Source organism: Aeromonas sp. 600948, from assembly GCF_049174875.1.
Taxonomy (GTDB): domain Bacteria; phylum Pseudomonadota; class Gammaproteobacteria; order Enterobacterales; family Aeromonadaceae; genus Aeromonas; species Aeromonas veronii_A.
Window position 1 is genome coordinate 1 of record NZ_JAAKTY010000021.1, and the last position, 86,847, is coordinate 86,847.

Genomic DNA, 86,847 nt, shown 5'->3' on the forward strand with positions numbered 1-86,847 from the left:
GCTATTTTCGCTGGCGGACGGTTTCATGCGGGATCAATTGTCAGCACGGTTTTTCATTTGGTTAGGCGTGAGCTATGTGCAGATTGACCGCTATTTTCGCTGGCGGACGGTTTCATGCGGGATCAATTGTCAGCACGGTTTTTCATTTGGTTAGGCGTGAGCTATGATAGGCCGCTATTTTTTGGCCTCCCGTCAATTTAGAAGTCATGAAGAGGTGTACCATTTTTTCCCAGATCGCAAACTTTTGCCGCAAGGTGCTCGGCAAGGAAGACGGCGAGCAGTCGGTGGAATCCCCCATTCCAGCCCGTGTCGCCGGTCAACGTCGTACCTTAAGCCGTGATCAGCACCCTATTTCGCGCAAAGAGATCAGCGAGAATGCACTCAAGGTGCTCTATCGCCTGAACAAAGGGGGCTATGAGGCCTACCTGGTCGGCGGCGGAGTCCGGGATCTGCTGCTCGGGAAGACGCCCAAGGATTTCGACATCGCAACCGATGCGACGCCGGAGCAGATCAAGGCGCTGTTCAGCAACTGCCGCCTGATTGGCCGTCGTTTCCGCCTGGCCCACATTGTCTTTGGTCGTGACGTGATCGAAGTGGCCACCTTCCGGGGTCACCACCATCAGGTCAATACCAGCAAACATGTGTCGGCCCAGTCTGATGAAGGCATGCTGCTGCGCGACAACGTCTACGGCACCATCGAAGAGGATGCCGAGCGCCGCGACTTTACCGTCAACGCCCTCTACTACAGCGCCAAAGATTTCACCCTGCACGATTTCGAAGGGGGTCTGGAAGATCTGGCCGAGCGCAAGCTTGAGCTGATCGGCGATCCCGAGACCCGTTATCGTGAAGATCCGGTGCGTATGCTGCGCGCCGTGCGCTTTGCCGCCAAGCTGGATATGACCATCAGCCCGCGTACCGCCGCCCCCATCAAGGAGCTGGCGCCTCTGCTGCAAGACATCCCTGCAGCCCGCCTGTTTGAGGAGACCCTCAAGCTGTTCCTGGCTGGCGACGGTCTGGCGACCTACAAGCTGCTGCGTGAGTATGGCCTGTTCCAACAGCTCTTCCCGCAAGTGGCTGTGCTGTTTACCCCGCACGGCAACTCGCCCTACGAGCAGTTTATCGAGCAGGCACTGATCGATACCGATACCCGCGTTCGTGAAGATAAACGCGTCACTCCCGCCTTCCTCTACGCCACCCTGCTGTGGGGCTGCGTCGAGGCCCGTGGTCGGGTGCTGGAGAACGAGAGCGGCCTGCCCTGGTATGACGCTTTCATGCTGGCGATCAACGAGGTGCTGGACAATCAGGTGCGGATCATCGCCGTTCCCCGCCGTTTCACCACCGATGTCCGCGACATCTGGGCACTGCAACAGCGGTTGACCCGTCGTCAGGGCAAGCATCCCGAGCGCGCCATGGAGCATCCCAAGTTCCGCGCGGCGTTCGACTTCCTGTTGCTGCGCAACCGGGTCGAGCGCGGTCTCGGCGAGCTGGCCAGCTGGTGGGAGCGCTATGTCGCCTCCAATCCGGATGTGCGCCCGCAACTGCAGCGTGAAGCGACCCGTCGCCCGGCTAGCGGTGAGCGCGGCGAGGCTCGCAGCCACGATGGCGAGAAGCGCAGCAGCAACAGCCGCAACCGCCGTCGCCCCCGTCGCCGCAAACCGAAAGTGGCCGAGTGACAACAGACGTGATGACCGAGGTCTTCATCGCCATTGGTTCCAACCTGTCTGATCCGCTGGGTCAGGCTCGTCGCGCCGTTGCCGCGTTGGCAAGGTTGCCGGAATCTGTGCTGGTGGAGGCCTCGTCGTTTTACAGCAGCCGCCCCATGGGGCCTGCTGACCAACCGGACTACGTCAATGCCGTGGCCCGGCTCAATACCCGGCTCGCGCCCCTTGCGCTGCTGGATCAATTACAAAAAATCGAGCTGGAACAGGGACGTGTGCGCAAAGATGAGCGGTGGGGGCCGAGAACTCTGGATCTCGATCTGCTGCTCTGTGGGGATCAGGTGATCAACCATGAGCGTCTGATCGTACCCCACTACGGCATGAAGGAGCGGGAGTTCGTGCTGCTGCCCCTTGCCGAAATTGCGCCTGCTCTGGTGCTGCCCTGCGGCACCCCGCTCGCCCGACTGGTTGCCCGCTGCCCGCACAATGATCTGGCCATCATTGCCCCGCGTGCAGACGTACAGGAGCCTCTATGAGCAAGATCACCACCGCCAGCCTGCTGAAGATGAAGCAGGAGGGTCAAAAGTTCACCGCCATCACCGCCTATGATGCCACCTTTGCCAAGCTGTTCGACGACGAGGGGGCCCACGTGCTGCTCATCGGCGATTCACTGGGCATGGTGCTGCAAGGGGGTCAGGATACCCTGGCGGTCAACATGGATGAGATGGTCTATCACACCCGCTGTGTGGCGCGCGGTGCCAGCAAGGCACTGGTGGTCGCCGACATGCCGTTCATGAGCTACGCCACCCCCGAGCAGACTTACCAGAACGCTGCCCGCCTGATGGCGGCCGGTGCCCGCATGGTGAAGATGGAAGGGGGCGACTGGCTCTGTGACTCCATCCGCCACCTCACCCGCAACGGGGTGCCGGTGTGCGGTCACCTCGGCCTCACTCCGCAATCCGTTCATGTCTTTGGCGGCTTCAAGGTGCAGGGGCGCGATGAGTTTCAGGCGCAGGAGATCTACCGTCAGGCCCTCGAACTGCAAGCGGCCGGTATCCAGCTGCTGGTGCTCGAGTGTGTGCCCACTGCGCTGGCCGAGCGCATCACCAAGGCGCTTCGCATCCCGGTGATCGGCATTGGTGCCGGCCCCGCGACCGATGGTCAGATTTTGGTAATGCACGATGCCTTTGGCGTCACCTCCGGCTATGTGCCCAAGTTCACCAAGAACTTCCTGGCCGAGACCGGCGATGTGCGTGCCGCCATCCGCCTCTATGTGCAGCAGGTGAGCGAGGGGAGCTTCCCCGGCCCGGAGCACTGCTTCAACTGATCCTGGCTGTTGCATGATGGGGGCTGCGGCCCCCGTCTCTGCTTGTCAGCCTCGCACAGTTAATCCGTATAGCTAATCCGTATCTTATTGATTCATCTAAAGGTGAACTGCTGATAGCCATGTTCGTGCCCCATTCCGCCCGAGTGCTACCGGTAGATGCAACCCGTCTCTCTTTTTGATTTATCGGAAGGTGAACTGCTGATGTTGGTCGTAAATAATCCCGTCGTTCTGCGTGAGCAGATAAGCCAATGGCGCCGTGAAGGGCGTGCCATCGCATTTGTGCCCACCATGGGTAACCTGCATCAGGGCCACCTGACGCTGGTGAAAGAGGCGCACAGCCACGCCGAGAAGGTGGTGGTCAGCATCTTCGTCAACCCGATGCAGTTCGACAAGGCCGAGGATCTTGCCAACTATCCGCGCACCCTGGAGCAGGATTGCGCTGCGCTGGAAGCGGCCGGCGTCGATATGGTGTTCACCCCGACCCCGGAGATCATGTATCCGCAGGGTCTGGCCAGCCAGACCTTCGTCGAGGTGCCGAGCCTCTCCAATCTGCTGGAGGGAGCGCTGCGCCCGGGTCACTTCCGCGGGGTCAGCACAGTCGTTACCAAGCTGTTCAATCTGGTACAGCCGGATGTGGCCTGCTTTGGCCAGAAGGATTACCAGCAGTTGGCGCTTATTCGAAAGATGGTGGCCGACATGGCGATGCCCATCGAGATCGTCGGTGTGCCCACCGTGCGGGCCGAAGACGGGCTGGCGCTCTCTTCGCGCAACGGCTACCTGACAGCTGCCGAGCGGGCCATCGCCCCCGAGCTGGCGCGCACCATGAACTGGATCGCCGAGCAGATTGAAGCGGGTGACCACCACCTGCCCTCCTTGGTGGCGCAGGCCAGCCAGCGTCTCGACAACGCCGGTTTTCGTACCGATGCCATCGACATCGTCGATGCCGCCACCCTCGAATCCGCCACTGACGAGAGCGCGCAGCTGGTGATCCTGATGGCTGCTTATCTTGGCAAGGCCCGCCTTATCGACAATCAAGTGGTCACGCTGCAGCAAGCCTGAGCCCGCCACAACCAGGAGGACTCCATGTCCAAGAAGGTTTACTGCATTGCCCAATTCCTGCCCAAACCCGGTCAGGAGCAGGCCCTGTTTCAGGTGCTGCAGGCGCTCGAGCCCAATACCCTGCGTGAGGATGGTTGCCTGCAATATCGGGTAACCCGCCACATCGCGAGCCCGTTTGCCGAGGGGGAAAGCTTTCCCATCGTATTCAACGAGATTTGGCAAGATATGGCGGCTTTCGAGGCGCACTGCCAGCGCGCGGAGATCAAGGCTTTCTTCGAGCGTTACTGTCTGGCGGAAGATGGTTTGGCCGCCAAGTGGAACGTCTGCGTCTATAGCGACGAACCCGAACAGTACGACGCCCCCGTAAAGAAGTAATTCCCCCGAATGCCAGCGGACGCCCCCTCGGGCGTCCGCTGCTTTTTCACGCCTGCACTCTCCTGCATTCCGGCGTTTTGTTCTGCGGCCCAGCCCGCATTTCCCTTCGTTTCTATCCACTTTCGGCCTGATGGCCGCTACAGGTATTCATGATGTTTGTCCTGATTGCATCGCTTTTTTTCTGTCTGCTCTGTTTTGCTCTCACCCGGTTGCCTACCGGTTTGCCGCTCTCGCGGAAGGTGCTTGCGGGTCTGTTGCTTGGTGCCCTGTTCGGACTGGCGCTGCAACTGGGCTGGGGCGCCGATGATGCCGGCGTTCAGCAGACCCTGGAGTGGGTCAATATCATCGGCGGCGGCTATGTCAGCCTGCTCAAGGTGGTGATGATGCCGCTGGTGTTCACCTCGATCCTCTCCGCCATCAACAAGCTGGAGCAGGCCCAGTCCCTCGGCAAGATCAGCGCCGTGCTGATCGGCTCCATGCTGACCCTGGTGATGATCGCCGGTATGGTGGGGATGACCATCACCCACCTGAGCGGTCTCACCGCAGCCGGGCTGCTGAGCCACGGTAGCGACAGCGTCACCCTGCAACAGAGCATGAGCACCATCGATAGTGCCCAGACCCTGCCTGCCCTGCTGCTCTCGCTGGTGCCCACCAACTTTGCCGCCGATATGGCGGGTAGCCGCGGTCTCTCGGTGATCGGCGTGGTGATCTTCACCGTGTTGGCCGGGGTTGCTCTGCTCCAGCTGAAGGCGGAGCATCCGCAGGCGGGGGCTCGCGCCGCCGTGGCCATCGACACCCTGCAACTGTGGGTGATGAAGATGGTGCGGGTGGTGATTGCGCTCACCCCCTATGGCGTGATGGCACTGATCGCCCGGGTGGTGGCTCACTATCCGCTGAGCGAGATCCTCAGCCTGCTCGGCTTTATTCTGGTCTGCTACGTCGCCATTCTGGCGATGTTTGCGGTGCACATGGTGATCCTGCTGCTGATCGGCCAGAACCCGCTGCACTACCTGCGGGAAGTGTGGGGCGTGCTCACCTTCGCTTTTGTCTCCCGCAGCAGCGCCGCCTCCATTCCCCTCAGCATCGAGACCCAGCAGCGCCTTGGGGTGCCCGCCAGCATCGCCAACTTTGCCGCCTCGTTCGGTGCCAACCTCGGCCAGAACGGCTGTGCCGGCATCTATCCGGCCATGATGGTGGCGATGATTGCTCCCATGCTCGGTATCAACCCGTTTGATCCCCTGTTCCTGCTGACTCTGCTGCCGGTGATTGCGCTGGGCTCCATCGGGGTGGCTGGCGTCGGCGGTGGTGGGACGTTCGCCTCGCTGATCGTGCTCTCCACCCTCAACTTCCCCATCGCGCTGGTGGGGGTGATGATCGCCATCGAGCCGCTGGTGGATATGGGCCGTACCGCGCTCAACGTCAACGGCTCCATCATGGCGGCGATGATCTCCAAACGGTTGCTGGGCAAGCAGCAGCTGGCCAACGTGGAGACGGTGCAGACGCAGGCCGCCAGTTAACTCCGAGTGTTGCCCAATATGAAAGAAGCCCGCAGTTGCGGGCTTCTTTCATATCGACTGTGTTGCCTTGTGGGCAGACGCGGTTACTCGGCAGAGACGGGGTAACCGGCGCCTTTCCAGGCGAAGATGCCGCCCGGCACCCGATAGACCTGTTGATAGCCCTGATTGACCGCCCAGGCGGCGGCGTTGTGGCTGCGGCCGCACTTGACGAAACCGCAGTAGATCACCACAGGGCGAGCTTTGTCTTCACCCAGCAGCGCCTGGAACTGCTCCGCCGTGCTGCTCCCCTCGACAATCTCGCTCCAGTTGTCACCGGCCTTGGCCTCCTTCACGAAGACAAAGTTCTTGGCCCCCGGGATGTGCTCCTTCTTGTAGGAGTCCTCATAGGGCATGGTGTCGATGATCACCAGCTCCTCGCCTTTGTCCATCCGGGTTTTCAGCTCGGCCACGGTCAGCAGCTGATAGCCCCCCTGCTGCGTCTCCTGTGCCAGCTGCACAGCCGATTGCTCAAGCTTCACCTCCTGCTCGAACTGGTTGTCGCCACAGCCCGCGAGGGCAAAGCTGGCGGCGATCAGCGAGGCCACCAGAGTGCGGGATCGCAATGTCATCATGTCACTACTCCTTTCGAACGAAAAAAACGGGGCGGGAAGTTCGCAGCAGGGCGCCCGCAAGCGTCAGTAGCAGCAGATCCCGCACAATGGCCTCCGGCAACGAGCCGAGATCAGCCCTGCCCAGACAGCCGCAAGAGATGTCGAGCCCGATGGCAACGCCATAGCCCAACACCGGAATAAACAGGGTGAGCAGCCCGATCACCAGCCAGAGTCCCCAGCGCCGGTTGGCGATGACCGCAAGCCCTGCGCAGAGCTCCAGCGCGATCAGCCCCCAGGCCACCGGCGGGATCAGCAGCGGCCAGATCAGGCCAAAGGCGCCGATCTGCTCGATGAACAGGGCGGGGGAGGCCAGCTTGAACCAGGCGGAGGCGAGGAAGAATCCCCCCAACGCCAGATTGGCCAGCATGCGCAGATAAACGGCCATGGGATAGATCTTTATCATCCATGACTCCGACTGCCAGCCACAAGCGTTTGCTTCGCCATGTCCGGGCTATCGGCCGGGTAGCGTGCCAGCTCCTGATAGTCGCCGTCCGCTTCGCAGTGAAAGACAGCGGCGGTTTCACCGTGCTGACACCACTGTTGCCACTCGTCTGGCGGGCAGTGCAAGCGAATGGCGAGGCCACAGCCGGCGCTGAGCAGGCGCGGTACATCGCAGACCCGAAACGACTGACCGTGCTGCTCCAGCCGCTTGCGCATCCTGATCGTGCCGAGGGTGGAGTGGAACAGGTAGAGAAACTCCTGATTCATGATTTGCCTCCCGTGCTGGCGCGCGCGCCGAACAGGGCAGCCCCCAGCGCACCGGCAAACTGGGCGTCCGGGTGGGTGGCCACTTCGCAGCCCAACCCTTCGGCCAGATAGTGGCGGAAGGTGGCGCAGTGGCTGACGCCGCCGGTAAAGAGCACGGTCGGTCGGGCGCCGAGGCGGCCGATAAAATTGGCACTGCGCCGGGCCATGGAGCGGACGATACCGGCCAGGATCGACTCGGCGGGAATGCCCGCCGAGCGCAGGCTGATCGCCTCCGATTCGGCAAACACGGTACACATGCTGCTGATGTCGTGGGGCTCGGCCCCTTGCAGCAGTTCGTCAAGCTGCTCGACCCGGGCACCCAGAGTGCGGGTGATCACCTCGAGAAAGCGACCGGTACCGGCGGCACACTTGTCGTTCATCAGAAAGTCGGTGAGGTTGCCGTCGCTATCGAGCTGGATCACCTTGCTATCCTGCCCGCCGATATCGATGACGGTGTGTACCGACGGGCAGAGCAGGCGAGCCCCCAGCCCATGGCAGGAGATCTCGGTAACCCGGCGATCGGCGAACGACGCCAGATCGCGGCCATAGCCGGTCAGGGTCAGGTGGGGGCGCTCTGGCAAATCGGACGAGAGCTCCTCCCAGCCTTGCTCGATGGCGGCCAGCGGACGAAAGGGGGTCGGCACCAGAAAACGGCGGACGATACGCCCGCCATCCCTGTGGTCGAACAGGATCCCCTTGGTCGCGGTGGAGCCCGAGTCAATCCCGATGGAGAGTGACACGACGCCTCCTCACAGCATTTCGATAAAGGCAGCCAGCCGGGTCGCCAGTTGTCCCTTGTCGGCGCTGGAGTAGTCGGTCTCGACTGCCATGTAGGGGATGCCATGGCGTTCGCGCACATGGCGCTTGATGGCGAGCGACTCCACCGCATAGGTGTGGCAGGCCTGCAGGATCACATCGATCACCCCGTCTGCCTGATACTCCTCCACCATCTGGCTCAGCAGATTCATGCGCTGGTGGTTGGGGGAGATGCAGGAGCAGCCGATGGCCAGATACTTGTCGGTCAGCGCATCGAACAAGTCGCCCTCCTCGCTGACGCACTGCTCGGTCGCCTTGGCGCCGGTGCAGTTCTCGTAACCTACCACCCAGCCGCCGTGCTCCTCGATGAGGCGCACCACCTTGTCAGCTGCGCCGCCGATGGGGCAGCCGGTGATGAGGATGCGCGGACGGGCATTGAGCCGCTTGCCCTCGGCATACTCGGCCTTGATGCGGCGGGTCATCTCCTGCAGCTCGCTGATGAGCTGCTCCTTGTCGAAGCGGAAGGTGGCACCATAGACCACCTTGAGCAGGTCGGTACCGCTGAGTGCCGGTGGATTGAGCTGGCCCAGCCGGTAGAAATCGGCCAGCGCGCGGCGCTCGCGGTTTTTCAGCACGATGGCGTCTCGCAATGCCTGCTCGCTGATGGGCTTGCCGAACTGCTGCTCCAGCAACTCCTTGAAGCGGACGATTTCGCTGCGCCACAGGGTGCGGGAGGCTTCGTCATCGGCGCGGTTGGGCAACTGCATCACATGCACCGGTTTGAACTCGGTCATGTACTCGTACATCTTCTTCTTACCGTCGCAGGTGGTTTCCCCCACCACCAGATCGGAGAAGTAGAAGTAGGGGCACTTGTCGGTCTTGCCAAAACCGTAGCTGCTCTTGATTAGCGGGCAGAGGTTGCGAGGCAGCTCTTTCTCGGCCTCCTCGATGGTCTCGTCGCTGGTTGAGCAGAGCGATACCACCACGGCGCCAGCGGCCATCGCCACCTCTTGCGGCATGAAGGTGCAGTAGGTGCCGACCAGGGGGATCTGTCGCTCCTTGAGTGCCATCACAGCCAGAAAGCCCTGACGACGGGCATCTGAAAAACTATCGAAAATGGCTGGCAACTCGGTGATAAGTGACATAGGCGATCCTGCCCTGATGAGAGAAATGAAGAGACGGAGGTGCCATCCGTGACGGCACATCCAATCGCGAGAATTATACCTTTGGGGGTAATTCGAAAATTGCGGTGGATCACAAGGTGTCAGGTAAAGCCTTAATAACAGGCAGGTTATTGCGAAGGGGGCTGGCAGGTTGAAGGGGCTACAGGGGGAATAAAAAACGGGCACCGCGAGGTGCCCGTTTTGGTCATTAGTGGCGCAGCCCGGTGCCGCGGGAGATAAGCCACCAGGCGATACCGTAGAGGGCCACGATAAAGCCGATGATGATGAGGTAGGCGGTGCCGAGCGGCACGTCGGAGATGCCGAGGAAGCCGTAACGGAACGCGTTCACCATGTAGATGATGGGGTTCACCTGGGAGACCCCCTGCCAGAAGGGGGGCAGCAGGCTGATGGAGTAGAACACCCCGCCCAGATAGGTGAGCGGCGTCAGCACGAAGGTGGGGATGATGCTGATGTCGTCGAAGGTCTTGGCAAACACCGCGTTGATAAGGCCACCCAGCGAGAAGAGGATGGCGGTCAGCAGCACGGTCACGCAGACGCTGAACAGATGGTGGATCTGCAGCGGCACGAAGAACAGCGACACCAGGGTGACGATAAGGCCGACGCAGAGGCCGCGCGCCACGCCACCGCCCACGTAACCGGCGATGATGACGTAGTTGGGCACCGGTGCCACCAGCATCTCCTCGATATTGCGCTGGAACTTGGCGCTGAAGAAGGAGGAGGCAACGTTGGAGTAGGAGTTGGTGATCACCGACATCATGATGAGGCCGGGCACGATGAACTCCATGTAGGTGAAGCCACCCATGTCACCGATGCGCGAACCGATCAGGTTGCCGAAGATGACGAAGTAGAGGCTCATGGTGATGGCCGGTGGCACCAAGGTCTGGATCCAGATCCGGGTAAAGCGGCTCACCTCTTTGGCCAGAATGCTCTTGAAGGCGATGTAGTAGATGGCCAGATTCATGCTTTTCTCCCCTCTTCGACCAGATTGACGAACAGCTCTTCCAGCCGGTTGGCCTTGTTGCGCATGCTCACGACCTGCACCTGCTGGTTCGACAGCTGCTCGAACAGGCTGTTGAGTGACTGGCTCTTGTCGAGATCCACCTCAAGGGTGCGCTCATCCGGCATGCGGCCGTTGAACTCTGGCACCTCGGGTACGGCAGAACCTGGCGCAAGGTCGAGCAGGAAGGTCTCGCGACCCAGCTTGCCCAGCAGATTCTTCATGCTGGTGTTCTCGATCAGACGACCCTTGTCGATGATGCCGATGTTGCGGCAGAGCATCTCCGCCTCTTCCAGATAGTGGGTGGTGAGAATAATGGTGACACCCTGCTCGTTGAGATCCTTGAGGAAGGTCCACATGGAGCGGCGGATCTCGATATCGACCCCGGCGGTCGGTTCATCGAGGATCAGCAGCTTGGGCTCGTGCATCAGGGCGCGGGCGATCATCAGGCGACGCTTCATGCCGCCTGAGAGAGTGCGGGCTGGCATGTCGCGCTTCTCCCACAGATCGAGCTGGCGCAGGTACTTCTCGGCGCGGATCTTGGCTTCCGCCTTGGGCACGCCATAGAAACCGGCCTGATGGGTGACAATCTGGATCACCTTCTCGAACTGGCTGAAGTTGAACTCCTGCGGCACCAGTCCGAGCTGGGCCTTGGCCTGTTCGAGATCGCTGTCGATGTCGTAGCCAAACACCTTCACCTTGCCGGCGCTCTTGTTCACCAGCGAGCTGATGACGCCGATGGTGGTGGACTTGCCCGCGCCGTTCGGGCCGAGCAGGGCGAAGAAATCCCCCTGCCTGACGGTAAGATCGATGCCTTTAAGGGCTTCGACGCCCCCCTGATAGGTCTTTTTCAGGCCGCTGATTTCCAATGCGTTCATTGCAACCTCTGTGATGGTTGAATCCGGCTCGATACAGAAAAGGCGGCCAAGGCCGCCTGCACAGAGTAAAGGGCGCAAGACCGCTTCACCCGTGATATTCCTGAACCTGGCTTACTCCTGGGGTACCACTTTGCCGATAAACGGCAGGTTGCGGTACTTCTGGGCGTAGTCGATGCCACAGCCGACCACGAATTCGTCCGGAATGGCGAAGCCAATCCAGTCGACCGGCACCTGCACTTCGCGGCGGGAGGGTTTGTCCAGCAGGGTGCAGATGGCCAGGGATTTCGGCTCGCGCAGGGAGAGGATCTCGCGCACCTTGTTGAGGGTGTAACCGGTGTCGATGATGTCTTCCACGATCACCACATCCTTGCCCTTGATGTCATCGTCCAGGTCTTTGAGGATGCGGACGTCACGGGTGCTGTGCATGCCGGAGCCGTAGCTGGAGGCTGTCATGAAGTCCAGAGTGATGGGCAGCTGGCACTGGCGGCAGAGGTCGGCCAGGAAGATGCAGGAACCGCGCAGCAGCGCAATCATCACGACTTCGTCAGAACCCTGATAGCGGGCGGTGATCTCTTCACCCAATTTGGCGATCCGGGCGGCGATTTCAGCCTCGGAGATCATCACCTCGACGGTGTGTTTCATCACTTACTCCCATAAGGCCAAAGGGGATTTGGCCGTTCATGAATATCAAAACCGATGATTCTACCACTCATGTCGAAGGGTGCTAGAGATACGTGGTGCTTTTATCAGCTTATTTTAATTGATAGAGTTAGCAGGCACTCAGGCATGATTAGTTAAAATACTATAAACACCATAATCAATAACTATTAGATGATAAAAACTATGGAACCACGCGCAGAAATAAGACGTCGTACCCGGCTGTCGCCGGAAGCTCGTCGCTCCCAATTGATGGAATGTGCCATCGAGGTGTTCTCCCGTCGCGGCATTGGCCGTGCAGGTCACGCCGAGATAGCCGAACAGGCCAAGGTCTCTGTGGCTACCGTCTTCAACTATTTCAACACCCGCGAGGAGTTGGTAGATGAGGTGCTGGCCGAGATCGAACGCTTTGTGAACCAGATGCTGTCGCAGGCATACGGTGACCAGGGCTCCATTTTCGACAAGATCCAGCGTCATGTACGCCTCTCTGTCGATGCCGCCTACGATCAACCGGATTATGCCGGTATCTGGCTGGAGTGGAGCTCATCGGTTCGGGAAGAGGTATGGCCCCGCTATACCCGGCTGCTCGATCACTGCCTTGAGCTGATCGCCAGCGAGCTGCAAACCGCCATGGATGCAGGGGAGATCACCAGCGTGCTGTCAGCACAAGATCTGGCCCGCTCTTTGACCGGTTTTGGCTATGTGATGATGCAGATGATCAATCAACCTCAGCGCCCGGCGCGCCAAGAGGTGACTGATTTCCTGTTCAAGTACGTGACGGCGCCAATTCAGGCTCGCTAACACTGCTTAACGAAAAAACGGCGTCACTCATTGAGTGGCGCCGTTTTTTTATGGCCGGATATGGCGGTCCGCTCAGTGGTGCCCATAGCCCCAGCGGTGGGTCAACTCATGCTCGACACCCAGATGATCGAGGATGCGGGCGACCATAAAGTCCACCAGATCAGCGATGCTTTTCGGCTCATGATAGAAACCGGGCGCAGCGGGCATGATGGTCACCCCGAGCCGTGCCAGTTTCAGCATGTTCTCCAGATGGATCGCCGAGAAGGGGGTTTCGCGGGGCACCAGGATCAGCTGGCCGCGCTCCTTGATCACCACGTCCGCTGCCCGTTCCAGCAGGTTGTCCGAGGTGCCGTTGGCAATGGCCGAGACGGTGCCCATGGAGCAGGGGCAGACAACCATCTGTTTGGGGGCTGCCGAACCGGAGGCCACCGGCGAGAACCACTCCTCTTTGCCGCAGGCCACGATCTGCCCCTCCTTGGCGCCATATTGGCGACAAAGATAGGCAGAGAGCTCTTTCGGCGAGCCGGGCCAATCCTGCTGCTGCTCGGTCTTGAGTACCACACGAGCTGCCGATGAGGCGAGCAGATAGACCCGATAGTCCGCTTGCACCAGACACTGGAGCAGGCGCAGGGCGTAGGGGGCGCCGGAGGCGCCAGTCAGTGCCAGGGTGATCGCTTTGTTCATAGTTCGCCGTGGTAATCCTTGAGGCGGGCGATCAGCTTGTCATGAATACCGCCGAAGCCGCCGTTGCTCATGATCAGAATATGGTCGCCATCGCGGCTCTCGGCCACCAACCGGTTGATCAGGGTCTCCAGATCGTTGAATACCTTGGCGGGTCGGGTCATATGGGCCGTCACCTCGCCGAGATCCCAGCCGATGTTGGGGGGTTGGAAGAAGAACACCTCGTCGGCGCCATCGAAGCAGCCAGCCAGCTCCTCCTTGTGAACCCCCAGCTTCATGGTGTTGGAGCGTGGCTCCAGCACCGCCAGAATGCGGGCCTCGCCCACTTTGGCGCGCAGGCCGCCGAGGGTGGTCTCGATGGCGGTGGGGTGGTGGGCAAAGTCGTCATAGACACTGATGCCGGCCACCTCGCCCTTGAGTTCCATTCGTCGCTTGGGGGATTTGAACTGGCAGAGGGCGGCGATGCCATGCTCCACCATCACGCCAGCATGACGTGCGGCGGCAATGGCCATCAGACCGTTGTTGACGTTGTGTTCGCCGATGCACTCCCAGTGCACTTCGCCCTGTTTCTCGCCATCCAGCCACACCTCGAAGGCGGAGCCGTCATCGGCCAGCTTGACCGCTTTCCACTTGGCGTCGTCCTGACCCACCAGCTCTACTTCACTCCAGCAGCCCATCTTGCGCACGGCGGTGAGGTTGTCATCCGCCTGCGGGAACAGCACCCGGCCGTTGCTTGGCACGGTGCGCATCAGGTGGTGGAACTGACGTTGGATAGCGGCGAGATCCGGGAAGATATCCGCGTGATCGAACTCCAGGTTGTTCATCACCAGGGTGCGCGGGTGGTAGTGGACGAACTTGGAGCGTTTGTCGAAGAAGGCGCAGTCATATTCGTCCGCTTCGATCACGAAGAAGGGGGCAGAGCCGAGGCGGGCCGAGACCGGGAAGTTGCCCGGCACGCCGCCAATAAGGAAACCGGGCTCCAGCTTGGCGTACTCCAGCACCCAGGCCAGCATGCTGGCGGTGGTGGTCTTGCCGTGGGTGCCGGCTACGGCCAGCACCCAGCGATCTTGCAGCACGTGCTCCAGCAGCCACTGGGGGCCGGAGATGTAGGGCAGATTGCGGTCCAGCACATATTCAACACAGGGGTTGCCGCGGCTCATGGCGTTGCCGATCACCACCAGATCCGGCGCCGGATCGAGTTGGGAGGGGTCATAGCCTTCGGTCAGTTCAATGCCCTGTTGCTCGAGCTGGGTACTCATGGGGGGATAGACGTTGGCATCCGAACCGGTCACCCGGTAACCAAGCTGTTTTGCCAACACCGCCAGACCACCCATAAAGGTGCCGCAGATCCCGAGAATGTGAATATGCATACCGCTTCCTTTCGCAGTAAAGGGAAGTGCGCATTCTAGGGGGTGTTGCGGTGGTGGCACAAGCCGCACTCATGGTGAGAGGCCACAGATGCAGCACTGGAGGCAGAAATCTTGGCGCTGTTGGGATATGCGAGATTGGAATGGGCTGGAAGGCTTTATTTGAGACTTGATATTGTGTCGCACTTTCTTACAATTCTTCGGTTTTGTGACGCACTCTACAGTTTTACGATATCGCCCTTTTCCAAAGGAGAGTCCCCATGGGCAAGTTCCTGCTTTGCTATCTGGTCGGTGGTCTGGTGGCCATCAGTTGGGCTGCGCTGCCCGCTCATGGTCCCTGGGATCAGTGGGACCTCACGATTTTTCACACCGTTAACGGCTGGCTCGGCCAGTCGGCTCTGTGGGCCGATCTGGTGGCCATCACCAACAACCGGCTGTTCGATCTGGCGGTGCTGGCCTGTATGGGGCTGATCCTGGCCCGCTGCTTCTTCGCCCGGGATTTGGCGGGTCGTCGCCAACTGGTAGCGATGGGCATAGTGATGCTGCTGAGTGCTCTGGTGATCAACCTGCTTGGTCACCGATTGCCGGTGGAGCGACCCAGTCCGACCCTGATGGTGGCCGATGCGCTGCGGGTGACCCAGATCAGCGGTATTCCGACCAAGGACTCTTCCGGTGACAGCTTCCCCGGGGATCACGCCCTGTTCCTGATGATCTTCGCCGGTTTTGCCCTGCGCTATCTGCCGCGCTGGGCGGGAGTCACCGCATTGCTGATGGTGCCGATCTTCTCCGCGCCGCGCATTCTGGCTGGTGCTCACTGGTTTACCGATGTCTACGTCGGCGCGCTGGGGCTGGCGACCCTCTGTCTGTCCTGGTTGCTGCTGACCCCGCTGGCGGATCGGCTGATAAACCGCATCGCCCCCCGATTGGCCCGTGTGCCGCTGCTGCGCAGTCAGACCCACTGATTGAATGTCGCAAAATAAAACGCCCCGACATGAAAATGTCGGGGCGTTTTGTTATCCACCCGCGAGAGATCAGCCTTGATAGCCGTTCGGGTTGTTGCTTTGCCAGCGCCAGGTATCGACCATCATCTGCTCCAGACCGCGCTCAGCCTGCCAACCCAGCTCGGCACGGGCCAGCGTTGGCTCTGCCCAGCACTCGGCGATGTCGCCCGGGCGACGGGGTTTGATCTGGTAGGGAATGGGTCGGCCACTGGCCGCTTCAAACGCCTTGACCATCTCCAGTACCGAGTAGCCTTGACCTGTGCCCAGGTTGTAGGTGAAGACGCCGGTGTCGCTCTTGATGCGTGCCAGTGCTTTCAGGTGACCGATGGCGAGATCCACCACATGGATGTAGTCGCGTACGCCGGTGCCATCCGGGGTCGGGTAGTCGTTGCCAAATACCCCCAGCTCCTTGAGCTTGCCGACACCCACTTGGCTGATATAGGGCAGCAGGTTGTTGGGGATGCCGTTGGGATCTTCACCAATCAGGCCGCTCTCGTGGGCGCCGACCGGGTTGAAGTAACGCAGCAGTACGATAGCCCAGCGGGGATCGGATTTGGCGAGATCACGCAGGATCTCCTCCACCATCAGCTTGGAGCGACCATAGGGGTTGGTGGCGCTGGTGGGGAAATCTTCCCGCAGCGGCACCGAGGCGGGATCGCCATAGACGGTGGCCGAGGAGCTGAATACCAGCCGGAAAACCCCGGCCTTGGCCATCTCTTCGCACAGCACCAGAGTGCCGCTGATGTTGTTCTGGTAGTAGGTGAGCGGGATCTGGCTCGACTCCCCGACCGCCTTGAGGCCGGCGAAGTGGATGACCGATTCGATCTGGTGGTTGGCGAACAGCTGCTGCAGGCAGGCTCTGTCCAGCACATCCCCTTCGACGAAGGTGACCGGTTTACCGGTGATCTGCTCGACCCGCTTGAGTGACTCCGGTGAGGAGTTGGAGAGGTTGTCGAGTACCACGACCTGCTGCCCCGCGCCGAGCAGCTCAACCAGGGTGTGGGAGCCGATATAGCCAGCGCCCCCTGTGACCAGTATTGTCATTTTTTATCCCGTGTTCTGGTGAAACTGGGGCCGAGTCTAGCGCCCCTGTCTACTTGGGAAAAGGTTGGGATACCGATGACGCCTTCACCGCACCTCACAAAAGCCTGCACCACGCCTCAATAATCGAGACTGATATCCCCTTTCGCGGTGCAGGAGCAGGCTAGAGCAACGCCGCTCTCCAGATCCTGAGCACTTAAGGTCATCACGCTCTGGCGCTCGATGTCACCTGTGGTGGTGCAACGACAGCTGCCACATACCCCGGCGCGACAAGCCGCCATTATGGTTTCGCCCGCCGCTTCCAGCGCCGCCAGCAGGGTCTGACCCGGCAGGATTTTCACTTTCTTGCCGCTCTTTTTCAGGGTTAGCCAGAAGTGGTCGCTGGTGGTCTTGATGGGCTCTGCTGGAGGAAGACCGAAGGACTCCTGATGCAGTTGCTCCGGCGGCAATCCCAGCTCTGCCAGCATGGCGCTGACCGCCGCCATATAGGGGGCCGGGCCGCAGAGATAGACATGGCGTTCGCGCAGATCTGGAGCCAGTTCGGCCAGCATGGCGGGGGTGAGTCGGCCAATCCAGGGGTGATCTGCTGGGGCATCTTCCAGAATCAGGGTATGCCGTACACCGGCATGGGCCTCAGCCAGTGCAGCCAAGTTATCTGCGAAGATCACATCTGCTGGCGAGCGGGCGCTATGAATAAAGCGGATATCGGCATCCGGCCGTTTGGCCAGCTCGTCCCGCAACATGGACCACATGGGGGTGATGCCGGAACCGGCGCTCAAGAGCAGTGGCCGTTCACAAGGCAGGGCGGTCAGGTTGAAGTCGCCAAAGGGACCATCCACCCGGATCTTGTCTCCCACCTGCAAGGTCTGATGCAGATGGTGGGAGACCCGTCCCACATCCTTGATGGTGACCTGCCAGCATGCATCCTGCGGGCTGGAGGAGAGGGTATAGGCGCGGCACTCCGGCTGGCCGTCAATCTCGGTATGCAGGGTGATGCACTGGCCAGCCAGTACGGGAGGGAGGCTGCCGGAAAGGGGCGCCAGCTGCCAGCTCACGACGTCGTGGGTGTTCTGTTGGCGGCCAATGCAGGTGAGCGTGAGAGAGGTCATCACAAGGCTCCTTGGGTTTGATAAGGTTTGAAACGGTTTGAAAAACGTCTGGTGAAAAAGCCGGATCCAGAAAAAAGGCGAGCCGGGCGGCTCGCCAAACGCTTACAACATGAGGTACCGATCAGGCCGCCAGGATCTCGGCCAGGTCAGCCTCGGCGGTGGTGGTCCCTTTCAGGCCAAATTGCTCCTCCAGTACCTTGAGCAGCGCCGGGGTGAGGAAGGCGGGGGCGGTTGGCCCGGTGCGGATGTCCTTCACCCCGAGGGAGAGCAGGGTGAGCAGAATGACGATGGCTTTTTGCTCGAACCAGGAGAGCACCAGCGTCAGCGGCAGATCGTTGACCCCGCACTCGAACGCCTCGGAGAGTGCCAGCGCCAACTGAATGGCGGAGTAGGCATCGTTGCACTGACCCACGTCCAGCAGACGCGGAATGCCGCCGATGTCGCCAAAGTCGAGCTTGTTGAACTTGTATTTGCCGCAACCCAGGGTGAGCAGCAGGCTGTCGCGCGGTGCCGCCTTGGCAAACTCGGTGAAGTAGGCGCGCTCGGCCTTGTCGCCGTCACAGCCACCCACCAGGAAGAAGTGGCTGATCTCCCCGGCCTTGACCTTCTCGATCACCGCGGGTGCTGCCTGCATCAGGGCGTTGCGGGCAAAGCCGATGGTGATGAAGTGTTCGAGTTCGGTGTGTTTGAAGCCTTCAAGCGCTTGGGCCTTGGCGATCACGGCGGAGAAATCATCCCCCTCAAGATGGGTTACGCCCGGCCAGCCGACGATGGAGCGGGTGAAGATGCGGTCCGAGTAGTTGCCCACGTTCGGGTCGATGATGCAGTTGGAGGTCATTACCACCGCGCCCGGGAAGTTGGCAAACTCTTTCTGCTGGTTCTGCCAGGCGGAGCCGTAGTTGCCCACCAGATGGGGGTACTGCTTGAAGAAGGGATAGGCCAGTGCGGGCAGCATCTCGCCGTGGGTGTAGACATGAATGCCGGTCCCTTTGGTCTGCTCCAGAATGAGCTTGAGATCCATCATGTCGTGGCCGGAGACCAGAATGCACTTGCCGGGGATCGGGGTGACCCTGACCCGGGTCGGCTCCGGATGGCCGAAGGCGCTGGTTTCACCGAGATCCAGCATCTCCATGATTTTGAAGTTGAGCTGACCGATCTCCATGGCACAGCTGAACAGCCGACCCATTTCGCTCGGGTCTGTGCTTAGCCAGCTCATGATGCGGTGGAATTCGGCGGCCACCTCGTCACTCTGCTGATCCAGCACCCGGGCGTGCTCCATGTAGGCGGCGGCGCCCTTGAGGCCGTAGAGGCAGAGCAGACGCAGCCCCATGATGTCTTCGTTTACCTCGTTCTTGCCCCGATTGGGGGCGGCTGGTGCGGCATGGGCAAGTTGCTCCAGCAGCTCGGCACCGGGTTCGAAGTAAGCGGACTGTGACAAGTCTTTGACCTGCACCGCCATGGCGGTCATACGATCGGCCAGCTGCTGGCGATAGGCGAGCGCCTGATTGACATAGGCCACGATGCGATTCGAGTCGAAGTTGACGTTGGTGAGGGTGGCGAAGAAGGCCTTGGGCACGAAGGCATCGATCTCGCGGTCGATGATGCCCTGCTCGCGGGCGGCCAGCGCCCAGGCGCTGAGCCCCTGCAGGGTGTAGATCAGTACATCCTGCAGATCCGAGGTTTCCGCCGTCTTGCCGCACATACCTTGTGCGTAGGCACAGCCGTTGCCAGCCGGGGTACGAATTGTCTGTTCACATTGCACACAAAACATCATGCCTCTCCTAATTGGACATTTCAGTTGTCTGTTTTGTGGCGATTCTATTCCTCTCGCGAAAAACTTAATAGGTATTCAATTTGCCAATTAAGATTCCTTTGATGCAGATCAAAAACAAAAAAAGCCGCCCAAACAGGGCGGCAAGCGGGTGGATAAAAGGAGAGACAACTCAGGTTTGCAACAGAACATAACAATCAGACGGATTGGGCCGTGGTCTGGTCAGGAGCTTTCGGCCCGGAACTTACTCAACCCAGCATACGTACGCTGTAGTCGGCTTGGTTCACTATCAGGCCAGATAAGCGCGCAGCATCCAGACCAGTTTTTCCTGCTGCTGCACATAGTCGGAGAGGATGGAGGCAGTGCCCTCATCACCAGCTTCGGCGGCCTGACCCAGAATACGGCGCTGGGCGACCAGCAGTTCGCGGAAGCTCTCCAGCAGGGATTCGACACAGGCGCGGCCATCGTGCAGCCCTTTTTGCTCCGGGATGGCAGAGACTTTCAGATAGTCGCTGAAGCTGTGCATTGGCACGCCATCCAGGGTCAGGATCCGCTCGGCCAGTGCATCGACTTTCAACAGCAGGTCGTTGTAAATCTCTTCAAATTTCAGGTGCAGTTCGAAGAACTGGTTGCCACGGATATTCCAGTGGAAGCCGCGCACGTTCATGTAGAGGATCTGGTAGCTGGCCAGCAATTTGTTCAACTCGGCTGCCAGGGCTTGTGATTGAGCAGTATCAAGACCAATCGGGCTTTTCATCATTCACCTCCAGATTTGGAAATCGGTTTGAAATTCTCTTTCGGAACGCAGTCAGAATAACGCCTTGCAAAATGCAGGGACAATTGCTTGTGCCTAACTGTTTGATAGCTAACGGCTATCAAACAGTACGCAGCAACGGTGACAATAGATGAGGATTAGGGGAAGTATTTTTCGAGCAGCGCCATCAGGATGGCCTGGCACTCGCGGTCCGGTTTGCTATCGACCTTGCTGGCGCGAAAGTGGAGCTGAAAGGCGCCCATGACGGCGTGGCTCTGCTCATCCCACTGGCCGCTCCGGGGCAGGCCATAGCCATAGCGGGCCAGCTGCTGCTGCCACATGGCCGCATCCCAATCGGGCAAGGGGCTGGCCAGTAACTCGGCCACCCGACCTTCATCTGGCCAGGCGCCGACTCCGTACGTCAGATAGAGCTGGCGCCAGGGGAAGTGGGGGCCGGGATCCTGCTTGCGCTCGGGGGCGACATCGCTGTGGCCCAGCACCTGGGTCGGTGGAATCTGGTAGCGGGCGACCAGCTCCCGGCTGAGTGCGCCGACGGCAGCTATCTGCTGCGGGGTATAGGGTTGCCAGCGGCGGGCATCGGGGGCCAGCGGCTCATCTTCCGCTGGATAGCCGAGGTTGACGATCTCGATGCCAAGGGAGCTGGCATTGAGCCCGGCATATTGGTGCCAGCGGCTGCGTCCCGCATGCCAGGCGCGCGCGCTGTCCGGCACCAGCTGATAGACCGGTAGCGGGGTCTCGTGGCTGTCGCGGGGGATCAGGTAGTGGGCGCTCACCTTGTGCTCCGGCTCGGTCAGCAGGCGCAGGGAGTTGGCATCATCTTCATCGGTGTAATGGAGGATCAGAAAGGCGATCCGCTCATTCTGGTTGGCGCTCTGATAGCGGGTAGAGAGCTGGTATTCGGACGGAGTACAACCACCCAGCAGCAGAACCAGTGGCAGAAAAAAGAGGGGAAGAAGAGAGCACCAGCGCCATCCCCCTGCCACAGCCAGGCTGCTGAGCGTGGGAGGAGTGAGTCGCTGGCACATGTCGAAGGCCCTGTCTGGTCAGTCGCGCGGCTGGTTAGCCGCGGTATTTGGCCGTGAGACCGATCAGGAAGTTGCGCAGGATCTGATCCCCGCAATCCTGATAGTGCTTGTGATCCTTGGAGCGGAACAGGGCACTGAGCTCGGACTTGGAGAGGTTGAAGTCGGCGAGCTTGAGGGTGCCGAGCATATCCTCTTCCTTGAAGTTGAGACCGATGCGCAGCTTGCGCAGGATCATATTGTTGTTGATCCGGTTCGGGATCACCTGGGCCGGTGCATCTTCCCGCCCGCCGCGGCGCGCGATGATGAAACCGTCGAGGAACTGGCTCAGGGCCGAGTCGGGACAGGCAACATAGCCTGCCTCTTGCTCTTCACCTTCCGCCGCCTCTTTCATCAACCAGCTGTGCAGTTGGGCGTGAGTGACCGTCAGGTTGCCCTTGGCAAACATCTCGACCATCTGGTCGTTGCTGATGGTGAGGGCGTAGCGCAGACGGCGCAGAATATCGTTGTTGGTCATGCTGACTCCTGTGTAAACGGCGCAACTTTACCATCTGGCAGCCCTCGCGTCAGAAAAAGCGGGGGCCGATACAGTTCAGGTCAAGCTCATCAAGCCTTGCCGAGATAGCGGGGCGCCTCCTGGCGCACCAGTTCCAGCGCATCTTGCAGCTCCAGCAGCTCGGGTTCCAGCTCGCTGACCGGCACGCCGTCACGCAGCTGTTGCTCCAGCTGGGAGAGCAGCCGTTGCAGCCCCGGCACACCGGAATAGGCACAGCCACCGTTGAGGCGATGGAGCTGGGCCAACACTTCGCTATCTTCAATTTCGCCAGCCAGCGCGCTATCCAGCACAGGTTCCACTTCGTCGAAACTGGCCAGCAGCATGGTCAGCATCTCTCTGGCGAGATGCTCTTTCCCCGCCGCTTGCCGCACCGCCAGTGCCCAGTCGATCTGTTGGGCACCATTATTCTGGTGGCGGCGATGGGCAAAGTCGGTGATGAGCTGGGCCAGCATGCTCTCGTCGATGGGCTTGGCCAGATAGTCGTCCATCCCCTGCCGGATCAGGCGCTCCCGTTCGCCGGGGATGGCGTGGGCGGTCACCGCCACGATCGGTGTGGTGGTGTTGAGGGACTGGTTGCGGATCGCCTGGGTGGCGCTGATGCCATCCATGATCGGCATCTGGATATCCATGAAGATGATGTCGAATGGCTGGCTCTGGGCCTGCTTGACCGCCTCCTTGCCGTTTTTGCACACCACCACCTGACTCACCATCTCCTTGAGCATGGCGGCGATCAGCTTGAGGTTGGCGGCGTTGTCATCCACCGCCAGCACCTTGATCGGCTGCAACTGGCGCGGTGCAGGCTGGGCGGGCAGCTTCTGGCGGCTCGATTCCGGCGAGAGCAGGGCGTGCAGCAGCTTGCGGTGGTTGACCGGTTTGGAGAGACAGTGCTGGGCGCCATGGGCCAGCATAGCTTCATAGAGCGACGGCTCGTGGCTGCTGAGCAGCACTATGGTGTTCTGCTGCTGGCCGTTCAGTCTGTCGAGGCGGCCGAGCACTTGCTGCGGCGTATGCAGGGTGCTGCTGCCGATGATCACCATCTCCTGCTCGCTCATCTCGGGCCAGGGATCATCGCTGGTCAGTGGGTGCACGTCGAGGTGCCACTCCGCCAGCAGGGCGAGCAGAGAGGCTTGCGCGAAGGGATCCGGTTCCAGCAGCCAGAGCCGCTTGCCACGGATCCGATCCAGCGGCAGTTGATCGGTCTGGGGCAGGGGTGAGACCTCCACATCCAGACTGAACGAGAAGATGGAGCCCTTGCCGAGCTCCGATTCAAAGCGGATCTGGCCGCCCATCTGCTGCACCAGCTTCTGGGTGATAACGAGGCCTAGGCCTGTGCCGCCATAACGGCGGGAGATGGAGGAGTCGGCCTGATTGAAGGCCTGGAACAGCTGATGTTGCTGCTCTTGGGAGATGCCGATGCCGGTATCGCGGATCTGGACGTTGAGCCTCACCTTGTGGTTGCCACTGCCGGTCTGCTCGATATGGACATCGACGTTGCCCTGTTCGGTGAACTTGATGGCGTTGCCGGTGAGGTTGGTCAGCACCTGTTGCAGACGCATGGGGTCGCCGGTGAGGTAGTCCGGCACATCGGCATCCACCCGCAAGGAGAGCTCCAGCTGCTTGTCGTGGGCGCTGGGGCCGAGCAGGTGCATGGTCTCGTTGAGGGTGTCGCGCAGGCTGAACGGGATATGCTCCAGCTGCAGCTTGCCCGCTTCCAGCTTAGAGAAGTCGAGGATGTCGTTGATGATGCCAAGCAGGTTGCGCGCCGACTTCTCGATGGTCTGCATGTAGTCGGTCTGGCTCGGGGTCAGGCTGGTTTTCAGCAGCTGGCGGGTAAAACCGATGACCCCGTTGAGCGGGGTACGCAATTCGTGGGACATGTTGGCCAGAAACTCCGACTTGACCCGCGCCGCCTCCTGCGCCCGTTTCTTGGCCATGTCGAGTTCGACGTTCTGGATCTCGATCTGCTCCAGAGTTTCGCGCAGGTCAGAGGTGGCCTGATCGATATTCTGCTGCATCTCTTCGTGATATTCGGAGAGCGCCTTGGCCATGGCGTTGATGCCATTTTTCAGCATATCCAGCTCGCCGGTGAGCTGGCCGCTGACCCGGGTATCGAGCCGCCCCTCCCTGATCTTGTGCACCGCCTGCACCATGTTGGTGATGGGCTGGGTCACGCTCTTGACCAGACGGAAGCCAAACAGGGTACTGAAGGCGACCCCGATGAGCACCATGATCACCGCAAAGAAGGTGTCGCGGTACTGCAGCAGCATGGCCCTGTCGGTCGCCATCTGCATCGAGATGTAGCCGATCATCGGCGGCTCTACATCGCTGGGCAGCGGGAAGCCATCCAGACTGGTTTCAGCCTGGATCGGGGTGCGCAAAATGATGTCATCCCCCTGAAACGTCACGCTGGTCAGATCCGGAATGGGCTCGCCATCGGGCAGTCTGAGTCGGGTGAAATCCCGGTGGTAGTTCGAGGTGACGAACAGCTGGTTGTCCTGGGTGAAGACTGCGATGGACTTGATGAAGGGGGAGTTCTTGCGATGGGTCAGGCCAATCAGTCGCTTGAGGGATTCTCGACTGTGCTGGGTCATCCCGTATTCACTGGCGATCGCCAGCGGTTCGATGATGTTGATCCCCTGATCAATGAGGTTGTTTTCCAGCTGCTGGTAGCGGTGGAAGGTGAAGTAACCGGCCATCAGGCCACCGATGATCAGGGTCGGCAGGATGGTGAAGGCGAGAACGCGTGCTCTCAGGCCATATTTGGTCATACGAACAGGCCACCAGTGAACAGGGTTGGCGATAGGGTTGATGGCAATACACGGGCTCTGTGGCCGTATTTGGTCATACTATTATTCTTGTGGGACAATACCCGGCAGCAGATTCCACAATCATGACATAGCCACCTATAGGCACCAAGTTTTATGGCCCAGTTTTTCAAGCCCCAAAAGAAGTCCACCCAGCTCCAACGCATTGAATTTACGATAGACACCCTCGATCACCACTGCGTCGGTATCGGTCGCCATCAGGGCAAGGCGATCTTCGTCGAAGGGGCGCTGCCCGGCGAGACCGTCAAGGCACGCATCACCGAAGAGAAAAAGCAGTATGGTCACGCCGCCTTGCAGCAGGTAGTGACCCCGGCAGCCAACCGTATCGCCCCCTTTTGCAGCCACTATCGCGAGTGCGGCGGGTGCAGTGCCCAGCACATGTCGGTTGCCGATCAGCAAGCCGCCAAGGCGGCCGGACTGGTCAGCCTGTTCGAGCGGTTGGGCAACATCAAGGCGCCGGCGCTGGAGCCGGTACTGACCGGTGAAGATCGTGCCTATCGCCGGGTCTGTCGTCTGGCCATCAAATTTGACAAGAACGGTCGCTGCACCCGGGTCGGTTTCCGCCGTCGCAACAGCAACGATCTGGTGGAGATCGACAGTTGCCCTGTGCTGGCCGAGACGCTCTCTGCGCTGATTGCCCCGCTGCGTGAGTGCCTCAATCGCTTGAAGAGCCAGCGCGAGCTGGGCCATGCCGAGCTTATCCAGGCCGAGCAGGGGATCATGATGCTGCTGCGTCACACCGGCCGTCCCAATGAGGCGGACCGCGCCCTGCTGGTGGAGTTTGCAAAAGCGCAGGGGATCGACCTCTATCTGCAGGCGGCCGATGATCGCATCGAAGCGCTGCAGCAACAATTTTCCCCATCCTACTCGCTGGATGGCCTGTCTCTTGCATTTGCTCCCGGTGATTTCATTCAGGTCAACGGCCCCATCAACCAGAGCATGGTTGAGCAGGCGCTGACATGGCTCGGGGCGAGCAAGGATGACAAGGTGCTCGATCTCTTCTGCGGCATCGGCAACTTCACCCTGCCGCTGGCCCGTCAGGCTCGCGAAGTGGTGGGTGTCGAAGGTGAACTGGCCATGGTGCAGCGGGCCGAAGAGAACGCCCGTCGCAACGGCATCACCAATGCTCGTTTCTACAAGGCAGACCTGAGCGATGACATAGTCGGCATGTCCTGGGCGCGTGAAGGGTTTGATCTGGTACTGCTGGATCCGGCTCGTCCCGGCGCGCTGGAAGTGATGGGACACGTCGTGAAACTTTCACCCAAGCGGGTGGTCTACGTCTCCTGTAACCCGGTCACCCTGGCGCGGGACAGTCAGGTGCTGGTGAAAGGGGGTTACCGTCTGGTGCGCCTCGGCATGCTAGACATGTTCCCTCACACCGGTCATCTGGAGTCCATGGCGCTGTTTGAACGGGAGTAAATGACTCATCAGTTCGGCGATGCCGGATAGGTCATCCGGCATGTTTGTTACTGTTTGAGCAGGTGTGTATACGAAGTAATCCTGCTCATCGGTACGGCGATGCGGATATGTAATCTGGCATGTCTGCGTCTGTTTGAGCGGGTGTGTATATGAAGTAATCCTGCTCATCAGTACGGCGATGCAGATATGTAATCTGGCATGTCTGCGGCTGTTTGAGCTGGTGTGATTGGGGTAATCTAGACCCTCGTCGTTCGGCAGGGCCTGTTGGCGCGCTCTATTGTCTTTCTGGACAATATGCCTTGAAAAGTGCGCCGGATATCCCCATTTGAGGCAATCTCATGAGGGGGGAAAGTGACAGCTTTCGGCCCGATAATTTAAAGGATTGATACCATGGTTGCGGTTCGCGATATTCATTTGAAAGACAACTTCACCCTGGAAGAGTGGGTCAGCTCGCTCTCCCTGAGTGACAGTGAAAAGGATCAGCTGCGAACCGTCTACCAGTATTGTCTGACGCTCGGTGACGAGGCGCTGACCAGCAAGCTGCTGGTACGTGGCATCGAAATGGTGGGCATCCTGCAGATGCTCAGCATGGATATCGGCACTCTCAAAGCGGCCATCATCTACCCCTTCGTCGAAGCCGGTCTCATCAGCCAGGAGCGGATGGACGAGGACTTCGGCTCCAAGATCGCCAAGCTGGTGGAAGGGGTGCTGGAGATGGAAGCCATCCGCTCCCTGCAGACCCTCCATCGCAGCGAAACCTCGCCGGAGCAGGTCGACAATGTGCGTCGCATGTTGCTTGCCATGGTCGAGGATGTGCGTGCCGTGGTGATCAAGCTGGCGGAGCGGATCGCCTGCCTGCGGGAAGCGAAGACGGCAGATGAAGAGACCCGGGTGCTGATGGCTCAGGAGATCACCAATATCTATGCGCCGCTCGCCAACCGTCTGGGCATCGGCCAGCTCAAGTGGGAGCTGGAAGATCTCGCCTTCCGTTACCTGCACCCGGATACCTACAAGCAGATCGCCAAGCAGCTCGACGAGAAGCGGCTCGACCGCGAGCGCTATATCCGCGAGTTTGTGCAATCCCTGCGTAATGGGCTGAAAGAGGCGGGAGTTGACGCCGAGGTGTACGGCCGCCCGAAACACATCTACAGCATCTGGCGCAAGATGCAGAAGAAGCACCTCGAATTCAACGAGTTGTTCGACGTGCGCGCGGTGCGGGTAGTGACCAAGCGGCTGCAGGATTGCTATGCGGCGCTCGGTATCGTCCATACCCAGTTCCACCACATTCCCCGCGAGTTTGACGACTATGTCGCCAACCCTAAACCCAACGGCTACCAGTCAATTCACACCGTAGTGGTGGGGCCTGAGGGCAAGACGGTCGAGATCCAGATCCGTACCGACCAGATGCATCAGGATGCCGAGCTCGGCGTCGCGGCGCACTGGCGCTACAAGGAAGGGGCACAGGCAGGCGGCAAGGCCAACACCTTCGAAGACAAGATCGAGTGGCTGCGCAAACTGCTCGCCTGGCAGGAGGATCTCTCCGAGAGCGGTTCCCTGCTCGAAGACCTGCGCAGTCAGGTGTTCGAGGACAGAGTCTACGTTTTCACCCCGAAAGGGGATGTCATCGACCTGCCGGCTGGCGCTACCCCGCTTGATTTTGCCTATCACGTCCACAGCATGATCGGCCACCGCTGCATCGGCGCCAAGATTGACGGCCGCATCGTGCCGTTCACCTACGCGCTGCAGACCGGCGATCAGGTGGAGGTGATCACCCAGAAGGAGCCGAACCCGAGCCGCGACTGGATGAACCCCAACGCCGGCTTCCTGCGCTCCAGCCGGGCGCGGGCCAAGGTGGCGACCTGGTTCAGAAAACTGGATCGGGACAAGAATATCGTGGCCGGTCGCGAGCTGTTCGAGAAGGAGCTGGATCGCCACAACCTCAGCATGTCCAAGATCGACAAGGGCAACATGCTGCGCCGCTTCAATCTGGAGAGCACCGACGATCTGCTGGCCGGTATCGGCAGCGGCGATATCCGCATCAACCAGGTGCTCAACTATCTCGACACCTGCTACAACAAGCCGACGGCGGAAGAGGAAGATCGCCGCCTGCTGGAGAAGCTGGAGCAGAAGGCCAATGCGCCGATGCGCCACAAGCCCAAGGATCACATAGTGGTGGAAGGGGTCGGCAACCTGATGACCCATATCGCCCGCTGCTGTCAGCCCATTCCGGGGGACTCCATTCAGGGCTTTATCACCATGGGGCGCGGTGTATCCATTCACCGGGAAGATTGTGAGCAGCTCAAGGAGCTGTCACGGCGCAACCCGGAGCGGCTGATCGATGCGGTGTGGGGGGAGAACTACTCCGGCGGCTACGGCCTCACCATCCGGATTATCTCCAACGATCGCTCCGGCCTGCTGCGCGATATCACTACCGTGCTGGCCAACGAGAAGATCAATGTGATGGGGGTGCGCTCGCGCTCCAACGTGCGCGAGCAGACCGCCGAGATCGACATGGAGTTGGAGATTTACAACATCAACGCCTTCAACCGGGCGTTGGCCAAGCTCAGCCAGCTAAACGATGTGATCAGCGCCAAGCGGCTTTGATAGCGAACCGACCGGCCCCAGTGGCCGGTCTGCATTTACGACCCTTTTTGAACGAATCGAAAGCGAATATCCCATGTCCCAACGTTACGATCTGCCCCAACTGCTCGACATGAGATTGCTCGGCTGCGCGGCCTGATGTCGCTTCATCCCCATTTAACGAATCGAAAGTGAGTAGCCCATGTCTCAACGTTACGATCTGCCTCAACTGCTCGACATCATGGCTCGCCTGCGCGATCCGCAAAACGGCTGCCCCTGGGATCTGAAACAGGACTTCCAGACCATAGTGCCGCACACCCTGGAAGAGGCCTACGAGGTGGCCGATGCCATCGAGACCGAGGATTGGCAGGGGCTGAAAGGGGAGTTGGGGGATCTGCTGTTTCAGGTGGTGTTTTACGCCCAGCTGGGTAAAGAGCGGGGCTTGTTCGACTTTGCCGATATCGTCGATACAGTGAGCGAGAAGCTCATTCGTCGTCACCCCCACGTTTTTTCCGATGCAGATCTCTCCAACGAGCAGGCGGTAAAAGCGAACTGGGAGGCGGAAAAAGCCAAAGAGCGGGCGGCCCTCGACAAAGAGAGCGTGCTGGACGACATCCCGCAGGCGCTGCCTGCCCTGACCCGCGCCGCCAAAATTCAGAAACGCTGCGCCACCGTCGGATTCGACTGGAAGACGTTGGGGCCTGTGGTGGACAAGATCCACGAAGAGATCGACGAGGTGATGGAAGAGGCATTGATGGCCGATGTGGACGAGGCGAGGGTGAGCGACGAGCTCGGCGATCTGCTGTTTGCCACCGTCAATCTGGTGCGTCATCTGGGCAAGGATCCGGAGCAGGTGCTGCGAGGTGCCAACGCCAAGTTCGAACGTCGTTTTCGTCAGGTTGAGCAGATAATCGCCGCAGAAGGCTTGAAAATGACCGATTGCACCCTCGAAAAGCTCGATGCCGCCTGGGATAAGGCGAAGGAAACCGAGCAAAGTTGATTTGGCGCAAGATGGGGGGGCGGTGAGCCTGATAGATTTTTGCTCATTGTTTGGGAGAGGGGTTTTTGGTATACTGTTTCCCCGTCCTGCTTCATCCCCGAAGCACCCCTTAAAATTCCCTAAACTTCTTTCAGGTTCAGCATGACGACCAAATATATTTTTGTTACTGGTGGCGTTGTTTCATCCCTCGGCAAAGGCATTGCCGCAGCTTCTCTGGCAGCCATTCTGGAAGCCCGTGGTCTGGATGTGACCATCATGAAACTGGACCCGTACATCAACGTGGATCCGGGCACCATGAGCCCGACCCAGCATGGTGAAGTGTTCGTAACCGAGGACGGGGCCGAAACCGATCTGGATTTGGGCCACTACGAGCGTTTCATCCGCACCAAGATGACCCGTCGCAACAACTTTACCACCGGCCGTATTTACGCCGACGTACTGCGTAAAGAGCGTCGTGGTGACTATCTGGGCGCCACCATTCAGGTTATCCCGCACATCACCAACGCCATCAAAGAGCGGGTGATTGCCGGTGCCGAAGGCCATCAGGTTGCCATCGTCGAAGTGGGCGGTACCGTAGGTGACATCGAGTCCCTGCCGTTCCTCGAAGCCATTCGTCAGTTGGCTGCCGAAGTGGGCCGCAACAACGCCATGTTCATGCACCTGACGCTGGTTCCTTACCTGGCCGCTGCCGGTGAAGTGAAGACCAAGCCGACCCAGCACTCCGTCAAAGAGCTGCTCTCCATCGGTATCCAGCCGGATGTGCTGATCTGCCGCTCCGACCGTGCCATTCCGGCCAACGAGCGCGCCAAGATCGCCCTGTTCTGCAACGTGCCCGAGCGCGCCGTCATCTCCATGAAAGACGTCGACTCCATCTACAAGATCCCGGCACTGCTGAAATCCCAGAATCTGGACTCCTACTTCACCGAGCGTTTCGGTCTGGAGTGCAAAGAGGCTGACTTGTCCGAGTGGGAACAGGTTATCTACGAAGAGGCCAACCCGACTGGTGAAGTGACCATCGGTATGGTCGGCAAGTACGTCTCCCTGCCGGACGCCTACAAGTCCGTCAACGAGGCGCTCAAGCACGGTGGTCTCAAGACCCGTCACTCCGTCAACATCAAGTACATCGACTCTCAGGATATCGAGACCCGTGGCGCCGAGCTGCTGGAAGGTCTGGACGCGATCCTGGTGCCGGGTGGCTTCGGTGAGCGCGGTGTGGAAGGCAAAATTCTGGCTGCCCAGTATGCCCGCGAGAACAAGATCCCCTACCTGGGTATCTGCCTCGGCATGCAGGTTGCCATGATCGAATTCGCTCGCAACGTGGCGGGCATGGAAGGGGCTCACTCCTCCGAATTCAAGAAAGATTGCGCATACCCGGTCGTTGGCCTCATCACCGAGTGGGTGGATGAAGAGGGCAATATCGAGACCCGTACCGAGAAGTCTGATCTGGGCGGTACCATGCGTCTGGGTTCCCAGCTCTGCCACCTGGTCGAAGATTCCAAGGTGCGTCAGATGTACGGCAGCCCGACCATTTACGAGCGTCACCGCCACCGTTATGAAGTCAACAACAAGCTGCTGCCGCAGATCGAGGCAGCCGGCCTGAAAGTGACCGGTCTCTCCGCTGACAAGAAGTTGGTGGAAATCATCGAGATCCCGGATCACCCCTGGTTCGTGGCTGCGCAGTTCCACCCGGAGTTCACCTCTACTCCTCGTGATGGCCACGCTCTGTTCGCCGGTTTTGTGAAGGCGGCAGGCGAGTATCAGAAGCGTAATTTGAAGTAATTGAAAATAAATGCGGTTGGGGCACTGTGCCACAGCCGCTTTTTTTGGCATATTTTTGTTGTTTTTTTACGAAACCTGAGGAAATACACATGTCCAAGATCGTTAAAGTGATCGGTCGTGAAATCATCGACTCCCGTGGTAACCCGACCGTTGAGGCCGAAGTTCACCTGGAAGGTGGTTTTGTTGGTATGGCAGCCGCTCCGTCTGGTGCGTCCACCGGTTCCCGCGAAGCGCTGGAACTGCGTGACGGCGACAAGAGCCGTTTCCTGGGTAAAGGCGTGCTGAAAGCCATCGAAGCCGTAAACGGCCCGATCGCTCAAGCTCTGCTGGGTAAAGATGCCAAGGACCAGGCCACTGTCGACCAGATCATGATCGACCTCGACGGTACCGAGAACAAATCCAAGTTCGGCGCCAACGCCATCCTGGCTGTTTCCCTGGCTAACGCCAAAGCTGCCGCTGCTGCCAAAGGCATGCCGCTGTACGCCCACATCGCCGAGCTGAACGGCACCCCGGGTGTTTACTCCATGCCGCTGCCGATGATGAACATCATCAACGGTGGTGAGCACGCCGACAACAACGTCGACATCCAGGAGTTCATGATCCAGCCGGTTGGCGCCAAGACCCTGAAAGAAGCCGTTCGCATGGGCGCAGAAGTGTTCCACAACCTGGCCAAAGTGCTGAAGTCCAAGGGCTACAACACTGCAGTTGGTGACGAAGGTGGTTTCGCTCCGAACCTGAAATCCAACGCCGAAGCGCTGGAAGTTATCGCTGAAGCCGTTGCCGCTGCCGGTTACAAACTGGGCACCGACATCACCCTGGCTATGGACTGCGCTGCTTCCGAGTTCTACGACGCAGAGAAGAAAGAGTACAACCTGAAAGGCGAAGGTCGTGTCTTCACCTCCAACGGTTTCTCCGACTTCCTGGCTGACCTGACCACCAAGTTCCCGATCGTCTCCATCGAAGATGGCCTGGACGAATCTGACTGGGAAGGTTTCGCCTACCAGACTGCTGAACTGGGTAAGAAAATCCAGATCGTGGGTGACGACCTGTTCGTAACCAACACCAAGATCCTGAAGCGCGGTATCGACAACGGCATCGCCAACTCCATCCTGATCAAGTTCAACCAGATCGGTTCCCTGACCGAAACTCTGGCTGCCATCAAGATGGCCAAAGACGCTGGCTACACTGCCGTCATCTCCCACCGCTCCGGTGAGACCGAAGACGCGACCATCGCCGACCTGGCTGTTGGTACCGCTGCAGGCCAGATCAAGACCGGTTCCATGAGCCGTTCTGACCGTGTTGCCAAGTACAACCAGCTGATCCGTATCGAAGAAGCTCTGGGTGCCAAAGCTCCTTTCCGCGGTCTGAAAGAAGTTAAAAACCAGGCTTAATTTGCTGGTTTGCCAGCCTCGGCTGGAATGAAAAAAACCGGAACCCTTGGGTTCCGGTTTTTTTATGCCTGCTCCTTGCTGTAACGCCCTGAGAGGTGAGGGGGTTGTACCTCTGGTGTCGGGTCAGACAAAGGGGAGCGTGCGCTGATAGCGCCCTGCATGCGCCTGGAAGCCCAGTTTTTCAAACAGGGCGATAGAGCGGACGTTATCTGCATCGATATCTGCGGTGAGGCAGGTGACTCCCAGTGTGGTGGCGTGGGCGAACAGTAATCCCAGCGCCTCCGACATAAACCCTCTGCGCCAATAGGCCGCATTGAGCAGGCAGCCCACCTCGCAGCTGTGACCCGCCTCGCTGAAACTGTGCAGGCCGCAGGTGCCGATCACCTTGTTGCCCTCCCGCTCGACAATCGCCCACTCCAGCGACTCACCCGTTTGCTCCAGCCGCACCACGCTCGCCATCATCTGCGCCACCATGGCGGGAGAGGTAAAGCAGGGATCAGAGGCAAACTCCATGGTCAGCGAATTGCCATAAATCTCGAACAGATCGGCAGCATCCTGCGGGCCAATGGTGCGCAGTACAACCCGCGTACCGGTTAAGTCAGGCTTCATTTATCTCCTTGGTGGGTGTTACGCCAGCAAAGCAACAGGTGGATAAAGAGTCCGTATAAACGTCTGTCTCTAAAGGCAACTGGTGTTATCACGAAATATTTCTATCGTGAACGTCCGATTACGCTTTGTTAATTAGAACTACGGCCTTGTTGTTCTACATTTTCTTTTAATACATCTAACCAGCTTCTATCAACGACTAGCCGCTCCGATGGTGTTACTGGGATGACATTAACTTTACTTCTGTTTGCTGTACTAATTCTAAGTTTTTTCACTAGTTTAACCTTTTGGGCTTCGGCGGAGCCATCTGTGCTCAGACAAATCCAATATAGAAATTTGTGATTATCTTCAATTAATTGACGAAATAACCCATTGATATGACTATCATCTATATTAAAGCCATATCCTATAACGACGATTGCATCACAAGAGTTATATTCGTCAAATAATCCTACATAACGTCTAGACATATCAACAGATGTAAGTGGTTTTAGACCACTTTGAGTCAAGATAAAAGGGACGTGAATTTGGTCTTGAGGAACTTCAGTTTCTGATGCGCATGATATTACTGAGTTTTTATATGGGTTGTAATAATCACAAACTCCACCATTTAAATGGCGAACTGATGGAATGCTATAACCCAATTCTGATGATATCTTTTCTATTAAATTATTATAATTTGCTGTGCCAACAGCACCAATTTCTATATCCAGTTCTGTACAACGTTGCAAGTCATGATAGTATCCTTCTTCAGGAAGCTCACCTGCTTTTTCCAGTTGTGTAACAATATAGGCTCTAGTCGCTCTAAGAAATACTACCATCTTAGAGAATTTGGCCCACTCTGTTTTGGGGGAAAATAAATACCTGAAGTGACTATCTATTAGTGACTGATAGTCTAGGACAGTGGTAAATATATTCTCGATCAACTGCTGCGATAAGGCACAAAGTAAATCATTAATCGAGCCTCCCTCAAGGTCATATACTCTTTTTTTCTCTAGTAATAGCTCAAGAGCAGTTAAGCCTGCACGACTAAACTCAATTTTAAACATACCTGTAACGTCATCAAAAATAGGTATATTGTCGGGGGCGGCCTCAAAGAGTTCCTGATTTAGTTTTTGCACTAAGTCTTGTCCATGAGCACCAACTAATAGCTGAAGAAATGCACCAGCATAACGTTGTAAATCTGCTGTGTTTTCTTTATTGCTAATTACGCTTAATATTGCTGAGTAAAATTCACTTCCAAAGAGTTGTACTTCATTAGCAAGAATTGGATTGAGCCTAACAGCCGTTGAGTACAATAACTCACCATAGGCGGTTTCCATTTCTTCACCGAATTTATCAATCAATGTGCTTTTATTAATTCCAAGCTGTGACAAAGCATACTCTGCTTCGTTGTCGAAATCACTTAATCGTCTAATAATTTCTGATTTTCTGTACTCGATTGATGACTCAATCAAGCTTGTAAATTCGTTCTTTCCGAAAGCATGAATTCTTTGCGTCGCATATCTTTCTGGAAGCCAATCTGTAGCATAGTTACTGAGTTGATTTATCGTCCCTAGCTGGTTACGTAGAGACTCTTTGTGAGAGCTAACATCTTGTCTGAAAAGATCAATTGCAAACTTACCACCAGTAGGTAAGCCATAACCAACCTCGGCTCCAGCACCAAAGAAAAAACCTAATTTCATATACCCTCTGACATTGTTGTGATTTAACTAAGTTAATTTAAAAAACCTCTATTAAGAGGGTATATCTATAATTTTAAATAAGATGTGTTTACTTTGTAGTATCATAATGGTCCTAATCACAGGCATACCACCCTCTTGTTAAAACAGAATTTCCACTGACGCCACACTGCGTTTTGCCTCACCGTGATAAACCGCTTCGATATTATTGCCATCCGGATCGAGGACAAAGGCGGCGTAGTAGCCGGGGTGATAATTACGCTCGCCCGGGGCGCCGTTGTCTTTGCCGCCGTGGGCCAGTGCGGCCTGATAAAAACGATCTACCATGGCGCGGTCTTGCGCCTGAAAGGCGAGATGGTGGCGACCGGTCAGCACCCCTAGCGCGGCGGGGCTGTCGATGGCGGTAACAAACAGTTCGTCTGCCCAGAAGTAGCCCTCACCTGTGCCGCCCAGCGGAATATCGAGGGTGGTGAGAATAGCCGTATAAAAGCGCTGGCTGGCGACCAAATTTTTGACCACCAGCTGGATATGGTCGATCAAGCGACCACGATGCAGGGTTTGTGTTTCCATACACCACCTTGATTTGCATGTTGTGGGTGAGGCACCGGCTTGGCAGACAGGGGAATTGGCATGGCTACCGCCCCTGAATTTCAGCCTCCAGTCTGCTGCGGTTCACCAACGGGATGGGGTTGGCATGGCTCATGGGAGACTCCGACGAGGCAAGTGTTGCCAAATGGCAATATTAACCATGGCGCTGTGGAGAGAAAGCTCAACATTGAGATTTTCTGTGCAAGATCAATAAATTAATCAAATCTCACCCGCGATTGATGACGCGCCGAGATAGCGTGAACAACCATTTTTGAACTATCCCCATAGAATATTCATGGTCATATCTGGCTTGAACCAGCATAAAACTCTTTGTTATTGTCCTCGCTCCCCGCTGAAACAGCTTATTTATCTATAAATCAACAAGATAGCATTATGCGGTGGCGTCGCGGGGGCATCTGCTATCGGGAAGGAGAGTTATGAAGTCGCAGTTAAAAGTGGCGCTGGCCATGTTGGCCCTGTTCGTCGTCCAAGGCTGCACAGCCCCGGATTCATCCACCAAGCGCAATGCACCCGGCCCGGTGCTGACCGTGCATTACGAAAGTGCCCCCCTGATCCCCGTCACCATCGCTGGTGAGCAGTACCAGTTTTTGCTGGATACCGGGGCCAGTATCACCTTTATCGATCGTCGTCTGGCCAGCCGTTTCAAGGCGCTGACCTTAAGCGAATTGCCCAGGGCCTATCAGGCTGATTTTGCCACTGTGAACAGCGTTTCGAGCCAACTGGGCAGCGAGCAGCTTGGTTTTGTTGAGCCGCAACCCTTCTCGCTGGGGTCGGTCACCATTGATGACAGCGATCTGTGGGCAACCGTTGATTTCGATCTTTTCTCCCAGTCTCTTGGCAGCCGTATCGATGGCATCCTCGGGATCGACACCATCCGCCGTTTCAACTGGGTGTTTGATCGCGACAGGCATCAGCTCACGGCTTCGCTGACGGCACCGTCGGCAGCCACCTTCGAGCGTTGCATCGGCTATGAAGATAGCTACAACCGCTCCCCGGCCGTGTATCTGACCCACGGCGAGAGCAGCGTGCGCATGTATCTGGATACCGGGGCCGATCAGAGCTATGCCGATCATGCTTTTATCGACTTTATGGCCAGTCAGAAGGCGATCTCTGGCGAAGATGCGATGCCACGCAAAGGGGTGGATGCCAGCGGTATGGTGGAGGGGCGTGAACATATCCTCACCGGCCTGCACTTTGATGAGCGCCAGCTCGGTGAGCTGCGCGTGTCGGAAAACAGCAATGAGCAGTATGGTCTGGGGCTGGATTTTGTTAACCGCTTCAATCGCTTTGCGATCATGCCCGGGCGGATGATGCTCTGCTACGACGCCGACAGCCTGGCGCGAAAAGTGCCGCCAATCCTGCGCAATATCGGGGTGCGTTTTGATGGCGAGCATCTGCAGGTCTACTACAGCGACGAACGGGATCTGGCCCCCTATGGTCTGGCCAACGGCGACATTCTGGAGCAGATCAACGGGGTGGCTTATCGCCCCCTCGAGATCGACAAGGTGCGTGAACTGCTCAGCACCGGCAAGCCGGGGTCGCTCAAGTTGCGGATTGTGCGGGAAGGAAAACCGCTGGATATCGCTATCTAGTCAAGGTGGGGGGCGGCAAGACGAGCCGCGCCTATGAGCCTCAGCCCTTGGTTGGATTTTCCATACAGGTGAGGGTTGGCTGGCCGTAACGCTCCAGCGTGGCGTCGTCCCCCTTGGTGAAGAAGGTGAGGTTTTGCCCTTCATAACGGGCGCCGCTGGCGCTGGGGGCTTCATAGGCGAGCACTTGTTGCTGCTTGTCGCCCTCGCTCAGGTTGATCACCGCGGCGGGCAGCTTGGCATCGTTATAGAAGTAGGTAGAGAGCATGACGCTCTTGCCACACTGGTAGTTGACCGGTGCCGGCACCATCAGCTGGCCGCCGCTGATCTGCAGTTCGGTGATCCGCAGCAGGTAGTTATCCTCCACACACTGGCGCAGATCCTGCCCCTTCCAGCAGTCGTTGCGCCCCTTGATCCAGCCGCGCTGCATGGCGCGCTCGGTCTTGAGCTGTTCGGGAGAGAGTGCAGCAATCGCCTTGGGGTAGAGGGCCGCCAGTTCGTTATCAAGGGCGGCCAGTCCGGCATCCTTGCAGATCAGGGTTTCGACCGACCCGGAGGCTTTGGTGCAGTCAAAGGAGGGGGTTGCGGCGCTGGCCAGCAGAGGGGCAAACAGCAGGGTGGCAAGCAAGGTCTTGTTCATCGATAGATTCCAGCAATGAGGAGGGGATATCTGCCTACTACAGCACACTCTACAGGGCAATGCAGCAGGGGAGCCGAGCGCATTTTGCTCTGCAGCATGTACTGGCGACCGGTTTTGCCGCGCTACTCCAGTGGGAAAGGGAACTGTTGCTGGATAAGGCCGGCTTGTTTGAAAACTGGTCAGGAGTGGTCGCTATTTTGAGCATTCAGACAGGCCAGCAGCATTGCGCTTTCACTCCTGTTCGAGAGGCGTGCTAGATTTGCCGCCTTTTCTTAATAACAAGAAGGTTAGCTATGTTCAGGTTGATGACGGGGGCCTTGCTGGCCATCATGCTGTCCGGTTGTGCGGCCATGTTTAACGGCACAAGTCAGCAGGTTTCCATTCGCAGTCAGGATCCCGATGCGGAGATCTACGTCAACGATATGCTGCTGGGCCACGGCAATGTGATCACCTCGTTCAAGAAGAAAGAGAATTACACCATCACGGTCAAGCGTGCGGATTGCTACTCGGTGACCGTGCCGGTCTCAAAGTCGTTCGATGCCACCACTCTGCTCGGGATCTTTGTCGATTTCGGCGTGGTCTCCATTCTGGTGGTCGATGGGGTCGGCACCGGCGCCTGGCAGAAGTTTGATCAGAATGCCTTTATCGTTGACCCCATCTGCAAGAAAGCCTGATCGTTATTGATGGGGCATCGGGTGATGCATCCAGATACAGATCTTTGCTGATGTGAAAAACCCGACACTCCTGGCCGGAATGTCGGGTTTTTTGTGGCCGCAATAAAGGGGGAGGCGGGTTGCCTGGTTGATCAGGCCAGCGCCAGTTGCTGACTGTGAGCGCGCCACAGCCGCTCGTGGAAGAAGAACACCACGGTATTGATGGCAGGTTCGATCATCGCCATCACGCCGCCGGTGAGCAGCTCGCCGCTTAGCAGGAAGGCCACCCCGAAGGCCACCGAGAAGTGGACCACCGCGAAGCTGCTGGTCTTGGCCTGCAGGCTGTGATTTGGCTTGAGCTTGTGCCAGCCAAGGTCATGAAAGTAGAAGGCGACCGTGTTGACGGCGGGCTCGATCAGGGCGATCAGGCTGGCGGTCAGCAGCTCACCGGTCAGCAGGTAGGCCACGGTAAAGGCGACACCGAAGTGCAGGATGGCAAAGCTGATGGTCTTTTTCATGATGGCGGCTCCCTCTGTTGATGATGAAAGTATCCGCCGAAATGAGATTAAATGAAAACCATTCTCATCTATTGCCAAAATAGAGAGAACCTATCAACGGGCGAGTGGCCGGTGCGGTTCAGCGGTTGCCAATCGCAACCAAGGCGATAAAGTACAGGTTCTTCACACTTGCCCATGAAAAAGGATCTTTCATGAATATCAATGCCACCCTGCTTGGCCAGTTCATTGCGTTGCTAATGGTCATCGTCGGCCTCATCGCCTGGCGACTGGCGCGCCGCAAGAGCGAGCATCCGGCGCTGATCACCCTTATCTGCTCCCTGCTCTGTCTGTTTCCGCCCTTTGGCCTGTTGGCCCTGTTGCTGGTTGCGCTCAAACAGGATCTGCCCGCCCGCTCATAGGGCGCGCTGCGGTTGACGCACAGGTTCAGGCTGCCGCACACACCGGCCGCCCCAAAAGCAAAAGCCCCGTGATGGGGCTTTTGCTTTTGAACTCGGTGAGCAGAAGACCTTGGACACCCATCTTTTGGGTTCGGGCTATGCTACGCCTTGCTCAAAAAGGTGGGTGTCCCAGATTTGTTATCCCAGATTTGTTTATTTCTCGCCACAACACTTCGCTTAGATACATTCTCCGAATTGCTGGCCTGAATCGGTTGTTGAATCGGCTGCCCAAACTCAAGAGCATCAAGAATTGGCGTAAACTGTTCCGAGATGTAAGTTCTTCGTTCGGCATACGTTCCGAATTTTTGCTTGATAAACCCCCAGAACGTATCAAGGCTTCGATGCTGCTTTAACCATTGAGGAAGCAGAGGCGCAAGGTTCGGCTTGCTCAATAGTTCGTGACGCAAGGTTTCGAACTCGCGCGAATCCGCAGCCAAACCTGTCGCCCTCGAAGTCAACAAGTTTACGAGGTAGCTCACCTTGTCGAAATCACTTTCCAAGAATTCAATGCTCAAACTTAAACCCCTTCCTCGGACCTATGCCGATTACGGCCTAACGCCCTCTTAAACAGATTGTTATATTTTTGAAAAATACTCTGAGATTAATTCTTTGTTTTCTAAATAGGCATCCAGCACTTGGTATAGAAAATACTCTTCATCTTTCTTGAACCCAAACGGGATCTTAGCGTTATCAATTTTGAAAGATTTTATTTTCTTATACCCTTTCTTATCAGGATTTGAAAGTCTTTCAGAATATTCGTCCAATGTATAAAGTATAAATTCATGATCTAAGTGTTTAATAAAGTATTCATCATCTAAAACGAAGTATTCCAAATGGATAACCTGAGTAACAACGTCCTGATTGACAACCTCAAAGTCTTCCATTGTCTCTTCAAATGTTAAACTTTGTTTTTCAATATCATGGCGCACCCATAAGTTGTTGTCATAATTATCGATTGTGTAAAACTTCGAAACCTCTGGTAAGTCTGATACATCAATTCTTAGAATGGAACCATATTCCATCTCTTCCATCATTGGAATGCATTCAGAAATATAATCAATTCTGAACGAGATGTTGGATAACAAATTTTTATCTATCAAACACTCAATTGAAGAAAGTAGTTTCTTTGGTAAAGGGATCCAAAAATACTTATCAATTCTTTTATCACGGATAGTTTGACTATCTTTATCATTGTGTATTTCAATGTTATCGTTGAGACTTAACAATTTGTATTTTGAAAACTGACTATCTGCTTCATCCAAATCAACATCAATATTCTTATACTCATCATAAAGATGGTATGAATATTTCATATCAAACATTTCAGAACGACTTTTAATACTCTTGTAATTATTATATATCAGTTCACACACCACTAATAAATGATAATTATCTTCTATATATACAGGGTCTTCTTCACCATGGATAAATTTGTATTCGTTATTGTAGACTTCTGAAATTCCAGAGAATTCAGAGTATTCTTTTTCAATGGAATCCAATAAATCATTGAAAGTTGTTATTTTAAGCTTTTCTTCAACCCTATCAATCATCGGCTTATAAAACCTAATAGCACGCTCTGATTCACCTAGGTCCTGGATTTTGTTAGAATGGCTCTTTTTTTCTAACTCATATTTTCTTGCATACAGTCTCATAACTTTCGATCTGAATGCATCACTGTCACAAGATTTTTTTATACTCGGTAATAGTTCCTCAGTGATGAAAGGGGATCTTTCAAGGAAAGCCCTAGTTAACCTCCCTGACATACAAAGCTCACTTTTACTTAAATCTAAGCTATCTAGTTTTTTAAACAATGCGTCCATGTGATCGCTTTACCCTCTTTGTTGCATGAAAAATATAACGCCCGCTTAAGGGGCAGCCAACGCTACGATTCACTTTCCGCATAACATCGTAACCACAAAAACCAACGCATGGTAAAAATGCCGCGCGTTGGCTGTCCCTCTTGAAGCGTTTGTTAGGTTTTTATTCACCCCACCAAGATGAGGTATCAAGCTTTAAACCTTCTGGAATTAACTGGAGATCTCTTAAATTCGATAACGGTGCCTGCAATGTAAAGTCATATGGATAGCTTTCACTCGAAGTTGCACCTATATCATTTTTCAAGTCCGAATTTGATCCCCATTGCAATTCACAGTGAGCAATACCAACACCAACTATCCATATGTGCTCACTGGATATTTTAGATACATGGAATGACTCAAGTTCACTGTAATCAACTACAGAATGAGTCGATAATATGTCAATTTCGTCAAACTTGTTTGAAATGAACTCCTCCACGATTGTAGAGTCAACCTCAGATTCAACATGTGAGATGATTTGACTTCTCATTTCTTCTACTAACACCAAAATATCGTTGACTATACGCATTACTGCTAGAGCTAACTCTTCACATTTGGAGTCACCAATATTGAAACGTTTTTCTCGCAAATGAGTATGCTCATTAAGTTCACGAAATAATTTGGTAAAAGTTTTTAATTTCTTTTGTACATAATTTCGGTCTTCTTCATCTAATTCAAGTAATTCAAATACTCTTTCATCACTAAAACCCCCTTGTATTGCATACTTTGCTCTTTGGGCTCTAGTTACGCCATTGTCAGTATTTGTTTCATTTCTATACCAACAGCATTTCAGAATATCTTCGTCCGAAGAGTACCTTGATAAAATGAGAGTAATAATTTCTCTCATTGTATAAGCAAAGTTGTTGAACCTAAGAGGGTTACCCTTATCACTTAGATTGTTGAGTGCTGCTTGGTATAAGTCTTTTTCAAAGCCAAAGGATAAGTGAGACAAGATTTTCTGGCTTTCCTCACTTGAACTCAGACTTTTATATATCTTGGTTCTTAATTGTACTGTTTTTGGCACAACTCCAAACTTTAGTCTTTGTTGTACCTTAGCCATTTTATTTCGAACTCTTCTTGAAACTAACGACATTTAATCCTCTAAACAATAAAATAGACAGCTATCGCTGACTTGAAACCTAACAGTGATTAGATGGAAGGCGGCATTAATCCGTTAGCAGAGCATTCCATATAACTCCGTAACATTTTCACAGCCGCCAAGTAAAAATTATCATTAAATCATAACGTTATCAGCTTTCTTCTCGTGCTGGGCGTATTCGCTTGACTTCCTCTTTTTGCGCCACCGTTACTACTGTGTGAAAAATCAGTGCTCAGCGCACTCTTGGCAAGCACCGCCAAAGCACGCCTGCGTGAGCGGGTCAGAAATCAGCATAAGGCTGTCACCATGTTGACTGGGCAGTCGTGGGCAACGTTCGCTTATCCATTCCATCCGGCATGGCTCATGGGGTGACTCCGACGAGGCTCGTGTTGCCAATTGGCTATAGTACCGGCCCCTTGGCCAAGGGAAAGGGCGATGCGGGGATTTTCTGAGCCAGATCAAGCAATTAATAAATCGCGACCGGTTGGCGCTGCGAGTGGAAAGTGCGACCACTGTGTTGCTGGATAAAAAGTGTTGGCGGGTAAAGTGTCGGTGGGTAAAAGCACTGGCAGGTAAAAAACAAGAAGCCCCGGAACGGGGCTTCTTTTTGCTGGCCATGCCGCCACTGTGAACGGCTTGGGTGAGCGACTTGCTGGCGCGTTGGCCGGGCGCCGGAGCGGGCCTACTCTGCGGCCTTGTTGAGCCACTCGACCTTGTACTGGGCGCCTGCACCCTGCGCCAGCTTGGCGCACAGCGGTTTGAGGAAGGCTTCAATCTGCTCGTCCAGCATCCAGGGCGGGCTGATGATCAGCATACCTGAGCCGTTCATGCCCCAGTCGGCAGTCTGGCCGGCCACTTCCAGCTCGGCCACCAGGACGTTGCCGAAGTTCTCGCGCTTGATGGCGCGCAGCATGTCGCGGGATTTGTCCGCTTCCTGCCCGAGGATGGGATACCAGAGGGCGTAGATGCCGGTCGCCCAGCGTTTCTGCGCCTTTTTCAGGGTGTCGACCACGGCGAAGTAATCTTCCTTGAGCTCATAGGGCGGGTCGATCAGCACCAGCCCGCGGCGCGGGGTCGGTGGCAGCAGGGCGATCAGCCCCTCGAAGCCGTCGCGGTGGTGCACGGCGACGCGAGGGTCATAACCCATGTTGGCGCGCAGATCTTCGACCTCGTTGTTGTGCAGCTCCATCAGCGCCAGCTTGTCCTGCTCGCGGGTGAGGCGGCGGGAGAGCTCCGGTGAGCCGGGGTAGTAGTGCAGCTCGCCGTTCTGGTTCATCTCCTCGATAACACCCAGATAGGGGGCCATGGCAGACCACTGGGCCCGCTCGTCCCACAGGCGGCCGATGCCGTCGGCATACTCGGCCTTCTTCTGGGACCAGTCGCCGCGCAGGTCGTAGAGACCGCCACCGGCATGGGTGTCCAGCACGATGAAGGGTTTCTCCTTCTTCTTGAGGGACTCGATGATCAGGGCCTGAACGGCGTGTTTCAGCACGTCGGCATGGTTGCCGGCGTGAAAGGCGTGGCGGTAGCTCAGCATATTAGATCTCTGAGGGGGCCCTGCTGGGCACCCAGTAACGATAGATAGTTCAACAAATTGCGGCTGTTGCCGCGAAACAGGGAGAGGCTGCGCAGGGTCTGCAACAGGACGCCCTGTTGCAGCCGCTCCAGCTCCAGCTCGTGGGCCAGCATCGACTGATATTGCTGCTCGTCGAGTCGCGTCTTGGCGCTCTGGCGCAGGGCGCGCCACGGGGTCAGCACCGCCTCGGTTTGTACCAGCGCCGGTTGCAGGTCGGTGAGATCGACCACGATGCCGAGTTGATCGAGCCGGTGCAGCAGCAGTGCCAGATTGACGTTGCCCCCCTGCTCCTGCACGGTGAGCCAATCCTGGCTGCGCTCACCATAGACCTTGCCGCTCCAGTGCCAGAAGCCGATCGGCGTCGGCAATTCGTGGACCGCGACCCGCTCGCTGGCCATCAGCTGTTCGTCACGCAAAGAAGGCTTGCTCCATGGTTTCCAGCTCTTCGGAGAGGCTCATCCACTCCAGCTCCACCTCTTCCAGCTGCTCCTTGAGGGGGCCCTGGGATTTGAGCAGTTCGGAGAGCTTGTTCTTGGCGCTCTCTTCGTAGATAGCGGGGTCGGCCAGTTGGCTCTCGATGTCGCCAAGCTTGCCCTGCAGCTTCTCCATGCTCGCTTCGAGCTTTTCCAGCTTCTGGCGCAGGGGACGGGTTTGCTGGCGGAACTCCGCCTCGCGCCGCTTCTGATCCTTGCGCGCCACCGCCGAGTTGGCCGAGACGGGGCCATCCGCCGGTTTGGCGTTGGCCTCTTTCTCCTGCTCGCCGAGCCACTTGTGGTAATCGTCCAGATCGCCGTCGAACGGCTCGACCCGGCCACCGTGCACCAGATAGAAGTCATCTGTGGTGGTGCGCAGCAGGTGGCGGTCGTGGGAGACCACTACCATGGCCCCTTCGAAGCCTTGCAGCGCCATGGTCAGGGCGTGGCGCATCTCCAGATCCAGGTGGTTGGTCGGTTCATCCAGCAGCAGCAGGTTCGGCTTTTGCCAGGTGATCAGCGCCAGCACCAGCCGCGCTTTTTCACCGCCGGAGAAGGGGGCCACCTTGTCGAGCGCCTTGTCACCGTGAAAACCGAAGCTGCCCAGATAGTTGCGCAGCTCCTGCTCGGTCTTGTCCGGCGCGAGGCGGGCCAGATGATCGAGCGGGGAATCGTCGAGACGCAGGGTCTCCAGCTGATGCTGGGCGAAGTAACCGATGCTCACCCCGGCGCTCACTTCGAGCTTGCCGGAGAGCGGCGGGTTGGAGCCCGACAGCATCTTGATAAAGGTCGATTTACCGGCGCCGTTGCGACCGAGCAGACCGATGCGTGAACCCGGTACCAGATTGAGTTTGATCTTCTCCAGGATCACCTTGTCACCGTAACCGGCAGAGAGGTTCTCCATGGCGATGAGCGGGGTCGGCAGGGCCGACGGCTCGCGAAACTCGAAGCTGAATTCGGAATCGGCGTGTGCGGGCAGGAGCTTCTCCATCCGCTCCATGGCTTTCAGGCGGCTCTGGGCCTGACGGGCCTTGGAAGCCTTGTAGCGGAAGCGGTCCACATACGCCTGCATGTGGGACATCTCCCGCTGCTGCTTCTCGTACATCGACTGCTGCTGGGCCAGATGTTCGGCGCGCTGCAGTTCGAAGTCGGAGTAGCCGCCGGTGTATTCGTTGAGCTTGCCGTTCTCGATATGGATGATGCGGCTGATGACAGAATCGAGGAAATCGCGGTCGTGAGAGATGAGCACCAGCGTGCCCTGATAGCCCTTGAGCCACTTCTCCAGCCAGATTACCGCATCGAGATCCAGGTGGTTGGTCGGTTCATCGAGCAGCAGCAGATCGGAGCGGCAGAGCAGCGCCTGAGCGAGGTTCAGACGCATGCGCCAGCCACCGGAGAAGCTGCGCACCGGCGAGCTGAGCTGCTCGTCGCTGAAACCGAGGCCGTGCAGCAGTTCGGCGGCGCGGGCGCGAATGCTGTAGGCGCCTATGGTATCGAGGCGACCGTGCAGCTCGGCTACCAACAGGCCATTGTCATTCTGCTCGGCTTGCACCAGCTGGGCTTCCAGCGAGCGGAACTCCTTGTCGCCGTCGATCACGTAGTCGAGGGCGGAGCAGTCCAGCGCTGGGGTCTCCTGCGCGACGCCTGCAATCTGCCAACCGGCGGGCAGGCTGAAGGTGCCGCTGTCGATGGCCAGCTCGCCCCGTACCAGTGCAAAAAAGGTGGACTTGCCACAGCCGTTTTTGCCCACCAGACCCACTTTGTGGCCGGGGTGAATGGTGGCGGAGGCGTTGTCCAGCAGCTTGCGGCCGCCGCGGATCAGTTCGATTTGACTGGCAACTATCATGGGTGGGATCTGCTTGCTCAAAATGGAGGAGAAAAACTGGCGCGGATCTTACGTGAAATGACGCTGATTTGCACTGTAGCGAAGGGCTGGCCACTGGCTGGCGCTGCAAAAACATGCCATAACAGAGAAACCAGTTTGGTTACGGGAGGTTAGCATGCATATCAGGGATATTATGACGACCCGGGTCGCCACCGTTTCAATGGATGATCGACTCCGAGTCATCAGGGATATCTTCGAGCAGGCACACTTTCGCCACCTGCTGGTGCTGGAAGAGGAGGAGCTGGTAGGGGTCATCTCGGATCGGGATCTGTTCCGCGCCATCAGCCCCTATCTCGACTCCGAAGCCGAGATGAGCCGCGATACCGAAACCCTCAACAAGCGGGCCCACCAGATCATGAGTCGTCAGCTCGTCACCATCGCTCCCCATCTCACCGTGCGCGACGGCGTCAAGCTGATGTTGGAGAAGGGGGTCTCCTGCCTGCCGGTACTGGAGAATGGCGCCCTGGTCGGCATTATCAGCTGGAAAGATTTTCTCAAGGCGGCGCTGGAGAGTGATGCACTGGGCTGAGCCCGGGTACATAACAGTCATCTGTCACCGTAGCTGCTTGTGCCCGTCCTTGAGGGCCATAAGGGTACACGAAATGAATAGAGGGGAGCCAAGGCTCCCCTCTCTCTATGTGGTGGCAGGTGGCGCAGGTAAGTGCACCCCCTGCTGCTTCATCATGACTCCGAGGGCCCCTTGGCCAGGCTGGATGGGCCACTGCCGGAGAGGTGCGGCTGCAAGTGGGTGCGGATCTCCTGCAGAGTACGCTGGTACTGCTGGGCATGTTGATCCAGAAACGCAGGGCTGTGCTTGAGGCGCCGCTCCAGGGTATCGACCAGCAGCGCTACCTTAGGGGCAGCCATGCCCGTCGGCCAGCTGTGTTGCAGCAGTTCCAGCAATTGCCAGGCATCGCCGGGCAGGGCAGGGAACTCCTCCAGCAACTGCAAGCCGGCCTGCAGAGCCAGTTGATAATCACCTTTTTGTATCCCCTGATGGCGGGTCTGGCGCAAGCTGGTCAGGCGCTGCTCCCGCGTCGTCAACCGTTGGCCCAGTTCCGTTAGCAGATGGTGAAACAGTTTACGGGTCAGTGGGTGGGGCGCGACACGGTCACGGTAGTGTGCCAGTTGGGCGAGATAACGCTGGGCATGATGGGGCAGGCCACAAAACTGACAGACGGCAAAGCCCAACAACAGGGTGAGATGGTTCTCGCTCGCCTGGTTGGGTTGATGGTGGGCGATCAGGATCAACGCCTCGTCGAAGCAGTAATCCAGTCCCTGCATCAGTGCTTGCAGCAGCTCGTACTCCTGGGGAGGCAGGTTCACTGTTCGCTGCAGGTGGGTCCACTCCTGTTTCAGGGAGCGGATCCGGTTGCTGGACGGTGCATGCCACAGTACCGCCAGCATGGCATTGATCATGAAGTGGTCGATGGCCAACCGGACGCGCAGCTCACTGAAATAGTGAAGATTCAGGGTGCTGGCTTGTTCCAGTACCTTCCTCTCGTCTTGCTGTAACAGTCCCAGAATCATGGCCAGCTGATGCCAGCGTGGTTGATGAGGGCGGACTTGCTGCAGCTGCACCATGGTCTCCCAGGCTGCCTGCCACTGATGTTGGTGCAGCTGGCTGGCGAGTTGCAGCTCCAGTCGGGTGGCGGTCGGCAATATGGCCTGATGACGCTGCAAGTCAGTTTCGGCACTCTGCAGTTTGCCCAATCCCAACATGGCGTAAAACAGTCCGACCCTTGGCCAGCTTGCCCGATACTCGTTGGCGCAGAGGGCATAATGCTGAGCGGCAGTGAGCTGTTCGCTGGATTGCAGCAGCAGGTAGCCCTTGAACCGATCCAGCCAGGGGGCAAGGGGGCGGTTGTCCCGTTGATAGAGCAGGTCTTCACAGAGTGCGGTCGCCAGTTTCCACTCCCGCAGCAGGGCCGGAGGGGCGAGGGTGTGGGTCATTTTGCTCAGTTGTGCCAACTGCTTGAGCACAGTCGTGAGCTCTCCTGCCATGAAGGGGAGTGGCAGATGGAGGGAGAAGTAGAGGTCCGAGGGGAGAAAATCCTGCTCGTTCTGGTCCGCATCCAGCAACAACAGGACGCAGGCGGGTTGCAGCAGGCCGAGGTAGTGTGCCTCATGCAGCAGGCGGGCGCCGTCATGGCCCAGTTTTCTATTTTGCTGGCAGACAATGGCATCGAATGGCTGTTGTTGCAGCAGGGTGAGCAGACCGCTGCGTTCCTGACCCGGATGGCTGTGGTGGTGGATCCGTTCAGCAGGAATACCCTGTTCGGTCAGTTCTCTGGTGATGGCGCTACGGAGCAGGGGATCCTCTTCGAGCAGCAGTATCGTCATGCACGCGTCCTTTCAATACTCCACGAGTAGATCAGAGTAGACCCAAGAGGAACATAGCGACAACTCTGCGGAGGGAGGAAAAGTGACAGTAGTCAGCGCGGGAAGGGAGAGGGCACTATAGGTGGTTACCGGGAGCCATGTACCCCGGTGAGAAAGACACACTCTGTTTGACGGATCAGGTGTGAACCACTCCCTAGTTTCCCTTGCCAGCTGACTTCGAGCTTGCCGAGGCGGCCCAGATGGCGCAGCTCGAACTCGTAGCGCTGGCAGAGGTTGTCCTGGGGCAGACTCGCCATACCCGCAGGCAGGCGATATTGATAGCGCAGGATTGGCCCATCTTCCAGCTTGCTGGTCACCGGCACCAGCCCCTCTGGGGTGGGCTGCGGCGCCCCGAGCGCACGGCGCAAACTGAGCGGGGCATCGATCGCCTTTTGATAGTGCAGGCCGTTCATCGCCGCCAGCTCCTCTTCCAGTCGTTGCAACTCCCCTTCCAGCCCATTGAGCGCGGCCCCCAGTTGCTGGTGGGTCGTTGACGAGGCGCAGCCACCCAACAACAGGGTGGCAAGCAGCAGGGCGGCTCTGATGGGGGGCACGGCATCTCCTTGGCAATGACGATGAAGCGTGAAGGTCAGGTCGGCTGGCCCTGACTATAGCAGGGGATTGCTGGGGGGCGTCCCCTGCAGCAGTTGCGCCAGACGGGCCAGCCCCTCGCCGACCCGGGCGTCGGTTGCGGGTTGGCTCAGGCTCAGGCGCACCCCCTGCGGAGCGGCAAACTGACCGGCGGCGAAGTGTTCCCCGCTCGCCACGCCAACGTCAAGGGCATCGGCGGCAGCGGCAAACTGCTGGCTGCGCCAGGGCTCCGGCAGCGGCAGCCAGGCGTGCATGCTGCCCGGCTGCCAGCGGGCGGCAGGCAGCAGGTGGCGCAGCAGTTCGCCACGGCGCTTGAGGATCTCCCGCTGCTGCTCGACCAGCGGCATGATCTGGCGCTGACTGACCATTTTGCAGGCGAGCTCGATCAGCAGCGGACTCACCATCCAGCTCGACAGCCGCATGGTCTGGGCGAAGGCGCTGCGCAGGGCGGGGGGCGTCAGCACGAAGCCCACCCGCAGACCGCCGCAGGCGATCTTGGCCAGACTGCCCAGATAGATGACTCGCTCCGGCGCCAGATTGACCAGAGGGATCACAGGTTGCTGGGGCAGCAGGCCGTTGACGTCATCCTCGATGATCAGCAGATCGTGGCGACGGGCGATGGCGACGATGGCCTCTCGCCGCGCCAGACTCATGATGGCGGTGGTGGGGTTTTGCAGGGTCGGGGTGAGGTAGAGCAGCTTGGCCCGGCGGGTACGGCAGGCGGCGTCCAGCGCCTCGGGCAGCAGCCCCTCCTCGTCCATCGCCAGCCCCACCACCTGATTCTTCAGCTGGCGGGCATTGCCCAGCATACCGGGGTAGCTCAGCCCCTCGCACAGGATGGTCTCCCCCACGCAATTGGTCGCCAGCAGCGCCAGCATGATGCCGTGCTGGGCGCCGTGGCTGAATAGCAGGCGATCCTCACTGCAGGCCACCCCTTGCTCCGCCAGCCAATCGACAAACTGCTGGCGCTGATCCGGTCGTCCCGCCTCCTTGTCGTAGCCGAGCAGGGCGTTGAGATCCCCGTCCGCCACTTCCCCCAACATGGGGCGAATGATGGCCGCCCGATCCAGCTGTACCGGCAGGTTTTGCCACAGCTCGATGCGGTGCCCCTCCTCCTGGCGGATCACCCATTCATTGGCGGGATCCGTGTTCGCTCCCTTGACCCAGGTGCCGTGGCCCACCCGGGCGGCCAGCAGGCCGCGCCGCTCCGCCTCGCTGTAGGCGCGGGTGACGGTGCCGACGGTGACACCCAGACGATCCGCCAGGGATCTGTGGGTGGGCAATCGGGTCTGCGGTGGCAGCTCGCCATTCACGATCCCCTGTTCGATCGCTTTGACCAGCTTGAGGTAGAGGGGGCCATCGAAGGCCGTAAGGTCGGGCGTCCAGATTGTCATGGTGACAATAAATCCATTGATCAAAGTTTGTTGTCAATATAGCGTGAATTTCAACCTGACAACAACCAAATAGCACACATTGTATCGATACAATGTGGCAAGAAAGGAGTCACAATATGACGATGGAGTGGTATGTCACCCTGTTCGGTTTTGCCGTACTCACCTGCGGTACGCCGGGGCCCAACAACCTGATGCTGACGGCCTCCGGCGCCAACTTCGGGGTGCGTCGCACTCTGCCACATCTGCTCGGGGTGGGGCTGGGGCAGCCGGTGTTGCAACTGGTGCTGGCGCTGGGGCTTTATCCGCTGTTCGAGCGCTGGCCCCTGCTACGGCTCGGTTTGCAGATCTTCGGCAGCCTCTATCTGCTGTGGTTGGCGTGGCGTATCGCGGTGGCCGGGGCGCCGGGGGATCCGGCCCGTAGGGCCCGTCCGCTGACCATGCTGGAGGGGCTGGGCTTTCAGTTCCTCAACCCCAAGGCGTGGATGATGGGGATCTCCGCCATCAGTCTGTTCAGCCTGCCCGGCGCCAGTTACTGGTCGAGTCAGCTGGCGGTGATGGTCATGTTTGCGCTGGTGGCCCTGCCGGTCTGCTTTGTCTGGGTACTGTTCGGCCATCAGCTGAGCAACTGGATAAGCTCGGATCGGGGCTGGCGGCGACTCAACGGTTCCCTCGGCCTGCTGACGGCGCTCTGCGTAGTCATGCTCTGGTATTGAGCCGTGCTGCGCTGATGGGGGAGGTGGCCGAGAAAGAGGCATTTCTGGCTTGTCGCCACGGGGTTGGCTCTGCATATTAGAAGGCTTTCCCCATAACGGGGGCGTTGCATCGACAAGAGGTTGAGATGGATCTGAACTGGTTACTGCCCCTGGCGGGGTTTGCCCTGGTTACCTGCGGCACGCCGGGGCCCAACAATATGTTGCTCACCAGCGCCGGCGCAGCGCAGGGGTTTCGCCGCACGATTCCCCTGCTGGTTGGGGTGGTCGGGGGGATCAATCTGATGATCCTCGCCACCGCGCTGGGGCTTGGCGTGGTGTTCGAGAAGGTGCCGCTGCTGCACGACGGCCTCAAGATTATCGGCTCGGCCTATCTGCTCTGGCTGGCGTGGAAGGTGGCGACCGCCAGCGGCCCGGCCGAGGGGAACCGGCCGCTCATTCCCGCTCATCAGGGGGCCATGCTGCAACTGCTCAATCCCAAGGCATGGATGATGGCGCTCTCCGCCATCAGCGGTTTCACTCTGGCGGGGGAGGCTTACTGGCCCTCCGCGCTCTGGGTGTTGGTGATCTTCTTTATTACCGGCCTTTACACCGGGGCGTTCTGGGTGCTTTTTGGTGCCCAGGTGCGACAAATCATTCGCACCGCCCGGGGTTGGCGGCGTTTCAATCTCGGCATGGGGCTGGCGACGGCCGCCTGTGTCGCGATGATCTGGATTTAGCCCGGGGTTGACCCGGGCCTTTACCGGCTGTCTTGTTGGCCCTGCGGGGCCTTTTTTATCTCGATCCCGTGACCTTGCCTGCAAGGTGGCGTGGTTCTGCCCTCCCTTGGGATAAAAGGAGTTCCTATGAAATGTATCGGTCTGCTGGGTGGCATGAGCTGGGAGTCCACCGTCAGTTACTATCAGGCGCTCAACCGCGGGGTGCGGACACAGCTCGGCGGTTTACACTCGGCGCGGGTGCTGCTCAACAGCGTCGACTTTGCCGGTATCGAGCGGTTGCAGCATGCCGGTGACTGGCCCGCTACCGCCCGCCTGCTGGCGGCCGAAGCGCGCAAGTTGCAGGATGGCGGCGCCGATTTCTTGCTGATCGGCACCAACACCATGCACAAGGTGGCGCCCGAGATTGAGGCAGCCATCGATATCCCGCTGCTCCATATCGCCGATGCTACCGCGGCCAAATTGCAGGCGGACGGGATAACCCGGGTCGGCCTGCTCGGCACCCGCTTCACCATGGAGCAGGATTTTTACAAGGGGCGCTTGCAGGATCGCTTCGGGTTGGCGGTGCTGGTACCCGATGAGGCCGGGCGGGAGCGGGTACACAGGATCATCTATGACGAGCTCTGTCTGGGGGAGATCCGTGCATCGTCGCGGGCCGAGTATCTGGCGATTATCGAGGGGCTGGCAGCCGCGGGTGCCGAGGCGGTGATCCTCGGCTGCACCGAGATTGCCCTGCTGGTGGGGGATGCCAGAGCCGCCGTGCCGCTCTACGACACCACTGCCATCCATGCCGAAGCGGCGGTCGCGCTGGCACTGGCAGCCGATTAATAAACTGGTCAGATCTCACTATTCATGCTTGTCTCATACCCCTTGCCATAAAAGCGTGTAAAATTGCGCCCTGAATTTTCCCCGGCCAACGCGGGTTGGCTGCGGTTTCCTAGCATGCAAGGCTGACATTGTGACTGAAGTAGATAGATTCGCGGATATTCGCCCCTACCGCGATGAAGAAGTGCCGGCAGCCATCGAACGGCTGATCCAGGATGATGAATTTATCGGCGCCATCGCCAAGTATCGTTTCGGTTCCCTGATGAGCTGGCTGGGTTGGGCCATCCGCCCGATGATCCGCCTGTTCCTGCGCCGCAAATGGTCAAAAGTGACCACTGTGCATCAGGTCCAGATGGGGGTCACCCGGTATATGTCCCGCATGATCGCCACCTCCACCAAGGGGGTGACCTTCTCCGGGATCGAGCATCTGAAGAAAGAGCAGGGCTATCTGTTTGTCTCCAACCACAGAGACATCGCCATGGACCCGGCGTTCGTCAACTGGGGGCTGCACACCCACGGTTTCGATACCGTGCGCATCGCCATCGGTGACAACCTGCTGCGCAAACCCTGCGCCACCGAGCTGATGAAGCTCAACAAGAGCTTTATCGTCAAACGCTCCGCCAAGGGGCCGCGGGAGATGATGAAGGCGCTCGGCGAGCTGTCTGCCTATATTGGCAACTCGGTCCACGAAGGTCACTCCATCTGGATTGCCCAGAAGGAAGGACGCGCCAAGAATGGCGATGACAAGACAGATCCCGCCATCCTCAAGATGTTTTACGTCGACGGCAAGAAGCAGAAGATCGACTTCGTCGACTACATGCGCAGCCTCAATATCGTGCCGGTCAGCATCAGCTATGAGCTGGACCCGACCGACAAGGCGAAGGCGCGCGAGCTCTACGAGAAGTCGGTCAACGGCAGCTACGAGAAGGGCGAGTTCGAGGATATCGAGAGTATCGTCGCCGGTATCGTCGGCATGAAGGGGCGGGTACACGTCTCCTTCGGTGCGCCGATCACCGAGGGCTTCAGCGATCCGGATGAACTGGCCGCGCTGATCGACAAGGCGATCTGGAGCAGTTACCACCTCTTCCCCAGCAACTATCTGGCGGCAGATGTCTCCGGCAAGGCCAACACCATCGAGCAGGCGGCCTTCCTGACCCGTCAGTCAGAGGTGCCGGAAGAGCACAAGGCGATCTGGCGAGCCATGTACGCCAAACCGGTGGAAAACGCCAAAAAGGCTTGAATGAAACCGGTTGTTAAACGGTTTTGCGAAAAAAACGGGCGCTGATGCGCCCGTTTTTGCGTCTGGTCAAAGTCGAGGGGGAAAGGGTGGTGAATAATATGGTTTCAGCTGGTACGATCACTATGAAAATGGGATTATGTCTCTTGGCAAGGTGCTGACGAGTGTGTAACAGTGCCCATATAGCTGAACATGAGCAAAAGCTCTAAACCGGTTTGCACGGATTGCAGACGGCATTATTGAAGGACCTGTCACAGGTCCTTTTTCATTGGCTGGCAAAGATGCCGCCCAGATATACCTAACAGGAAACAGACGCCATGATCACCGGTAGCCTGAACACCCTGCAGCGGACGCCGCTGCCCGCCCCGCTGGCTCGCATCATGGCCGAGGTGGTGAAGAGCGTGGCTCACTGGGGTGACGCTCCGCTCGGCAAGACCGAGATTGATGGCCTCAACCTGTTCTGTCTGGTGAGCGAGGATCTGACCGAGCCAGCCGCGGATCGCCGTGGCGAATTCCATCAGCAGTATCTCGATATCCAGTTGCTGCTGCGCGGTGAAGAGTGGATTGGTGTGGGCCCCCACGACTATGTGAGCGACGGCGCCGACCATCCCCATCCTGACCTCTGGTTTGTCGATGACGAGCAGACCAGCTATCTGGCGCTGCAACCGGGCGATTTCGCCATCTTCTGGCCGGGCGAGCTGCACCGCCCGCTCTGTACCTTCAACCAGCCCGCCAAGGTGAAGAAGCTGGTGGTCAAGGTACACAAGGATCTGCTGGCTATCGCCTGAGCATTCCCATTGAGGCGAGCCCTGCGCAGCTGATGCGTTGAGACTCGCAAGCATTGAAACCAGTGATACGCACCACAGGTTGCGATGACTCTTTCAAGAGCAAGAATTGAAAAATTGGACGCACCCTCCTGCGACCATAAGCCCCCGGCAGGGGAATCCCATCCTCTTTTGGATGACACGACACTGTCGGCATAAAGCCGAAGCACAGGAAGATGTAGAAAATGAGCAAGTTGGTATTGATCCTTAACTGCGGTAGCTCTTCCCTGAAATTTGCCGTAATGGACGCCGAAACAGGTGAGGACATGCTGTCCGGCCTGGCCGAATGCTTCAATCTGGATGATGCACGTATCAAATGGAAACTCCACGGGGTCAAGGGCGAAGCCATGCTGGGAGCGGGTGCCGCTCACCAGGAGGCCCTCGACCATATCGTGGGTCATATCCTGCCGCAGGATCCGACTCTTGCCGAGCAACTGGTGGCCATCGGTCACCGAATCGTACACGGTGGCGAGCAGTTCTCCCGCTCCGTGCGCATTGATGACGGCGTGATCGCCGGTATCGAAGCCGCCATTCCGTTCGCCCCGCTGCACAACCCGGCGCACCTCATCGGTATTCGCGCCGCGCTGAAAGTGTTCCCGCAGCTGTCCGAGAAGAACGTGGCCGTCTTCGACACCGCTTTCCACCAGACCCTGCCGCAAGAGGCCTACCTCTATGCGCTGCCGCACAAGCTCTACCGCGAACACGGTATCCGTCGTTACGGTGCCCACGGTACTTCTCACCGCTACATCGCGGAAGAAGCCGCGAAAGAGCTGGGCAAGCCGTTGAATGAACTGAACATCATCAACTGCCATCTGGGTAACGGTGCCTCTGTCTGCGCCATCAAGAACGGCGAATCCGTAGACACCTCCATGGGTCTGACTCCGCTGGAAGGTCTGGCTATGGGTACCCGCTCCGGTGATATCGATCCGGCCGTGGTCTTCTTCATGCACGACCAGCTCGGTTACAGCGTGGAGCAGATCAACCACACCCTGACCCGTGAGTCCGGTCTGCTGGGGATGACCGAAGCGAGCAGCGATTGCCGCTACGTCACCACCAACTACGCTACTGACGCCGGTGCCAAGCGCGCGCTGGATGTCTTCACCTACCGTGTGGCCAAGTATGTCGGCGCCTATGCCGCTGCGATGGACGGTCGTCTGGACGCCGTGGTCTTCACCGGCGGTATCGGTGAGAACGCCGCCATGGTGCGCGAGATGGTGCTGGCGCGTCTGGCCCTGTTCGGCTTCAAGGTGGACAAAGAGGCCAACAACGCCGCGGTACTGGGTGGCGAAGGTCGCATCACCACCGCCGACAGCCGTTGCGCTATGGTGATCCCGACCAACGAAGAGCTGGTCATCGCCCGCGATGCCCTGAGCCTGGTCTGCTAAGTCAGCCTCGCTTTGAAACAACGCCCGGCCTGTGCCGGGCGTTGTCATTTCTGGCGTACGCCGATTTGACATGGGGGAGGGGAGCGGTACCCTGACCACCACTGTTTTTGCAGCCAGCGGGCTGCCCGGTTCGGGAGAGAGCAATGAAAGAGGCGTTTTTTAACTGGTTGTCGGGCCTTGGGGTGGAAGTGACCAGCATGATGGCGCTGGTGATCGCGCTGGGCTTTATCGTCATCACCTCGTTGCTGCTGCACATGGCGCTGCACCGGGTGCTGCTGGTCCGGCTGGTGGGGATCCTCGGCAAGGCCAAGCAGGTGTGGCTGCCGCCCCAGCTGCAACAGCGCCTCTTCAACCGGCTCGCCTTCGTGCTGCAAGGGGCCGTGCTGCTTGGTCAGGCGGAGATCTGGCTGCCCCGTCAATCGGATAGCCTCAAGCTTATCGAGATGGTGGCCCAGCTCTGGATCTTGCTGTTCCTGCTGCTGGCCTTCTTCGCCCTGCTCGACTGCCTGTTGTCGGTGAGCCGCTATACCCGCCTTGGTCGGGATTTGCCCCTGCGCGGCATCTTCCAGGGGGCCAAGCTGGTAGGCAGCATTCTGGTGGGCATCCTGATGATCGCCCTGCTGCTCGGCAAGTCGCCGCTGTTCCTGTTCAGCGGTCTGGGCGCCATGACCGCAGTGCTGATGCTGGTGTTCAAGGACCCTATCCTCGGGCTGGTGGCGGGGATCCAGCTCTCCGCCAACCGGATGCTGAGTGTCGGTGACTGGCTGCAGATGGACAAGTACGGCGCCGATGGCGAGGTGACCGACATCGGGCTTACCACGGTCAAGGTATCGAACTGGGACAAGACCATCACCACCATTCCTACCTATGCCCTGATCTCCGACTCTTTCAAGAACTGGCAGGGGATGACCGAGTCGGGTGGCCGCCGTATCAAGCGCAGCGTCAATATCGACATGACCAGTGTGCGTTTTCTGACGGCCGAGGAGCAGTTGCAGCTCAAGCAGGCGCAACTGCTGGCTCCCTATCTCAGCCGCAAGGAGCAGGAGCTGAGCGCTTACAACCAGCAGCTGAGCGATGCCCTGAGCTGCCCCATCAACGGCCGTCACCTCACCAACCTCGGCACCCTGCGCGCCTATCTGGATGCCTACCTGCGTGCCCACCCCGGCATTCGCAAGGACATGACCCTGATGGTGCGCCAGCTGGCACCCACGTCAGACGGTCTGCCGCTGGAAATTTACTGCTTTACCGCGACAACGGCATGGGCCGATTACGAAGGGATCCAGGCCGATATTTTCGACCATATCTTCGCCATCATTGAGCAATTTCATCTGCGGTTGCATCAATCTCCCACAGGTTACGACATGCGTGCCTGGCAACGGGGATAAACAGGGGAATGGGGCGGGTCGAGGACGTGGAAAAAACCGCATATTAATCATCGAACCGTCGCCACTTGTCAGTTGAAATTTGCCGTGCAGAGGAGAAAAATGGCGGCCTTCTCTTCGCGCCCCTGATCCCCTCTTGATCAGCTGCCAGCCCAGAGACGTCACTTCAAGTCATCATCATGGGAAAGTTATGAAGCTCCTTCGCAATAGTGTGGCAACACTCTGCTACAGCCTGCTGCTGACCGCTGCGCCGGTTTTCGCTGTTGAATATGCTCTGCCTGCGGCCAACAGCCGTCTGGTAGGGGAAAATCTGGAATACGTGGTTCCGGCCGAAGAGAACGGCCAGCCGCTGGAGGCCATTGCGGCCAAATTCCAGCTGGGGCTCACCAACATGACCGAAGCCAACCCCGATGCGGATCCCCTGCTGGTACAGACCGGCGAGAAGCTGGTGATCCCCCAGCAACTGATCCTGCCGGATGCACCCCGTGAAGGGATCGTGCTGAACGTGGCCGAGATGCGCCTCTACTACTACCCCAAGGGTAAAAAAGTGGTGGAAGTGCTGCCCATCGGCATCGGCCAGCTCGGCACCGACACCCCGGAAAACTGGGTGACCAGCGTGCAGCGCAAGAAAGCGGGCCCGACCTGGACCCCGACCGCCAAGATGCATGCCGAATATGCCGCCCGTGGCGAGAGCTTGCCTGCGGTATGGCCAGCCGGCCCGGACAACCCCATGGGTCTGTTTGCCCTCTACATCGGCAAGATGTACGCCATCCACGGTACCAACGCCAACTTCGGCATCGGCCTGCGGGTGAGCCACGGTTGCGTGCGTCTGCGCAACGACGACATCGCCTACCTGTTCAAGCAGGTACCGGTCGGTACCCGCGTCCAGTTCGTCAACCAGCCGATCAAGGCCTCTCTCGAGCCCAACGGCGTCCGCTATCTGGAAGTGCACCAGCCGCTGTCGCGCAGCGAAGAGGAGTTCAACTCCAAGCTGCCGGCACCGCTGCCGATGACCCCGGCGGTGACCCGCTTCATTGCCCACGCCGACAGCGACTCCCAACTGGTGAAGCAGGCGCTGGAGCAGCGCAACGGCATGCCGATGGCGATCAACCGCTAACGGCAAATCCTCGTCATGACAAAGGGCGAACAGCATGCTGTTCGCCCTTTGTGTTTCTGCTGTGCTGACTCAGCTTCGCAGCAGATTTGCCTGCAGCTCGCTGCCGAGCTGATCGAGCAGCTGATAGCGCGCCTTGTAGCTGGCCCGCTTGCGGGAGGGGATCTCCTCCAGCGTCTTGCGGGGCACTTCCAGCGGCAGGCTCATCCAGAGTTCATCCTGCACGCTGCCCTGATGCTCCTGCCACAAGCCGTCGAGGTCGAACTTGACCCGATCGGCGGTGCGCTTGCTGCTCTGATAGACGTGGCTTTGGGTGCGGATCCCGAGCAAGCTCTTGCACGCCAATCCCTGGGCCAGCTCGGCGGCCATATAGACCAGCAGCGACATGGGGCGCAGCCCGCCGCACGCCTTGGTGACCTGCTTGATCTCCTCGCTCTGCCCCTTGCCGCCCTGCAGCGAGCAGATCTCGAGGGTCGGGTTCGGTGCGGGGCGCAGATTGAGGGCCATGTAATAGAGGGCCGCGTCACCCAGCTTGAGGGTCAGGCTCATCTCCCCCTCTTTGCCCATGTGGGTTTGGTAATCCAGTTGCAGGGTCAGCGGTGCCGTCAGCTTGTCGCTCTGCCACTGGGCCAGCAGCAGGCCGCGCCCGCTGTAGATTGCCAGTTGTTGCGCCTTGGGCAGCTGACGTGCCAGCTGCTGGTAGTGGCCGCTGATAAGCCCGGCTCGCAGGCGCTTGCGGAGCCCCTTGTGGCGATAGGGGTGGATCGGCTTTTCCAGAATATCGGGGAAGCGGCTGATCGCCTGCGCCAGCAGCGGTTGCTCCTGCTGCTGGCGATAGAGGGCGCGGGCGCCGGGATTGAGCCAGAGACGCCCCACATACTTGGCCCGTCGGATGAGATGACCCGACTCCTCCACCGGATGAAGGCGGCGGGCGAGGGTTCGCAGGTGTGACAGATGAGATGACATGGTGCCGACCTCTGACTGGTGTGATGAGACAGGGCGGGGAGTGTAGGAGCGGGGCGCTGGCTTGTAAAAAAATGGATAGTAACAAAATGTGAAAACATAACGCTCAGTAGCGGCTGGCACAGCGAGGTGACCGTCACGGCCACGGCAGGAAATCTGGCGCCATCCTCTTGATGCGGCAGATGATTTGATGCGCAAAGGTTTTTATTGTGTTTTGTGTTTGTTAAAAGTGGTTGAGCTGGCGCGAACGGCTGATTAAGCTAGGCCGGTTTTTTAGGGATGAGCCCGTCACCAGAGCGGGCATAAAATGACACAAAACGGAGTTTCGCATGACAGCTAGCACACCCATGTTAATCACCTTCCTGGTGTATATCCTCGGAATGGTGTTGATCGGCTTCGTCGCCTATCGCGCCACCCGCAACTTTGATGACTACATTCTGGGTGGTCGCCGGATGGGGAGCTGGGTCACTGCTCTCTCTGCCGGCGCCTCCGACATGAGCGGCTGGCTGCTGATGGGCCTGCCCGGCGCCGTCTTCGTCAGCGGCATCTCCGAGAGCTGGATCGCCATCGGTCTGGTCATCGGTGCTTACCTCAACTGGCGCTGGGTAGCGGGTCGCCTGCGGGTACATACCGAGAAGAACCGCAACGCCCTGACCCTGCCGGACTATTTCACTTATCGCTTTGAAGATCACAGCAAAGTGCTGCGCATTCTCTCGGCGCTGGTGATCCTGCTCTTCTTCACCATCTATTGCGCCTCCGGCGTGGTGGCCGGTGCCCGTCTGTTCGAGAGCACCTTCGGCATGGATTACAACACCGCCCTCTGGGTCGGTGCCGCCGCCACCATTACCTACACCTTCTTCGGCGGCTTCCTCGCGGTGAGCTGGACCGATACGGTGCAGGCGACCCTGATGATCTTCGCCCTGATCCTGACCCCGGTCTTCGTCATCATCGCCGTCGGCGGGGTGGACAGCGCCATGATCGAGGTGGCCGCCAAGAGCGCCACCAACCTCGACATGTTCAAGAATCTGGATGTGATCGCCATTGTCTCGCTGATGGCCTGGGGCCTTGGCTACTTCGGTCAGCCCCACATTCTGGCCCGTTTCATGGCGGCGGATTCCCACCACTCCATGGCCAATGCCCGCCGTATCAGCATGACCTGGATGGTGTTCTGCCTCGCAGGCGCGGTGGCCATAGGCTTCTTCGGGCTGGCCTACTTCGCCCGCTTCCCGGAAGTGGCGGCTGGGGTGACCGGCAACCCGGAGCGGGTCTTTATCGAGCTCTCCAAGATCCTGTTCAACCCCTGGATCGCCGGTGTGCTGCTCTCCGCTATTCTGGCGGCGGTGATGAGCACTCTAAGTTGTCAATTACTGGTCTGCTCCAGCGCCATTACCGAGGATCTCTACAAGCCCTTCCTGCGCAAGAATGCCTCCCAGCGTGAGCTGGTGTGGGTGGGTCGCCTGATGGTGCTGCTGATCGCCGTGATTGCCATCGCCGTTGCCATGAATCCGGAAAACCGGGTGCTGGGGCTGGTGAGCTACGCCTGGGCCGGTTTCGGTGCCGCCTTTGGTCCCGTGGTGCTGCTCTCGGTGCTCTGGCCGAGAATGACCCGCAACGGCGCGCTGGCCGGCATGCTGGTCGGTGCTATCACAGTCATCGTCTGGAAGCAGTTCGGCTGGCTGGGGCTGTATGAGATCATTCCGGGCTTCCTGTTCGCACTGCTGGCCATCGTGGTGGGCAGTCTGCTGGGCGAAGCGCCCTCAAAAGCGATGCTGGAGCGTTTCCGCGATGCCGAGGAGGAGTACAACACTCCGGCCGAGAGCGCGGGAGAGCCGGTCGTGGTGAACTGATCCCCCTTACCGCTTTCTGATTGAGAGCCCCGCCCCCGGACAAGGAGCGCCCTGGTTGGCCATCCTTGCACCGGTTTGGCGGGGCTTTGTGCTATCTGATTCACTCTTGGGCACTTTTTTATGTTCGGCCGGTGGCTCCCGGGTGCTCGCTTTCTTTTGTCTTGGCACCGAATATGGGACACTAGGCCGCCTGAAGGAGACCTAGTGCATGCGGCTATTCACCCTGATCCTGATCCTCCTGCTGGGGGGACTGCAATATGACCTCTGGCTGGGGAAGAACGGGCTATCCGATTATCAGAACCTGTCGGAGGCCATCTCGCAGCAACAGCGGGACAACCAGACTCTCAAGGATCGTAACGACCTCATTTACCGCGAGATAGATGATCTAACCTCTGGCCTCGAGGCCATCGAGGAGTTGTCGCGCAACGATCTGGGTTACATCAAGCAGGGGGAGACCTTCTACCGGATCATCCCCAAAGAGAAAGACAAAGAGACAGCGCCGGACGATGAGCCCTACGATGACTGATGCCAGCCGGGTATCCGGCCTGACGGCGATCGTCCCTGCCGCCGGTATCGGCAGCCGGATGGGGGCCGATTGCCCCAAGCAGTACCTGCAACTGGCGGGTAAAACCATTCTCGAACATACCCTGGAGCGGCTGCTCTCCCACCCGGCCATCGCCCAGGTGATCGTGGCGCTGGCGCCCCATGATCGCTGGTTCGAGGCCCTGTCCGTGGCGGCCGACCCGCGGATTGTGCGGGTAGAGGGAGGCGCCGAGCGCGCCTTTTCCGTCCTCAATGCTCTCCATGTGGCGCAAGGGGAGTGGGTGCTGGTGCACGATGCGGCCCGCCCCTGCCTGACTCACGGCGATCTCGATGCGCTGATTGCCACGGCCATGAACTGTGGCGGTGCCATTCTCGGCAGTCGGGTGCGCGATACCATGAAACGCTCCGATGGGGAGGGCAATATCATCGCTACCGTCGAGCGCGAGCAGCTCTGGCATGCCCTGACGCCGCAGATGTTCCCGACCCGTGCCCTGAAACGGGCGCTCGAAGAGGGGTTGCTGCTGGGCGCCACCATCACCGACGAGGCCTCCGCCATGGAGCGGGCCGGATTCACGGTGCAGATGGTGGAGGGGCGCGCCGACAATATCAAAGTGACCCGGCCGGAAGACTTGTCGCTGGCGGGGCTGTTTTTAAGCCAGCAGGCATAAGCCCCTCAGTCAGAACAGACCGTTCAGAGCAGAGTGTCTCGAACAAACAGGCCCGAACAAGGAGTTAGCATGATCCGGATTGGACATGGTGTGGACGTACACAAAATTGATGGGGTTGGTTTCAGCATGTTGGGAGGTTGCCGCTGATGATGCGCATTGGTCATGGTTTTGATGTCCATAAATTTGGTGGTGTTGGCCCCTGCATGCTGGGTGGCGTGCCGGTTCCCTACGAGCAGGGGCTGGTTGCCCACTCTGACGGCGATGTGGTGCTGCACGCGGTAAGCGATGCCCTGCTGGGGGCCATCGGTGCCGGTGACATCGGTCGCCACTTCCCCGATACCGCTGCCGAGTTCAAGGGGATCGACAGTCGCATTCTGCTGCGTGATGTCTTTGCCCGGGTACAGAAGGCGGGGTATGCCATCGGCAACCTGGATGTGACCATCATCGCCCAGGCCCCCAAAATGGCCCCCCATATCGACGCCATGTGCGCCGTGCTGGCCGCCGATCTGCAATGTGATTTGAACCGGGTGAACGTCAAGGCGACCACCACCGAACAGCTTGGGTTTACGGGGCGCAAGGAAGGGATCGCCACCGAAGCCGTCGTCCTACTGGTGAAACAATAATGCTGGAACAACTTGCCTATCTGCACGGGGTGCCCACTGCCCGCGGTATCCTCAAGGCCGAGGCCGCCGACTTCGTGGTCAATGAAGATCTCGGCTTCGAGCCTTGCGGTGAAGGGGAGCACATCTTCGTCCGTGTGCGCAAAACCGGCGAAAACACCGCCTGGGTGGCGGGTCTGCTGGCCGATGCGGCCGGTGTCAACCGCAATGCGGTGACCTGGGCGGGCCTGAAGGATCGCCACGCGGTGACCGAGCAGTGGTTCGGCATTCACCTGCCGGGCAAGGCCGAGCCGGATTTGTCGGTCATCGAGAGCGACAGCATCCAGATCCTGCAAGCCAGGCGTCATAACCGCAAATTGCGGGTCGGCTACCTCAAGGGCAACCATTTCACCCTGCGTCTCACCGGTCTGGAGCAGGCCGACGGGCTGGAAGCGCGCCTGCAGGCCATCGCCACTCAGGGCGTACCCAATTACTATGGTGAGCAGCGTTTTGGCCGCGATGGCAACAATCTGGAAGCGGCCAAGGCGATGTTTGCCGGCAAGCGGATCAAGGATCGCAACAAGCGTTCCCTCTACCTCTCTGCCGCCCGCAGCATGCTGTTCAACGCCATTGTCAGCGCCCGTATCGAGCAGGGGCTGGCCCATCAGCTGCTGGCCGGTGATTGCGTGATGCTCAAGGGTAGCCACTCCATCTTCAGCGAAGAGAGCGTGACCCCCGAGCTGGAAGCGCGTCTTGCCTCCGGCGACGTGCAGCTGACTGCGCCCCAGTGGGGCCGTGGCCGTTTGGCCAGTCAGGGTGCCGCTGCCGAGTTCGAACAGGGCGTGCTGGCTCCTTACAGCGATTGGTGTGACGGGCTGGAGAAGGCGGGGCTGGATCAGGACAGGCGCCCGCTGCTGCTCAAGCCGGAGCAGATGAGCTGGCAGCTGGACGGCGAGGCGCTGACCCTCTCCTTCTTCCTGCCGGCGGGCGCGTTTGCCACCAGCGTGGTGCGCGAGTTAATGCAGGCCGAAGAGGCCGATCACGGTTTCAGGAATCAGACCGATGCGAATTCTGGTCAGTAATGATGATGGTGTGCATGCCGAGGGGATTCGTGCCCTCAGCGAGGCGCTGCGCGCCTGCGGCGAGGTCATTGTGGTGGCGCCGGATCGCAACCGCAGCGGCGCGAGTCACTCCCTGACGCTGGAAGTACCGCTGCGGGTTACCCGCATTGCAGAAAACGGCTTTAATGGGTGCGAGAGCTATGCGGTGAAGGGGACGCCGACCGACTGCGTGCATCTGGCGGTCAACGAGCTGGTGCGCCCTGAACCCGACATGGTGGTGGCCGGCATCAACCACGGTGCCAACCTGGGGGATGATGTCATCTACTCGGGCACGGTCGCCGCGGCCACCGAGGGGCGCCATCTTGGCTACCCCTCCATCGCCATCTCGCTGGTGGGCAAGACCCACTTCGCCACGGCGGCCCACTACGCGGCCCTGCTAGTGAAGGGGCTGATGAAACACCCCCTGCCTGCCGATCAGATCCTCAACGTCAACGTGCCGGACTTGCCCCTCGAGCAGATCAAGGGGATCAAGACTACCCGCCTTGGCAATCGCCACCGGGCGGAGTCGGTGATCTGCACCGAGGATCCCCGTGGCCAGCCCATCTACTGGATCGGCCCCCCCGGTAGCCAGCAGGATGCCGGTAACGGTACCGATTTTGCTGCCATTGAGCAGGGCTATGTCTCGATTACCCCCCTGACCATCGATATGACTGCCTACGACAGTCTCGCCGGTCTGGGGGCCTGGTTAGATCTGCAGGGATGAGGGTGGTGTGATAGTACAGCGCCTGTTAAATCAGCTCATTGCGCAGGATATTCGCGATTTTCGCGTGCTGGCGACCATCGCGAAAGTGCCGCGCCAGCTGTTCGTGGACGAGGCCATGGCGCACAAGGCGTGGGACAACACCGCCCTGCCCATTGGCCACGGCCAGACCATTTCGCAGCCCTATATGGTGGCGCGAATGACCGAGTTGCTGATGCAAAACAATCCGGCCCATGTGCTGGAGATTGGCACTGGCTCGGGCTACCAGACGGCGATCCTCGCCCATCTGGTGGAGCATGTTTATACCGTGGAGCGGATCAAGTCGCTGCAGTTCCAGGCCAGACGCCGACTACGCCAGCTCGATCTGCACAATGTCTCGGCCAAGCACGGCAACGGCTGGCTGGGGTGGCCCAACAAGGGGCCTTATGACGCCATTCTGGTGACGGCCGCGGCGAGCGAGATCCCGACGGCACTGACCGATCAGCTGGCCGAAGGGGGCCGACTGGTGTTGCCCGTGGGTGATAGCCAGCAAACCCTGCAACTGATCGAACGATCCGGATCCCAGCTGACCAGCCGTATTCTGGAGCCGGTACGTTTTGTTCCCCTGATTGACGGAGATGTTGAGTGAAGTTGTTTTCCCGTTTGTACGTACTGGTGATGCAGTGGGCTCGCCACAAGCATGCGCCCTGGTATCTCTCCATCACCGCTTTCATCGAGTCGGTATTCTGGCCGATCCCGGTGGATGTGATGCTGGCGCCGATGGCGCTCGCCAAGCCCCACAAGGCGTGGCACTACGCCACGCTGGCTACCGTCTTCTCTGTGCTGGGTGCCCTGTTTGGCTATGCCCTTGGCTATGCCCTGTGGGATCCGGTCGTGCTGCCACTGGTGGAGTCTGTGGGCTATCAGGACAAGATCGAAATCGCTCGCAACTGGTTTGAGCAGTGGGGGATCTGGGTCATTTTCATTGCCAGCTTCACCCCTATCCCCTACAAGGTGTTTACCGTGACGGCAGGGTTGTTGCAAATGGCTCTGCTGCCCTTCATCATCACCTCCCTCATCGGTCGTGGCATGCGCTTTTTCCTGGTTGCGGGCCTGATGCGCTGGGGTGGCGAGAAGATGGAACGCAAACTGATGCACTACGTAGATGTGCTCGGTTGGCTCTGTATTGGTCTGGCCGTGGTGGCCTATTTCTGGTTTAGTCGTTAAGGATCCATTATGCGTTCGCGTATTTGGCAAGGAAGCAGTGTCGTGGTGTTGTCATGGCTGCTGCTTGCCTGCTCCTCCAGTAAAAATGCAGCTCCGGTAGATGGTGTTGATGAGGGGCAGTTTGTCTCGACCATTCCGGCTCGCCAAAGCGGTGCCCAGGTCAGCGCCCCCATTCAGGGCGGCAGCTATGTGGTGAAACGGGGCGATACCCTCTACTCCATCGCCTTCAACTCCGGCAACGACGTGCCGTCGCTGGCCAGCCTCAACAACATCAGCCCGCCCTACAACATCTATCCGGGGCAGCGACTGCGACTCGATGGTTCCAGCGCCAGTGTTGGCAGCAGCCGCAGTGCCGGTACCTATGAGGTGCGCCGCGGCGATACCCTGAGCAGCATCGGCCGCCAGTTCGGCATGACGCCGCAGGCGCTGGCCCAGAGCAATAACCTGAGCGCCCCCTATGCGCTGCAACCGGGTCAGGTGCTCAATGTCCAGACCGCAGGCGGCGGTTCGACCCAGATGGTGGCTGCGACTCGTCCGGCAACCGTGACGCCGGTGGCCGTGAGCCGTCCGAGCAGCGGTCCGCGTCCGTTGGCCGAGCCGAGTGGATCTGGTCAGACCACGCCGTTCATCTCTCAGAAATCCGTTGCTCCGGCAGCACCGAAGGAATACGCTCAGTCCAAAGAACAAAAAATAAACAACTCCCAGTCGAGACTTGCTTGGCACTGGCCCGCAAAAGGCCGGATTGTCGAGGGGTTCTCTGTTGCAGAACAGGGTAACAAAGGGATCGACATAGCCGGCCAGAAGGGGCAACCCGTCTACGCCGCCAGCAGCGGTAAAGTGGTATACGCTGGCAGTGCTTTAAGGGGGTACGGCAAGCTGATTATCCTCAAGCATGATGATGACTATCTCTCCGCTTACGCACACAACGACGAGTTGCGGGTGAAGGAAGGGGACAGCGTCAAGGGGGGCTCGGTCATTGCCAACATGGGTAGCACGGACGCGCCGGATGTGCGATTGCATTTCGAGATCCGGTACAGAGGCAAGTCGATCAATCCGATGAGCTATTTGCCAAAGCGTTAACCCCAGAGAGACCGTCTTACTCTGGTAACGTCAGGGAGACACACCATGAGCCAAGAACAACTGGTAATGCAGGATGCAGAGTTAGAGTTTGACGCTGAACCCGAATCTCATGAAGTAGAAGAGTTGCAGGAGGTAGCCGCCGAGGCGGAAGATATTATCTCCGATGAGTTGCTGGCACCGGAACTGAACAAGGTGATGGATGCCACGCAACTCTATCTGGGGGAGATAGGTTTCTCCCCGCTGCTCACTGCCGAAGAGGAAGTCTACTACGCCCGTCGTGCCTTGCGCGGTGACAAAGCCGCCCGCAAGCGCATGATCGAGTCCAACCTGCGACTGGTGGTGAAAATCGCCCGCCGTTACAACAACCGTGGCCTGGTGCTGCTGGATCTCATCGAAGAGGGCAACCTCGGTCTTATCCGCGCGGTCGAGAAGTTTGACCCCGAGCGCGGCTTCCGTTTCTCTACCTATGCTACCTGGTGGATCCGCCAGACCATAGAGCGGGCCATCATGAACCAGACCCGCACCATCCGTCTGCCCATTCATGTGGTCAAAGAGTTAAACGTTTACCTGCGCACCGCGCGCGAACTCTCTCACCGTCTCGATCACGAGCCGACCGCCGAGGATATCGCCTTCGCGCTGGATCGTTCGGTGGATGACGTGAACCGCATGCTCAAACTCAACGAGAAGATCACCTCGGTGGACACCCCCATTGGTGGCGATCGCGACAAGGCGCTGCTGGATGTGCTCTCCGACGAGCGCGGCATGGGGCCTGAGTTGGAGTCACAGGAAGATGATATGCGCAGCAGCATTGTACACTGGCTGGAAGAGCTCAACCCCAAGCAGCGGGAAGTGCTGGCCCGTCGTTTCGGTCTGCTGGGTTATGAGCCTGCCACCCTCGAGGATGTGGGGGCCGAGATTGGCCTGACCCGCGAGCGGGTACGCCAGATCCAGGTGGAGGGGCTGCGCCGTCTGCGGGAGATCCTGCTGAGCCAGGGGCTCTCCATCGAGGCGCTATTTCGTACCAATTAAGCATCCGCACCAATTAAGTCTGCACCAGCTGATCAGCGCATCAGCCAGATAGCACGAGGGGAGCAATCGCTCCCCTCGTTTTTTATTGCCTGTCGTCTGGTGATGGCTTTGCGGTTATACCAGCTCGGCCAGCATGGTGTCGGCGTAGGGCACCAGCGCTTCGCCCTTCTTCACCTTGGTGAGGTAGTCCGGGTTGGCGATAAGCGGACGGCCGATAGCCACCAGATCGAAGCGGTTAGCCTCGATGGCCGCTGCGGCGCGCTCGGCGTCGTAGTTGCCCACCCCGACCAGATTGCCCTTGTAGTGGGCGCGCAGATAGTCGGAGGCGCGGCCACCCAGATAATCGAAGGTGAGGTTGTCATCAAAGATGCCGAGGTGGATATAGGCCAGCGGGCGATCGTTGAGCTTGCCCAGCAGATAGTCGAACACGGCGCGATCTTCCGGGCTGCCCGCCAGATGGACATAGGCACCAGGGGAGAGACGAATGCCAACCCGATCACCACCGATGCGGGCGCTGATGGCATCGACCACTTCCAGCGCGAAGCGGCTCATCTTTTCCGGGCTGCCACCGTAGTTGTCGGTGCGCAGGTTGGTGGAGTGGTGCAGGAACTGGTCGATCAGGTAGCCGTTGGCACCGTGGATCTCTACCCCGTCAAAGCCCGCCTCGATGGCGTTGGCAGCGGCCTGGGCGTAATCCAGCACCAGCTGGGCGATTTCCGCCTCGGTCAGGGCACGCGGCACCTGATAGGTCAGCTCGCGCATGCGGGGCACAGTGCCCTCGTGCGCCACGGCAGAGGGGGCCAACACTTCAGCCTGATGGAAGAAGGGGTGGGAGAGGCGGCCGACGTGCCACAGCTGGGCGAAGATCTTGCCGCCCTTGGCGTGTACGGCGCTGGTCACTTTCTTCCAGCCATCGATCTGCGCCTGGGTGAAGAGGCCCGGGGTATTGGGGTAGCCCTGCGCGTCGGGGCGGATGATGACGGCCTCGGAAACAATCAGGCCGATGTCGGCGCGGCGGCCGTAATAGGCAGCCATCTGCTCGGTCGGCACCAGACCTGGGCCTGCCATGCAGCGGGTGAGCGGGGCCATCATGAAACGGTTGGCCAGGGTCAGAGTGTCATTGAGTCGATACGGCTGAAACAGGGTATTCATGATAGGTTGTCCTGAACGGGTTATTCTTGAACGTGCATTCAAGACGTTTTTTACGTCGGGCGCAAGCTTTTTTTGAATGAGCGTTCAAGAAGGTTGGCCCGAGCAGGCGGCTGGGGTAAACTTGCCGCCCTTTCCAGCCACTCTTTATCGGCGGGCCCTGTTGCCCCTTGCCGGTGAACCATTTCCCACGGGAGGAACCATGCGCATAGCCGAGTTTGATCGGGACGAGGTACTGCGAAATGCCATGGAAGCGTTTCGCGCCAAGGGATATGCCAAGACCACCATGCAGGAGCTGGTGGCCGCCACAGGCCTCCATCCGGGCAGCATTTACGGCGCCTTTGGCAACAAGCGAGGCCTGCTGCTGGCGGCGGTGGATCATTATGTCGAGGGCAAACGCACCCTGCGCCGCTCCCTGCTCGACAACCCGAGCCCGCTGGCGGGCCTTGCGGCCTATCTCGACCGGATTGTGGGGGAGGCGCTCTGCGGCTCCTGTCTGGTGACTCGCACCATGATGGAGCTGAGCGAGCAGGATGAGGAGCTGACCCAGCGGGTCAAGGGGATCTATGGCGAGCTGGAGCAGGATCTGGCCGAGTTGCTGACGCAGGCGCAGGCCAAGGGCGAGCTGGCCCCGGATAGCAATATCCACACCCTCACCGCCCTGCTGCTGATCAACCTGCAGGGTCTTATTACCTTCGCCCAGTGCCGCCCCGATCGCCCCCTGCTCGACGATGTAGTCGCCCAGCTGATGCGGGCCCTGCGGGCGTAACGCGATACCGCAGAAACAACAGTGGCTCCCTCGGGAGCCACTGTTGTTTTCGGGAAGTGCATTCCGCTTTACCTCGGCCCCACCAGCTCTTTCATCAAATCTTTCAGCCACACCAGCGCCGGTTGCTGGGCGTGCACGGGGTGCCAGACGCAGTTGAGGTGGTAGTCGGGCACGTCTTCGGGCAGCGGCAGGCTTTTCAGCGGCCAGTGGGTGGCGAGCAGCTCGGCCACCATGCTGGGCAGCACCAAGAGGTGATCGCTCTGGCTGACGATGGCGGCGGCGGACATATAACTCTGGCTGTTGACCGAGATGGTGCGGCTAAAGCCCTGACTCTTCAGATAGCGGTCGAGGCTCGCCTCCGAGGTGCCAAGGGGCGAGTGGAACACATGGGGCATGGCGATAAGCTGCTGCAAGGTAATGCGCTCCTGCCACTGGGAGGGGTCATCCTCGGCACCGGCGGGGGCCGATTTGGCAATGGGCAGATCGGCGCGCACCAGTCCGGCCAGCGGCTCGGTGAGCCAGGTCTCCTTGCCGAGATACCCCGGCACCTGCATGTACTCGTCAAAGCCGAGCACCAGATCGATCTCGCCGCTTGCCAGCTCGGCTTCGGGCAGAGTGTCGCGCAGGATGCGGATCTCGATGGTGACCCCCGGCGCCAGCCGTCTGAGCCGCTGAATAAGCGGCGGGATCAGCACGCACTCCACGTAATCTGTGGTGCAGAGCACGAAGCGCCGCTTTGACTGGCTCGGCTCGAACTCCTCTTCCTCGGTGAGCTGCTGCTCCAGCAGCCGCAGCGCCTGCTGCACCCCGAGGTGCAGCCGCTGGGCGCGCGGGGTCGGCAGCATCCCCTGCGGGGTGCGCACCAAGAGCGGGTCGCCGAGAAAGGTGCGCAGCCGGTTAAGGGAGTGGCTCATGGCGGGCTGGCTGATAAAGAGCGCTTCGGCGGCGCGGGTAACGCTCCCTTGCGTCATCAGGGCGTCAAACGCGAGCAGCAGATTGAGGTCGAGCTGGTGCAGTTTCATGGGGGGATTATTCGCCGTGTTTATGGGACAATCCATCCTATTCATTTGATGGATGGGGGCGCAACGTCTTACTCTGCGACCCACTCTTATTTTTCCGGGTTCCCGCGCCGCATCTGGCGTAAACGGGGGCCTCAATCCATGCAAGGAGCCTTGCGATGAGCATCAAGACCATTAACTCCACGCCGGCCGCCGACGGCTTCACCATGCCCGCCGAGTGGGCGCACCAGCAGGCCGTCTGGATGATCTGGCCGTTTCGCCCGGACAACTGGCGCGTAGCCGGTCGCTTCGCGCAAGAGACCTTCGCCAAGGTGGCCGATGCCATCGGTGGCGCGACTCCGGTCTTTATGGGGGTACCGGCACAGTTTATGGAGCAGGCCCGCGCCATCATGCCCGCTCACGTCACTCTGGTCGAAATGGACAGCGATGACTGCTGGGCCCGCGATACCGGCCCCACCATCGTTACCAACGCTGCCGGCGAGTGCCGTGGGGTGGATTGGGGCTTCAACGCCTGGGGTGGTCACAAGGGCGGTCTCTACTACCCGTGGAATCAGGATGAGGAAGTGGCAGCCCAGATGCTGGCCCAGCACGGCATGGCTCGCTACGATGCGCCGCTGATTCTGGAAGGGGGCTCCATCCATGTTGATGGCGAAGGCACCTGCCTGACCACCGCCGAGTGCCTGCTCAACGAAAACCGCAACCCGCACCTGACCAAAGAGCAGATCGAAGCTCACCTGCGCGACTATCTGGGCGTCACCAGCTTTATCTGGCTGGACGAAGGCGTCTACATGGACGAAACCGACGGCCACATCGACAACATGTGCTGCTTCGTGCGTCCGGGTGAAGTGGCGCTGCACTGGACTGACGATCAGAACGATCCCCAGTACGCCCGCTCCGTGGCCGCCCTCAAGGTGCTGGAAGCGGCAGTCGATGCCAAGGGTCGCAAGCTGAAAGTGTGGAAGCTGCCCCAGCCGGGCCCGCTGTTCTGCACTGAAGAGGAGTCAGCCGGCGTCGAGAGCGGTACCGGTGTGCCGCGTGAGGCAGAAGGCCGTCTGGCCGGTTCCTACGTGAACTTCCTCATCACCAACGATCGCATTGTCTATCCGCTGCTGGATGCTGCCACCGATGGCGAAGCCCAGCGCATTCTGGAAGAGATCTTCCCGGACCACACCGTAGTCGGCGTGCCGGCCCGCGAGATCCTGCTGGGCGGTGGCAATATCCACTGCATTACCCAGCAAATCCCCTCAGGGAAGTAAGAACCTGTTCCAAGCCAGCTGAGGTTGGTATTCAAAACCCCACACAGTGGGGTTTTATCCCTTGATAGTGTGATGGTCGCTGGCGCTGATGCGGCGATCATCATGACAAACAGTCACCCTTTTACAGGAGATCCCCATGATCGAAGTGACCGAGGTTTCCATTGCCGAGCTGCGTGCCGCGCTCGAATCAGGCCGCACCACAGCGGTCGAACTGGTCAAGGCCTATCTGGCCCGGATCGAGGCCTACAACGGCCCCGAGACTGCCACCAAACTCAACGCCGTGGTGGTTGCCAATCCCGATGCGCTGAAAGAAGCCGAAGCTTCCGATGCCCGCCGCGCCCGTGGCGAGACCCTGAGCCCGCTCGACGGCATCCCCTACACCGCCAAAGACAGCTATCTGGTCAAGGGGCTGACAGCCGCCTCCGGCAGCCCGGCCTTCAAGGATCTGGTGGCCCAGCGCGATGCCTTTACCGTTGAGCGCCTGCGCGCCGCCGGTGCCATCTGCCTTGGCAAAACCAATATGCCGCCGATGGCCAATGGTGGCATGCAGCGCGGCGTCTATGGCCGTGCCGAGAGCCCCTACAACGCCGACTACCTGACCGCACCGTTTGCCTCTGGCTCCTCCAACGGTGCCGGTACCGCCACCGCCGCCAGCTTCTCCGCCTTTGGTCTGGCGGAAGAGACCTGGTCGAGCGGCCGTGGCCCGGCCTCCAACAACGGTCTGTGTGCCTACACCCCGTCCCGTGGCGTCATCTCGGTGCGCGGCAACTGGCCGCTGACTCCGACCATGGATGTGGTGGTGCCCTATGCCCGCACCATGGCCGATCTCTTGGAAGTGCTCGACGTAGTGGTCGCCGACGATACCGACACCCGTGGCGATCTGTGGCGCATGCAGCCCTGGGTGCAGTTGCCCAAGGCCTCCGAGGTGCGTCCGGCCTCCTATCTGGAGCTGGCAGCCAAGGCCGATGCCCTCAAGGGCAAGCGTCTCGGCGTGCCGCGCATGTTTATCAACAAGGATGAACTGGCCGGCACCAGCGAAAACCCCGGCATCGGCGGCCCGACCGGTCAGCGCATCCATACCCGCGAGACCGTGATCGCGCTGTGGGAGCAGGCCCGTCAGGCGCTGGAAGCCGCGGGCGCTGAAGTTATCGAAGTGGACTTCCCGCTGGTATCCAACTGCGAAGGGGACAGACCCGGCGCGCCGACCGTGTTCAATCGCGGCATCGTGAGCCCGGAGTTTCTCAACGACGAGCTGTGGGAGCTCTCCGGCTGGGCGTTCGACGACTTCCTGCGCGCCAACGGTGATCCCAAGCTCAACAAGCTGGCCGATGTCGATGGGCCGAAGATCTTCCCCCACGACCCGGGCACCCTGCCGAACCGCGAGGGCGATCTGGCGGCGGGCATGGACGAGTACGTCAATATGGCCAAGCGCGGCCTGAAATCCTGGGACGAGATCGCCACAGTGCCGGACGGCCTGCGCGGTCTGGAGAAAACTCGCAAGCTGGACTTGGAGGACTGGATGGACGGGCTCAAGCTCGACGCCGTGCTGTTCCCGACCGTCGCTGACGTCGCCCCGGCTGATGCGGATGTGAATCCGGCCTCCGCCGATATCGCCTGGAGCAACGGCATCTGGGTTGCCAACGGCAACCTCGCCATTCGCCATCTCGGCGTGCCGACCGTTACCGTCCCTATGGGGGTGATGGCCGATATCGGTATGCCGGTGGGCCTGACCTTCGCCGGTCGCGCCTATGACGACAACAACCTGCTGCGCTTTGCTTCGGCCTTCGAGTCCACCGGCAGCAAGCGTATGGTGCCGCCACGCACGCCGCCGTTGGGGTGAGTGCCATCAGGGATTGAATATTAGTAGTTTTTCTTGTGATAACGAACACAAAACCACCCGCTATGCGGGTGGTTTTTTATCCTCCTGATGGTCCAGTATTGAGACCAATCCCCTTGCGCTGAGAAAAGTGTGAAAGATATCTGAGATTTAATTTTATTACTGAAATCCTTATAGAAAAAACAATAAATTTCGCGTATAAAAGGCTTCAATAGAGCCTATTTGAACACCACTATAGATAGTTAATCTGATAAGGGAATATATTTATGGGGTTATTTTTAATATGAACTATTTCCCTCCGCCAGATACATACCCAAATTTTATTGGAACCGCCTCATTACTAGTGGCAGCCATTTGTTTATGCATTACCTTCATGGAAAAGCAAAGAGGCCATGCTACAAAGCTGTTCTCTATTATGTTGGTCACATCTATTGCATTTTTCTCTTCTCACTGGACCACATACTTCGCAGCTATATTTATAGTGGCAACAGCAGTCACTGAACTAGAGTTTTTACAAAATCTTGCCGCTATAATAAGCAAAGATAAAAATTACTTTGATTTTAAAAAAGAAGTTTTGAGCAAAGAAGATAATCTACGTAGAAAGGTCGAAGAGGCTGTAGCCGAAGAAATAGCATCAGTGGTTCCCCCCACATCACCACAAAAATTTAAAAGCACATCAATTAATATTGCAAAGCTTAATGAACAAGGCCATGGTGCTACTATGAGGCTTGCATTGGACATTGAAGAGAAGGCTTTGAATTTAGTATCTCAAACACATGGTGAGATAGAGCGTAATGTACGGATAACACAAAACAATAAATTTGTAGAGTTTGATGGATTCATTTCCAGTAAAGACAATAAAAACAACAAGATATTCGAAGTGAAATGGTTGAGGAATCCAAGTCAGTTGACCGCATACCTAGCCTTCTCCATTAGTAGAATTAAAAACGCATGTCAAATTCATGAGGATATCACTGGACATAAACCAGAAATACATCTCATTTTGGTATTGAATTCAGAATTGAAGGCCGATGAAAAAGAAAGAATAAGTCAAAGTGAAAAAGACAATAACATATGTATCTCATATATAACCCTAGATCAACTTGGTTACGAGATAATCGGTTGATATAGACCGTATATACTGTCTGCTTTAGCTTTAGGGCATTGGTTCTAATAGTGAGCGTATTCGGACGAACGCGAACAAGTAGTGGCCGAGAAGCAGGTGATATTCAGAGTTTCCTGTTGGCCTTGCCATGACTCGAGGCGTGGCGATAAACGGACGATTACGCTGCGCTAATCGACCCTACATTGTGGGAGTTATTGTTATCTCCAGCCCTTCTCCCCTTGTTTGTGATCAAAAGTGGGAGAAGGGAGCAGATATGCCCCGCTAGTTGTGTGTTGGCTCTGTGGTTCGGGTGAATATGAGCAGCGTGGAATTGGCTCGGGCCATCCCCTCTCCCTCGGAATAGGGCTAGGGTGAGGGGCCGCTATCTGTGTTGCAGGTTCGAATAGCGAAGCGTATTCGGACGTTTGCGAATAGATCGTGGCCGAGAGGCCGCCGATTCCCCCTGATTTTTCTGAATTCCCCCAGACTTCACTTTCTCTTCACACAACCTCATTTTCCCCTCACAAATCCCCCGTATCTTCTGCCCACTGCTTAAAAGGCCCGGCTTGCCACAGGGGTGGCGAGGGGGCGGTTGGTTCGAGGGAGCAAGATGATGAAAGGTTGGATGAAGTGCACATTGGCCGGGGCCGTGGTGCTGATGGCGAGTTTCTGGGGTGGCAGCGTGCGGGCAGCGGGGATCGAGCTCAAGCAGGTAAGCGGCCCTGTCTATGTGGTGGAGGACAACTACTACGTCAAAGAGAACTCCATGGTCTATTTCGGGGCCAAGGGGGTGACTGTGGTGGGGGCGACCTGGACGCCGGATACCGCCCGCGAGCTGCACAAGCTCATTAAACGGGTCAGCAGCAAGCCGGTGCTGGAGGTGATCAACACCAACTACCACACCGACCGGGTGGGTGGTAATGCCTACTGGAAGTCCATCGGGGCCAAGGTGGTAGCGACGCGCCAGACCCGGGATCTGATGAAGAGCGACTGGGCCGAGATTGTCGCCTTTACCCGCAAGGGGCTGCCGGAGTTCCCGGATCTGCCGCTGGTGTTGCCCAACGTGGTGCACGATGGCGACTTCACGCTGCAAGAGGGCAAGGTGCGCGCCTTCTACGCGGGCCCGGCCCATACGCCGGACGGCATCTTTGTCTACTTCCCCGACGAGCAGGTGCTCTATGGCAACTGCATCCTCAAGGAGAAGCTGGGCAACCTGAGCTTTGCCAATGTGAAGGCCTATCCGCAGACCATTGAGCGGCTCAAGGCGATGAAGCTGCCGATCAAGACGGTGATTGGCGGGCACGACTCGCCGCTGCACGGCCCCGAGCTGATTGATCACTATGAAGAACTGATCAAGGCGGCGCCCCAGAGCTGACCCGCGCTGTTTTTAACAATGCCGCCGCTTGTGGCAAGCGCTGCGCCGGTATAGAACGCTGCGCAGCCGTGCAAAAGGCCCGTTACGGGCCCTTTTGCTATCAGATCAGCCACTGCCACCAGGTGAGGCCGATGCTCATCACCACGGCAAAGCCCACGATGGCGATCACCAGACCGATGCGCATCCACTCCGCGCTGGTGTGATAGCCCATCCCCATCAGCAGCGGGATGCGGGCGTGGGAGTAGGTGGCGAGGTTGCAACCCACGTTGGTGATGGCGGCGATGCTGAAGATGGCCAGCTCGGCAGGTACGCCGACCGCCAGCAGGGCCCCGGCAATGACCGGCGCCAGCGCCACCACCTTGGCGGTGGCCGAGGCGAAGGCGTAGGAGGTAAAGAGGTAGAGCCCCATCACCACCAGCAGCATGGTAATGGTGCCGAGCCCGCCGAGGGTGCTGTGCATAAAGCCGGAGAGTTCATCCCCCAGCCAGCCGGTAAAGCCGACCCGTTTCAGGTTGTCAGCCATCCCCATCAGCACGCTGAACCAGATCAGGGTATCGAAGGCGGCGCTGTTGCCCTTCACATCGTTCCAGTTCAGCACCCCGAGCAGCAGCAGGGCGGTCAGACCGAGAAAGGCAACCGTGGTGGCATCCAGCCCCAGATTGCTGCCGCCAACCCAGAGCACCACCAGACCGACAAAGACCCCGAGCAGGCTCTTCTCATGGCGGGAGAGGGGGCCCATTTTGGCCAGCTCCTCGCGGGCGAAGCGGGGTGCATCCGGTGTGTCGCGGGTCTCGGGGCGGATCACCAGATAGAGCACCAGCGGCATGATCAGCAGCAGACCGATGGCGGGCGGCAGCAGGTAGAGCGCCCATTCGCGAAAGCCGATCGTCAGCCCGGCGACGCTGGCAGCAATGCCGACCAGCGCCAGATTGCCGGCAAAGCCGGTGCTGAAGGCGACCGCCGAGGCGTCGTTCATGGCGCTGACGCTGGAGAGCAGGAACTGCCCCAGCTTGCGGTCATCCTTGTTGATGGTCTTGGCCAGCGAGTCGGCAATGGGGGCGACGATGGCGGCGCGGGCCGTGTTGCTCGGAGTAGCGGGGGCCAGAATAAAGTCGGCAACCGCCAGACAGTAGGCGGAGCGCAGGGTGGACTGGCCAAAGCGGCTGAGCAGCAGCAGGGCGATCCGCTTGCCAAGACCGGTCTTGGCAAAGGCGCTGGCAATCATGAAGGCGATGACGATAAGCCAGATCAGCGGGTGGTTGAAGTCGACCAGCGCCCCTTCGATGGCCGCCTTGGGGGTCGCTTCGCCACCGGCATGGAGCACGGCGTAGAGCCCGAGGGAGAGGATGGCGATATAGCCGGTCGGCGCTATGTTGGTGACGATGACCAGTATGGTGGCGATAAACAGAATGGCGGTGTGGTAGGCCGCCGGTGCCAGTCCGGCCGGGGCTGGCAACTGCCAGCAGAGGATAGCCAGCAGCACGGTCACGAGTGCTGCGAGCTGGGCGAGAGTGAGTTTTTTCATAAGATTCCTGTCCGGAATGGTGGGGAGGGAGCGATTGAGGCCGCTTCGGCCCTACTATAAGAGGGGTAATGGTGGATGCCAAATCCATCAATTACACCAAATGAGCATTCGATTAATTGCGGCTGTTTTTAACGGCGTCTTTGGCTTTGTGAGCTCGGGTTGATGAAGAGGTGAGTGAAGGAGTCGTTGCGACCTGGGGGGCTGGCGGGATTAAGGCTGTTCAAGGCGGGTGGGCTTTCATAAGATGGCCCTCTCTCTTTTCCCTGAAAGTTATCCATTTTCGTTATGCAATACGCCTCTCTCGCGCGCCTCAAGCAGGCCTTTATCACCGGGATGTGGGCCTCACTGGTCAGCATCGTTATCGGCTTCGCCTTCAAGGTGTGGCTGGCGCAGTGGGTCGCCAAGGGGGAGCTGGCGCTGTTCAACAGCGTGGTGGATTTGATCTCCCTCTCCTTTATCCTGATGACAGGTTTTCGCTCCTCCATGGTGGTGAGCTACTCCCAGACCAAGAACGATCGGGACATCATCAATATCTTCCGCTACTTCCTCATCGGCATCGTGCTGCTCACCTGGGGGGCGGTGATCCCCTATATCAAGCACGGGCTCCATATCCGGGTGGAGTATCTGCAACTGGTGGGGGTCATCTTCGGGCTGGGGCTCAAGGTCTACTTCACCAATCTGGTGGCCATGTACCGGATGTATGCGCTCTCCAACCGGGTCACCTGGCTGGAGCCGCTGGCCAATGGTCTGCTGTTTATGGCCTGTTACTTCGGGCTGGGGATGGATGCGCTTGCCTCGCTCTTCTACGGGCTGACCTTCTCCTCGCTCGCCATCGCCGGTTATATGTATGTTTCGCGCCGTCGGGCCATCGCCACCAGGCCGCTGGCCAAGGTAGCGCTCGGCCCCGAGATGGTGAGCTATGTGAAGAAGAGCTTTACCGCCTCGCTGGAGGCGGGGGCCAGTATCCTGATGATCTACATCACTGTGCTGCTCACCATCCGCCACTTCAGCATCGACGAGCTGGGGGATTTTCAGGTGGTGGTGCGTCCCATCTTCACCTATATGACCACCCTGTTTGTCTTCCCCATCTACCGCTTTGTGCTGCCTGAGCTGGCGGTCAATCTGCGCAACGGCGATCACCGCCAGATAAGGCTTATTCGCCGCTGGATCTTCCGCCTCTCCGCCATCGTCAGTCTGGCGTTCTTTGGTTTGATGCTGCTGGCGGGCAAACCGCTGGTGCTGTTGTTCTTCCCCGCCGACTACGTGGGGGCGGTGCCTGTGCTGTTCCACTTCTCCATCTTCTTTATCTTTATGATGCTTAACGGCTATCAGCTCGCCTATATCAAGGCTCACGGTCACTTTACCCAGAGTTTGCTGATCCGGCTGGCGGGCATAGTGGCACTGGTCGCCGCCTACTATCTGGTGGCCGAGTTCACCGCCAACGTGGTGGCGATTATCGTGGCGCTGGGGCTCGGTTATATGGTGATGTTTATTCTCTCGACCCTGGCGGAGCGGCAGATCTTGCGATCCCTGCCACTGGTGCTGGCGACCCGCTAGGGTGCTACTCGCCAAGAGCTGGCTCCTGTCAGATAACAAAAAACGCCCGTGCGGGCGTTTTTTTATTGGCGGCGCAGGGGAGGTTTAACGCTTGCCCTTGCCACCCTTGTTGCCAGCGAGGGCCTGCTTTCTGGCGCGCTGCTTCTGAGCCGCCTTGCTGTTGCGACGCGGCTCGGGCTCGAAGCGGGTGAGATCCGGCTCAAAACCGGGAAACCACTGCTGGGGCAAACGGGCGTCGAGTACAGCTTCCACCTTCTCCAGCAGGGGCGCATCTTCCGGGCTGAACAGGGTAATGGCGAGCCCCTTGTTGCCGGCGCGACCGGTGCGACCGATACGGTGGACGTAGTCCTCCGCCACAAACGGGAATTCGAGGTTAATCACGTAGTTGAGATCCGTGATATCGAGGCCGCGGGCTGCCACGTCGGTGGCGACCAGCGCCTGCAAGGTGCCGGCGCGAAACTCCAGCAGCACTTTTTCTCGCGCGCTCTGCGACAGATCGCCGTGGAAGGCCAGCGCATTGATATCAGCCTTGCCAAGCTGTTGGGCCAGCTTGTCAGCACCTTGGCGGGTGCGGCTGAAGATGAGTGCCGGTGTCCACCCTTTCACTTTCAGCATATGTTCGACCAGCGCCAGCTTGCGATCGCTATCCACCGTGTAGACCCGCTGCTCCACCTCGGCCGCCGTGGTGTTGCGCGGCGCCACTTCAATCAGCTCGGGGTCGCGCAGCAGCACCTTGCAGAGGGCAAACAGGTTGTCGTCGCAGGTGGCGGAGAAGAGCAGGGTTTGGCGATCCACCGGGATCTGTTTGAGCAGCGCCTTGATCTCGTCCATAAAGCCCATGTCGAGCATGCGATCCGCCTCGTCAAACACCAGATGGCGCAGGCTATCCAGGCTCAATGCCCCCTGACGCAGATGGTCGAGCAGGCGGCCCGGGGTGGCGATCAGGATATCCACCCCGGCTTGAAGCGCCTCTACCTGAGCCGCGATACTCACCCCGCCGTAGACCAGCGTGCTGGTGAGACCTGTCCCCTGGCCGTAGCGCGCGACACTCTCGGCAACCTGTACCGCCAGCTCGCGGGTCGGCACCAGCACCAGCGCCCGGATCGGGCGGGGCTCTGCTTGTGGCTGTTGTAGCAACTGCTCCAGCAGCGGCAGCACAAAGGCGGCGGTCTTGCCGGTGCCGGTCTGGGCCCCCGCCATCAGATCCCGTCCCGCCAGAATGACCGGGATGGCGCGAGCCTGAATGGGGGTCGGCGCGGCATAGCCCAGTTCGCTCAGGGTCTGCTGCAAGCGGGGGGAGAGGGCCAGTTTGGCAAAGGAGGCAGTGGACATAGGGGCACCAGTCGGGGTTATCGCGGCCTGCGGCCACGATACAATGAGTGATCGTGGACGCGATGGTAACAGAAGCAGGGGGCGCGGCAGAAGGCGATGATGAGCAAGGGCGCATAGCTCCCGGTTTTGCATGCCGTGCATGGCGGTGGCGCAGGACCTCGTCGCCGCGCTCCTGTTTTACCGCGAGTCGGCAGTGCAAGGGGCATCCGCCATGACTCTACTCCACGATCAGCACACTCTCGCTGGCCAGATGGTGCAGCCACTCCCTGACGATCAGCAGCACGGCGGCAAAGTGCTCGTCGCGGGGCAGCAAGCTGGCGGCGAGGGGATCCCCTTCCGCCATGGCGGCCAGCTGGCCAAAGGCCTGCTCTATCTGCTCCCGCTCCAGCGGATTGTCGCCCAGCACGTCGGTGAGCGAGGGCTCCGCACGGAGTGTGAGAGGCAAGCCCGCAGGAATGGCCGGAGCAAGGCGCATCAGTTCGTCTTCCACCACCATGATGGCCCGCTCCAGTTCGAGCGGGGTGGGTGGCGCATTGCGAAACGGTCCGGGCTGGATGGCGTGGGTGCCAAAGGCCAGCGGGTAGTGTGACGGGGCCGCATCTGGCTGGCTCAGCCAGAGCTGACTGCTCTGTTCACCAATCTCCAGCAGCAGGGTCATCATCTCCGGTACGGGTTGTGTCATGGTGCTGAGCTCCTGTATTGTAAACGTTTTCCCATTCTGCCTTTGATACCCCCGCCGCCGACGTTTTGCGAGCACAATTTCTGCGAGTCGTCCCTCACTTTGTTGCAAACCCCTTGCAAAAAAATCCATTGGTGGCAGTTTGGATGTCTAAATGGCTATCGCCGTTTCGTTATCCTCAGATGATTCAGGAGTTCAGATATGGATATTCGCACCACACCCCGCGCCATCGCGCTCGCCCTCATGCTGGCAAGCGGCATCGCCGCCGCCAACGAAGCGCTGGTGATCCAGACCGATTTCGGCCTCAAAGATGGCGCCGTGTCGGCCATGAAGGGGGTCGCCTTCGGGGTGGATCGCACCCTGCCGCTCTATGACCTGACCCACGAGATCCCGGCTTACAACATCTGGGAAGCCTCCTACCGCCTCTACCAGACCCTGCAGTATTGGCCCAAGGGCACAGTGTTTGTCAGCGTGGTGGATCCCGGTGTCGGCACCGAGCGCAAGTCTGTGGTGCTCAAGACCAAGAGCGGTCACTACATCGTGACTCCGGACAACGGCACCCTGACCCTGGTGGCCGAGCACTTCGGCATCGAGGCGGTGCGCCAGATCGACGAGAAACTCAACCGCCTCAAGGGTTCCGAGAAGTCCTACACCTTCCACGGCCGCGATGTGTATGCCTATACCGGCGCACGGCTAGCCTCCGGCGCTATCAGCTACGAGCAGGTGGGCCCGCTCCTGCCCGCCGAGGTAGTGAAGATCCCCTATCAGCCTGCGGTAGCAGAGAAAGATGGCACCCTCAAGGGCACCATCCCGATCCTCGATGTGCAGTACGGCAACGTCTGGACCAATATCGACGATGCCTTGCTGACCAAGACGGGGATCAACAAGGGGGATAACGCCTGCATCAAGATCCGTGAAGGGGATGTGGTCAAATATGACGGCAAGGCCCCTTACGTCAGCAGCTTCGGTGACGTGCCGGAAGGTCAGCCGCTGGTCTACCTCAACAGTCTGCTGCAGGTGTCGGTGGCGCTGAACATGGACAGCTTCGCTGCCAAGCATCAGGTGCAATCCGGTGCCAACTGGCATATCAGCCTGAAGAAGTGCTCCTGACCCGCACATATATAAGTAGAGATAGAAACAGCAACGGGCGCCTCGGCGCCCGTTTTGTTCTCTGGTCATAAAGAAAGGGATCAGAACTCGTTGGAGAGCGCCTTGTACCCTTTGACCAGATCGATATTGGTGTGGGCCACATCTTCGGAGAACTCGGCGGCATCGACCGAGACCCGCGGGATATGGGTCAGATCGCTCTGCTGGTTGATGCGGGTGGTGGAGGGGACGTAGAACTCAGGCGGCAGATCGCAGCCATCAATCACCGAGTTGTGACGCACCACGGCACCGTCACCGATATGGCAGTTGAACAGCACGCTGTTGAAGCCGATAAAGACCCGGTTTCCCACTTCGCACGGCCCGTGGACGATGGAGCGGTGGGCGATGGAGGTGTACTCGCCGATAGTGACGGCGGCACCGGATTTGGAGTGGATCACCACGCCATCCTGGATATTGGAGTTGGCGCCGATGACGATGGGTTCCATATCTCCACTCTCATCCACCTCGTCGGCACGGATCACTGCATAGGGGCCGACAAAGACATTCTCTTTGATGATCACCTTGCCGCAGATGATGGCGGTCTTGTCGATATAGGCAGATTCGTCGATGACAGGCAGATGGCCGGAGGGATTCTTGCGGATCATGTTACATCCTGTGGTTGCTTGAAATAATGCGGTGGCGCACCCAGCGCCAGGATGCCAGCTTACGCCTCGTTATTATCTGGTGAAACCCCGAAGTGGTCTGACCCTTGTCGCAAGCCTTGGCGGGAGCACTGTTTCCGCGCGCTGGAATATGGGAGCATTGCAGCCATTCCCGAGTTGGTTTAAATGGACATATATAGATGAAGAAGATGATTGCCCTGCTGGCGGGTGGTTTGTTGCTCTCCTCGGCCGTGCAGGCCAAAGGGGAGGCGGGGGAGTTTGACTATTACGCCATGGCGCTCTCCTGGTCGCCCGAGCATTGCGCCGTCAAACCGGCGGATCGGGATCAGTGTTCCCGCAAGCTGGGGTTCGTGCTGCATGGTCTTTGGCCCCAGTACGATCGCGGTTACCCCAGCAACTGCACCCGCGAACGGCTCAATCCCGATATGGAGAGCGAGTTTGCTGACCTCTACCCCAGCCGTTTCCTCTATCGCCATGAGTGGGAGAAGCACGGTACCTGCTCCGGCTTGAGCCAGCAGGCCTTCCATCATCTGGCGAGCGATTTGCGCCAGAAGGTGAAGATCCCGGCGGCTTATCAATCCCCGGAAGAGCCGCTGCGCAAGAGCACCTTCCAGCTCAAGGCCGATCTGGCGAGCGCCAACCCGTGGCTGGCTCCCGACAACATCACGGTGGCTTGCGCCGATGGTGGCCGCTTCCTGCGGGAGATCTATATCTGCGTCAATAAAGAGGGGACGGATGCGGTCACCTGCTCCGCCGAGATGCAAAAGCGCGAGCGCCGCTCCTGCGGTCAGCCGGATTTCCTGCTGCGCAGCGTGCGTTAAGCCTCCATTCTCTTCATCGGGCCCCTTGCGGGCCTGATGTGTAACCACGGTTATCGGAAAGGAGTCTGACAGATGGATGGCAACAACCGGTTTGGCCCGCAAGAACGGGCAATGCTGCTCGGGGTGAAAGGAGTGGGGCCGACGGTTATCGAGCGGCTCGAACAGCTTGGCTACCATACCCTGGCCGGATTGGCCGAGGCCGACACCACCCATATTGTCCAGCTGGTGGCCAGCATGCTGGGCTCGACCTGTTGGCAGAACAGCCCGCAGGCGCGCAGTGCCATCGACGGCGCCATTGCGCTGGCCCGCGCACATCTGGTCGCCGATACGACAAGTGGGATGAATGGATGAGCCTCTTTAGCGAACTGGGGATGCGTTATCCCATCATTCAGGCACCGATGGCCGGTGTGCAGGGCTGCGAGCTGGCGCTGGCCGTGACCCGTGCGGGCGGCTTGGGCTCCTTGCCTGCCGCCATGCTCACGCCAGCGGAGCTGCGCGGCGAATTTGAGTGTCTTTCCCAACGTGGCCTTGGGCCATTTAACATCAACTTCTTCTGCCATCGGCAACGGGAACCGGATCCCGTTGTACTGGCCCGCTGGCAGCAGTGCCTTGTTCCCTACTACATCGAGTTCGGCATACTTCCCCCAGCGGTCACGATGGCGCCAAGCCGGGCCCCCTTCAATGAGGTGCATGCCGCCATGGTGGCCGAGTTCAGACCAGCGGTAGTCAGCTTCCACTTCGGCCTGCCCGCGCCCGAGCTGCTTGCTCAAGTGAAGGCTGCGGGGGCCAAGGTATTTGCCAGTGCCACCACGGTGGCGGAGGCTATTTGGCTCGCTCAGCACGGCGCCGATGCCATCATCGCTCAGGGATTGGAGGCGGGAGGTCATCGCGGTCATTTCCTCTCTGAGGATCTCGCGCTGCAGCAGAGCACCCTGACCCTGTTGGCGCAGATCCTCGCGGCAACCGACCTGCCGGTGATTGCCGCTGGTGGTATCGTCGATGGCAAGGGGATAGCCAACGCGCTGCAAATGGGGGCGAGCGCTGTGCAGATGGGCACTGCCTTTCTCTGTTGCCATGAAGCGACCACCTCGGCGCTGCATCGAGCCACCCTTCACTCACCCCAGGGCCAGCAGACGGCGCTGACCAATCTGTTCAGTGGCCGCCCGGCGCGGGGTATCGTCAACCGTCTGATGCGTGAGCTGGGCCCGCTCTCGGATCTTGCCCCTCACTTCCCCTATGCCAGTGGCGCACTGGCACCGCTGCGTGCCGCCGCCGAGAAGGCGGGGGACAGTGGCTTCTCTCCGCTCTGGGCTGGCCAGAATGTATCGGGCTGCCGGGATCTTCCCGCTGGCGAGCTGATGGCGTGCTGGGTCAAAGAGGCTGGATTGGGATAAGCGCTTCTATATACGCCTTCTTATATAGAAGATGTCGGGGGCGCTGCGCGTTAGACGCGACAGTGCGGCAATGGTGGATGAGTGCCAAGCCAGTACCCTTGTAAGGCATTTATCCGGTGTAAAACGTCCTCACTTCACCCTTGGTTGTGGATAAGTCTGTATAAAGACTGTGTGTTGATATGAATAACCAAGAAATTGCACTTTTTTGCAATTTTATTGCGGTAAAGCCTTGCCAATGTGAGCTGGATCTCTATAATGCGCCACATCGACAGGGCAAGCGGCAATGCAAACAACCTTGTCGGTAACCTCGAAAAGCCCTTAAAAATAAGGCTTGACTCGAGAAGGCGGTTGAGTAGAATTCCACTCCCGCAGCAACACACTGTTGCGTCGCTCTTTAA

General features: G+C 58.7%; 83 protein-coding genes. 45 read left to right on the forward strand and 38 right to left on the reverse strand.

Annotated elements, in window-relative coordinates:
* Positions 1-206: 206 nt before the first annotated feature.
* The 6 genes from pcnB (at position 207) to G5182_RS16135 (ending at position 5,936) form a co-directional block, all read left to right on the forward strand.
* Complete coding sequence (pcnB, locus tag G5182_RS16110; protein ID WP_323888564.1) at positions 207-1,673, forward strand: polynucleotide adenylyltransferase PcnB; 1,467 nt, start codon at positions 207-209, stop codon at positions 1,671-1,673.
* A gap of 11 nt (positions 1,674-1,684) precedes the next feature.
* Complete coding sequence (gene folK, locus G5182_RS16115) at positions 1,685-2,194, forward strand: 2-amino-4-hydroxy-6-hydroxymethyldihydropteridine diphosphokinase (protein ID WP_202005848.1); 510 nt, start codon at positions 1,685-1,687, stop codon at positions 2,192-2,194.
* The gene (gene panB, locus G5182_RS16120; protein WP_005335640.1) at positions 2,191-2,985 is read left to right on the forward strand and encodes a 3-methyl-2-oxobutanoate hydroxymethyltransferase; all 795 of its coding nucleotides are present in this window, start codon (positions 2,191-2,193) and stop codon (positions 2,983-2,985) included. The genes folK and panB overlap by 4 nt, the downstream gene beginning before the upstream one ends.
* A 201-nt stretch (positions 2,986-3,186) precedes the next feature.
* Positions 3,187-4,044 carry a pantoate--beta-alanine ligase gene (gene panC / locus G5182_RS16125; RefSeq protein WP_421254529.1) on the forward strand — a complete coding sequence of 286 codons (858 nt, stop codon included), beginning with the start codon at positions 3,187-3,189 and terminating at the stop codon, positions 4,042-4,044.
* 24 nt (positions 4,045-4,068) lie between these two features.
* Positions 4,069-4,419: a putative quinol monooxygenase gene (locus G5182_RS16130; RefSeq protein ID WP_005354654.1), complete on the forward strand. Its 351-nt coding sequence runs from the start codon at positions 4,069-4,071 to the stop codon at positions 4,417-4,419.
* 152 nt (positions 4,420-4,571) lie between these two features.
* Positions 4,572-5,936: a cation:dicarboxylate symporter family transporter gene (locus tag G5182_RS16135; protein ID WP_421231339.1), complete on the forward strand. Its 1,365-nt coding sequence runs from the start codon at positions 4,572-4,574 to the stop codon at positions 5,934-5,936.
* 83 nt (positions 5,937-6,019) lie between these two features.
* Here G5182_RS16135 and G5182_RS16140 read toward each other — a convergent pair whose 3' ends face one another.
* From G5182_RS16140 to hpt, 8 genes are all read right to left on the reverse strand, one after another.
* Positions 6,020-6,547, reverse strand: coding sequence for a rhodanese-like domain-containing protein (locus tag G5182_RS16140; protein ID WP_421231305.1), 528 nt, complete (start codon positions 6,545-6,547; stop codon positions 6,020-6,022).
* A 4-nt stretch (positions 6,548-6,551) separates the two neighbouring features.
* A complete protein-coding gene (locus G5182_RS16145; protein ID WP_149152220.1) occupies positions 6,552-6,989 on the reverse strand; it encodes a MauE/DoxX family redox-associated membrane protein in 438 nt (145 codons plus the stop codon).
* Positions 6,986-7,294 (reverse strand): DUF3343 domain-containing protein, encoded by a 309-nt coding sequence (locus G5182_RS16150; RefSeq protein ID WP_149152221.1) that lies wholly within the window; start codon positions 7,292-7,294, stop codon positions 6,986-6,988. Before G5182_RS16150 ends, G5182_RS16145 begins: the two co-directional genes overlap by 4 nt.
* Positions 7,291-8,073, reverse strand: coding sequence for an acyl-CoA dehydratase activase (locus G5182_RS16155; RefSeq protein WP_421231306.1), 783 nt, complete (start codon positions 8,071-8,073; stop codon positions 7,291-7,293). Before G5182_RS16155 ends, G5182_RS16150 begins: the two co-directional genes overlap by 4 nt.
* 9 nt (positions 8,074-8,082) lie before the next feature.
* Positions 8,083-9,234, reverse strand: a complete 1,152-nt coding sequence (locus tag G5182_RS16160; RefSeq protein ID WP_421231307.1) for a double-cubane-cluster-containing anaerobic reductase — start codon at positions 9,232-9,234, stop codon at positions 8,083-8,085.
* A 226-nt stretch (positions 9,235-9,460) separates the two neighbouring features.
* Positions 9,461-10,234 carry an ABC transporter permease gene (locus G5182_RS16165; RefSeq protein WP_005362866.1) on the reverse strand — a complete coding sequence of 258 codons (774 nt, stop codon included), beginning with the start codon at positions 10,232-10,234 and terminating at the stop codon, positions 9,461-9,463.
* Positions 10,231-11,148 carry an ABC transporter ATP-binding protein gene (locus G5182_RS16170; RefSeq protein WP_005354634.1) on the reverse strand — a complete coding sequence of 306 codons (918 nt, stop codon included), beginning with the start codon at positions 11,146-11,148 and terminating at the stop codon, positions 10,231-10,233. The genes G5182_RS16165 and G5182_RS16170 overlap by 4 nt, the downstream gene beginning before the upstream one ends.
* A 111-nt stretch (positions 11,149-11,259) precedes the next feature.
* Positions 11,260-11,790 carry a hypoxanthine phosphoribosyltransferase gene (gene hpt / locus G5182_RS16175; RefSeq protein ID WP_368166394.1) on the reverse strand — a complete coding sequence of 177 codons (531 nt, stop codon included), beginning with the start codon at positions 11,788-11,790 and terminating at the stop codon, positions 11,260-11,262.
* A gap of 201 nt (positions 11,791-11,991) precedes the next feature.
* Here hpt and G5182_RS16180 point away from each other — a divergent pair, with 201 nt between their 5' ends.
* On the forward strand, positions 11,992-12,606 hold the full coding sequence (locus G5182_RS16180; RefSeq protein WP_042079938.1) for a TetR/AcrR family transcriptional regulator: 615 nt from the start codon (positions 11,992-11,994) through the stop codon (positions 12,604-12,606).
* Positions 12,607-12,678: 72 nt separating this feature from the next.
* Here G5182_RS16180 and G5182_RS16185 read toward each other — a convergent pair whose 3' ends face one another.
* Positions 12,679-13,290: a flavin prenyltransferase UbiX gene (locus G5182_RS16185; RefSeq protein WP_069529846.1), complete on the reverse strand. Its 612-nt coding sequence runs from the start codon at positions 13,288-13,290 to the stop codon at positions 12,679-12,681.
* Entirely contained in the window at positions 13,287-14,657 is a 1,371-nt protein-coding gene (gene mpl, locus G5182_RS16190; RefSeq protein WP_042030470.1) for a UDP-N-acetylmuramate:L-alanyl-gamma-D-glutamyl-meso-diaminopimelate ligase, read from the reverse strand. Before mpl ends, G5182_RS16185 begins: the two co-directional genes overlap by 4 nt.
* A 257-nt stretch (positions 14,658-14,914) precedes the next feature.
* On the opposite strand from mpl, the gene G5182_RS16195 reads away from it, so the two are divergent.
* Positions 14,915-15,616: a phosphatase PAP2 family protein gene (locus G5182_RS16195; protein WP_421254530.1), complete on the forward strand. Its 702-nt coding sequence runs from the start codon at positions 14,915-14,917 to the stop codon at positions 15,614-15,616.
* 69 nt (positions 15,617-15,685) lie between these two features.
* Here the strand turns inward: G5182_RS16195 and galE are convergent, their stop codons facing one another.
* From galE to barA, 7 genes are all read right to left on the reverse strand, one after another.
* A complete protein-coding gene (gene galE, locus G5182_RS16200) occupies positions 15,686-16,699 on the reverse strand; it encodes a UDP-glucose 4-epimerase GalE (protein WP_005335608.1) in 1,014 nt (337 codons plus the stop codon).
* Positions 16,700-16,815: 116 nt separating this feature from the next.
* Positions 16,816-17,805 carry an FAD-binding oxidoreductase gene (locus tag G5182_RS16205; RefSeq protein ID WP_421254531.1) on the reverse strand — a complete coding sequence of 330 codons (990 nt, stop codon included), beginning with the start codon at positions 17,803-17,805 and terminating at the stop codon, positions 16,816-16,818.
* A 121-nt stretch (positions 17,806-17,926) separates the two neighbouring features.
* Positions 17,927-19,576: a hydroxylamine reductase gene (gene hcp / locus G5182_RS16210; RefSeq protein ID WP_421254547.1), complete on the reverse strand. Its 1,650-nt coding sequence runs from the start codon at positions 19,574-19,576 to the stop codon at positions 17,927-17,929.
* A 289-nt stretch (positions 19,577-19,865) separates the two neighbouring features.
* Complete coding sequence (locus G5182_RS16215; protein WP_021229540.1) at positions 19,866-20,333, reverse strand: Dps family protein; 468 nt, start codon at positions 20,331-20,333, stop codon at positions 19,866-19,868.
* Positions 20,334-20,488: 155 nt separating this feature from the next.
* Positions 20,489-21,376 (reverse strand): N-acetylmuramoyl-L-alanine amidase, encoded by an 888-nt coding sequence (locus G5182_RS16220; protein ID WP_421254532.1) that lies wholly within the window; start codon positions 21,374-21,376, stop codon positions 20,489-20,491.
* 34 nt (positions 21,377-21,410) lie between these two features.
* Positions 21,411-21,890 carry a DUF1456 family protein gene (locus tag G5182_RS16225; RefSeq protein ID WP_421212630.1) on the reverse strand — a complete coding sequence of 160 codons (480 nt, stop codon included), beginning with the start codon at positions 21,888-21,890 and terminating at the stop codon, positions 21,411-21,413.
* 89 nt (positions 21,891-21,979) lie between these two features.
* Positions 21,980-24,697: a two-component sensor histidine kinase BarA gene (gene barA / locus G5182_RS16230; RefSeq protein WP_100645154.1), complete on the reverse strand. Its 2,718-nt coding sequence runs from the start codon at positions 24,695-24,697 to the stop codon at positions 21,980-21,982.
* A gap of 153 nt (positions 24,698-24,850) precedes the next feature.
* Here barA and rlmD point away from each other — a divergent pair, with 153 nt between their 5' ends.
* The 5 genes from rlmD to eno all read left to right on the forward strand — a co-directional run bounded on the left by rlmD (position 24,851) and on the right by eno (position 32,923).
* Positions 24,851-26,173, forward strand: a complete 1,323-nt coding sequence (gene rlmD / locus G5182_RS16235) for a 23S rRNA (uracil(1939)-C(5))-methyltransferase RlmD (RefSeq protein ID WP_421254533.1) — start codon at positions 24,851-24,853, stop codon at positions 26,171-26,173.
* 390 nt (positions 26,174-26,563) lie between these two features.
* The gene (gene relA / locus G5182_RS16240; RefSeq protein ID WP_005335588.1) at positions 26,564-28,777 is read left to right on the forward strand and encodes a GTP diphosphokinase; all 2,214 of its coding nucleotides are present in this window, start codon (positions 26,564-26,566) and stop codon (positions 28,775-28,777) included.
* A gap of 178 nt (positions 28,778-28,955) precedes the next feature.
* A complete protein-coding gene (gene mazG / locus G5182_RS16245) occupies positions 28,956-29,753 on the forward strand; it encodes a nucleoside triphosphate pyrophosphohydrolase (protein WP_043821669.1) in 798 nt (265 codons plus the stop codon).
* A 141-nt stretch (positions 29,754-29,894) separates the two neighbouring features.
* On the forward strand, positions 29,895-31,532 hold the full coding sequence (gene pyrG, locus G5182_RS16250; RefSeq protein WP_005343329.1) for a glutamine hydrolyzing CTP synthase: 1,638 nt from the start codon (positions 29,895-29,897) through the stop codon (positions 31,530-31,532).
* Between the two features lie 89 nt (positions 31,533-31,621).
* Entirely contained in the window at positions 31,622-32,923 is a 1,302-nt protein-coding gene (gene eno / locus G5182_RS16255) for a phosphopyruvate hydratase (protein WP_005335583.1), read from the forward strand.
* Positions 32,924-33,046: 123 nt separating this feature from the next.
* Here the strand turns inward: eno and G5182_RS16260 are convergent, their stop codons facing one another.
* From G5182_RS16260 to G5182_RS16270, 3 genes are all read right to left on the reverse strand, one after another.
* Positions 33,047-33,532, reverse strand: a complete 486-nt coding sequence (locus G5182_RS16260; RefSeq protein WP_368226134.1) for a GNAT family N-acetyltransferase — start codon at positions 33,530-33,532, stop codon at positions 33,047-33,049.
* A gap of 128 nt (positions 33,533-33,660) precedes the next feature.
* Positions 33,661-35,214 (reverse strand): hypothetical protein, encoded by a 1,554-nt coding sequence (locus G5182_RS16265; RefSeq protein ID WP_236348508.1) that lies wholly within the window; start codon positions 35,212-35,214, stop codon positions 33,661-33,663.
* Between the two features lie 138 nt (positions 35,215-35,352).
* Positions 35,353-35,781, reverse strand: a complete 429-nt coding sequence (locus G5182_RS16270) for a VOC family protein (RefSeq protein ID WP_368226131.1) — start codon at positions 35,779-35,781, stop codon at positions 35,353-35,355.
* 455 nt (positions 35,782-36,236) lie between these two features.
* On the opposite strand from G5182_RS16270, the gene G5182_RS16275 reads away from it, so the two are divergent.
* Positions 36,237-37,412: an aspartyl protease family protein gene (locus G5182_RS16275; protein ID WP_421254534.1), complete on the forward strand. Its 1,176-nt coding sequence runs from the start codon at positions 36,237-36,239 to the stop codon at positions 37,410-37,412.
* Positions 37,413-37,452: 40 nt separating this feature from the next.
* Here G5182_RS16275 and G5182_RS16280 read toward each other — a convergent pair whose 3' ends face one another.
* The gene (locus G5182_RS16280; RefSeq protein ID WP_181222719.1) at positions 37,453-38,049 is read right to left on the reverse strand and encodes an MliC family protein; all 597 of its coding nucleotides are present in this window, start codon (positions 38,047-38,049) and stop codon (positions 37,453-37,455) included.
* Positions 38,050-38,342: 293 nt separating this feature from the next.
* Here G5182_RS16280 and G5182_RS16285 point away from each other — a divergent pair, with 293 nt between their 5' ends.
* On the forward strand, positions 38,343-38,723 hold the full coding sequence (locus G5182_RS16285) for a hypothetical protein (RefSeq protein WP_005335561.1): 381 nt from the start codon (positions 38,343-38,345) through the stop codon (positions 38,721-38,723).
* Positions 38,724-38,854: 131 nt separating this feature from the next.
* On the opposite strand, the gene G5182_RS16290 is transcribed toward G5182_RS16285, so the two are convergent.
* Positions 38,855-39,220: a DUF2061 domain-containing protein gene (locus G5182_RS16290; RefSeq protein WP_139401168.1), complete on the reverse strand. Its 366-nt coding sequence runs from the start codon at positions 39,218-39,220 to the stop codon at positions 38,855-38,857.
* Between the two features lie 191 nt (positions 39,221-39,411).
* On the opposite strand from G5182_RS16290, the gene G5182_RS16295 reads away from it, so the two are divergent.
* On the forward strand, positions 39,412-39,618 hold the full coding sequence (locus tag G5182_RS16295; protein WP_043821654.1) for a hypothetical protein: 207 nt from the start codon (positions 39,412-39,414) through the stop codon (positions 39,616-39,618).
* Positions 39,619-39,758: 140 nt separating this feature from the next.
* On the opposite strand, the gene G5182_RS16300 is transcribed toward G5182_RS16295, so the two are convergent.
* The 6 genes from G5182_RS16300 to G5182_RS16325 all read right to left on the reverse strand — a co-directional run bounded on the left by G5182_RS16300 (position 39,759) and on the right by G5182_RS16325 (position 46,507).
* Entirely contained in the window at positions 39,759-40,172 is a 414-nt protein-coding gene (locus G5182_RS16300; protein ID WP_021229527.1) for a hypothetical protein, read from the reverse strand.
* Between the two features lie 60 nt (positions 40,173-40,232).
* Positions 40,233-41,477 carry a hypothetical protein gene (locus G5182_RS16305; RefSeq protein ID WP_021229526.1) on the reverse strand — a complete coding sequence of 415 codons (1,245 nt, stop codon included), beginning with the start codon at positions 41,475-41,477 and terminating at the stop codon, positions 40,233-40,235.
* Positions 41,478-41,637: 160 nt separating this feature from the next.
* On the reverse strand, positions 41,638-42,573 hold the full coding sequence (locus G5182_RS16310; protein WP_421254535.1) for a hypothetical protein: 936 nt from the start codon (positions 42,571-42,573) through the stop codon (positions 41,638-41,640).
* Between the two features lie 721 nt (positions 42,574-43,294).
* Positions 43,295-44,149, reverse strand: a complete 855-nt coding sequence (locus G5182_RS16315) for a 23S rRNA (adenine(2030)-N(6))-methyltransferase RlmJ (protein ID WP_236351583.1) — start codon at positions 44,147-44,149, stop codon at positions 43,295-43,297.
* Entirely contained in the window at positions 44,143-44,604 is a 462-nt protein-coding gene (locus tag G5182_RS16320) for a DUF2390 domain-containing protein (RefSeq protein ID WP_005343337.1), read from the reverse strand. The genes G5182_RS16315 and G5182_RS16320 overlap by 7 nt, the downstream gene beginning before the upstream one ends.
* Positions 44,597-46,507 carry an ABC transporter ATP-binding protein gene (locus G5182_RS16325; RefSeq protein ID WP_421254536.1) on the reverse strand — a complete coding sequence of 637 codons (1,911 nt, stop codon included), beginning with the start codon at positions 46,505-46,507 and terminating at the stop codon, positions 44,597-44,599. The genes G5182_RS16320 and G5182_RS16325 overlap by 8 nt, the downstream gene beginning before the upstream one ends.
* A gap of 154 nt (positions 46,508-46,661) precedes the next feature.
* Between G5182_RS16325 and G5182_RS16330 the strand changes: the two genes are divergently transcribed.
* Entirely contained in the window at positions 46,662-47,075 is a 414-nt protein-coding gene (locus tag G5182_RS16330) for a CBS domain-containing protein (protein WP_227341361.1), read from the forward strand.
* A 152-nt stretch (positions 47,076-47,227) separates the two neighbouring features.
* Here G5182_RS16330 and G5182_RS16335 read toward each other — a convergent pair whose 3' ends face one another.
* The 3 genes from G5182_RS16335 to G5182_RS16345 form a co-directional block, all read right to left on the reverse strand.
* Positions 47,228-48,889 (reverse strand): hypothetical protein, encoded by a 1,662-nt coding sequence (locus G5182_RS16335; protein WP_421254537.1) that lies wholly within the window; start codon positions 48,887-48,889, stop codon positions 47,228-47,230.
* Between the two features lie 125 nt (positions 48,890-49,014).
* Positions 49,015-49,482 (reverse strand): hypothetical protein, encoded by a 468-nt coding sequence (locus G5182_RS16340; protein ID WP_227341360.1) that lies wholly within the window; start codon positions 49,480-49,482, stop codon positions 49,015-49,017.
* Between the two features lie 54 nt (positions 49,483-49,536).
* Positions 49,537-50,913: a PLP-dependent aminotransferase family protein gene (locus G5182_RS16345; protein WP_227341359.1), complete on the reverse strand. Its 1,377-nt coding sequence runs from the start codon at positions 50,911-50,913 to the stop codon at positions 49,537-49,539.
* Positions 50,914-51,029: 116 nt separating this feature from the next.
* Between G5182_RS16345 and G5182_RS16350 the strand changes: the two genes are divergently transcribed.
* The 8 genes from G5182_RS16350 (at position 51,030) to G5182_RS16385 (ending at position 59,109) form a co-directional block, all read left to right on the forward strand.
* Positions 51,030-51,626 (forward strand): LysE family translocator, encoded by a 597-nt coding sequence (locus G5182_RS16350; protein WP_040068356.1) that lies wholly within the window; start codon positions 51,030-51,032, stop codon positions 51,624-51,626.
* Between the two features lie 125 nt (positions 51,627-51,751).
* Entirely contained in the window at positions 51,752-52,342 is a 591-nt protein-coding gene (locus G5182_RS16355; protein ID WP_075114588.1) for a LysE family translocator, read from the forward strand.
* 126 nt (positions 52,343-52,468) lie between these two features.
* Positions 52,469-53,167, forward strand: a complete 699-nt coding sequence (locus G5182_RS16360) for an aspartate/glutamate racemase family protein (protein WP_421254538.1) — start codon at positions 52,469-52,471, stop codon at positions 53,165-53,167.
* 130 nt (positions 53,168-53,297) lie between these two features.
* On the forward strand, positions 53,298-54,404 hold the full coding sequence (locus G5182_RS16365; RefSeq protein ID WP_005362790.1) for a 1-acyl-sn-glycerol-3-phosphate acyltransferase: 1,107 nt from the start codon (positions 53,298-53,300) through the stop codon (positions 54,402-54,404).
* 314 nt (positions 54,405-54,718) lie between these two features.
* A complete protein-coding gene (locus G5182_RS16370) occupies positions 54,719-55,189 on the forward strand; it encodes a YhcH/YjgK/YiaL family protein (protein ID WP_019445320.1) in 471 nt (156 codons plus the stop codon).
* 221 nt (positions 55,190-55,410) lie between these two features.
* The gene (locus G5182_RS16375) at positions 55,411-56,610 is read left to right on the forward strand and encodes an acetate kinase (protein ID WP_005335525.1); all 1,200 of its coding nucleotides are present in this window, start codon (positions 55,411-55,413) and stop codon (positions 56,608-56,610) included.
* 143 nt (positions 56,611-56,753) lie between these two features.
* The gene (locus tag G5182_RS16380) at positions 56,754-57,995 is read left to right on the forward strand and encodes a mechanosensitive ion channel family protein (RefSeq protein WP_101529604.1); all 1,242 of its coding nucleotides are present in this window, start codon (positions 56,754-56,756) and stop codon (positions 57,993-57,995) included.
* 187 nt (positions 57,996-58,182) lie between these two features.
* Positions 58,183-59,109: a L,D-transpeptidase family protein gene (locus G5182_RS16385; protein ID WP_005354531.1), complete on the forward strand. Its 927-nt coding sequence runs from the start codon at positions 58,183-58,185 to the stop codon at positions 59,107-59,109.
* Positions 59,110-59,178: 69 nt separating this feature from the next.
* Here the strand turns inward: G5182_RS16385 and G5182_RS16390 are convergent, their stop codons facing one another.
* Positions 59,179-60,072, reverse strand: coding sequence for a VirK/YbjX family protein (locus G5182_RS16390; RefSeq protein WP_421254539.1), 894 nt, complete (start codon positions 60,070-60,072; stop codon positions 59,179-59,181).
* 326 nt (positions 60,073-60,398) lie between these two features.
* On the opposite strand from G5182_RS16390, the gene putP reads away from it, so the two are divergent.
* The 10 genes from putP (at position 60,399) to rpoS (ending at position 68,862) form a co-directional block, all read left to right on the forward strand.
* The gene (gene putP / locus G5182_RS16395; protein ID WP_026035040.1) at positions 60,399-61,916 is read left to right on the forward strand and encodes a sodium/proline symporter PutP; all 1,518 of its coding nucleotides are present in this window, start codon (positions 60,399-60,401) and stop codon (positions 61,914-61,916) included.
* A gap of 208 nt (positions 61,917-62,124) precedes the next feature.
* Positions 62,125-62,442 carry a cell division protein FtsB gene (ftsB, locus tag G5182_RS16400; protein WP_005335520.1) on the forward strand — a complete coding sequence of 106 codons (318 nt, stop codon included), beginning with the start codon at positions 62,125-62,127 and terminating at the stop codon, positions 62,440-62,442.
* Positions 62,435-63,127 (forward strand): 2-C-methyl-D-erythritol 4-phosphate cytidylyltransferase, encoded by a 693-nt coding sequence (gene ispD, locus G5182_RS16405; RefSeq protein WP_323912894.1) that lies wholly within the window; start codon positions 62,435-62,437, stop codon positions 63,125-63,127. Before ftsB ends, ispD begins: the two co-directional genes overlap by 8 nt.
* A gap of 146 nt (positions 63,128-63,273) precedes the next feature.
* On the forward strand, positions 63,274-63,750 hold the full coding sequence (gene ispF, locus G5182_RS16410) for a 2-C-methyl-D-erythritol 2,4-cyclodiphosphate synthase (protein ID WP_005335518.1): 477 nt from the start codon (positions 63,274-63,276) through the stop codon (positions 63,748-63,750).
* The gene (gene truD, locus G5182_RS16415) at positions 63,750-64,808 is read left to right on the forward strand and encodes a tRNA pseudouridine(13) synthase TruD (protein ID WP_236294577.1); all 1,059 of its coding nucleotides are present in this window, start codon (positions 63,750-63,752) and stop codon (positions 64,806-64,808) included. Before ispF ends, truD begins: the two co-directional genes overlap by 1 nt.
* On the forward strand, positions 64,789-65,550 hold the full coding sequence (surE, locus tag G5182_RS16420; RefSeq protein WP_421254540.1) for a 5'/3'-nucleotidase SurE: 762 nt from the start codon (positions 64,789-64,791) through the stop codon (positions 65,548-65,550). The genes truD and surE overlap by 20 nt, the downstream gene beginning before the upstream one ends.
* 7 nt (positions 65,551-65,557) lie before the next feature.
* Complete coding sequence (locus G5182_RS16425; RefSeq protein ID WP_005335507.1) at positions 65,558-66,175, forward strand: protein-L-isoaspartate(D-aspartate) O-methyltransferase; 618 nt, start codon at positions 65,558-65,560, stop codon at positions 66,173-66,175.
* Positions 66,172-66,753: a YqaA family protein gene (locus G5182_RS16430; RefSeq protein ID WP_005354505.1), complete on the forward strand. Its 582-nt coding sequence runs from the start codon at positions 66,172-66,174 to the stop codon at positions 66,751-66,753. Before G5182_RS16425 ends, G5182_RS16430 begins: the two co-directional genes overlap by 4 nt.
* A gap of 9 nt (positions 66,754-66,762) precedes the next feature.
* A complete protein-coding gene (locus tag G5182_RS16435; RefSeq protein WP_042081491.1) occupies positions 66,763-67,833 on the forward strand; it encodes a LysM peptidoglycan-binding domain-containing protein in 1,071 nt (356 codons plus the stop codon).
* Between the two features lie 45 nt (positions 67,834-67,878).
* Entirely contained in the window at positions 67,879-68,862 is a 984-nt protein-coding gene (rpoS, locus tag G5182_RS16440; protein ID WP_005362773.1) for an RNA polymerase sigma factor RpoS, read from the forward strand.
* Positions 68,863-68,976: 114 nt separating this feature from the next.
* Here rpoS and G5182_RS16445 read toward each other — a convergent pair whose 3' ends face one another.
* Positions 68,977-70,014: an alkene reductase gene (locus tag G5182_RS16445; protein WP_160881992.1), complete on the reverse strand. Its 1,038-nt coding sequence runs from the start codon at positions 70,012-70,014 to the stop codon at positions 68,977-68,979.
* Between the two features lie 199 nt (positions 70,015-70,213).
* Here G5182_RS16445 and G5182_RS16450 point away from each other — a divergent pair, with 199 nt between their 5' ends.
* A complete protein-coding gene (locus G5182_RS16450) occupies positions 70,214-70,780 on the forward strand; it encodes a TetR/AcrR family transcriptional regulator (RefSeq protein ID WP_021229505.1) in 567 nt (188 codons plus the stop codon).
* Positions 70,781-70,848: 68 nt separating this feature from the next.
* Here the strand turns inward: G5182_RS16450 and G5182_RS16455 are convergent, their stop codons facing one another.
* On the reverse strand, positions 70,849-71,802 hold the full coding sequence (locus G5182_RS16455; RefSeq protein ID WP_033115874.1) for a LysR family transcriptional regulator: 954 nt from the start codon (positions 71,800-71,802) through the stop codon (positions 70,849-70,851).
* Positions 71,803-71,957: 155 nt separating this feature from the next.
* On the opposite strand from G5182_RS16455, the gene aguA reads away from it, so the two are divergent.
* The 4 genes from aguA (at position 71,958) to G5182_RS16475 (ending at position 77,372) form a co-directional block, all read left to right on the forward strand.
* Complete coding sequence (gene aguA, locus G5182_RS16460) at positions 71,958-73,055, forward strand: agmatine deiminase (RefSeq protein WP_421254541.1); 1,098 nt, start codon at positions 71,958-71,960, stop codon at positions 73,053-73,055.
* Positions 73,056-73,191: 136 nt separating this feature from the next.
* Positions 73,192-74,895 carry an amidase gene (locus G5182_RS16465; RefSeq protein WP_421254542.1) on the forward strand — a complete coding sequence of 568 codons (1,704 nt, stop codon included), beginning with the start codon at positions 73,192-73,194 and terminating at the stop codon, positions 74,893-74,895.
* A gap of 370 nt (positions 74,896-75,265) precedes the next feature.
* The gene (locus G5182_RS16470) at positions 75,266-76,018 is read left to right on the forward strand and encodes a hypothetical protein (RefSeq protein WP_368172550.1); all 753 of its coding nucleotides are present in this window, start codon (positions 75,266-75,268) and stop codon (positions 76,016-76,018) included.
* A gap of 589 nt (positions 76,019-76,607) precedes the next feature.
* Positions 76,608-77,372: a CphA family subclass B2 metallo-beta-lactamase gene (locus G5182_RS16475; protein ID WP_421254543.1), complete on the forward strand. Its 765-nt coding sequence runs from the start codon at positions 76,608-76,610 to the stop codon at positions 77,370-77,372.
* Positions 77,373-77,472: 100 nt separating this feature from the next.
* Here the strand turns inward: G5182_RS16475 and G5182_RS16480 are convergent, their stop codons facing one another.
* On the reverse strand, positions 77,473-78,897 hold the full coding sequence (locus tag G5182_RS16480) for a DASS family sodium-coupled anion symporter (RefSeq protein ID WP_421254544.1): 1,425 nt from the start codon (positions 78,895-78,897) through the stop codon (positions 77,473-77,475).
* 285 nt (positions 78,898-79,182) lie between these two features.
* Here G5182_RS16480 and G5182_RS16485 point away from each other — a divergent pair, with 285 nt between their 5' ends.
* Complete coding sequence (locus G5182_RS16485) at positions 79,183-80,454, forward strand: hypothetical protein (RefSeq protein WP_421254545.1); 1,272 nt, start codon at positions 79,183-79,185, stop codon at positions 80,452-80,454.
* Positions 80,455-80,538: 84 nt separating this feature from the next.
* Here the strand turns inward: G5182_RS16485 and G5182_RS16490 are convergent, their stop codons facing one another.
* Both G5182_RS16490 and G5182_RS16495 read right to left on the reverse strand, forming a co-directional pair.
* Positions 80,539-81,786 (reverse strand): DEAD/DEAH box helicase, encoded by a 1,248-nt coding sequence (locus G5182_RS16490; protein WP_421254546.1) that lies wholly within the window; start codon positions 81,784-81,786, stop codon positions 80,539-80,541.
* Between the two features lie 217 nt (positions 81,787-82,003).
* On the reverse strand, positions 82,004-82,468 hold the full coding sequence (locus G5182_RS16495; protein ID WP_421231335.1) for a hypothetical protein: 465 nt from the start codon (positions 82,466-82,468) through the stop codon (positions 82,004-82,006).
* Positions 82,469-82,666: 198 nt separating this feature from the next.
* On the opposite strand from G5182_RS16495, the gene G5182_RS16500 reads away from it, so the two are divergent.
* Positions 82,667-83,575 carry an SAM hydrolase/SAM-dependent halogenase family protein gene (locus G5182_RS16500; protein ID WP_421231336.1) on the forward strand — a complete coding sequence of 303 codons (909 nt, stop codon included), beginning with the start codon at positions 82,667-82,669 and terminating at the stop codon, positions 83,573-83,575.
* Positions 83,576-83,655: 80 nt separating this feature from the next.
* Here G5182_RS16500 and G5182_RS16505 read toward each other — a convergent pair whose 3' ends face one another.
* Positions 83,656-84,216, reverse strand: coding sequence for a carbonate dehydratase (locus G5182_RS16505; RefSeq protein WP_005335471.1), 561 nt, complete (start codon positions 84,214-84,216; stop codon positions 83,656-83,658).
* Between the two features lie 197 nt (positions 84,217-84,413).
* On the opposite strand from G5182_RS16505, the gene G5182_RS16510 reads away from it, so the two are divergent.
* The 3 genes from G5182_RS16510 to G5182_RS16520 all read left to right on the forward strand — a co-directional run bounded on the left by G5182_RS16510 (position 84,414) and on the right by G5182_RS16520 (position 86,449).
* On the forward strand, positions 84,414-85,055 hold the full coding sequence (locus G5182_RS16510; protein WP_421222918.1) for a ribonuclease T2 family protein: 642 nt from the start codon (positions 84,414-84,416) through the stop codon (positions 85,053-85,055).
* 72 nt (positions 85,056-85,127) lie between these two features.
* The gene (locus G5182_RS16515; protein WP_421222920.1) at positions 85,128-85,406 is read left to right on the forward strand and encodes a helix-hairpin-helix domain-containing protein; all 279 of its coding nucleotides are present in this window, start codon (positions 85,128-85,130) and stop codon (positions 85,404-85,406) included.
* On the forward strand, positions 85,403-86,449 hold the full coding sequence (locus tag G5182_RS16520) for an NAD(P)H-dependent flavin oxidoreductase (protein WP_201939653.1): 1,047 nt from the start codon (positions 85,403-85,405) through the stop codon (positions 86,447-86,449). Before G5182_RS16515 ends, G5182_RS16520 begins: the two co-directional genes overlap by 4 nt.
* Positions 86,450-86,847 lie beyond the last annotated feature (398 nt).

Bases quoted from the DNA above. Each gene is read 5' to 3' on its own strand.
- pcnB (WP_323888564.1), top strand. From the start codon at position 207: ATGAAGAGGTGTACCATTTTTTCCCAGATCGCAAACTTTTGCCGCAAG.
- folK (WP_202005848.1), top strand. From the start codon at position 1,685: ATGACCGAGGTCTTCATCGCCATTGGTTCCAACCTGTCTGATCCGCTG.
- panB (WP_005335640.1), top strand. From the start codon at position 2,191: ATGAGCAAGATCACCACCGCCAGCCTGCTGAAGATGAAGCAGGAGGGT.
- panC (WP_421254529.1), top strand. From the start codon at position 3,187: ATGTTGGTCGTAAATAATCCCGTCGTTCTGCGTGAGCAGATAAGCCAA.
- G5182_RS16130 (WP_005354654.1), top strand. From the start codon at position 4,069: ATGTCCAAGAAGGTTTACTGCATTGCCCAATTCCTGCCCAAACCCGGT.
- G5182_RS16135 (WP_421231339.1), top strand. From the start codon at position 4,572: ATGTTTGTCCTGATTGCATCGCTTTTTTTCTGTCTGCTCTGTTTTGCT.
- G5182_RS16140 (WP_421231305.1), bottom strand. From the start codon at position 6,547: ATGATGACATTGCGATCCCGCACTCTGGTGGCCTCGCTGATCGCCGCC.
- G5182_RS16145 (WP_149152220.1), bottom strand. From the start codon at position 6,989: ATGATAAAGATCTATCCCATGGCCGTTTATCTGCGCATGCTGGCCAAT.
- G5182_RS16150 (WP_149152221.1), bottom strand. From the start codon at position 7,294: ATGAATCAGGAGTTTCTCTACCTGTTCCACTCCACCCTCGGCACGATC.
- G5182_RS16160 (WP_421231307.1), bottom strand. From the start codon at position 9,234: ATGTCACTTATCACCGAGTTGCCAGCCATTTTCGATAGTTTTTCAGAT.
- G5182_RS16165 (WP_005362866.1), bottom strand. From the start codon at position 10,234: ATGAATCTGGCCATCTACTACATCGCCTTCAAGAGCATTCTGGCCAAA.
- G5182_RS16170 (WP_005354634.1), bottom strand. From the start codon at position 11,148: ATGAACGCATTGGAAATCAGCGGCCTGAAAAAGACCTATCAGGGGGGC.
- hpt (WP_368166394.1), bottom strand. From the start codon at position 11,790: ATGAAACACACCGTCGAGGTGATGATCTCCGAGGCTGAAATCGCCGCC.
- G5182_RS16180 (WP_042079938.1), top strand. From the start codon at position 11,992: ATGGAACCACGCGCAGAAATAAGACGTCGTACCCGGCTGTCGCCGGAA.
- G5182_RS16185 (WP_069529846.1), bottom strand. From the start codon at position 13,290: ATGAACAAAGCGATCACCCTGGCACTGACTGGCGCCTCCGGCGCCCCC.
- mpl (WP_042030470.1), bottom strand. From the start codon at position 14,657: ATGCATATTCACATTCTCGGGATCTGCGGCACCTTTATGGGTGGTCTG.
- G5182_RS16195 (WP_421254530.1), top strand. From the start codon at position 14,915: ATGGGCAAGTTCCTGCTTTGCTATCTGGTCGGTGGTCTGGTGGCCATC.
- galE (WP_005335608.1), bottom strand. From the start codon at position 16,699: ATGACAATACTGGTCACAGGGGGCGCTGGCTATATCGGCTCCCACACC.
- G5182_RS16205 (WP_421254531.1), bottom strand. From the start codon at position 17,805: ATGACCTCTCTCACGCTCACCTGCATTGGCCGCCAACAGAACACCCAC.
- hcp (WP_421254547.1), bottom strand. From the start codon at position 19,576: ATGTTTTGTGTGCAATGTGAACAGACAATTCGTACCCCGGCTGGCAAC.
- G5182_RS16215 (WP_021229540.1), bottom strand. From the start codon at position 20,333: ATGAAAAGCCCGATTGGTCTTGATACTGCTCAATCACAAGCCCTGGCA.
- G5182_RS16220 (WP_421254532.1), bottom strand. From the start codon at position 21,376: ATGTGCCAGCGACTCACTCCTCCCACGCTCAGCAGCCTGGCTGTGGCA.
- G5182_RS16225 (WP_421212630.1), bottom strand. From the start codon at position 21,890: ATGACCAACAACGATATTCTGCGCCGTCTGCGCTACGCCCTCACCATC.
- barA (WP_100645154.1), bottom strand. From the start codon at position 24,697: ATGACCAAATATGGCCTGAGAGCACGCGTTCTCGCCTTCACCATCCTG.
- rlmD (WP_421254533.1), top strand. From the start codon at position 24,851: ATGGCCCAGTTTTTCAAGCCCCAAAAGAAGTCCACCCAGCTCCAACGC.
- relA (WP_005335588.1), top strand. From the start codon at position 26,564: ATGGTTGCGGTTCGCGATATTCATTTGAAAGACAACTTCACCCTGGAA.
- mazG (WP_043821669.1), top strand. From the start codon at position 28,956: ATGTCTCAACGTTACGATCTGCCTCAACTGCTCGACATCATGGCTCGC.
- pyrG (WP_005343329.1), top strand. From the start codon at position 29,895: ATGACGACCAAATATATTTTTGTTACTGGTGGCGTTGTTTCATCCCTC.
- eno (WP_005335583.1), top strand. From the start codon at position 31,622: ATGTCCAAGATCGTTAAAGTGATCGGTCGTGAAATCATCGACTCCCGT.
- G5182_RS16260 (WP_368226134.1), bottom strand. From the start codon at position 33,532: ATGAAGCCTGACTTAACCGGTACGCGGGTTGTACTGCGCACCATTGGC.
- G5182_RS16265 (WP_236348508.1), bottom strand. From the start codon at position 35,214: ATGAAATTAGGTTTTTTCTTTGGTGCTGGAGCCGAGGTTGGTTATGGC.
- G5182_RS16270 (WP_368226131.1), bottom strand. From the start codon at position 35,781: ATGGAAACACAAACCCTGCATCGTGGTCGCTTGATCGACCATATCCAG.
- G5182_RS16275 (WP_421254534.1), top strand. From the start codon at position 36,237: ATGAAGTCGCAGTTAAAAGTGGCGCTGGCCATGTTGGCCCTGTTCGTC.
- G5182_RS16280 (WP_181222719.1), bottom strand. From the start codon at position 38,049: ATGAACAAGACCTTGCTTGCCACCCTGCTGTTTGCCCCTCTGCTGGCC.
- G5182_RS16285 (WP_005335561.1), top strand. From the start codon at position 38,343: ATGTTCAGGTTGATGACGGGGGCCTTGCTGGCCATCATGCTGTCCGGT.
- G5182_RS16290 (WP_139401168.1), bottom strand. From the start codon at position 39,220: ATGAAAAAGACCATCAGCTTTGCCATCCTGCACTTCGGTGTCGCCTTT.
- G5182_RS16295 (WP_043821654.1), top strand. From the start codon at position 39,412: ATGAATATCAATGCCACCCTGCTTGGCCAGTTCATTGCGTTGCTAATG.
- G5182_RS16305 (WP_021229526.1), bottom strand. From the start codon at position 41,477: ATGGACGCATTGTTTAAAAAACTAGATAGCTTAGATTTAAGTAAAAGT.
- G5182_RS16310 (WP_421254535.1), bottom strand. From the start codon at position 42,573: ATGGCTAAGGTACAACAAAGACTAAAGTTTGGAGTTGTGCCAAAAACA.
- G5182_RS16315 (WP_236351583.1), bottom strand. From the start codon at position 44,149: ATGCTGAGCTACCGCCACGCCTTTCACGCCGGCAACCATGCCGACGTG.
- G5182_RS16325 (WP_421254536.1), bottom strand. From the start codon at position 46,507: ATGATAGTTGCCAGTCAAATCGAACTGATCCGCGGCGGCCGCAAGCTG.
- G5182_RS16330 (WP_227341361.1), top strand. From the start codon at position 46,662: ATGCATATCAGGGATATTATGACGACCCGGGTCGCCACCGTTTCAATG.
- G5182_RS16335 (WP_421254537.1), bottom strand. From the start codon at position 48,889: ATGACGATACTGCTGCTCGAAGAGGATCCCCTGCTCCGTAGCGCCATC.
- G5182_RS16345 (WP_227341359.1), bottom strand. From the start codon at position 50,913: ATGACAATCTGGACGCCCGACCTTACGGCCTTCGATGGCCCCCTCTAC.
- G5182_RS16350 (WP_040068356.1), top strand. From the start codon at position 51,030: ATGACGATGGAGTGGTATGTCACCCTGTTCGGTTTTGCCGTACTCACC.
- G5182_RS16355 (WP_075114588.1), top strand. From the start codon at position 51,752: ATGGATCTGAACTGGTTACTGCCCCTGGCGGGGTTTGCCCTGGTTACC.
- G5182_RS16360 (WP_421254538.1), top strand. From the start codon at position 52,469: ATGAAATGTATCGGTCTGCTGGGTGGCATGAGCTGGGAGTCCACCGTC.
- G5182_RS16370 (WP_019445320.1), top strand. From the start codon at position 54,719: ATGATCACCGGTAGCCTGAACACCCTGCAGCGGACGCCGCTGCCCGCC.
- G5182_RS16375 (WP_005335525.1), top strand. From the start codon at position 55,411: ATGAGCAAGTTGGTATTGATCCTTAACTGCGGTAGCTCTTCCCTGAAA.
- G5182_RS16380 (WP_101529604.1), top strand. From the start codon at position 56,754: ATGAAAGAGGCGTTTTTTAACTGGTTGTCGGGCCTTGGGGTGGAAGTG.
- G5182_RS16385 (WP_005354531.1), top strand. From the start codon at position 58,183: ATGAAGCTCCTTCGCAATAGTGTGGCAACACTCTGCTACAGCCTGCTG.
- G5182_RS16390 (WP_421254539.1), bottom strand. From the start codon at position 60,072: ATGTCATCTCATCTGTCACACCTGCGAACCCTCGCCCGCCGCCTTCAT.
- putP (WP_026035040.1), top strand. From the start codon at position 60,399: ATGACAGCTAGCACACCCATGTTAATCACCTTCCTGGTGTATATCCTC.
- ftsB (WP_005335520.1), top strand. From the start codon at position 62,125: ATGCGGCTATTCACCCTGATCCTGATCCTCCTGCTGGGGGGACTGCAA.
- ispD (WP_323912894.1), top strand. From the start codon at position 62,435: ATGACTGATGCCAGCCGGGTATCCGGCCTGACGGCGATCGTCCCTGCC.
- ispF (WP_005335518.1), top strand. From the start codon at position 63,274: ATGATGCGCATTGGTCATGGTTTTGATGTCCATAAATTTGGTGGTGTT.
- truD (WP_236294577.1), top strand. From the start codon at position 63,750: ATGCTGGAACAACTTGCCTATCTGCACGGGGTGCCCACTGCCCGCGGT.
- surE (WP_421254540.1), top strand. From the start codon at position 64,789: ATGCGAATTCTGGTCAGTAATGATGATGGTGTGCATGCCGAGGGGATT.
- G5182_RS16435 (WP_042081491.1), top strand. From the start codon at position 66,763: ATGCGTTCGCGTATTTGGCAAGGAAGCAGTGTCGTGGTGTTGTCATGG.
- rpoS (WP_005362773.1), top strand. From the start codon at position 67,879: ATGAGCCAAGAACAACTGGTAATGCAGGATGCAGAGTTAGAGTTTGAC.
- G5182_RS16445 (WP_160881992.1), bottom strand. From the start codon at position 70,014: ATGAATACCCTGTTTCAGCCGTATCGACTCAATGACACTCTGACCCTG.
- G5182_RS16450 (WP_021229505.1), top strand. From the start codon at position 70,214: ATGCGCATAGCCGAGTTTGATCGGGACGAGGTACTGCGAAATGCCATG.
- G5182_RS16455 (WP_033115874.1), bottom strand. From the start codon at position 71,802: ATGAAACTGCACCAGCTCGACCTCAATCTGCTGCTCGCGTTTGACGCC.
- aguA (WP_421254541.1), top strand. From the start codon at position 71,958: ATGAGCATCAAGACCATTAACTCCACGCCGGCCGCCGACGGCTTCACC.
- G5182_RS16465 (WP_421254542.1), top strand. From the start codon at position 73,192: ATGATCGAAGTGACCGAGGTTTCCATTGCCGAGCTGCGTGCCGCGCTC.
- G5182_RS16470 (WP_368172550.1), top strand. From the start codon at position 75,266: ATGGAAAAGCAAAGAGGCCATGCTACAAAGCTGTTCTCTATTATGTTG.
- G5182_RS16475 (WP_421254543.1), top strand. From the start codon at position 76,608: ATGATGAAAGGTTGGATGAAGTGCACATTGGCCGGGGCCGTGGTGCTG.
- G5182_RS16480 (WP_421254544.1), bottom strand. From the start codon at position 78,897: ATGAAAAAACTCACTCTCGCCCAGCTCGCAGCACTCGTGACCGTGCTG.
- G5182_RS16485 (WP_421254545.1), top strand. From the start codon at position 79,183: ATGCAATACGCCTCTCTCGCGCGCCTCAAGCAGGCCTTTATCACCGGG.
- G5182_RS16490 (WP_421254546.1), bottom strand. From the start codon at position 81,786: ATGTCCACTGCCTCCTTTGCCAAACTGGCCCTCTCCCCCCGCTTGCAG.
- G5182_RS16495 (WP_421231335.1), bottom strand. From the start codon at position 82,468: ATGACACAACCCGTACCGGAGATGATGACCCTGCTGCTGGAGATTGGT.
- G5182_RS16500 (WP_421231336.1), top strand. From the start codon at position 82,667: ATGGATATTCGCACCACACCCCGCGCCATCGCGCTCGCCCTCATGCTG.
- G5182_RS16505 (WP_005335471.1), bottom strand. From the start codon at position 84,216: ATGATCCGCAAGAATCCCTCCGGCCATCTGCCTGTCATCGACGAATCT.
- G5182_RS16510 (WP_421222918.1), top strand. From the start codon at position 84,414: ATGAAGAAGATGATTGCCCTGCTGGCGGGTGGTTTGTTGCTCTCCTCG.
- G5182_RS16515 (WP_421222920.1), top strand. From the start codon at position 85,128: ATGGATGGCAACAACCGGTTTGGCCCGCAAGAACGGGCAATGCTGCTC.
- G5182_RS16520 (WP_201939653.1), top strand. From the start codon at position 85,403: ATGAGCCTCTTTAGCGAACTGGGGATGCGTTATCCCATCATTCAGGCA.